The organism is Streptomyces sp. NPDC101776 (assembly GCF_044766845.1).
Lineage (GTDB): Bacteria > Actinomycetota > Actinomycetes > Streptomycetales > Streptomycetaceae > Streptomyces.
In genome coordinates this window covers 202,108-297,245 of sequence record NZ_JBIWMV010000015.1, presented here as the reverse complement: position 1 = coordinate 297,245, position 95,138 = coordinate 202,108, and the positions used below count along the sequence as shown (strand labels likewise).

At 69.3% G+C, this 95,138-nt stretch carries 90 protein-coding genes and 1 pseudogene; 61 read left to right on the top strand and 30 right to left on the bottom strand.

Translation table 11 applies throughout. The annotated features are described in order from the left end of the window. Positions 1-92 precede the first annotated feature (92 nt). Entirely contained in the window at positions 93-356 is a 264-nt protein-coding gene (locus ACIRRY_RS36350) for a hypothetical protein (protein WP_403981467.1), read from the bottom strand. A 243-nt stretch (positions 357-599) separates the two neighbouring features. On the opposite strand from ACIRRY_RS36350, the gene ACIRRY_RS36345 reads away from it, so the two are divergent. Together ACIRRY_RS36345 and ACIRRY_RS36340 are read left to right on the top strand one after the other, a co-directional pair. Further along, the gene (locus ACIRRY_RS36345; RefSeq protein ID WP_403981465.1) at positions 600-1,154 is read left to right on the top strand and encodes an ATP-binding protein; all 555 of its coding nucleotides are present in this window, start codon (positions 600-602) and stop codon (positions 1,152-1,154) included. 329 nt (positions 1,155-1,483) lie between these two features. Continuing rightward, positions 1,484-1,780, top strand: coding sequence for a hypothetical protein (locus ACIRRY_RS36340; protein WP_403981489.1), 297 nt, complete (start codon positions 1,484-1,486; stop codon positions 1,778-1,780). 413 nt (positions 1,781-2,193) lie between these two features. Here ACIRRY_RS36340 and ACIRRY_RS36335 read toward each other — a convergent pair whose 3' ends face one another. Then, positions 2,194-2,973, bottom strand: coding sequence for a GntR family transcriptional regulator (locus tag ACIRRY_RS36335; protein WP_403981463.1), 780 nt, complete (start codon positions 2,971-2,973; stop codon positions 2,194-2,196). Positions 2,974-3,138: 165 nt separating this feature from the next. Between ACIRRY_RS36335 and ACIRRY_RS36330 the strand changes: the two genes are divergently transcribed. The 6 genes from ACIRRY_RS36330 (at position 3,139) to ACIRRY_RS36305 (ending at position 9,664) form a co-directional block, all read left to right on the top strand. Continuing rightward, entirely contained in the window at positions 3,139-3,489 is a 351-nt protein-coding gene (locus ACIRRY_RS36330; protein ID WP_365606844.1) for a hypothetical protein, read from the top strand. Further along, positions 3,489-4,790, top strand: a complete 1,302-nt coding sequence (locus tag ACIRRY_RS36325; protein WP_403981461.1) for an FtsK/SpoIIIE domain-containing protein — start codon at positions 3,489-3,491, stop codon at positions 4,788-4,790. The genes ACIRRY_RS36330 and ACIRRY_RS36325 overlap by 1 nt, the downstream gene beginning before the upstream one ends. Positions 4,791-4,798: 8 nt before the next feature. Next, the gene (locus tag ACIRRY_RS36320) at positions 4,799-4,996 is read left to right on the top strand and encodes a hypothetical protein (RefSeq protein WP_318021700.1); all 198 of its coding nucleotides are present in this window, start codon (positions 4,799-4,801) and stop codon (positions 4,994-4,996) included. Positions 4,997-5,291: 295 nt separating this feature from the next. Next, complete coding sequence (locus tag ACIRRY_RS36315) at positions 5,292-6,656, top strand: replication initiator (protein ID WP_403981486.1); 1,365 nt, start codon at positions 5,292-5,294, stop codon at positions 6,654-6,656. Between the two features lie 273 nt (positions 6,657-6,929). Further along, positions 6,930-8,933 carry a recombinase family protein gene (locus tag ACIRRY_RS36310; protein WP_403981458.1) on the top strand — a complete coding sequence of 668 codons (2,004 nt, stop codon included), beginning with the start codon at positions 6,930-6,932 and terminating at the stop codon, positions 8,931-8,933. Next, entirely contained in the window at positions 8,927-9,664 is a 738-nt protein-coding gene (locus tag ACIRRY_RS36305; RefSeq protein ID WP_403981456.1) for an ABC transporter permease, read from the top strand. Before ACIRRY_RS36310 ends, ACIRRY_RS36305 begins: the two co-directional genes overlap by 7 nt. A 112-nt stretch (positions 9,665-9,776) precedes the next feature. On the opposite strand, the gene greA is transcribed toward ACIRRY_RS36305, so the two are convergent. Together greA and ACIRRY_RS36295 are read right to left on the bottom strand one after the other, a co-directional pair. Beyond that, a complete protein-coding gene (gene greA / locus ACIRRY_RS36300; protein WP_043679814.1) occupies positions 9,777-10,277 on the bottom strand; it encodes a transcription elongation factor GreA in 501 nt (166 codons plus the stop codon). A gap of 168 nt (positions 10,278-10,445) precedes the next feature. Further along, positions 10,446-10,844 (bottom strand): DUF4307 domain-containing protein, encoded by a 399-nt coding sequence (locus tag ACIRRY_RS36295; RefSeq protein ID WP_403981454.1) that lies wholly within the window; start codon positions 10,842-10,844, stop codon positions 10,446-10,448. 213 nt (positions 10,845-11,057) lie between these two features. Here ACIRRY_RS36295 and mca point away from each other — a divergent pair, with 213 nt between their 5' ends. After that, positions 11,058-11,918 (top strand): mycothiol conjugate amidase Mca, encoded by an 861-nt coding sequence (gene mca / locus ACIRRY_RS36290; protein WP_403981484.1) that lies wholly within the window; start codon positions 11,058-11,060, stop codon positions 11,916-11,918. Then, positions 11,911-12,168 carry a hypothetical protein gene (locus tag ACIRRY_RS36285; RefSeq protein WP_403981452.1) on the top strand — a complete coding sequence of 86 codons (258 nt, stop codon included), beginning with the start codon at positions 11,911-11,913 and terminating at the stop codon, positions 12,166-12,168. The genes mca and ACIRRY_RS36285 overlap by 8 nt, the downstream gene beginning before the upstream one ends. A 4-nt stretch (positions 12,169-12,172) precedes the next feature. On the opposite strand, the gene ACIRRY_RS36280 is transcribed toward ACIRRY_RS36285, so the two are convergent. Beyond that, positions 12,173-15,403, bottom strand: a complete 3,231-nt coding sequence (locus ACIRRY_RS36280; RefSeq protein WP_403981449.1) for a tetratricopeptide repeat protein — start codon at positions 15,401-15,403, stop codon at positions 12,173-12,175. A 477-nt stretch (positions 15,404-15,880) separates the two neighbouring features. On the opposite strand from ACIRRY_RS36280, the gene ACIRRY_RS36275 reads away from it, so the two are divergent. From ACIRRY_RS36275 to ACIRRY_RS36255, 5 genes are all read left to right on the top strand, one after another. Beyond that, the gene (locus ACIRRY_RS36275; RefSeq protein ID WP_403981447.1) at positions 15,881-17,914 is read left to right on the top strand and encodes a thioredoxin domain-containing protein; all 2,034 of its coding nucleotides are present in this window, start codon (positions 15,881-15,883) and stop codon (positions 17,912-17,914) included. Between the two features lie 195 nt (positions 17,915-18,109). Continuing rightward, positions 18,110-19,378, top strand: coding sequence for a glycosyltransferase (locus tag ACIRRY_RS36270; RefSeq protein ID WP_403981445.1), 1,269 nt, complete (start codon positions 18,110-18,112; stop codon positions 19,376-19,378). Then, a complete protein-coding gene (locus ACIRRY_RS36265; RefSeq protein ID WP_403981443.1) occupies positions 19,375-21,024 on the top strand; it encodes an ArnT family glycosyltransferase in 1,650 nt (549 codons plus the stop codon). The genes ACIRRY_RS36270 and ACIRRY_RS36265 overlap by 4 nt, the downstream gene beginning before the upstream one ends. Then, positions 21,021-22,229 carry a glycosyltransferase gene (locus ACIRRY_RS36260; RefSeq protein ID WP_403981440.1) on the top strand — a complete coding sequence of 403 codons (1,209 nt, stop codon included), beginning with the start codon at positions 21,021-21,023 and terminating at the stop codon, positions 22,227-22,229. Before ACIRRY_RS36265 ends, ACIRRY_RS36260 begins: the two co-directional genes overlap by 4 nt. Next, on the top strand, positions 22,226-24,634 hold the full coding sequence (locus ACIRRY_RS36255; protein ID WP_403981437.1) for a galactose oxidase-like domain-containing protein: 2,409 nt from the start codon (positions 22,226-22,228) through the stop codon (positions 24,632-24,634). The genes ACIRRY_RS36260 and ACIRRY_RS36255 overlap by 4 nt, the downstream gene beginning before the upstream one ends. Before the next feature lie 45 nt (positions 24,635-24,679). On the opposite strand, the gene ACIRRY_RS36250 is transcribed toward ACIRRY_RS36255, so the two are convergent. The 3 genes from ACIRRY_RS36250 to ACIRRY_RS36240 all read right to left on the bottom strand — a co-directional run bounded on the left by ACIRRY_RS36250 (position 24,680) and on the right by ACIRRY_RS36240 (position 27,728). Then, positions 24,680-25,321 carry a TetR/AcrR family transcriptional regulator gene (locus ACIRRY_RS36250; protein ID WP_403981434.1) on the bottom strand — a complete coding sequence of 214 codons (642 nt, stop codon included), beginning with the start codon at positions 25,319-25,321 and terminating at the stop codon, positions 24,680-24,682. Then, positions 25,318-26,901 (bottom strand): DHA2 family efflux MFS transporter permease subunit, encoded by a 1,584-nt coding sequence (locus tag ACIRRY_RS36245; RefSeq protein ID WP_403981432.1) that lies wholly within the window; start codon positions 26,899-26,901, stop codon positions 25,318-25,320. Before ACIRRY_RS36245 ends, ACIRRY_RS36250 begins: the two co-directional genes overlap by 4 nt. A gap of 113 nt (positions 26,902-27,014) precedes the next feature. After that, positions 27,015-27,728, bottom strand: coding sequence for a hemolysin III family protein (locus tag ACIRRY_RS36240; RefSeq protein WP_403981426.1), 714 nt, complete (start codon positions 27,726-27,728; stop codon positions 27,015-27,017). 328 nt (positions 27,729-28,056) lie between these two features. On the opposite strand from ACIRRY_RS36240, the gene ACIRRY_RS36235 reads away from it, so the two are divergent. The 7 genes from ACIRRY_RS36235 to ACIRRY_RS36205 all read left to right on the top strand — a co-directional run bounded on the left by ACIRRY_RS36235 (position 28,057) and on the right by ACIRRY_RS36205 (position 35,218). Continuing rightward, positions 28,057-29,880, top strand: a complete 1,824-nt coding sequence (locus tag ACIRRY_RS36235) for a phosphoenolpyruvate carboxykinase (GTP) (RefSeq protein ID WP_403981423.1) — start codon at positions 28,057-28,059, stop codon at positions 29,878-29,880. Between the two features lie 147 nt (positions 29,881-30,027). Next, a complete protein-coding gene (locus ACIRRY_RS36230; protein ID WP_403981421.1) occupies positions 30,028-31,011 on the top strand; it encodes a serine/threonine-protein kinase in 984 nt (327 codons plus the stop codon). Next, a complete protein-coding gene (locus ACIRRY_RS36225; protein WP_403981418.1) occupies positions 30,998-31,459 on the top strand; it encodes a hypothetical protein in 462 nt (153 codons plus the stop codon). Before ACIRRY_RS36230 ends, ACIRRY_RS36225 begins: the two co-directional genes overlap by 14 nt. A gap of 80 nt (positions 31,460-31,539) precedes the next feature. Continuing rightward, a complete protein-coding gene (locus ACIRRY_RS36220; protein WP_403981415.1) occupies positions 31,540-32,457 on the top strand; it encodes a hypothetical protein in 918 nt (305 codons plus the stop codon). A gap of 44 nt (positions 32,458-32,501) precedes the next feature. Continuing rightward, positions 32,502-33,263: a VWA domain-containing protein gene (locus tag ACIRRY_RS36215; protein ID WP_200691840.1), complete on the top strand. Its 762-nt coding sequence runs from the start codon at positions 32,502-32,504 to the stop codon at positions 33,261-33,263. A 3-nt stretch (positions 33,264-33,266) separates the two neighbouring features. Next, the gene (locus ACIRRY_RS36210; RefSeq protein WP_403981412.1) at positions 33,267-34,058 is read left to right on the top strand and encodes a PP2C family serine/threonine-protein phosphatase; all 792 of its coding nucleotides are present in this window, start codon (positions 33,267-33,269) and stop codon (positions 34,056-34,058) included. Continuing rightward, positions 34,055-35,218, top strand: a complete 1,164-nt coding sequence (locus ACIRRY_RS36205) for a hypothetical protein (protein WP_403981409.1) — start codon at positions 34,055-34,057, stop codon at positions 35,216-35,218. The genes ACIRRY_RS36210 and ACIRRY_RS36205 overlap by 4 nt, the downstream gene beginning before the upstream one ends. On the opposite strand, the gene ACIRRY_RS36200 is transcribed toward ACIRRY_RS36205, so the two are convergent. The 6 genes from ACIRRY_RS36200 to ACIRRY_RS36175 all read right to left on the bottom strand — a co-directional run bounded on the left by ACIRRY_RS36200 (position 35,203) and on the right by ACIRRY_RS36175 (position 41,557). Beyond that, positions 35,203-35,820 (bottom strand): hypothetical protein, encoded by a 618-nt coding sequence (locus ACIRRY_RS36200; protein ID WP_403981406.1) that lies wholly within the window; start codon positions 35,818-35,820, stop codon positions 35,203-35,205. The genes ACIRRY_RS36205 and ACIRRY_RS36200 overlap by 16 nt on opposite strands. Continuing rightward, complete coding sequence (locus tag ACIRRY_RS36195) at positions 35,807-37,345, bottom strand: substrate-binding domain-containing protein (protein WP_403981403.1); 1,539 nt, start codon at positions 37,343-37,345, stop codon at positions 35,807-35,809. The genes ACIRRY_RS36200 and ACIRRY_RS36195 overlap by 14 nt, the downstream gene beginning before the upstream one ends. Further along, positions 37,342-38,559: a toxic anion resistance protein gene (locus ACIRRY_RS36190; RefSeq protein ID WP_403981400.1), complete on the bottom strand. Its 1,218-nt coding sequence runs from the start codon at positions 38,557-38,559 to the stop codon at positions 37,342-37,344. The genes ACIRRY_RS36195 and ACIRRY_RS36190 overlap by 4 nt, the downstream gene beginning before the upstream one ends. Positions 38,560-38,572: 13 nt before the next feature. Beyond that, entirely contained in the window at positions 38,573-39,652 is a 1,080-nt protein-coding gene (locus tag ACIRRY_RS36185; RefSeq protein WP_403981398.1) for a substrate-binding domain-containing protein, read from the bottom strand. Between the two features lie 177 nt (positions 39,653-39,829). Further along, entirely contained in the window at positions 39,830-40,234 is a 405-nt protein-coding gene (locus ACIRRY_RS36180; RefSeq protein ID WP_403981396.1) for a hypothetical protein, read from the bottom strand. Positions 40,235-40,345: 111 nt separating this feature from the next. Then, positions 40,346-41,557, bottom strand: coding sequence for a pyridoxal phosphate-dependent aminotransferase (locus ACIRRY_RS36175; protein WP_327401637.1), 1,212 nt, complete (start codon positions 41,555-41,557; stop codon positions 40,346-40,348). Between the two features lie 167 nt (positions 41,558-41,724). On the opposite strand from ACIRRY_RS36175, the gene ACIRRY_RS36170 reads away from it, so the two are divergent. Both ACIRRY_RS36170 and ACIRRY_RS36165 read left to right on the top strand, forming a co-directional pair. Then, a complete protein-coding gene (locus tag ACIRRY_RS36170) occupies positions 41,725-43,518 on the top strand; it encodes a P-loop NTPase fold protein (protein ID WP_403981393.1) in 1,794 nt (597 codons plus the stop codon). 102 nt (positions 43,519-43,620) lie between these two features. Then, positions 43,621-44,457, top strand: a complete 837-nt coding sequence (locus ACIRRY_RS36165; protein WP_403981390.1) for a serine protease — start codon at positions 43,621-43,623, stop codon at positions 44,455-44,457. A gap of 105 nt (positions 44,458-44,562) precedes the next feature. On the opposite strand, the gene ACIRRY_RS36160 is transcribed toward ACIRRY_RS36165, so the two are convergent. Then, the gene (locus ACIRRY_RS36160) at positions 44,563-46,158 is read right to left on the bottom strand and encodes an amidohydrolase family protein (RefSeq protein WP_403981387.1); all 1,596 of its coding nucleotides are present in this window, start codon (positions 46,156-46,158) and stop codon (positions 44,563-44,565) included. Positions 46,159-46,166: 8 nt separating this feature from the next. Further along, positions 46,167-47,450: an amino acid deaminase gene (locus ACIRRY_RS36155; protein WP_403981384.1), complete on the bottom strand. Its 1,284-nt coding sequence runs from the start codon at positions 47,448-47,450 to the stop codon at positions 46,167-46,169. Between the two features lie 138 nt (positions 47,451-47,588). Between ACIRRY_RS36155 and ACIRRY_RS36150 the strand changes: the two genes are divergently transcribed. The 6 genes and pseudogenes from ACIRRY_RS36150 to ACIRRY_RS36125 all read left to right on the top strand — a co-directional run bounded on the left by ACIRRY_RS36150 (position 47,589) and on the right by ACIRRY_RS36125 (position 52,424). After that, a complete protein-coding gene (locus ACIRRY_RS36150; RefSeq protein WP_403981381.1) occupies positions 47,589-48,635 on the top strand; it encodes a sugar kinase in 1,047 nt (348 codons plus the stop codon). Then, a complete protein-coding gene (locus tag ACIRRY_RS36145; RefSeq protein ID WP_403981378.1) occupies positions 48,632-49,393 on the top strand; it encodes an IclR family transcriptional regulator in 762 nt (253 codons plus the stop codon). Before ACIRRY_RS36150 ends, ACIRRY_RS36145 begins: the two co-directional genes overlap by 4 nt. Further along, positions 49,390-49,794, top strand: a complete 405-nt coding sequence (locus tag ACIRRY_RS36140) for a RidA family protein (RefSeq protein WP_403981376.1) — start codon at positions 49,390-49,392, stop codon at positions 49,792-49,794. The genes ACIRRY_RS36145 and ACIRRY_RS36140 overlap by 4 nt, the downstream gene beginning before the upstream one ends. Before the next feature lie 139 nt (positions 49,795-49,933). After that, the gene (locus tag ACIRRY_RS36135) at positions 49,934-51,412 is read left to right on the top strand and encodes a GntP family permease (RefSeq protein ID WP_403981373.1); all 1,479 of its coding nucleotides are present in this window, start codon (positions 49,934-49,936) and stop codon (positions 51,410-51,412) included. A 171-nt stretch (positions 51,413-51,583) separates the two neighbouring features. Beyond that, a pseudogene (locus ACIRRY_RS36130) lies at positions 51,584-51,706 on the top strand (hypothetical protein); the annotation flags it as partial. Positions 51,707-51,794: 88 nt separating this feature from the next. After that, positions 51,795-52,424 (top strand): hypothetical protein, encoded by a 630-nt coding sequence (locus ACIRRY_RS36125; protein WP_403981371.1) that lies wholly within the window; start codon positions 51,795-51,797, stop codon positions 52,422-52,424. A gap of 12 nt (positions 52,425-52,436) precedes the next feature. On the opposite strand, the gene ACIRRY_RS36120 is transcribed toward ACIRRY_RS36125, so the two are convergent. Together ACIRRY_RS36120 and ACIRRY_RS36115 are read right to left on the bottom strand one after the other, a co-directional pair. Beyond that, the gene (locus ACIRRY_RS36120) at positions 52,437-53,801 is read right to left on the bottom strand and encodes a M14 family metallopeptidase (protein WP_403981368.1); all 1,365 of its coding nucleotides are present in this window, start codon (positions 53,799-53,801) and stop codon (positions 52,437-52,439) included. Positions 53,802-53,997: 196 nt separating this feature from the next. After that, positions 53,998-54,198, bottom strand: coding sequence for a hypothetical protein (locus ACIRRY_RS36115; RefSeq protein ID WP_403981366.1), 201 nt, complete (start codon positions 54,196-54,198; stop codon positions 53,998-54,000). 32 nt (positions 54,199-54,230) lie between these two features. On the opposite strand from ACIRRY_RS36115, the gene ACIRRY_RS36110 reads away from it, so the two are divergent. Continuing rightward, on the top strand, positions 54,231-54,404 hold the full coding sequence (locus ACIRRY_RS36110) for a hypothetical protein (RefSeq protein ID WP_403981364.1): 174 nt from the start codon (positions 54,231-54,233) through the stop codon (positions 54,402-54,404). Between the two features lies 1 nt (position 54,405). Here the strand turns inward: ACIRRY_RS36110 and ACIRRY_RS36105 are convergent, their stop codons facing one another. Together ACIRRY_RS36105 and ACIRRY_RS36100 are read right to left on the bottom strand one after the other, a co-directional pair. Further along, positions 54,406-55,659, bottom strand: a complete 1,254-nt coding sequence (locus ACIRRY_RS36105; protein ID WP_403981362.1) for a hypothetical protein — start codon at positions 55,657-55,659, stop codon at positions 54,406-54,408. 67 nt (positions 55,660-55,726) lie between these two features. Continuing rightward, a complete protein-coding gene (locus ACIRRY_RS36100; protein WP_403981360.1) occupies positions 55,727-56,245 on the bottom strand; it encodes a SigE family RNA polymerase sigma factor in 519 nt (172 codons plus the stop codon). A gap of 190 nt (positions 56,246-56,435) precedes the next feature. On the opposite strand from ACIRRY_RS36100, the gene ACIRRY_RS36095 reads away from it, so the two are divergent. After that, positions 56,436-56,672: an antitoxin gene (locus tag ACIRRY_RS36095; RefSeq protein WP_403981358.1), complete on the top strand. Its 237-nt coding sequence runs from the start codon at positions 56,436-56,438 to the stop codon at positions 56,670-56,672. Between the two features lie 100 nt (positions 56,673-56,772). On the opposite strand, the gene ACIRRY_RS36090 is transcribed toward ACIRRY_RS36095, so the two are convergent. Continuing rightward, positions 56,773-58,461 carry a chitinase gene (locus ACIRRY_RS36090; RefSeq protein WP_403981355.1) on the bottom strand — a complete coding sequence of 563 codons (1,689 nt, stop codon included), beginning with the start codon at positions 58,459-58,461 and terminating at the stop codon, positions 56,773-56,775. A 342-nt stretch (positions 58,462-58,803) separates the two neighbouring features. Here ACIRRY_RS36090 and ACIRRY_RS36085 point away from each other — a divergent pair, with 342 nt between their 5' ends. The 16 genes from ACIRRY_RS36085 to ACIRRY_RS36010 all read left to right on the top strand — a co-directional run bounded on the left by ACIRRY_RS36085 (position 58,804) and on the right by ACIRRY_RS36010 (position 73,397). After that, positions 58,804-59,646 carry a hypothetical protein gene (locus tag ACIRRY_RS36085; RefSeq protein ID WP_403981352.1) on the top strand — a complete coding sequence of 281 codons (843 nt, stop codon included), beginning with the start codon at positions 58,804-58,806 and terminating at the stop codon, positions 59,644-59,646. 149 nt (positions 59,647-59,795) lie between these two features. Continuing rightward, positions 59,796-60,509, top strand: a complete 714-nt coding sequence (gene cpaB, locus ACIRRY_RS36080) for a Flp pilus assembly protein CpaB (RefSeq protein WP_403981349.1) — start codon at positions 59,796-59,798, stop codon at positions 60,507-60,509. A 9-nt stretch (positions 60,510-60,518) separates the two neighbouring features. Continuing rightward, the gene (locus tag ACIRRY_RS36075; RefSeq protein WP_403981346.1) at positions 60,519-61,769 is read left to right on the top strand and encodes a CpaE family protein; all 1,251 of its coding nucleotides are present in this window, start codon (positions 60,519-60,521) and stop codon (positions 61,767-61,769) included. A 19-nt stretch (positions 61,770-61,788) separates the two neighbouring features. Next, positions 61,789-62,178 carry a TadE/TadG family type IV pilus assembly protein gene (locus ACIRRY_RS36070; RefSeq protein ID WP_403981343.1) on the top strand — a complete coding sequence of 130 codons (390 nt, stop codon included), beginning with the start codon at positions 61,789-61,791 and terminating at the stop codon, positions 62,176-62,178. Between the two features lies 1 nt (position 62,179). Beyond that, positions 62,180-62,530 carry a TadE/TadG family type IV pilus assembly protein gene (locus ACIRRY_RS36065; RefSeq protein WP_403981340.1) on the top strand — a complete coding sequence of 117 codons (351 nt, stop codon included), beginning with the start codon at positions 62,180-62,182 and terminating at the stop codon, positions 62,528-62,530. Between the two features lie 73 nt (positions 62,531-62,603). Further along, positions 62,604-63,944 carry a CpaF family protein gene (locus ACIRRY_RS36060; RefSeq protein WP_403981338.1) on the top strand — a complete coding sequence of 447 codons (1,341 nt, stop codon included), beginning with the start codon at positions 62,604-62,606 and terminating at the stop codon, positions 63,942-63,944. 11 nt (positions 63,945-63,955) lie between these two features. Beyond that, a complete protein-coding gene (locus ACIRRY_RS36055) occupies positions 63,956-64,897 on the top strand; it encodes a type II secretion system F family protein (protein ID WP_403981335.1) in 942 nt (313 codons plus the stop codon). A gap of 16 nt (positions 64,898-64,913) precedes the next feature. Continuing rightward, positions 64,914-65,804 carry a DUF5936 domain-containing protein gene (locus tag ACIRRY_RS36050; protein WP_403981333.1) on the top strand — a complete coding sequence of 297 codons (891 nt, stop codon included), beginning with the start codon at positions 64,914-64,916 and terminating at the stop codon, positions 65,802-65,804. A 35-nt stretch (positions 65,805-65,839) separates the two neighbouring features. Next, on the top strand, positions 65,840-67,432 hold the full coding sequence (locus ACIRRY_RS36045) for a sensor histidine kinase (RefSeq protein ID WP_403981331.1): 1,593 nt from the start codon (positions 65,840-65,842) through the stop codon (positions 67,430-67,432). A 90-nt stretch (positions 67,433-67,522) separates the two neighbouring features. Then, positions 67,523-68,398 (top strand): response regulator, encoded by an 876-nt coding sequence (locus tag ACIRRY_RS36040; RefSeq protein ID WP_403981328.1) that lies wholly within the window; start codon positions 67,523-67,525, stop codon positions 68,396-68,398. A 211-nt stretch (positions 68,399-68,609) separates the two neighbouring features. Beyond that, entirely contained in the window at positions 68,610-68,846 is a 237-nt protein-coding gene (locus tag ACIRRY_RS36035; RefSeq protein ID WP_403981325.1) for a Flp family type IVb pilin, read from the top strand. Continuing rightward, entirely contained in the window at positions 68,846-69,445 is a 600-nt protein-coding gene (locus ACIRRY_RS36030) for a pilus assembly protein TadG-related protein (protein WP_403981322.1), read from the top strand. Before ACIRRY_RS36035 ends, ACIRRY_RS36030 begins: the two co-directional genes overlap by 1 nt. Positions 69,446-69,479: 34 nt before the next feature. Next, on the top strand, positions 69,480-70,061 hold the full coding sequence (locus ACIRRY_RS36025) for a hypothetical protein (RefSeq protein WP_403981319.1): 582 nt from the start codon (positions 69,480-69,482) through the stop codon (positions 70,059-70,061). 7 nt (positions 70,062-70,068) lie between these two features. Beyond that, a complete protein-coding gene (locus tag ACIRRY_RS36020; protein ID WP_403981317.1) occupies positions 70,069-70,704 on the top strand; it encodes an OmpA family protein in 636 nt (211 codons plus the stop codon). Positions 70,705-70,854: 150 nt separating this feature from the next. After that, positions 70,855-72,843, top strand: a complete 1,989-nt coding sequence (locus ACIRRY_RS36015; protein ID WP_403981314.1) for a hypothetical protein — start codon at positions 70,855-70,857, stop codon at positions 72,841-72,843. 23 nt (positions 72,844-72,866) lie between these two features. Next, positions 72,867-73,397 carry a hypothetical protein gene (locus tag ACIRRY_RS36010; protein ID WP_403981312.1) on the top strand — a complete coding sequence of 177 codons (531 nt, stop codon included), beginning with the start codon at positions 72,867-72,869 and terminating at the stop codon, positions 73,395-73,397. A 64-nt stretch (positions 73,398-73,461) separates the two neighbouring features. Here ACIRRY_RS36010 and ACIRRY_RS36005 read toward each other — a convergent pair whose 3' ends face one another. After that, positions 73,462-73,827: a DUF192 domain-containing protein gene (locus ACIRRY_RS36005; protein WP_403981310.1), complete on the bottom strand. Its 366-nt coding sequence runs from the start codon at positions 73,825-73,827 to the stop codon at positions 73,462-73,464. A gap of 123 nt (positions 73,828-73,950) precedes the next feature. Here ACIRRY_RS36005 and ACIRRY_RS36000 point away from each other — a divergent pair, with 123 nt between their 5' ends. From ACIRRY_RS36000 to ACIRRY_RS35990, 3 genes are read left to right on the top strand one after another with little or no spacing between them, the layout of a single operon-like run. Beyond that, the gene (locus tag ACIRRY_RS36000) at positions 73,951-74,742 is read left to right on the top strand and encodes a prepilin peptidase (protein WP_403981308.1); all 792 of its coding nucleotides are present in this window, start codon (positions 73,951-73,953) and stop codon (positions 74,740-74,742) included. A gap of 54 nt (positions 74,743-74,796) precedes the next feature. Then, the gene (locus tag ACIRRY_RS35995) at positions 74,797-75,414 is read left to right on the top strand and encodes a dihydrofolate reductase family protein (RefSeq protein ID WP_403981306.1); all 618 of its coding nucleotides are present in this window, start codon (positions 74,797-74,799) and stop codon (positions 75,412-75,414) included. A 41-nt stretch (positions 75,415-75,455) separates the two neighbouring features. Next, positions 75,456-76,328, top strand: coding sequence for an LLM class flavin-dependent oxidoreductase (locus ACIRRY_RS35990; RefSeq protein ID WP_403981304.1), 873 nt, complete (start codon positions 75,456-75,458; stop codon positions 76,326-76,328). A 19-nt stretch (positions 76,329-76,347) separates the two neighbouring features. Here ACIRRY_RS35990 and ACIRRY_RS35985 read toward each other — a convergent pair whose 3' ends face one another. Further along, positions 76,348-76,866 carry a DinB family protein gene (locus ACIRRY_RS35985; protein WP_403981302.1) on the bottom strand — a complete coding sequence of 173 codons (519 nt, stop codon included), beginning with the start codon at positions 76,864-76,866 and terminating at the stop codon, positions 76,348-76,350. A gap of 50 nt (positions 76,867-76,916) precedes the next feature. Between ACIRRY_RS35985 and ACIRRY_RS35980 the strand changes: the two genes are divergently transcribed. From ACIRRY_RS35980 to ACIRRY_RS35960, 5 genes are all read left to right on the top strand, one after another. Further along, positions 76,917-77,732, top strand: coding sequence for a class I SAM-dependent methyltransferase (locus tag ACIRRY_RS35980; RefSeq protein ID WP_403981300.1), 816 nt, complete (start codon positions 76,917-76,919; stop codon positions 77,730-77,732). A 650-nt stretch (positions 77,733-78,382) separates the two neighbouring features. Continuing rightward, positions 78,383-79,156: an isoprenyl transferase gene (locus ACIRRY_RS35975; RefSeq protein WP_403981298.1), complete on the top strand. Its 774-nt coding sequence runs from the start codon at positions 78,383-78,385 to the stop codon at positions 79,154-79,156. 322 nt (positions 79,157-79,478) lie between these two features. Then, positions 79,479-80,804, top strand: coding sequence for a PhoH family protein (locus ACIRRY_RS35970; RefSeq protein ID WP_403981296.1), 1,326 nt, complete (start codon positions 79,479-79,481; stop codon positions 80,802-80,804). Between the two features lie 409 nt (positions 80,805-81,213). Beyond that, positions 81,214-81,930: a lytic transglycosylase domain-containing protein gene (locus ACIRRY_RS35965; RefSeq protein WP_403981293.1), complete on the top strand. Its 717-nt coding sequence runs from the start codon at positions 81,214-81,216 to the stop codon at positions 81,928-81,930. A gap of 138 nt (positions 81,931-82,068) precedes the next feature. Beyond that, positions 82,069-83,367 (top strand): AI-2E family transporter, encoded by a 1,299-nt coding sequence (locus tag ACIRRY_RS35960; protein ID WP_403981290.1) that lies wholly within the window; start codon positions 82,069-82,071, stop codon positions 83,365-83,367. Positions 83,368-83,413: 46 nt separating this feature from the next. On the opposite strand, the gene ACIRRY_RS35955 is transcribed toward ACIRRY_RS35960, so the two are convergent. Both ACIRRY_RS35955 and ACIRRY_RS35950 read right to left on the bottom strand, forming a co-directional pair. Then, a complete protein-coding gene (locus tag ACIRRY_RS35955) occupies positions 83,414-83,950 on the bottom strand; it encodes an alkyl hydroperoxide reductase (protein WP_403981288.1) in 537 nt (178 codons plus the stop codon). Positions 83,951-83,956: 6 nt separating this feature from the next. Then, entirely contained in the window at positions 83,957-84,508 is a 552-nt protein-coding gene (locus ACIRRY_RS35950; RefSeq protein ID WP_403981285.1) for a peroxiredoxin, read from the bottom strand. A 135-nt stretch (positions 84,509-84,643) separates the two neighbouring features. Here ACIRRY_RS35950 and ACIRRY_RS35945 point away from each other — a divergent pair, with 135 nt between their 5' ends. From ACIRRY_RS35945 to ACIRRY_RS35930, 4 genes are all read left to right on the top strand, one after another. After that, positions 84,644-85,600: a LysR substrate-binding domain-containing protein gene (locus tag ACIRRY_RS35945; RefSeq protein WP_403981283.1), complete on the top strand. Its 957-nt coding sequence runs from the start codon at positions 84,644-84,646 to the stop codon at positions 85,598-85,600. Positions 85,601-85,797: 197 nt separating this feature from the next. Continuing rightward, positions 85,798-86,703 (top strand): MarR family transcriptional regulator, encoded by a 906-nt coding sequence (locus tag ACIRRY_RS35940; protein ID WP_403981280.1) that lies wholly within the window; start codon positions 85,798-85,800, stop codon positions 86,701-86,703. A 69-nt stretch (positions 86,704-86,772) separates the two neighbouring features. Next, positions 86,773-87,132 carry a roadblock/LC7 domain-containing protein gene (locus ACIRRY_RS35935; protein WP_403981482.1) on the top strand — a complete coding sequence of 120 codons (360 nt, stop codon included), beginning with the start codon at positions 86,773-86,775 and terminating at the stop codon, positions 87,130-87,132. A 4-nt stretch (positions 87,133-87,136) separates the two neighbouring features. Beyond that, positions 87,137-87,565 carry a hypothetical protein gene (locus ACIRRY_RS35930; RefSeq protein ID WP_026150674.1) on the top strand — a complete coding sequence of 143 codons (429 nt, stop codon included), beginning with the start codon at positions 87,137-87,139 and terminating at the stop codon, positions 87,563-87,565. 30 nt (positions 87,566-87,595) lie between these two features. On the opposite strand, the gene ACIRRY_RS35925 is transcribed toward ACIRRY_RS35930, so the two are convergent. The 5 genes from ACIRRY_RS35925 to ACIRRY_RS35905 form a co-directional block, all read right to left on the bottom strand. Next, positions 87,596-89,935 (bottom strand): FtsX-like permease family protein, encoded by a 2,340-nt coding sequence (locus ACIRRY_RS35925; RefSeq protein WP_403981278.1) that lies wholly within the window; start codon positions 89,933-89,935, stop codon positions 87,596-87,598. Continuing rightward, complete coding sequence (locus tag ACIRRY_RS35920; RefSeq protein WP_403981275.1) at positions 89,932-90,624, bottom strand: ABC transporter ATP-binding protein; 693 nt, start codon at positions 90,622-90,624, stop codon at positions 89,932-89,934. Before ACIRRY_RS35920 ends, ACIRRY_RS35925 begins: the two co-directional genes overlap by 4 nt. Next, positions 90,621-91,145: a PadR family transcriptional regulator gene (locus tag ACIRRY_RS35915; protein WP_329256594.1), complete on the bottom strand. Its 525-nt coding sequence runs from the start codon at positions 91,143-91,145 to the stop codon at positions 90,621-90,623. The genes ACIRRY_RS35920 and ACIRRY_RS35915 overlap by 4 nt, the downstream gene beginning before the upstream one ends. Before the next feature lie 105 nt (positions 91,146-91,250). Continuing rightward, entirely contained in the window at positions 91,251-91,490 is a 240-nt protein-coding gene (locus tag ACIRRY_RS35910) for a hypothetical protein (protein ID WP_403981272.1), read from the bottom strand. Further along, a complete protein-coding gene (locus tag ACIRRY_RS35905) occupies positions 91,487-92,413 on the bottom strand; it encodes an SPFH domain-containing protein (RefSeq protein WP_403981269.1) in 927 nt (308 codons plus the stop codon). Before ACIRRY_RS35905 ends, ACIRRY_RS35910 begins: the two co-directional genes overlap by 4 nt. A 235-nt stretch (positions 92,414-92,648) precedes the next feature. Here ACIRRY_RS35905 and ACIRRY_RS35900 point away from each other — a divergent pair, with 235 nt between their 5' ends. Next, positions 92,649-95,000, top strand: a complete 2,352-nt coding sequence (locus ACIRRY_RS35900; protein WP_403981266.1) for a transglycosylase domain-containing protein — start codon at positions 92,649-92,651, stop codon at positions 94,998-95,000. The last annotated feature ends 138 nt before the right edge of the window (positions 95,001-95,138 follow it).

Sequence of the window (95,138 nt, the reverse complement as noted above, 5' to 3'; positions counted from 1 at the left end):
GGTACGTCACCCCGCTCGAAACGAGATCCTTGCTCAGGCAGAGCTTCGTCCCGGCAGCGTAAACACCCGCTGTCCAGTTCGCGGGGGGAACTTCAAACCGTGCTCGGATAGCCGACAGGCTCGGGGGCCGTCGACTTGGTGTGATCGAAGAAGCCAAGATCACCTGGGGTGATGCGGCGGCGGAGCTTGTTCGAGAGAACGTCTGCCATGAGTGCCGCTGTCTGCGGCCGGATGCCTGCGCCTTCTCGCCAGCGCTTCACGGCAACATGCGTCGTTCCCAGAGCTATGCCGCGCTGGGCGCCCTCGTCTGTCATGCGTTTGGCAAGGCCCTTGTTCGAGACCTTCGCTTCGTCCATGACCGCGATCAACTGCGCGTTTGGTTCTCGGTTCATGCTCCCCTGCCAACCCGAGAATGACGGCGAGTATTCATCGTGTCACAGGAGTAACGCCCTGGGGGGTTCATTGGCGAACCCCCTTTGCATTTGCCGGTGTTCACGTGAACCCCCTGGTGGACGCTCCCAACGGCGCGGTCCTCGTCGTTCACTGGTCGGCACAGATCGGAGGGCCAAAGGGCCCTTCAGCGCTCGGGAGGGAACGCGGTGGACGTGCAGCACAGCAAACACTCGGCGAACGCCTCGACGACAGGTGCTCCACGTCGCTCGCCGTACGACCCGACCACCGGACATTTCCGAGCGTTGACGCTCTTCGCCGAATCGCCGGATTGCAGCAAAGCGGCCCGCGACATGGTGGGGTCCTATCTTCGGACCTGGGAGCTGGGGCACGCGATCGAGGACTCGCAGCTCATCGTGTCGGAGCTGGTGGGCAACGTCGTACACCACGCGGTGCCAGATGGCTCCAGGGCGATTCCTGGTGCCGCCCGGCGAATCGACGTGTCGCTGATGACGTGGCCCGAAGTGCTCGTGATCGGGGTCGCCGATGAAGACTCGACCCCGCCTGAGCTTGCGGCGGGTGAGTTCGTCTCACCGGATCTCGCCGGCGACTTCTCCGAAGCGCTGCTGCCGGACCGGGGACGCGGACTCCTGATCGTTCAGCGCCTGGTCGACGCAGTGTGGTGGTCCCCGCAAGACAGAGGCGGCAAGACCGTGTGGTGCCGCCTGGACCTCGACCGGCTGTGGGCTGAGAACTCGGCCTGAAAGATGCCGGGCCACCGCCCCTTGATTCACTCCCTCGCGATCGGGAGTGGGCAGCGGCCCGGATTCCGGCCGGAGTCTGACCCCTCCGGCCACGGAGCGCGGCTCCTCGGCACCCCCGGGAGCTCCCCTCCCGATTGAGGGGCCGCGCTTCACAACTCAAGACCGAAACCGGGCCACCCCGTCAGCCGTGGAAAGCGAAGGGTGGCCCGGCAGGGGACGCAGCGGTCCCCGGTGCCTGATGGTACCGGGGCCGCTGCGCTGCGTCGCTTCTGGCCCTGAAATCAAGAGAGTTGACGATCCGTCAACCAAGAGGGGCTGAGGTGGACGCGGTGACTGGCGCGGGTGAGGACTGGCCGAGAGATGGTCTGGGCGTCGACGGCATGGACTCCGGTCTGTGGGTGGCAGGCGTCGACTATGTGCAGGGGTGGCGTGAGGCTCAGGAGGTCGCTGATCGGTTGAACCGGGCGTTGCTCGGTGCCGGGTTCGAGCTGTCCGAACTGCGGGCCGTCGCCTCGACCAATGAGGAGGGGCGCGGTCTGGTGCGGGTGGCGGCCTGGCCGGGGGCGGTGAATCGGCTCGCCGGTCTCCTAGAAGCGCTCGCGGATGGGGACGGCGGTGTGCGGTGACGCGCCGTCTTGCTGGTGAGCGCGGTACGTGGGCACGTCGCCGAGTGTTGAGACTTTGGGCGGTAGCTGCCATGGGGCGAGTGAACAGGGGGCCTTACGCTCGCCGGCGGATCGGGCAGTCTCTTGGAGCCTGCCCGTGTTTAGCCCGATCGGCCCCCTGTTCTTCGAGGCTCGCCCCATGGGAGCTGCCTAAAGTCTCGGCACCCGGCGACCACCAGCCACCAACACCCCGGCAAGCGACGGCCGTTCGACGCATCGACTCCTTGGGCGAGCTGTGGTCGTGCGGGGCGCTTGCCGTCCGGACGGGACCGGCGGCCACGCCGCACGCCCGGCCGGGGCGGCCGGGCGCCCCGGCGCGCCGCAGGCGCGCCCTTGAGGAAGTGAAGACTGTTTCGACCGATGCCCGTCTGAGGTCAGGTGCGGGTGTGTCGGGTGGGCTGTTTGTCGGCGGTGATCCGGTAGGCGAGTTCGGCACGGTCCGCACCTACGCGCAGCTCTTCGAGGATCAGCGGGCGGTCGTCGGCGCCGTGCGCGGTGCGGGTCACGTGCAGGATCGGCGTCGCGTCCGGCAGTTGGAGCGTGGTGCGCTCGTCGGGCAGCGGCATGTGCGCGCGGACCGTCTCGGACCACGTCAACTTGTGGCCGGCCTGGGTGAGGACCCAGTAGATCGCTGCCGGGGGCTTGCACGGCTCCTTGCCGAGCAGCGGGACGGCTTCGGCAACCTCGAACGGGATCAGCGTGCGGTGCATGGCACGCGTTCCGGTCCCGGGGTCGGTGAGCAGCCGGTCACAGCCGAACAGAGCTTCCTCCTCGCCGAGGTGGAGGAGACGGCCGGTGTCCTTCGTCGTGTGAGTCCGGTAGGTGCTCGGCTCTTCGGCTTCCTGCCAGGTGTCGCCGTTGGGCATCACGAACTTGCCCTCGCTGCTGTGGCTGATGCGGCGTTCGAGGGTGAGCGCGGGCTGTCCGTCCGTCCGGACGAAACTGCCCTTGCCGTGCCGAACATCGATCAGCCCTTCCGCGCGCAGCGCCGCGATGGCGTTGCGGACCGTGGGGCGCGAGACCCCGTAGCGGGCCATGAGCTGCGCTTCGGACGGCAGCATCGCGTCCGGGGCGAACTCGCCGGACAGGATGGCTTCGCGGATGGCGGCGGCCACCTGCTGGTAGAGGGCTCCGGGGCGCTGGATCTCCGACATGGCGGCATCTCCGGGTCGAGGTCATAGTCACGTCGCACGCGTGACATCACTCGTCAGCATAAGTACTTGCGCTCGTGTCGTACAGAGCCTCATAGTCATAACTCGTAAGGACAAGTGACGTCTGAATATGTCAGGCGTCCCGACTGGCCAAGGAGGCCACACAACATGCAGTCCATTCCCGTGGACACGGCGCGACTGGGCGTACTGCGGTGCGCCATCGCCCCGGAAACGAAGATCAGCAACTTCGAGACACAGGAGGTGAAGAAGGACCGAGATGGCAACCCCGTCTACACCGTCGCCGTCACCGTCCGCCAGGACGGACGCCGCATCTCCGTCATCGAGATCGCCGTGAGCGGCGAGCCCAAGGGCATTCAGGAAGGACAGGTCATCCGCGTCACCGGGCTGACCGCGTTCATGTGGTCGATGGGCGACCGGCACGGCGTCAGCTTCCGCGCGGATGCCATCACGCCTGTGCACGGCACCCCGGCGGCGCACGTGAAGGGCGGTGACGCGTGATGGGACCGATCCTGCTCGCCTTCACCCTGGCCGTGCTGGCCTGGCTGCTGGTCGTCGGCGACCTGGTGCGCCGGCACCGCCCGGCCTGGCACTGGTACATCGCCGGCTACCCGGTCACCGCGTGGCGGGTGCTGTTCACCTGGCGCCGGGTCGCCCTACTCAACGACCTGTCCGTGTCCAAGCTCCCGGCCCGCACGCTGGTCGGGCACCTGATCGTCAAGGGCGATCCGGTCCGCCCGGTGGCACCCCGAGCCTCGTTCCCGCGGGCGACTCGCATGGGGCTGAGCGTGACCGTGCGGCTGCACGCGGGACAGACCCCGATGACGTACATGAAGGCGGCCGACGCACTCACCCACGCGTGGAGAGTCCACGCGGTCCGGGTCACCTCGCCGGAACGCGGCCTCGTGCTGCTGGCCGCGATGGCCAGCGATCCGCTGCAACGGCCCGGCTTAGCCACCGCCCCCGCCGAGTTACTGTCCGCGCTCATCGGCGCACTCGAATCTGGCGGTGCCTGGGTGATGAACCTGCGGCTCGTGCCGCACTGGCTGATCACCGGGGCCACCCGCTCCGGCAAGTCCACCCTGCTGGCCCGGCTCATCACCCAACTCGCCACACAGCCCGTCGCCCTGGTCGGCATCGACTGCAAGGGCGGCATGGAACTCGGCCTGTTCATACGGCGGTTGACCGCGCTGGCAACGTGCCGACGCGAAGCGGTCGCCATCCTGTCCGCGCTCGTGGTCGACATGCAAGACCGCATGAGTGCCTGCCGGACGGCCGGTGTCCGCTCGATCTGGGAGCTGCCCGACAAGCTCCGCCCGATACCCGTGGTCGTGATCGTCGACGAGATCGCGGAGCTGTACCTGTCCGACGGGACCCGTGAGAGCAAGGCAGAGGCAGAGCAATGCTCCACGCTCCTGCTGCGCCTGGGGCAACTCGGGGCCGCGCTCGGCCTGCACCTGGTCGTCGCTGGCCAACGCGTCGGCTCCGACCTCGGCCCCGGCGTCACCGCCCTACGCGCCCAACTCGGCGGCCGGATCTGCCACCGCGTCAACGACCCCGGCACCGCCGAAATGACCCTCGGCGACCTCAACAAAGACGCCGTAGCCGTCGCACAGACGATCACTGCGGAGGAACGCGGCGTGGCCGTGTGCACGGGCCCGGACGGCGGCTGGAGCCGCGCCCGCTCCCACCTGACAACGACGCAAGAGGCCGTGTCGACGGCCCGCAAGTACTCCGGCATGACCCCTCAACTGCCCGCCCTCGACCGCGCCCTTGCGGCACTGGAAGGAGACGACAAGTGACTGGAGATGTGATCAGTGAGGGTACGGCGTTCACGTTCGCGGTGATCTTCGGGATCATCACCGTCCTCCTCGTCCGCTCCCGCGACGTGCGGGCCTGGGAGGCGGTCTGTGTCGGCCTGTTCGGCGTCTACCTCGGCCAGACGCCCGTGGTCTTCACCATCCATGGCCTCGTGATCTGGATGATCAGCGGCTTCTCCCACACCTGAGCAGAAGGGACCCACCACCATGCCCATGTCTCGCGTGAGGTGCCCGTTCTGCAAGGGCGACGGAGCCCGTAGGACCTGGACCGGACGGCTGCGCCGCTGCCGCGTCTGCCGGGGCACCGGAACCATCCGCTGACCCACCCGCACGACCAACCCAGAAGGACGTGATCCCCATGACCGACTGCGCGCCACCCACCATCACCCGTGCCGCTACGGCGGCCCACCCCGGAAGGTCACCACCATCACCCCGGACTACACCCCGGCAGGCAGGCGCGCCGTCCTCGACCGCGCGGCGCGCCTGCGCCAGCTCCCCGAAGCAGACCGCGACGCACTTCGCATCGCTCAAGACCCTCAATTCCCGCGCTGGCTGGAGCAGATCACCGATACCGGCGGCTGCGCCCATCCCATCCATCTGTCCGGCTCCACCACCACCCTGGACGAGGTGACCGGTGAGATCCTCCACCACTACGACACCCGCACCGAACCCGGCGAACGCCTCCTCGTCCGCTGCCGCAACAGACGCGCCACCGTCTGCCCGACCTGCTCCCGTCTTCACGCCGGCGACACCTTCCATCTGGTCCGCGCAGGCCTGCTCGGCGGCAAGAACGTCCCCATCACAGTCCGCAAACGGCCCCGCCTCTTCATCACCCTCACCGCCCCGTCCTTCGGGCCGGTCCACCGCGCCGGGGACCGGTGTCGCCCCCGCCGCGACGGCGGAACCTGCGAACACACACGTCCCGTCGGTTGCGGCGACGTCCACGATCAGGACTCACCGGTTGTCGGCCAACCGCTGTGCCCCGACTGTTACGACTACGTCAGTCACGTCCTGTGGCACGCGTACGCCTCCAAGCTGTGGGACCGGTTCGTCATCGACGTCCGCCGGCGCTTGGCCTCGTCGGTCGGCCTGGTGCAGTCCCGCTTCTCGCAGTACGCCCGGTTGTCCTTCGCCCGGGTCGCCGAGTACCAGAAGCGGGCGGCCGTCCACGTACATGCCGTTGTCCGCCTTGACGGTCCGGCCGGACCCGACGACGAACCTCCGGCTTGGGGCGCACCGGAACTCCTCATCGACGCCGTGTGTGCTTCCGCCCGGCGGGTCCTGGTCCGAACGTCCCACAGCCGGGCCGTGGGTGAACTGGCCCTGCGCTGGGGCGTCCAGGTCGACGCCCGACCGCTCGGGGCCAACGACGACGGACCCGACGATGACGCTGTGGCTGCTTACGTGGCGAAGTACGTCACCAAGGGGGCCAGCGAGACCGGAGCCGGCATCGACCACAGGGTCACCACCTGGGACGGCATCGAGTCTGCCCCCGTCAACGAACATGTCCGTACCCTCATGCGCACTTGCTGGCGCCTCGGCGGCCTCCCTGAGTACGCACCCCTCCGCCTCCGGGCCTGGGCCCACACCCTCGGCTACCGGGGCCACATCCTCACCAAGTCCCGCGCCTACTCCACCACCTACGCGGCCTTGCGCGCGGACCGCGCTGCCCACCGAAATGACGGCGCGGAGCCAGGAGAGGTGACGGTCGCAGAGGCCAACTGGCGTTATGCCGGCTCCGGTCACACCCCAGGTGCCGCCCAATTCGCTGCGGGAATCGCAGAAGACCTTTCCCGAAACAGGGAGTTCGCCCGTGAAGCAGTGAACGAACAGGGGCGGTGCGAATGAGCTGCCCGAAGAAGAAGCAGCCGCAGCCTGGCGAAGTGGTGTCTCGCTGGCGCGCTGTTGAGTGGGGAGATCGCGAAGAGCAGCGTCTGGCTGATCTTTTGTTTGGTCGGCTACCCAACAGGAATAGCCAGGGCGGCAGTTGCAAGCGAAGACCTGCGGATTAGCAAGTAGGGAAGCTATCCTGACGGGACATCACATGGAGGTCCCAGAGGGCGGCAACCCCCTGGGACCAGGCCAGTCTTGGACCGGCCTGCCAGTCACGAAGGGACTGACATGGGGAAGGGTACCGTCATGCGCGGGCGCCGGACTGTTCGGGGAGTGCTTCGCGTAGCCGTCTACCTTCGCGTTTCTACCGCGAAGCAGGTCGAGGGATACGGCCTCGACACTCAGGAAAAACAGTGCAAGGCATGGCTGGACTACAAACTCGGCCCTGGAAAGTACAAGATTCACAAGGTCTATGTCGACGGCGGAGAGTCCGGGAAGAACGACTCGCGACCTGATCTCGACGAGATGACCCAAGCAATTGAAAAGGGTCTCATCGACCTCGTTGTCTTCGGCAAGTTGGACCGCATCGGACGCACCATGGAGGACATCCATCTTTGGGTTTTCAACGCCACCAAGCATCACAAGATCAGGGTTGCTACGGCGGATGGTCGTCTGGACAGTGACGACGAACTCTTCGGCATCATGCTGAGCCTGCTGTCGTACATGGCGGAGCTGGAACACACCCTGATCCTTGAGCGAACCATGGGCGGTCGGGATCAGAAGTTGGCCGCTGGCGGTTGGCCTCTCGGTCAGCCCCCGTACGGGGTGGTTCTCAGCGGCAAGGGGAGGAAGGCGACTCCTGTCCTCTGCGAGGACGAGGTGCGCGTGATCAACATCGCCACGAACCTGCTCGTAGATCTCGGCTACTCACGGGATGAGGCTGCCGAGCACCTGAACACCCTTGGTATCCGCACCCGTAAGGGCCTGCTGTGGACCGGGTCGAACCTGGCCAGGCGGCTCAACTCCACTGCTCTTGACGGATATGTGGAGTTCCGCATTGAGCGCACGGCCGAGGATGACGAAGAGGAGACCTTTGAGGTCTTCCGGATCGAGGTTCCCCGTCCGATCAGTGACCCGAAGCGTGTGGAAGCTCTCCGCAAGGCTCTCAACAGGCGGTCGTTCAAGAAGAAGAACCTGAATCACTACCTGTTCACGGGGCGGCTGTACGCGTTGTGCGGCGGCTACTACACGGGGGCAAAGGCCACCGAATCTCCCATCTGCTACTACCGCTGCATGGGCAAGCGGCTGGGACTGAACTGCGAGTGCGCCGAACTCCCCGCACCCGACGTGGAAAAGGCCATCTGGGCCGAGATCGCGGCTCTGCTCTCGGACGTGGACAAGTTCAGGGCGCTCGCTGCCAGGTGGTTGGGGGCGATCCCGGCCCGCACCGAGACCTATCGGGAGCGTCTCGCCGAGTTGGACGCACAGATTGAGAAGAAGAGAGCCAGCCGCAAGGGGCAGCTTCTCCAGAAGCTCACCCAGCTCTTTGAAGACGAGTTGGGTGAGGGCGCCGGCGACGGCATCGACGAGGAGACGATCAGAGAGGTGAAGCAAGCCCTCCAAGCGAAGGAAGAGGAGCTGACCACCGAGCGCGAGCGTGTGGCTCGTTGGCTTCGGGACGCTGAAGATCAGCAGCAGCGAGCAGACGAGATCGTTGCCCTGGTGGAGGGGCAGGCGACGGAGATGGACTCCTTCACTCCTGTGCAGCGTCGTGACCTGCTTGAGCTGTTGGACATCCGCGTGCAGGTGATCGGTAAGGGGCAGCAGCACCGGAAAGGCATCGCCGAACCCCTCACTGAATGGCACAGAGAGACAGGCACGCTGGTGCCTCTCAAGATCAGCGATGAGGAGTGGGAGACGGCTGATGCCATGCTTCCCGGCTCTCGCCAGAAGGGGACACCGAAGCGCGAGGTGTTCGAAGCGATCTTGTGGAAGCTACGGACCGCTGCCCCGTGGAGCGAGGTGGAGGTCTCAGGGAACGCCTGGAGTGCCGTGCGGCGTCGTTCGGAGGTCTGGCGCACCTCGGGCGCATGGGCGGCCGTCATGGAGGCTTTGCAAGGCTCTGGTGGGGTCCCGGTGCCGCCGCTCCTGATCCTGCCTCCCATGGAGGTCACGGGCAGCATCGATCCCAAGTTCGCGGCGTTGGAGCTGGAGACTCTGGAGGCCTGCGACGGCGATGGGGACTGCTGCAAGCAGAACCACACCCACGCACAGTCTTCCCGGAGATGGTGATCTTCGGACTCATCCAGCCCATCATGTTCGTGGTGCTGTTCACCTACGTCTTCGGCGGTTCCATGCAGATCGGCGGCAGCACCAGCGCCACCGACTACAAGAACTTCCTGATGGCCGGCATCTTCGCGCAGACCGTCACGTTCGCCACCGCCAGTTCCGGCGCGGGAATCGCCGACGACATGCACAAGGGCCTCATCGACCGGTTCCGCTCGCTGCCCATGGCGCGGGGCGCGGTGCTGACCGGGCGGACGCTCGCGGACCTCGTGCAGACCGCGCTGACCCTGCTGGTCCTCGCGATAGTCGCCCTGCTGGTCGGCTGGCGGGTCGGCTCGGACGGGGGCACCAACGCGGGCAAGGTGCTCGGTGCCTTCGGGCTGCTGCTCCTGCTCGGGTACGCGTTCACCTGGATCGGCGCCCTGATCGGCCTGAGCGTCCGTACGCCCGAGGCGGCCACCTCCGGCGGGCTGATCTGGCTCTTCCCGGTGACGTTCATCTCGAACGCGTTCGTGGACACCAGCCACATGACCCCGTGGCTGCGTCACATCGCCGAGTGGAACCCGTTCAGCGCCACCGTGCAGGCCTGCCGGGTGCTCTTCGCCAACCCGGGACAGTCGCCCTCGGACGCCTGGCCCATGGTGCACCCGGTGTGGGCCTCACTGATCTACTCGGTGCTGATCATCGTCATATTCCGGACGCTGGCGGTGCGGAAGTACCGCTCGGCCACGGCCTGAGGGACGCGCCGGAGACACTCGGGGGACAGGCGGGAGGCATGACGAAACCCCCGGCGCCGCAAGGCCGCCGGGGGCTCGTCGAAGGCGAGAGGCGATGGGCCGGTTCCGCGGGTCAGCCGTTGTACGGCTCGGCCTTGAGGATCGTCACTGAGGCCTTCTTGCCGTTGGGCAGCTCGTACTGCGCCACCTCGCCGACCTTGTGGCCGAGCACGCCGGAGCCCAGCGGGGACTGCGGCGAGTAGGTCTCGATGTCGGCGCTCGCGTACTCGCGCGAGGCGAGTAGGAACGTCGTCGTGTCGTCCTCGTCGCCGTCGAAGGCGATCGTGACGACCATGCCGGGCGCGACCGCGCCGTCCGTCGACGCCGGAGCCTCGCCGACCTTGGCCTTCTCCAGAAGCTGGGTCAGCTGGCGGATGCGGAGCTCCTGCTTGCCCTGCTCCTCCTTGGCCGCGTGGTACCCGCCGTTCTCGCGCAGGTCGCCCTCCTCGCGAGCGGCCGCGATCTTCACGGTGATCTCGGCGCGCGCGGGACCAGACAGGTACTCCAGCTCGTCCTTGAGCTTGGTGTACGCCTCCTGCGTGAGCCAGGTGACGTCTTCGCTGGTCTGGGTCACAGGTGCTCCTCGTAGGTACTGGGAATACAAAGCATCGCCCTACCCAGAAGAATGTTCCTTCATGGAAGGGCGAAACCACGAGCCTAACAATTCAACGGCGTCAGGGGGAGGACATAAGCCGTCAGACATACGTCAACGCTGGTCAGCGCCTACGTAACGAGGGTGACGTCAGTCGGAGTGGCAGCCCAGCAGCTCGGCCGTGGTGCCCCTGGCCGTGGTGCGCAGGGTGACGACCTTGTCGATACGGGTCGCCGAGCCGCCGAAGTGGAAGTCGGCGCGGCCCACCTCGGACTGGTCGGCGGCCTGGGAGCGCAGGGTGCAGTAGCCCGTGGTCCCGGAGTCCTTGTGGACCTCGAGATGCACCTTGACCTCGGTGTCCGAGGCCTGGAAGGTGATCACCTCGGCGCTGATCTTGGCCTCGACGACATAGTGGTAGGCGAAGTACCCGACGAGGGCGAGCAGGCCCGTCGCGAGGACGGCACCGGCGATCCTGAGCTTGTGGTCGGCACGCTCGTCCGACGAGCGGCCGTAGCGGCCCTCGGGCAGTCGCGTGCTCGCCGTACTCATGATCGTCCTCCCGGCAGGGGGCTCAAAGGGCGTTCCAAACGGGCCCCCGGAATTATTCGCCCCCCGATTCGGTCACTATAGAAGCCTCCCACCCGCCGCCCGACCGCCACCCCTCAACGACGTCCCTTCGGGACGGCACCTGTTGAATTGCACCCCAGGACACCGGGGCGCCGACCTACTGAGGATTGAGTCTTGACTGACCAGCTGCGACTGATGGCCGTCCACGCGCACCCCGACGACGAGTCGAGCAAGGGCGCGGCCACCATGGCGAAGTACGTGTCCGAGGGGGTGGACGTGCTGGTCGTGACCTGCACGGGCGGGGAGCGGGGCTCCATCCTCAACCCGAAGCTCCAGGGCGACACGTACATCGAGGAGCACATCCACGAGGTGCGCAAGAAGGAGATGGACGAGGCTCGCGAGATCCTCGGCATCAAGCAGGAGTGGCTCGGCTTCGTCGACTCGGGGCTGCCCGAGGGCGACCCGCTGCCGCCGCTCCCCGAGGGCTGCTTCGCGCTCGAGGACGTCGACAAGGCGGCCGGCGAGCTGGTGAGGCAGATCCGTTCGTTCCGTCCGCAGGTGATCACCACCTACGACGAGAACGGCGGCTACCCGCACCCCGACCACATCATGACCCACAAGATCTCGATGGTGGCGTTCGAGGGCGCGAGCGACACCGAGAAGTACCCGGAGTCGGAGTTCGGCCCGGCGTTCCAGCCGCAGAAGCTGTACTACAACCAGGGCTTCAACCGGCAGCGCACCGAGGCCCTGCACAACGCGCTGCTGGCGCGCGGCCTGGAGTCGCCGTACGGGGACTGGCTGAAGCGGTGGAGCGAGTTCGAGCGCACGGAGCGGGTGCTGACCACGCACGTGCCCTGCGCCGAGTTCTTCGAGATCCGGGACAAGGCGCTGCTCGCGCACGCCACGCAGATCGACCCCGACGGCGGTTGGTTCCGGGTCCCGATGGAGATCCAGAAGGAGGTCTGGCCGACCGAGGAGTACGAGCTCGCGAAGTCCCTCGTCGATACCTCCCTCCCCGAGGACGACCTCTTTGCGGGCATCCGCGACAATGCCTGACATGAGCTCAAGCGCAGCCCTGGCAATGACGCACCTGGTCCCCCTCGCCGAGGTCGACGAGAACAAGGTCACCCCCGGCGTCCTCGGCTTCATCGTGTTCGCGGTGATGGCCCTGGCCGTCTGGGGGCTGATGAAGTCCATGAGCAAGCAGATGAACAAGGTCGACTTCAAGGAGGGCGCGGACCCGGTGGCCGAGTCGAGGGCCGCGTCCGAGTCCGCCCCGGCCGAACCCAAGGCCAAGCAGGGCTGAGGCGTCAGGGGGTGCCCGGCACCGGCACCCCCATCACCTCCCGGGCGTGCCGGCTCGGCACCATGCCCAGCCGCCACGCCTGCCAGCCCGCCTCCAGGTTCACGCCCCGCTCCAGCAGCAGCTGGTACGCCTCGACGTAGTCGTCGAGCTTCTCGTCGCGGGACGGATGCCCGTCGCGGGACAGCTGGGCCAGTTCCTCCTGGGCGACCGCCGTGCCGACCTCGACCCCGCCGGGGGCCGCGTACGGCAGGAGCGTGGCGCGCAGGAAGTGCGCCCAGTCCGCGCCGCGCCGGTCGCCGTACGAGGTGAACAGGCCCACCGCCTCCTCGCACAGCGTCAGCGCCTGTTGGGTACGGGTGTTGCCCGCGTCGACGACCGCGAGCTCCAGGCAGGTCCACGCCTCGCCGTGGGCGACGCCGATGCGCTGGAAGTCGGCGCGGGCGTCGACCAGGAGCTGGCGGGCGAAGCCGGAGTTGCGCAGCGAACCCGTCTGGGCCGCGCGCTGGTCGCGGGTCACGCGCGCCGAGTGGTGCCGGGCGCAGGCCAGGCCGTAGACGTCGCGCATCCGGGAGAACATCGTGCGGGAGCGTTCCAGTTCGCGCACCGCGAGGTCCAGCTTGCCGATCTCCTCCAGGGCCTGGCCCAGGTAGTAGACGGTCCAGGCCTCGCCGCGCGCGTCCTCGTTCTCGCGGTGCCGGGCGGCGGCCTGGCGCAGGCCGTCCACCGCCGGGGACGGGTCGCCGGCGACCAGCCGGGCGCGGGCCAGCTGGGTCAGCGCCCAGGCCTCGCCGCGGGCGTCGCGGGTGCGGCCGTAGATGCCGAGGGCGGTGGTCAGTTCGGACTCGGCGCGTGGGATGTCGCCCATGCGCAGGCCGAGTTGGCCGAGCTGGAAGTGTGCCCAGGCCTCCCCGTGCAGGGACTCCCCGGCGCGGTGCAGGACCAGGGACTCGGTCAAAAGCCGCATGGCTTCCGGGAGTCGGGCGCGATCCCTTTCCACGGCGGCCAGCGCGTGCATCGTCCAGGCGCGGTCCGTGGCGAGTTCGGGCGGGGCCTGGAGGTCGAGGGCCTCGCGGAGTCGCGTCGCCGCCTCGCTGAGGTTGCCCTGGTGGTGGAGGGTGATGCCGAGGGAGCACAGGGCGCGTGCGGCGCCCGCGTCGTGATGGGCCTCCATGTAGAGGTCGACGACGGAGGTGAGGGTGGTGCGCGCCTTGTCGAGTTCGCCGAGCTGCCGGGCCGCGATACCCGTGCGCCACTGCACCGAGCGCACGAGCAGCCCCTGGTCGACGGCCTGCGCCAACTCGCTGATCTCGCCCAGCCGGTAGAGGTCGCCGCGCAGCAGGCAGTAGTCGCACAGCGCGCCCAGCAGATTGAGTACGGCGCCCTGGTCGACGCCCTCCGCGTGCCGCAGTGTCGCGGTGATGAAGCTCGACTCGTCGTCCAGCCAGCGCAGCGCCTCGTCGAGCGAGGTGAAGCCGTGCGGGCCGAATCGGTCCGAGCGCGTCGACATGTTGCCGTCGACCAACCGCAGTACGGAGTCGGCGAGTTCGCCGTAGTTCACGATCAACCGCTCCTGCGCGGCCGTACGTTCGGCCGGCTCCTCCTCGTCGAGGAGGCGGGCCTGGGCGAAGGCGCGGACCAGGTCGTGCAGGCGGTAGCGGGTGCCGCGGACGTGGTCGATGAGGCCCGCCCGGGACAGGGCCTGGAGTTGGCGGGTCGCCTCCGTCTCGTCCGTGGCCAGCAGGGCTGCCGCGGCTGCCGCGCCCAGCGAGGCCCGGCCTGCCAGCGCGAGGCGGCGCAGCAGCCTGCGGGCCGGGTCCGTCTGGTCGGTGTAGCGCAGCCACAGCGCCCGTTCGACCGGTTCCACCGGGCCGTACGCGCCCAGATCCGTGGCGAGTTGACGCGAGGAACGCGGGCCGAGGGAGGAGCCCGCGACGCGCAGCGCGAGCGGCAGCCCGCCGCACAACTCCCTGATCCGGTCGGAGGATTCGGCGTCGTAGGGCTCCGAACCGTCCCGACCGTCCCGACCTTCCCGACCCGTCTGCGACGCCGCGCCCAACAGCTCCTCCGCGCCCGCCGCGTCCAGCGGCTCCACCGCCAACTGGTGGACCCAGGCGGCCAGTTCGGCGGGCAGGTCGAGGGGCTTGCGGGAGGTGACCACGACCAGGCTGTCCGAGCGCTCGGGCACCAGCGTGGCCACCTGCGCGACGTCGGAGGCGTCGTCCAGGACGATCGTCACCGGGAGGCCGGTCAGGTGCTGGTGGTACAACTCGCCCAGCCGCTTGACCTGTTGCTCGGGGGAGGAGCGTTCACGGAAGAGCAACTGCTCGCGGGGCGCGCCGAGCCGGTTGAGCAGATGCAGCAGGGCGTCGCGGGTGGGCAGCGGGGGTTCGCCCGGGCTGTCGCCGCGCAGATCCACCACGCAGGCGCCGCGGAACTGGTCCCGCAGATCCTGCGCGGCCCGCACCGCGAGCGTGGTGCGCCCCGAGCCGGGCGCACCGTGCAGCACGACCACCGTCGGCCGGGTCTCCGTGCTCGCGCGGGCCGCCTGCACCAGTTGCCGGATGCGGGCCAGCTCCGCCCGCCGTCCCGCGAACCCGCCCACGGCATCCGGGAGTTGACCGAAGGACTGCTCCAGCACACTCCGTCTGCGGGCCGCCGCGCTCTTGTCCGTGCCGCGCAACTGCGGTCCCGACTTCTTCGTCGGACCGGTGGAGGCGGCGAGCACGCGCTGCTGGTCCAGGAACGGCCGGATGCCCCGCACCTCCAGCGCGGTCAGCCACTGCAACCTCAACTGCTCAGGTCCGCCGGGCTGGTTGGCGGCACCGGCGCGGTGATGCGCGGCGGGCAGATGGGAGGCGGTCACCTTCACGACGGTCGCCGCCGCGCCCACGACGCCGACGGTGACTCCGGCGCCGAACGCGGTGCCGGTACCGGTACCGAGGGCCAGGTCGGCGACGACAGCGGCGACCGCGCCGACGGCCGCCACCAGCAGGGGAGTTCCGCCGCCCTCCTTGGCGTAGCGCTGCCCGAACCCGATCTGCCCGGCCGCCGCCGTGTCCAACGCCCCCGTATAGGCCTCGTACTCCTCGGCCGCCGTCTGCGCCATGGCGTCCAGAGCGGCCCGGGACCGCGCCAGCAGCACCTGCCCGTCGGTGCGCCCGCCGGAGCGCCGCACCTCCTCCTCCACGGCCCGAGCCAACAGCCGCTCGGCATCGGTCCGATGGCCGTCCCGCATGTGTGGTCCCCCTTTGGCGGCAACTCCTTGGCCTATGAGTGTCCTTCGGGGGAGGCGGGAGCGCGAGAGGGCCGACGATCACGGCGCATCGGAGCCCCCGGCCCCACGAGAGGAGTCCCTCCGCCGTGAGTCCGCACGGCCGCGTCGAGCATCCACCGCGACCCCGCCCTCATCACCCCGGCTCACGAGCGCGGGCGGGTCTGCTCGAACCGGGCACGGTCCTCGTCCTCCGTCAGCGCCGTGCCAACAGGTCGGGCCGCGCCGTCGTCACCGCTGAAGGCCGGCTCGTCGTCGACGGGCACTCCTCCCCCTTTCCCCTCCCCGTCGAAAGCCGCGGAAGCCGTGACCGGCAACGTCCCGGCAGCGTCCCGGCGGCGGGCCCCGGACCCAAGGGCTACGAAAGGCGAGCGGCTGCCCCGGCGTGCCACGCGGCTCTGCACTTCTCCGCAGCTCCCGCCCCCGTGGGAGAGTGGACCGGTGAACCGACTGGCCCATGAGACCTCCCCGTATCTGCTCCAGCACGCCGACAACCCCGTCGACTGGTGGCCCTGGTCGCCCGAGGCCTTCGCGGAGGCTCGTGAGCGCGGAGTGCCGGTGCTGCTCAGCGTCGGATACAGCAGCTGTCACTGGTGCCACGTAATGGCCCACGAATCCTTCGAGGACCACCCCACCGCCGACTACCTCAACGCCCACTTCGTCAGCGTCAAGGTCGACCGTGAGGAACGCCCCGACGTCGACGCCGTTTATATGGAAGCCGTGCAGGCGGCCACCGGCCAGGGCGGCTGGCCCATGACCGTGTTTCTGACGCCGGAGGCCGAGCCCTTCTACTTCGGGACGTACTTCCCGCCGACGCCCCGCCACGGCATGCCCTCCTTCCGGCAGGTGCTGGAGGGCGTGCGCACTGCCTGGACCGACCGGCGGGACGAGGTCGACGAGGTCGCCGGGAAGATCACGCGGGACCTCGCCCAGCGCCAGATCGACTACGGCAGCACCGACGCCCCCGGCGAGAGCGAGCTCGTCGCCGCGCTGCTCGGGCTCACTCGTGAGTACGACCCGCAGCGCGGCGGATTCGGCGGCGCGCCCAAGTTCCCGCCGTCCATGGCGCTGGAGTTCCTGCTGCGCCACCACGCCCGCACCGGTTCCGAGGGCGCCCTGGAGATGGCGCGGGACACCTGCGAGCGGATGGCACGCGGCGGTATCTACGACCAGCTCGCGGGCGGCTTCGCGCGGTACTCCGTCGACCGCGAGTGGGTCGTCCCGCACTTCGAGAAGATGCTCTACGACAACGCCCTGCTGTGCCGGGTGTACGCGCACCTGTGGCGCAGTACCGGTTCCGAGCTCGCCCGCCGCGTCGCCGTCGAGACCGCCGACTTCCTCGTGCGTGAACTCCGTACGAACGAGGGCGGGTTCGCCTCCGCGCTCGATGCCGACAGCGACGACGGGACCGGGACCGGCAAGCACGTCGAGGGCGCCTACTACGTCTGGACGCCCGCGCAGCTCACCGAGGTCCTCGGCGAGGAGGACGCCGAACTCGCCTCCCACTACTTCGGCGTGACCGACGAGGGCACCTTCGAGGAGGGGCAGTCCGTCCTCCAACTCCCGCAGACCGAAGGGGTCTTCGACGCCGGGAGGGTCGAGTCGATCAAACAGCGCCTTCTCGCCGCTCGTTCGCGGCGCCCCGCGCCCGGCCGTGACGACAAGGTCGTCGCCGCCTGGAACGGGCTCGCGATCGCCGCGCTCGCCGAGACCGGTGCCTACTTCGACCGCCCCGACCTGGTCGAGGCCGCCGTCTTTGCCGCCGATCTCCTCGTACGACTGCATCTGGACGAGCACGCCAAGCTGGCCCGCACCAGCAAAGACGGCCAAGTCGGGGCGAACGCCGGGGTGTTGGAGGACTACGCCGATGTCGCGGAGGGCTTCCTCGCGCTGGCGTCGGTCACGGGGGAGGGGGTCTGGCTGGAGTTCGCCGGGTTCCTGCTCGACCATGTGCTCGCGGGGTTCGTGGATGAGTCGGGGGCCTTGTACGACACCGCCGCCGATGCCGAGCAGCTCATCCGGCGTCCGCAGGATCCGACCGACAACGCCGCCCCGTCGGGGTGGACCGCCGCAGCGGGCGCGCTGCTCGGCTATGCCGCGCAGACCGGTGCCGAGCCCCATCGCACCGCCGCCGAACGGGCGTTGGGGGTCGTGAAGGCGCTCGGGCCGCGGGTGCCGCGGTTCATCGGGTGGGGGCTCGCGGTCGCCGAGGCGTATCTGGACGGGCCACGTGAGGTCGCCGTCGTAGGACCGTCGGTCGACGACGAGGGGGCGAAAGTCCTGCACCGTACGGCACTTCTGGGTACCGCGCCGGGGGCCGTGGTCGCCTTCGGGGTCGCGGGGAGTGACGAACTGCCGTTGCTCGCCGACCGACCGCTGGTCGACGGTGGACCGGCCGCGTACATTTGCCGTAACTTTACCTGCGATGCGCCCACGACCGACCCTGAGCGGCTGCGCACCGCGCTGAACAGGTGAAATGTCACGGTCGTAACCGCCTCAAACGCGACCTGTACGAGAAATGCTCACGGGCGCGGCCGATTGTGATGAAACACGCTCTTCACTGAAATCACCTGTCCACTTCACAGATCGCCCATAGTCTCGGCCCCGTGACGCGGCGGATGTAACTCACCGTCGCGCCGGGGGGAATTGGGGATCCTGGGGGGATCTGTTTTGGTGACGTCTGTCTTCATCGCTGTCGTTTCGCTGGCCCTGTTCTGGATGGCCGCTTTCACCTTGTGGTGGCAGATGCACGCGTGGCGTACGCCCGAAGTGCTCGCCTCCACCCGATTCAGCAGTCCGGACGGGGACGAGCACGTCTCGTTCTCGTTGCTGCTGCCGGCCCGGCACGAGCAAGCCGTGCTGGACCACACCATCCAGCGACTGCTGGAATCCACGCACACCGACTTCGAGATCATCGTGATCGTGGGGCACGACGACCCCGAGACCGCGGCGGTGGCCAACAGCGCCGCCGAGCGCGATCCGCGCGTGCGGGTCGTCGTCGACACCCATGAGAAGAAGAACAAACCGAAGGCCATGAACACGGCGCTGCCGCACTGCCGCGGCGATGTCGTCGGGGTCTTCGACGCGGAGGACCAGGTCCATCCGGAGCTGCTCGCCCACGTCGACCACGCGTTCCGGACGACGGGAGCGGACGTCGTCCAAGGGGGCGTCCAGCTCATCAACTTCCACTCCAGCTGGTACAGCCTGCGCAACTGCCTGGAGTACTTCTTCTGGTTCAGGTCCCGGCTGCATCTGCACGCGCAGAAGGGGTTCATCCCACTGGGCGGCAACACCGTCTTCGTGCGGACCAGCACCCTGCGGGAAGCCGAGGGCTGGGACCCCAACTGCCTCGCCGAGGACTGCGACCTGGGCGTCCGGCTGTCCAGTGTCGGCAAGAAGGTCGTCGTCGCCTACGACTCCGACATGGTGACCCGGGAGGAGACCCCCGGCTCGCTGATGTCGCTGCTGAAGCAGCGAACCCGCTGGAACCAGGGCTTCCTTCAGGTCTACCGGAAGAAGGACTGGAAGCAACTCCCGGGATTCGGGCAGCGGTTGCTCGCCCGCTACACGCTGATGACGCCGTTCCTGCAGGCGTTCTCCGGGGTGATCATCCCGCTCAACGCGGCGGTCGCGCTCTTCCTGGACGTGCCGGTCGGCGTCGCCTTCCTCACCTTCCTGCCGCTGGTCACCGCCGCCGTCACCTTCGTCTTCGAGGTCGTCGGACTGCACGACTTCGGCAAGCAGTACGGACTGCGCGTCCGCGCCGTCCACTATCTGAAGCTCGTCGTGGGTGGCCCCTTCTACCAGGTGCTGCTCGCCGGAGCCGCGATCCGCGCAGTGTGGCGTGAGCAACGTGGCCGGAACGACTGGGAGTTGACCTCCCATGTCGGCGCTCACCTCACCGAAACCGCAGTGATCCGAGAGGACGTTCCTGCGTGACCTCCACCCTTCCCGCGGTGACCACCACGGTCCCCGCGCAGCGGCAGCCTGCGCCTGAAACCGGTTCGGCCGGTCGGACAACGCCACCTTCGAGGCTGCGTTCCTCCCGCTCCGACCTCCTCCTCTGCGGCCTGCTCCTCCTCGCGATCCTCGTCGTGCAGGGCTGGAACATCGCCGACTACCCGACGCTCAGCGACGACGAGGGCACCTACCTCGCCCAGGCCTGGGCCGTCCAACAGGGCACCGGCCTGGCCCACTACACCTACTGGTACGACCACCCGCCGCTCGGCTGGATCCAGATAGCGCTGCTCACCTGGATCCCCGCGCACTTCAGCCCCGGCTCGATGACCGTCGGCACCATGCGCCTCGCGATGCTGGTCATCAGCGCGATCAGCGCGGTCCTCGTCTACGTCCTCGGCCGCCGGCTCTCGCTGCCGCGCTGGGCGGCGGCCCTGGGCATGCTGCTCTTCGGGCTGTCCCCGCTGTCCGTGATCCTCCAGCGGGAGATCTTCCTCGACAACATCGCCGTGATGTGGATGCTGCTCGCGTTCTGCCTGGCCGCGTCCCCAAGTCGCCACCTGTGGCACCACTTCGGGGCCGGTCTGGCGGGCGCCGCCTCGGTCCTCACCAAGGAGACGATGCTCGTCATCCTGCCCGCGCTGCTGGTCACCATGTGGCGCCACGGACACCGGGACACCAGGAAGTTCGCGCTCACCGGAGCCATCACCGCCTGCGTCCTGATCGGCCTCTCGTACCCGCTCTTCGCCCTGCTCAAGGGCGAGTTGCTGCCCGGCAGCGGCCACGTCTCGCTCTGGGACGGCCTCAAGTACCAGATGACCAGGCCGGGTTCGGGCTTCATCCTCGACCAGGGCACGGGCTCCCACGGCGTCCTCCACTCCTGGCTCTACTACGACCGTGTCCTGCCCTTGGGCGGCCTCGCCGGGGCGCTGCTCCTGCTGGCCACCTGGCGCTGGTCGGTCACCGCCCGCTCGCTCGCCGGACCCGCGCTGACCGTGGCGATCCTCGCCCTGGTGGCCCTGCGCCCGGGCGGCTATCTGCCCGCGATGTACGTCATCGGCGCGCTGCCCTTCCTCGCCCTGGTCCTCGCCGGGGGCACCGCCTCCGTCGCCCACGCGGTGCTGCGCCGATGGCGCGGAGAAGGGGAGAAACGATACGTCACCGGGGGCCGGTACGCCCTCGCGGTCGCCCTCGCCCTCGCCGCCGGCGCCTATGTCGTTCCGCACTGGTACGACGGCGACCACACCGCCGTGACCGCCGACGCGAACGCCCCCTATCGGGCCGCCTCGAAGTGGCTGTCCACCGAGGTGCAGGACCCGAAGGACACCCGGGTCCTGGTCGACGACGCGCTCTGGCTGGACCTGGTGCACGCCGGGTACCGGCCCGGGCTCGGGGTCATCTGGTTCTACAAGGCCGACCTCGACCCGGCCGTCACCAAGACGCTGCCGCACGGCTGGAAGGACATCGACTACGTCGTGGCCTCCCCGACGGTACGGCGCGACGCGGTCGACCTGCCCAACGTCAAGGCGGCTATCGAGCACTCCACCCCGGTCGCCACCTTCGGCACCGGCGACGACCGCATCGAGATCCGGCAGATCCAGAGCGAGACCGTGGGAGCCCAGCGATGAGCCAAGAGTCCACAGTCCCGGGCGAGTTGGGTGAACCGGCCCTAAAGGGCGCTGAGTTGGCCGAGCCCGGTGCCGTCACCATCGTCGTACCGACCTTCAACGAGTCCGCGAACGTACGGGAGTTGCTGCACCGGATCACCGAATCCGTGCCGACCCGGCTGCCCTGCGAGGTCGTCTTCGTGGACGACTCCACCGACGACACCCCCGCGGTGATCTCCGAGGCGGCGCAGGACTGCCCGTTCCCGGTGACCGTGCTGCACCGGGAGGAACCGGTCGGCGGGCTCGGCGGCGCGGTCGTCGAGGGGATCAAGGCGGCGACGTCCGACTGGATCGTCGTCATGGACGGTGATCTCCAGCATCCGCCGTCCCTGGTACCGGAGTTGGTCGGCACCGGCGAGCGGACGCACGCCGGACTGGTCGTCGCCTCCCGGTACATCAAGGGCGGCAGCCGCGAGGGACTGGCCGGCGGATACCGCATCGCCGTGTCCCGCGGAGCGACCTGGCTGACCAAGGGGCTGTTCCCGCGCAAACTGCGGGGCATCAGCGACCCGATGAGCGGCTTCTTCGCGATCCGCCGCAGCGCGGTGACGGCGGAGGCGCTCAAGCCGCTCGGCTACAAGATCCTGCTCGAACTCGCCGTCCGCGGCCGTCCGCGCCAGGTCACCGAGGTGCCGTTCGTCTTCCAGGACCGGTTCGCCGGCGAGTCCAAGTCGACCGCGAAGGAAGGCTTCCGCTTCCTGCGGCATCTGCTCGGGCTGCGCACCGTCTCGCCGGTCGCGCGCATGGTGATCTTCGGCCTGATCGGCGCCACCGGTTTCCTGCCGAACCTGGTCGGCCTGTGGGCGCTCACCCAGGCGGGCATGCACTACGTCCCCGCCGAGATCCTCGCCAACCAGCTCGGCGTGGCCTGGAACTTCTACCTCATCGAGCATCTGCTGTTCCGCGACCGGCGCCGGCACCGCAGCTGGTGGGACCGGGCGGGCCGGTTCGCGCTGCTCGCCAACGCCGATCTGGTGCTGCGGATCCCGCTGATCGCCCTGTTCGTCCACAAGTTCGGCATGGGCGCGGTGTCGGCGACCGCGCTCGCCCTGGTCATGACGTTCGTCCTGCGCTTCGCCGGCACCGAGGCACTGGTCTATCTCCCGCGCCGCAAAGGGAGCCGTAGCAGCAAAGAGAGCCGTACAGCACCGAGGAGAGCCGTGTGAACAAGTACCGCAGAAGAACCGCGTTCCTCGGGGTGGGGACGCTGACCGCCGGACTGCTGCTCACCTCGCCGCAGTCCGCCGAGGCCGCGAACCTCGTCCTCAACCCGGGCTTCGAGACGGCGGGCAGTGACGGGATGCCGTACTGCTGGGAGAAGTCCGGGTGGGGCGACAACGACTTTGATTTCAGCACGACTTCGGACGCCCACTCGGGTTCGAAGGCCATGAAGGTCACCGTGACGCGGCGGGTGGACGGTGACCGGAAGGCGCTGATCACCGAGTCCACGAGCTGCGCGCCGGTGGTGACGGCGGGCAAGCAGTACGACCTCGGGCTCTGGTACAAGACGACCACGCCGGACGCGAACATCACGCTGTTCCGGCATGACGCGACGGCCGGCTGGCAGTACTGGACCGACCTCAAGACCCTGGAGATGCAGGGCAGTTGGACCCAGGCGAGCGTCCGTACGCCCGAGGTCCCGGCCGGGACCGACCGGATCACCTGGGGCGTCTCGGTCTACGGCACCGGATCCGCGACCACCGACGACTACACGATGGACCAGGTCCCCGACACGCTCCCGCCCGCGACCTGCACGGCCACCGCCGAGCAGTGCGCGAACGGGCGTTGGGACGTGCTGCCCACGCAGAACCCCGTCCGCTCGATGCACTCCGTCGTCCTCAACAACGGCAAGGTGCTGCTGATCGCGGGCTCCGGGAACAGCCAGGAGCAGTTCGACGCGGGGACGTTCACGAGCGCGGTGTACGACCCGGTCGCCGGGACGTACAAGGTGATCCCGACGCCGAAGGACATGTTCTGCTCGGGGCACATCCAGTTGCAGGACGGCCGGGTGCTGGTGATGAGCGGCAACAAGGCGTTCCCGGCGGCGGACGGTTCGCACGGGTACGAGGGGTACAAGGACTCGTACATCTTCGACCCGGTGACCGAGACGTACAGCAGGACGAACGACCTCAACGACGGTCACTGGTACCCGTCGGCGACCGAGCTCGGCAACGGTGACGTCATCTCCTTCGGCGGGCTGCGCGAGGACTCGACGGGGTCGGTGACGGCCGAGTACTGGTCGGACGCGCAGCAGAAGTGGCTGCCGTTGTCGCAGGTCAACCAGACCTGGTCGTACTGGGGGCTGTACCCGTCGATGGTCCTGATGCAGGACGGCCGGCTCTTCTACACGGGCAGCCATGTCTTCGGGAACAACATCCCGGGGACGGGCAGCGCGATCTACGACTACAACGCGAACACGATCACGTCGGTCCCGGGGCTCCAGAACAAGGACCAACGCGACCAGTCGGCAAGCGTGTTGCTGCCTCCGGCGCAGGACCAGAAGGTGCTCACCATCGGCGGCGGCAACATCGACTCCAACCCGGACGCGAACCGGCTGACCGACATCATCGACCTCAAGGCCGCGAACCCGACGTACACCGTGGGCCCCCAAATACCGCAGGGGACCGTCGACTTGGGGACCGGTCCGGTGGCCGAGACCGGCGCGCAGGGCAAGATGTACGTGTCCGCCGTACTGCTGCCGGACGGCACGGTACTGGAGACGGGCGGCGCGCTGCACAACCGGGCGGACCCGGTGTACGAGGCGTCGATCTTCGACCCGGCGACGTCGACCTTCGATCCGGTGGCGGCCGACCCGCAGGCCCGCGGCTACCACTCCTCGTCGTTCCTGCTGCCGGACGGGCGGGTGATGTCGACCGGTGACAACCCGGGCAACGGCACCTGGAACCACAATGTCTCGATCTACACCCCGCCGTATCTCCTCAAGGGGACGCGGCCGACGATCACTTCGGTGATCGACAACGAGTGGGAGTACGGCGACACCCAGACGATCACCGTCGACCGGCCCATCGCCAAGGCGGAGTTGATCCGCCCGGCGGCGGTCACGCACTCCTCGGACCCGAACCAGCGGTTCGTGGACCTGCCGCTCTCGGTGAACGGCAACACGGTCGACCTGAACGTGACGAGCAACCCCAACCTGGCACCGCCCGGCTGGTACATGCTCTTCGCGGTGGACGCCAACGGTGTCCCGTCGGTCGCCAAGTGGGTCCATCTGCAAGGCCCTTCGGCCCTGACGACGGACACGGCCTCGGCCCACGTCCACTCCTTCGCCGACTCCCTGACCGGCAAGGTCACCGAGCCCGGCAAGAAGCGGACCTCGCAGAAGGTCTCCGTGACCCTCTCCGGCTGCGACCGCCACTACGGCACGATCAACGTCTGCGTCCCGACGGTCTTCCCGTCCGAGGTCAAGTCGACGACCGCGGCCCGCTGTTCCTGGCTCCAGCAGAACTCCTACGGCCGCCTGAAGGTCAACGGCAAGGACGATCCGCTGCGCCTCGACCCGAACAGGGACGGGGTGGCCTGCGGGAAGGGTGACGTGAAGAAGCGCCGGTGACCGGGCCCGGCGAGGCACGTCCGTCGTGGATGTGCCCCGCCGGGTTCACGGCTTCTCGATGGGGAGCCCGTGCTCCATCACGTCCAGCGTCCGGTCCACCAGGTCCGTGAAATCGTCCCGGTGACCCTTCTCCGCCCAGTACAGGGAGGTCTCCATCAGGCCGCCGATGATGGCCATGGCGTAGACGCGTACTTCGAGGCTCTCCGGGTCCCGGCCGGTGCGCTCGGCGATGGCCTCGCAGAGCATGGTGCCGGTGACCGACATGCTCTCCATCATCCGTGAGCGCACCGCCGGGATCTGGACCATGAGGTGGGTCCGCAGCCGCGCGACCTCGGGGTCGTCCTTGATGCCGAGGCGGATGGCCTTCTGCATGACGTAGCGAAGGGTGTCCATCCAGGGTTCGTCGGCCGGACGGGCCCGGAGTTCCTCCATGATGATCGGGTCGAACTCGTCCGTGAGGACGATGTCCTCTTTCGTGGGGAAGTACCGGAAGACGGTCGACGGCGACACCTCGGCGCGCTCGGCGATCTGCTCGATCGTGGTCGCGTCGTACCCCTGTTCCTTGACCAGTGCGTACGTCGCGGTGCGGATCGCCTCGCGGGTCTTGATCTTCTTGCGCTCCCGGAGCCCCAGTTGAGGGCGTTCGGCGGGGCTGAAAGGGGAGGGTGCGGCCGTCATGCTGCTCATTGTCCGGCATCCGCCGGAGCGATGGCCACGGCTGTGGCCGGGTCTTCCTCCTCCTGCTCCTCCTTGGTGGTGGGCGCGGCCGGCGTGTTCGGCAGGAACGCCGCGGACAGCAGGGCCGTGACGAGGGCCGCGACACCGCACACCAGCAGGACCAGGCCCATGCCGTGGACGTACGCGCTGTTCGCGGAGGCGATGAGGTCCGCCGAGCCGGTCTTCTGACCGACGATGTGCGCCGCTACGACGGACTCCCCGGCCGTGTCGGCCGCCTTCGCGGGCAGGCCGGTGACGTCGAGGCGGTCGCGGAAGGAGCTGGCGAGCAGGCTGCCGAGCAGGGCGATGCCGATCGCGGCGCCGACCTGCCGCATGGTCATCAGGAGCCCGGCGCCGCTGCCGGCCCGGTCGCGGGGGAGCGCGCCGAGCGCGCCGTCCATCGCGGGGACGATCGAGAAGCCGAAGCCGAAGCCGGTGATGGACAGCCACAGCGCGGTGAAGCCGTAGCCGGAGTCGACCGTCGTACGGCTGCCGAGCAGCGCGGCGAAGGCCAGCACCACCAGGCCCGCGCAGACCACGGCCCGGGAACCGAACTTGGCGACGAGCGGCTGCGCGGCCCGGGCCGCGACGATCAGGCCGCCCATCATGGGCAGCAGCCGGACGCCGGTGCCCAGTGCGTCGTTGCCGAGCACCGCCTGGAGGTACTGCGGCAGCACGAACAGCAGGCCGGACAGGACGAACATCACCAGGGTCGCGGCGATCGAGCTGAACAGGAAGCCGCGGTGGCGCAGCAGGGTCATGTCGAGCATCGGGCGTTCCATCCGCCGCTCGCGCAGTACGAGCGCGGCCATCAGGATCGCGGAGCCGACGAGCATGCCCACGATCAGCGGGTCGCCCCAACCGCGGCTGGGCGCCTCGATGATCGCGTAGATGAGGGAGCCGAGGCCGGTCGCGGTGAACGCGGTGGAGAGGGCGTCGACCCTGGGGGAGGCGGGGTCGCGGGTCTCGGGGAGCAGGAAGACGCAGGCGGCGATGCCGATCGCGGCCATCGGGATGTTGACCAGGAAGACCGAGCCCCACCAGAAGTGGTTGAGCAGCCAGCCGCCGATGATCGGGCCGAGCGGCAGTCCGAGCGAGGAGGCCGCGGAGATGATGCCGACGGCCTTGGTGCGCTCGTCGGGGCCGAAGAGCGAGGGCAGCACGGACAGGGCGAGCGGGGTGACCAGGGCCGCGCCGACGCCCATCACCGTGCGGGCCGCGATGACCCAGTTCACGTCGCCCGCCAGCGCGCCGGCCACGGAACCGGCGAGGAAGATGCCGAGCCCGGTGATCAGCATGCGGCGCCGTCCGAAGCGGTCGCCGAGCAGGCCCGCCGGGAGCATCAGGGCCGCGAAGACGATGACGTACGAGTCCGCCATCCACTGCTGCTGGCCGGTGGTGGCGCCGAGTTCGCCGGCCATCGTGGGCAGCGCCACGTTGAGGATCGTCGTGTCGAAGCCGAGCGTGAGCATGCTCGCGACCAGGGCCCCGAGGGCCCACCAGCGGCGCGGGTCGCGCCGTACGGCATGGGATTCAGTGACAGTAGCCATGAAATGAGAGTAGCTGTCAAAAGGTGGTTGATGTCAACCGGGTTCCACTGTCAGAACATGAAAAATGGCCACGGCTGGTGAGCCGTGGCCATGAACGAGGGGTGTCTCAGGTGCTATCCGTGCTGGTACGCCACCAGCGAGATCCCCACGTAGTGCACGAGGAAGGCCGCCACCGTGAGGGAGTGGAAGACCTCGTGGAAACCGAACCAGCGCGGTGACGGGTTCGGGCGCTTGATGCCGTAGATCACGCCGCCCGCGCTGTAGAGCAGCCCGCCGACGACCACCAGGACCAGGACGGCGATGCCGCCCGCGCGCATGAAGTCGGGCAGGAAGAAGACGGCCGCCCAGCCCATCGCGATGTAGCAGGGGGTGTAGAGCCAGCGCGGCGCGCCGACCCAGAAGACGCGGAAGGCGATGCCCGCCGCCGCCGCGGCCCAGATGCTCCACAGCAGCCACTCGCCCTTGGCGCCGGGGAGCAGCAGCATCGTCAGGGGCGTGTACGTGCCCGCGATGATCAGGAAGATGTTGGCGTGGTCGAGTCTGCGCAGGATGCCGTCCATGCGCGGGCTCCAGTCGCCCCGGTGGTACAGCGCGCTGACGCCGAAGAGCAGGCAGGCCGTCAGGGCGAAGATCCCGCAGGCGATACGGGCCCGGGGGGTGTCGGCGAGAGCGGTGAGCACCAGGCCCGAGACGAGGACGGCCGGGAACATGCCCAGGTGCAGCCAGCCGCGCAGCTTCGGTTTCACATGGTCGGGAATCGAGAGCGCGGAAGGACCATGGCCGTCAGTCGGCGTGTCCGTGGGCGCGTCGGGGACGGGCGCAGTCATGCGCTCAATCGTACCTACGGAACCGTAAGTTACGTGTCAGTCCGGCGAGATGGGGTCCGGAAGTGGCCACTCTCTCATGCGTAGTCGAACTCCGGGTACCCGGGGTGAAGCGATGGTGACGCACGGAAAACATGTCGGTGAGGGGCGGACGAGTGGCGATCCTCACGTCGCTCGTCTGTGAGGCCCTCTGGACATATGGGCGGACGCGTCGGATGATCAAATGAGTGCGGTCGGCACCGGATGAGCGCCAAGATCGACCATCGTGAAGCATCCGGGTCGCGGCCCCCACGGGGCAACCAGGACAAAATCCCTCACCGTAGGAGCAATCGTGGCGCGCGACATCGCGGCTCCCCCCGTCATTCCAACCGAACACAAAGAACTGGTCTCGTGGGTGAACGAGATCGCAGAACTGACCCAGCCGGACAGCGTGGTCTGGTGTGACGGATCCGAAGCGGAGTACGAGCGACTGAGCGAGGAGCTCGTCCGAAAGGGCACCTTCCAGAAGCTCGACCCGATCAAGCGCCCCAACTCGTACTACGCCGCCTCCGACCCGACCGATGTCGCCCGGGTCGAGGACAGGACGTTCATCTGCTCCGAGAAGGAAGCGGACGCGGGACCGACGAACCACTGGAAGGCTCCCGCGGAAATGCGGGACATCTTCGCGGGAGAACAGGGCATCTTCCGCGGCTCCATGAAGGGCCGGACGATGTACGTCGTCCCGTTCTGCATGGGCCCCCTCGGTTCGGACCTCTCCGCGATCGGCGTCGAGATCACCGACTCCGCCTATGTCGCCGTCTCCATGCGCACCATGACCCGCATGGGACAGCCCGTCCTCGACGAACTCGGTACCGACGGATTCTTCGTGCGTGCTGTGCACACGCTCGGAGCCCCGCTGGCCGAGGGCGAGGCGGACGTGCCGTGGCCGTGCAACTCCACCAAGTACATCTCGCACTTCCCCGAGAGCCGTGAGATCTGGTCCTACGGCTCCGGCTACGGCGGCAACGCGCTGCTCGGCAAGAAGTGCTACGCCCTGCGCATCGCCTCCGTGATGGCGCGGGACGAGGGCTGGCTCGCGGAGCACATGCTGATCCTCAAGCTGACGCCCCCGCAAGGCGGTTCGAAGTACGTCGCCGCCGCCTTCCCGAGCGCCTGCGGCAAGACCAACCTCGCGATGCTGGAGCCCACCATCTCCGGCTGGACCGTCGAGACGATCGGTGACGACATCGCCTGGATGCGGTTCGGGGAGGACGGCCGGCTCTACGCGATCAACCCCGAGGCCGGCTTCTTCGGCGTCGCGCCCGGCACCGGCGAGCACACCAACGCCAACGCGATGAAGACGCTGTGGGGCAACTCCGTCTTCACCAACGTGGCGTTGACCGACGACAACGACATCTGGTGGGAGGGCATGACGGAGGAGACCCCGGCCCACCTCACGGACTGGAAGGGCAACTCCTGGACACCGGAGTCCGGTTCGCCCGCCGCGCACCCCAACGCCCGCTTCACCGTGCCCGCTTCGCAGTGCCCGATCATCGCGCCCGAGTGGGAGGACCCCAAGGGCGTGCCGATCTCGGCGATCCTGTTCGGCGGCCGGCGCGCCTCGGCCGTACCGCTGGTGACGGAGTCCTTCGACTGGAACCACGGCGTCTTCCTCGGCGCCAACGTGGCCTCCGAGAAGACCGCCGCCGCCGAGGGCAAGGTCGGCGAACTGCGCCGCGACCCCTTCGCCATGCTGCCGTTCTGCGGCTACAACATGGGTGACTACATGGGCCACTGGGTCGATGTGGCCAAGGGCCGGGACCAGGCGACGCTGCCGAAGATCTACTACGTGAACTGGTTCCGCAAGAACGACGCGGGCAAGTTCGTGTGGCCCGGCTTCGGCGAGAACAGCCGGGTCCTGAAGTGGATCGTGGACCGCCTCGACGGCCGCGCCGAGGGCGTCGAGACCCCGATCGGCGTGCTGCCGGCCAAGGGTGCCCTCGACACCAAGGGGCTCCAACTGTCCGAGGAGGACCTGGACTTCCTGCTCACCGTCGACAAGGACGTGTGGCGCGAGGAGGCCGCCCTGGTCCCCGACCACCTCAACACCTTCGGTGAGCACACCCCGAAGGAACTGTGGGACGAGTACCGGGCGCTGGTGCGGCGCCTCGGCTGAACCCGGTAGCGAAACGGTAAGGGCCCGCACAACGGCGTGCGGGCCCTTACCCGTTGGCCTCTATTTCGCGCATCACCGCTACCCAGACCGGCATTTCAGGGGACACTCGGGACAACCTGCAACGAACCCCGAAGTGAGGTGAGCGGGGTGCGCACTCCGGTCAGCGATCCGCTCAGTGTGGGGCCGTACCGGATCGCCGGGCGGCTCGGCTCCGGCGGGATGGGATGGGTGTATCTCGGCCGCTCGCCGGCCGGGCGCGAGGTGGCGGTGAAGGTCGTACGGCCCGAACTGGCCGCCGAGCCCGAGTTCCGCGAGCGCTTCGCCCGCGAGGTCGCCGCCGCCCGGCTGGTCAGCGGCGCCTACACCGCGGCCGTCGTCGACGCCGACACCGAGGCCGAACTCCCTTGGCTGGCAACGATGTACGTGCCCGGGCCGTCCCTCGCCGAGGCCGTCGGATCGGACGGACCGCTGCCCGAGGCCCAGGTCCGCAGGCTCGGCGCGTTCCTCGTCGAGGCCTTGCAGGCGATCCACGCGGCCAACCTGGTTCACCGCGACCTCAAACCGGCCAACGTGCTGCTCGCCTCGGACGGCCCCCGCGTCATCGACTTCGGCATCTCCCGCGTCGAGGGCGCCCCGAGCCTCACCCGGGCCGGAATCGTCGTCGGCACCCCACCCTTCATGTCGCCGGAGCAGATGACGGCGGGACCGATCGGCCCGCCGAGCGATGTGTTCTCCCTCGGCGGTGTCCTGGTGTACGCGCTGACGGGCCGCCCGCCGTTCGGCGCGGGCGAGGCGGTGAGCCTGCGCGTCGTGCACCGCGCACCCGAACTGGACGGCGTACCACCGGAGATACGGCCGCTGCTCGCCCGGTGTCTGGCCAAGCGGCCCGCGGACCGGCCCCGACTGGATGTCCTGCTGGGCGAGTTGCTGGCGCAGCCGCGCCCCGCGACCTGGCCGCCGCCCGCCGTGGCCCGCACGATCGAGGTCCGCCGCGGCGAACTCGAGGCCCGGCGCGGGGGCGCCACCAGCCTGCCGGTGCCGTCCTGTCTGCTGCTGCACGCCCAGGCCCTGCTGGACGCGGGCCTCACCGACGACATGATCACGCGGGCGGTGGCCCGTGGCGACGCCTGACTCCTCCCTCCCGCCCGGCCGGGACTACGACATCGCCTCGTCCTGGCGGCAGTTGACGCACACCTGGGGCGCCCGCCGGAATTACCACGTCGAGAGCGAGGTCGATTCCGTCTCGCTGCAATTCGATCTAGAGGCGTCGGGGCGCACGCTCACCGTGCGTTTCATGACCACGAAAAGACTCCTTGTCGCCTTTGTTACGGACGGTCATTCTCTGCGCAAGGATCAATTGGCGATCGCCGCCGCCGCGTCGAACGCGTGGAACACCGAACAGCTGAATCCCATGCTCTCGGTGTGGGACGTACGCGGACCGAGACCATGTCTCGCCGGAGTCTGCGATCTCCCGCTGACCTGCCGGATCTCCCAGGCCGATTTCGATGTTCTGGCCAGTGATTGGGTGGAACGGGCGCGACAGATGTTCACCCGTTGCCATCAGGTTTTCCAGCTGTAGAAGTGAATTGAGCATTCTCACCCAACCCCTTTCGGCCACCGCCCTCTTGCCTTCACTATGGGCGCCAACGGGGGGTCGTCATGAGACATACGTTGTTCACTGCCCTGCTCTTCGGCTTGTTGATCGCGGTGATTCCGGCGGGGCCGGCGACCGCGGCCGGCGCGGACTGCGGCAAGAACTTTCCGACGCGGCTGGGCTGCTGGCAGGACGCGCTGGACGACGGGGCCGTGGTCACGGTCACGCTGAAGAAGCCGCTGGGCTTCGACCCCGGTACGAAGGGTGGCCCGGACGCCGTCCGGCGGGACCTCCGGAACCTTCGGGTGGAGGTACAGGCCCGCGTCCACACCGGCCAGGGCGGCACCGCGCTGCTCGTCCTGGCAGGCCGTGCGTTCGTCGACCGGAACGCCCGGATCGACCGGCTGGACGCCCGGACACTGGCCGAACTCCCCTCCTGCGAGAGCGACTTGTGCAAGGCGCTCAAGAAGTCCAAGCTCACCGGCGGCCAACTGATCGACAAGAAGGTGGGCGTCGCCGAACTCGGCGGAGACAAGTCCACGGACCACACCCGCGTCCTGCTCCTCGCCCTGACCGCCGTACTCCTCCTGCTGCTCCTGGCCCTCTTCCTCGCGGTCCGCCGCTCCCGCACCCCGGCCGTCGCGGGCAGGGCGCCCGATGCGGAGGTCCGCTCCGAGGAGACGACCGCCGAGACCACCGCCCGACTGCGGCCCGTCCCACCCGCACCGGCCCCCACCTCCTACGGCCGCCAGGTCGGCCCCCGCCCGGGCCCGTCCCGAACAGCCGTCGTGCGTACGGCACTTCACCCGCAGGGCTATGTCGAACTCGACCACGTCCTGTACCGCGCGGTGTGGGCCGAACCGGACCGGACGCCGCCCGCGCCCGGCGCCCAGGTCGAGGTCACCGACGCGCACGAACCCGACTCCGACGTCCTGTACGCCTTCCCGCCCGCCGCCCGGCATCACGCCCGCGGCAGCTCGTGACCCCCGTACCGCACCCCGTACCGCTCGCTCGACCAGGAGACGCCATGCACAGCGAATACCCGCCCACGCTGCCGGCGGAGTACGCCGACATCGAGTTCGAGAACAACGCGCAACGGCTGCCGCTGGTCCTGTGCCTCGACACGTCGAGTTCCATGGCGGGCGCGCCGATCCAGTCCCTCAACGACGCGCTCGCCGAGTGGACCCGCGAACTCCACGACGACGTGTCCCTCAGCTACAGCGTCGAGGTCGCCGTGATCACCTTCGGCGGCCGGGGCGTCGGCGCCTGGCGCGGACCCCAACTCCTCGCCCCCGGCGCCCCGGTGAGTCCCTTCGTCCCCGCGCACGCCTTCCAGGCACCCCGCTTCACCGCGTCCGGCGTCACCCTGATGACGGAGGCGCTGGAGCTGGCCATGCATGTCGTCGCCGCCCGCAAGGCGGAGCTGCGCGCCTCCGGGCTCCAGTACTACCGCCCGCAGATCTGCCTGGTCACCGACGGCCTCCCCACCGACGCCACCGGCCATATGACCGACTCCTGGCACCGTCTGCTGCCCGTCCTCGCCGAGGAGCAACAGGCCCGCCGCTTCCGGCTGTACGCGATCGGCGTCGGCGGCATCACCGACCGCGGCGAACAGGTGCTCCAGGCCTTCGCGCCCAAGTTCAACGCGCGCATCCAGGGCTTCCCGTTCCGCGAGCTGCTCCAGATGATGTCGGCCAGCGCGAACGCCGAGCAGAAGGGCGCGGGCGACGAGGTCTTCGAGAAGATCTTCAGCCAGTTCAAGACCCAGCGCCCGGCCTGGGAGAGCTGAGCGGTGGCGGCGTCGCCCTGGCGCATCCACGGCCTGAGCGTCGAGGGCTACCGCCACCGCCGCACCGGCACCCCCTGCCAGGACGCCTGCACCTACACCGCCTCGGCGTCCCTGGCCGTCCTCGCCGTCGCGGACGGGGCGGGCAGCCGCCCGCACTCCGACCAAGGGGCTCTGCACGCCGTCGAGTTGGCGGCCGAGCACTTCCGGCGCCGGGCCGCCGCCGTGTCCGGCTGCCCGCCCGGCGACGAGGTCCACGACCTGCTCGCCGACGCCTTCCACGATGTGGCGAAGCTCTTCCTGGACACCTACGGCGCCAGTGCTCCCGACTACGCGACCACCCTCACCGTCGTGGTCCTCACCCCCGGCTGGCTGGGCCATCTCAGCGTCGGCGACGGCTTCGTCGTCGTACGTGCCGGAACGGAGGACGGGGAACGGCAGTTCCACCTGCTCCCGCAGCCGCCCGCCGTCAGCGAGTACAGCAACGAGACCGTCTTCCTCACCTCGCCCGACGCACCTCGCCGACTGCGCACCGACTGTGTGGCGGACCCGCGCGTCGACGGGGTCCTGCTGTCCACCGACGGCCTCGCCCAGGCCGCCCTGTCCCACTCAGGCGGCGGCCCGCCGCAGCCCAACACCTCTTTCGTGGAAGCCGTGTTCCGCTCCCTCGACACCCCGGGACCGGTCACCGACAGCGCGCACGAGAGCCTCGCCGCCCTCCTCAGGTCGGACCGGCTGACCAGTCTGAACGCCGACGACAAGACCCTGCTGCGAGCCGTGCGCGCGGTGACCCCGTGACCGGCCGCACCGTCCACCTGGACGGCAAGCCCGTCACCCTCGCCGAACTCCCGCTCAAGGGCGGCGGCCAGGCGGCCGTCTTCCCCGTCGAGGGCGACGACAGCATCGTCGTCAAGCTCTACCGCGACCGCCCCGGCCCGGACCTGGAGCGCCGCCTGGCCCGCATGCTGACCATGTCACCGCTGGCCGCCCGCCCCACCGACGCCAACCAGCCGCCCGAACTCGCCTGGCCCACCGCCATCGCGCGCGGCCCCGACGACGCCTTCCTCGGCTACGCCATGCGCCGCTTCGGCGAACCCCAACACGTCCAACTGGTCGGCCTGTTCACCCGCGCCCAGCGCCTGCGCCTGTTCGGCGACCGCGCGGACTGGCGCTTCCTGCTCGGCGTCGCCTGGAACCTCGCCTTCATGACGGCCCGCATGCACTACGACAACCTCGTCATCGGCGACTTCTCGTCGAGCAACGTCGTCGTCGACACCAACGGCTTCGTCACGTTCCTCGACTGCGACTCCATCGCCTTCACCGACCCGGTGACCGGCGAGCCCTTCCCCTGTCTGATGCACACCACCGACTACTCCTCACCGGAACGCCAGTCGGGCGCGGCGGCCACCCCGGAGAGCGACAACTTCGCCTTGGCGGTGCTGATCTACCAGCTCCTCACGGCGGGCAACCACCCCTTCGGCGGCGTCCCGCACGACAGCACCCCCGAGTCGACGGTCAAGGACAACATCGCCGCGAGCGTCTCCTACGTCGTCCGCCCCGAGCTGGTCGTCATCCCGCGCGGCACCGTCGACCCCTCGGTCCTCCCGCCGGACCTCCTGGGCCTCGCCCACACGGCATTCGGCGCCGGCGTCCACGCCCCCGCCGCCCGCCCCACCCCGGAGGTCTGGCTGCGCGCCCTCGACCAGGAGCGCTCCCGGGTCCGGGTCTGCCCGACCCGCCCCCTGCACACCTACGGCTCCCACCTCCCGACCTGCCCGTGGTGCACCAGGGCCGCGGTGACCGGCCACGACGTGTTCAACCCACCGGCACGGCCCACGATTTCGGCACCTCCCTCGCCAACACCCGTGCCGGAGAACCGCTTCGGCCCACTGAAAGTGGTGGCCGTTCTGCTCCTGCTCGTCCTGGTGCTGATCGTGCTGGGTCACCTGTTGTCCTGAGACCGCCCGCGCTCCTCCAGGAACCGGGTGTGCGTCTCCTGCCGCCGCTCCTCCGCCTCCCGAAGTGCCCGCGCCAGCCCCCGCGCCTCCTCCTGAAGCACCGTCAACTGCCGCTCCAGATGGCGCTCCGGCGGCTCGGTACCCGGCGCGAGACGCGTCCACCACCGCGTCCGTACGAACGTGTCGACCGCCTCCGGTACGTCCTGCCGGATCGCCCGCGACAGGATGTGCACGCCCTCCGGGTCCTGCGCGAGGTCGTGCGTGACCCGCGGATCGAGGAGCCCGGCGAGCAGCTGGTTCAGCTCGGTGAGCCGGCCGGCCGCGGCGGGCGGCAGCTCGACGCCCGCCAGATAGCCGCCGAGCCTCTCGAAGTCGTCGCGCAGTTCCTCCAGTTGGGCCGACGGGTCCGGGAAGTCGGGCAGCACCGGCCGCTCCGGCGGCGCGACCAGCGCACCCGCGCCGTACAGTCCCACGACCACGACCGGCCAGTACGGCCCCGCCACCCCCACGAACGTCAGCACCAGCCCGACGAGCCCGCAGGCGCTGCCGGTGAGGTTCTTGCGGGACTCCAGACAGCCCAGGAACCTCCTACTGATACCCACGGATCTCCTCGAAGGCGCCGTCCAGCGAGCCCTGTTGGGCATCGAAGAGCCGACCGCCGGTCAGATCGGCGATGTGCCGGAGCTCGGCCTTGTCCGAGTCGCCGAAGAGGATGGGGAAGACGGGGATGTCCCGCCGGTCGCCGGTCAGCCGGCGGTAGAAGCCGTCAAAGTCCTTCGCCTTGGCGCCGGTCGTGTTCTCGCCGTCGGTCATCAGCACGATCGACGTGAACGTGTCGCCACCGGTGCCGAGATGGTCGTACGCCTTCTCCAGCGAGGTGTAGATCGCGGTGTTCCCGGAGGCGCTGAGCGCCTTGGTGTCCGCGCGGATGGCGTCGAGCCCGGCCTTCGGATCACCCGGACTCACCACATGCGTCTTCACGCTCTTCACGGCCGACCCGAACGGCATCAGCGTGACCTCCTCCCGCTGCCGGAAGTCCCCGGTCAGATCGGTGAGGGCCTTCTTCAGCCGGGACAGCCGGTCACCCTCCATCGACCCCGAGGTGTCGAGGACGTACACGGTCCGCGAGGGCCGCCGCAGCTTGTTCTCGTACGAGTCGAGGAGCCCGTCGGCGACGGACTGGCTGCCGGGGAACGGGAGTTCACGCCGTCGGCTGGTGTCCAGGCCGGACGCGGGCGGTACGGAGGCGACGACCGGGCGGCGGTCCGTACGGGTGGTGATCAGCTTCTGGAGGGCGTCCGTGCGCAGGTCCGTCGTCACGCGCCGGACGTTCTCCCGGGTCTTGGCGTCCGTGGAGGCGAGGGACGTCAGCGGGTAGTCGGCGGTGACCACTCCGTCGCTCGGACGGATCACGGTCAGGCCCGGGATGCCCTTGAGGACGGACTCGTAGTTGAGCAACGCGTCGACGTTCCCCCGGCGTTGATAGGCCTGGGCGAGCCAGCCCGACGAACCCGAGGTCAGCTTCTGCCCCTTGAAGAACTCCTTCAGCCGGGGAGTCGCCTTGGTGACGTCCGCGTCGGTGAGCGCCGACTGGGCATCGGAGAGGGCGGAGGCCACCGAGATCAGCGTGGAGAAGCCGGAGTTGGAGCGTGCGGGGTCCGTCATGCCGTAGGTCAACCTGCCGTCCTGGACGGCCTGTTCGATCTGCGACCAGGTGACCTTGTCGGGCGTCCAGCCCAGGGAGGTGACGGTGGCCGTCTTCACGCCGATCGCGACCGGGCTGGACATGATCGGGGTCTCCGAGACGACCTTCTTCGCCGCGTCGGGCCGTAGCCGCAGATAGTCGTTGGACGACAGCCACAGCGCGTCGTACTGCCCGTCGACCTTGCCCTTCGCCAGCAGGTCCACCGCGTCGAGGGTGCCCATGTAGGTGGGGCGGATCGTGACGCCGGTGTCCTTGCGGACCTGGTCGAACACCGGGGTCATGTCGCTGAGTTCGCTGGAGGCGAGGACGCGGAGGGTGCCGTCCTTGGGGGCGTTGTCGGGTTCGGCCTTCGTGTCATGGGCCGACGTGCACGCGGTCAACAGCGCGGCCGTGCCGAGTGCGAGCGCGAGGAGGCGTCTCATCCGAGACCTCCTTCCAGCGCGCTCTGCGACCGGCTGCGCTCCAAGTACGTGCTGGCGTTCTGGAGTTCGGAGGTCAGGGACTCCACGGTCGCCGCCATCACCTCGGTCGCCTGGACCTTGTAGGTGTCGATGGCGTCGAGCGTGCGGTAGATCTGCTGGAAGGCGGTGCGCAGGGTCTCCGCGCCCACCGCCGGGTCGGCCGCGATGCGCTGGATCTCGCCGCTCTGGGTGGAGAGCATCTCCGCGTTGCCCCGGATGAGGTCCTCGGTGGTCCCGCGCAGCGCGTTGACCTGGTCGACGACCTTGCGCTGGTTCTCCAGGGCGGAGGCGAGCATGACCGAGATACGGAGGGCCGAGACGGTGGTCGTGGCCGCGCGATCCACGCCCTTGATGAGCTCGTCGTTGTTGCGCCGTACGACGTCCATCGCCAAGTAGCCCTGCGCGCACACCGCGAGCTGGGTCAGCAGGTCCTGGAGCTTCTGCCGGACCGGGAAGAGGACGTCCGCGCGCAGGGTGTCGGCCTGGCCCGGGTCGGTGGACTCGACGCCGGAGATGTGCTGCTCGACGGCCGTGTCGAGAGCCTGGGTGAGGACCACGTACTCCTGGAGCTTGCCCATCGTCTCCCAGAGGCGGACCCGCTCGGTCTGCAACGCGGCGTTGTCGCGCCGGAGTTCGTCCTGCCCGCCGCGCAACGACCCCACGATCTTGTTCAACGTGCCTTGCGCGGAGGCGTACTTGGCGACGTGGTCACGCAGCTTGTTGCCGCCCGGGAGCCGGGACAGGAACTTCCGCCCCTTCGACGCCGGCAGGTCACGCGGGTCCAAGTCCTCGACCACGCGCCGGAGTTCGACGAGCGAGCCCGCCACCTGCGACTGCGCGTCCCCGCCCTTGGAGGGCAGACTGCGCACGGTCCGCTCCAGCATGCGGTTGGACTGCGCGGTCGCGCTGCGCATCTCGCCGGCGCCCAGCGCGGTGATCTCGCCGACCTTGCCCCCGAACTCGGGAGAGCGGGCGTCGAGTGCGGCGAGCCCCTCCACATAGGCGGTGGCCTTGCGCTCCATGTCCGTACGGACGGAGTCGTCGACGGGAACGAGCCCGCCGGCCTTCTCCTTCGGCACGGCCTTCACGGCCTCCGGCGGAGTGAGCGTGAAGACGTCGTCACCGCTCTGGGTGTGCTGACTGCTGTTCTGACTGGTGTTGAAACTGCTGCTCATGTGGTCCCCCCGGTCAACCGCGCGCCCGGCGCGCCATGTCGTGCAGCACCGTCGAGGTGGGCACGGGCGCCTGCCGGACACCGGTCAGCGTCTGGTTGAGGTAGCTGGAGTGGGCGGCCGCGGCCGCGACGAACTCGGCGGTGTCCCCCTGCGGCCGGAACCCGTGCCGTACGGCGAGCTCGCGCAACGTCGGGTCGCTGCTGAGGAGTTCACCGAGCGCGCGGCCCTCCGGAGTGAGCGGTACGACGGTGTGGTCGCTGTTGGCCGTGGTGTCCGGGTAGAGGACGACGAGATCGCCGACCGGCTGCTTGTCGAGGAGCAGCGAGGCCACCTGCGACTCGTACACGAGGACCAGCGGATTGCCGGCACCGCTGATGAAGTCCCTGAACGGCGCGTCCGAGCTGGACTGTTGGGCCCCCTGCACGCTGATCAGCTTGTGCATCAGGGGCGCGGTGCGGTCGACGTCGGCGCTACTGGCCGCCACCCGCCCGCCGTTGGCGACGTAGGAGGCCGCGGCGAGGTACAGAGCACCCGAGTTGGAGGTCTCCGGGTCGGTGGTGGCGATGTAGAGGGTGCCGGTCAACTCCCCGTGTTTGTCGGCCCCCTTGAGCTGCTGCCAGGTCCGATCCGCCTTGGCCGCATCCAGATAGGAGGCCATCTTCAACGTGCCGCGGTCCTGGCTCTTGTCCAGCGTCGCGAGCCCGTTGTCCGCGAGCACCTGGGCGGCGCTGCGGTGGGCCACGACGACGAGCGGCGAGTAGAAGGGCCGCGGCAGGGGCTGGCGCACCTTGTACTTGCCGGCGAGCGCGTCGGCCGGCGCCTGGCTTGAGGGGAAGGCGAAGTCGTACCCCTTGAGGTCGAGCCCCTCCATGGCCCAGGACCCGGAGGTCTCCGTCTTCACGGTGAAGCCCTTGGCGGCGAGGGCCTTCACCACATCGGGATCGGCGAAGAAGTCCGCCTTCTCCGAACCGATCACTCCACGCACGGTCTTCGTTGCCGTGCCCTTGTCCCCGTTGTCCCGGCCCGCTACGACGGCTGCCACCACTCCGCCGACCAGCAACACCGCGAGGACGATTCCAGCGATACGTCTCACAGGGGCCAGCGTGCTCGCGGAACCCAACATTCCCCGCGTAAAGGGATGAACGGAGAGTGTCGGAGGGGTCCCGGAACAACACGGTTCAGGACAGCGCGCTCGTTTCAGGGGCGCGGGGAACTGCGCGACAAGCCACGACGGGCGCGCACCCGCGAGAGGCCGGAACCCCTACGGCGACTAGGCGACCACGGTCACCGCATGCGCATCCATCCGCTCGGCCGAAAGAATCGCCGCAGCCGTATCAGCCCGGGACGCCGCGACAACCAACGCCCGCCCGGCCAACGCGTGTGCCCGCTGATGCAGGGCATCAAGACGGGACGTAGGAGACGCGGCCGCGGCCACACCCGCCCGGCTCGGCGAAGCCCCTCGCAATCGCGTGAGCTGCCCGGCAAGCCGCTCCGCGGCGACATCCAGCTCCACCGAAGGCTCAAGCGCCCGCAGCTCGTCAGTCACCGCAAGCAGCGCAGCGAGATGCCCCGCCAGCTGGATGTCCAGCTCCTCCTCGCGCGACCGATGCGGAAAGTCGGAGGAGGGACGGGCCACAGTGCTGTGGACCGACTTCGTGCGGATCGGTTCGTACATGGCGTGGTCTCCTGTGCTCAGACAGGAAACCATCCTAGCTTAGATCTCGTCTAAAGTTATGCTGGCCGAAAAATTGGCCGGATCCAGCCCAAGAAAAACACCCCAGGAGGTTTACGGCTGGCTGTAGCCGTCCAGGAAGTTCCCGATCCGAGTCACCGCGTCCCGCAGATCCCCGACCGACGGCAACGTCACGACCCGGAAGTGATCGGGCTCGGACCAGTTGAACCCGGTGCCGTGGACGACCATGATCTTCTCCTGGCGCAGCAGGTCGAGGACCATCTGCCGGTCGTCCTTGACCTTGAAGACCTGCGGATCGAGCCGCGGGAACAGATACAGCGCCCCCTTCGGCTTCACGCAGGTCACACCCGGGATCTGGGTCAGCAGCTCGTACGCGACATCCCGCTGCTCCTTCAGCCGGCCGCCCGGCAGGACCAGGTCGTTGATGGTCTGCCGCCCGCTGAGTGCGGCGACGACCCCGTGCTGCCCGGGCATGTTCGCGCAGAGCCGCATGTTGGCCAGGATCGTCAGACCCTCGATGTAGGAGTCGGCGTGCGCGCGCGGCCCGGAGATCGACATCCACCCGACCCGGTAACCGGCCACCCGGTACGCCTTCGACATGCCGTTGAAGGTGAGCGTGAGCAGGTCCGGGGCGACCTTCGCGGTCGGGGTGTGCGTGGCGCCGTCGTAGAGGATCTTGTCGTAGATCTCGTCGGAGCAGACGAGGAGATTGTGGCGGCGGGCGATGTCGGTGAGGCCCTTGATCATCTCCTCGTCGTACACGGCCCCCGTCGGGTTGTTGGGGTTGATGATGACGATCGCCTTGGTGCGGTCGCTGACCTTGCGCTCCACGTCGGCGAGGTCGGGCATCCAGTCGGACTGCTCGTCGCAGCGGTAGTGGACGGCCGTGCCGCCGGAGAGGGAGACGGCGGCGGTCCACAGCGGGTAGTCCGGGGACGGCACGAGCACCTCGTCGCCGTCGTCGAGAAGCCCCTGCATCGCCATGACGATCAGCTCGGAGACGCCGTTGCCGATGAAGACGTGCTCGACGTCCGTCTCGATGCCCAGGGTCTGGTTGTGCATGACGACCGCGCGCCGGGCGGCCAGCAGTCCCTTGGCGTCGCCGTATCCGTGCGCCGACGACACGTTCCGGAGGATGTCCTCCAGGATCTCCGGCGGGCACTCGAACCCGAAGGCCGCCGGGTTGCCCGTGTTGAGCTTCAGGATGCGGTGGCCTGCCGCCTCCAGACGCATCGCCTCTTCGAGAACCGGGCCCCGGATCTCGTAACAGACGTTGGAGAGCTTCGTCGACTGGATCACCTGCATGTCGGTGAGCTTACGGCGCGGTAACGAGACTTGGCTCGTGCTTTCCGCCACATGAGACATGCCCGGTTCGTCCGTTGTCGCCGGCCCTGTTCCGCCCCGGAGCGCGATTCGCCGGATGCGTGCGCCCGGAATCGGTACGTTGACCACGCCGAAGGGGGAGGCGGAGCATGGAGTTCTCGCTGTTGAGCGACGAGCCGGTGAGCGCGCCGGAGGTCGATCGGCTCGGCACCGGCAGGGCGGCCCGGCAACTGGCCACGCTGGTCCACGACTCACGGCGGGCGGCGCCCTTCACCCTCGCCGTGGACGCGGGCTGGGGCATGGGCAAGAGCAGCCTGATGCGGCTGGTCCAGGCGGAACTGGACGCGCGCGACGACGTCGGAACGGTCTGGTACAACGCGTGGTCCGCCACCGGCGCCGACGCGCTGGAAGGGCTCATCAAGACCGTGCTGATGAGGTTCGACGAGCGACTGCTGCGCCGGACCCTGTACCGGCTGTCGGAGCACGGCCCGCTGATCAGGGCCGCGCTGGCGACCCTGTCGGTGGTCGCCTCCCCGTTCGGGCTGGCCGGACTGGTCGACCGGCTGTGGCGCGAGCTGTCCGTCGACCCCAGAGCCCGTGCCACCATGCGCGACGAGCTGAGCGCGCTCGCCACCGACTGGGCGCGCACCACCGAGAACCGGCCGGGCCGGCTGCTCGTCGTGTTCGTCGACGACCTCGACCGCTGCGCCGAGGACACGGTCCTCGCGGTGTGCGAGGCGGTGAAGACCTACCTCGACCTGCCGGGGCTCGTCTTCGTGATCGGCTGCGACCGGTCGGTGCTCGGCCCCTCCGGACTGCTGCGGGACCTCGGCCCGGCGGGCTCCGCGTTCATGGAGAAGATCTTCCAGACCAGCTACCGGCTGCCCGTGCCGTCCGGCGAGGACATACGCGCCTACGTCCGCCACTGTGCCGAGATCTCGGGGGTGCGCGAGCTGCTCGACGACACCCTGGTGAACCTGATCGCCGACCGCTCGGCGCGCAACCCCCGGCGGATCAAGCGGCTCATCAACGGCTTCGGCCTGGAGTGTTCCCTCAACCCGGTGTGGACGGGGTTCGAGCCGGAGGCGGTCATCCGGACGCTGCTGCTCCAGTACCTGTACCCGGAGTTCTACCGGATCCTCGTGGCGAGCGACGCCCTCTCCTCCAACGCGGGCCAGGAGTTCCTGGAGTACTACGCGGCCCGGCGGGTGCTCAGCCGGTGGATCGAGGCCGAACCGGAGGTCTGGCGCACCACGGTGGCCACCGTGTCCGGGCACCGTCTCGCGCCGCCCGACCGCGAGCGCCCGGACGACTGGGAGGCCGTCCTCGGCCGGCTGGAGGAGCAACTCCCCACCGTCTACCCGCCGTTGGCCCGGGACCGCGGCTTCGTCGGGCTCGTGGAGGAGTGGCTGCGGCTGCCGCAGGGGGACCGGCTGCTGGAGGAGCTTCAGCGGGGCGGCGCCTCGCCGGTCGTCACGATCCGGCCGGACCAAGCGGAACCGCCCACAGGGGGGCGGAGGTTGGGAGAAGAGCCGTACGACGAGGGCCGGTCCGACGACCGCTACCAGCACATCCGGATGCTGTGGGTGGACGACCATCCGGGCAACAACACGTCCCACGTACGGGAGTTGGAGCGCCTCGGCGCCCAGGTCATGGTGGTCGAGGATGCGCGGAGTGCCGAGCAGAGGCTCGCCAGTGGGCCGGTCGACCTGCTGCTCTCGGACTTCGCCCGCGGTGCCGACGGTGACGCCGGTCTGAACGCCCTCGCGCGCTGGCGGGAGCGGGAGCTCTTCATCGGGCCGGCGGTCTTCTACACCGGCCGGGTCACCCCGGCCCGCGAGCGACGGTGCCGCGAACTGGGCGCCCGGATCGCGGACAACGGCGAAACGCTGCGCCGTCTCGTCGACGAGGCATGCGCGGAAATCCGCCAACTCCCGTCCTGAAACCGCTCCTTGCCCGCTCCCCCCTCAACAATAACAATGCCCATGACAAAAAGACGCGGCCGGAAGATCTCCGGTCGCCTCGTCATAAGAGGGGACCCCCACATGAACAAGCCTCTCCTTGCCGCGCTCTCCACCCTGGCCATCGCCGGGGCGGGCGTGGCACCCGCGGTCGCCGCGCCGCAGGCGGCACCGAAGGCGGCGGCCGTGACCGTCGACTTCGCCGGAACCGTCTCGCTCAGCAACTGCTCCGGCTCGGTCATCCGCTTCCCGAACTCGACCGACACCTCCCCGGCGCTCGTGCTGACCAACGGCCACTGCCTGGAGACCGGGTTCCCGGCGGCCGGCCAGGTCATCACCGGCCAGTCCTCCACCCGTACCTTCGGGCTGCTGAACTCGGCCGGCACCAAGGTCGCCACGCTCCGCGCCAACCAGGTCGTCTACTCGACGATGACCGACACGGACGTGACGATCTACCGCACCACCACCACGTACGCGGCGATCAAGAGCGCGTACAACATCAGCCCGCTCACCGTGAGCGCCACGCACCCGACCGTCGGCACCGCCATCAAGGTCGTCTCCGGCTACTGGAAGACGATCTACAGCTGCAGCATCGACGGGTTCGTGTACCGGCTGAAGGAGGGCTCCTGGACCTGGAAGGACTCGGTCCGCTACACCTCCGCCTGCAACACCATCGGCGGCACCTCGGGCTCCCCGGTCATCGACACCAGCACCGGTCAGGTCGTCGCCGTCAACAACACGGGCAACGAGGACGGCGAGAGCTGCACCGTGAACAACCCGTGCGAGGTCAGCGAGACCGGTGCGGTGACCGTCCGCGAGGGCATCAACTACGCCGAGGAGACCTACAACATCCCGGCCTGCTTCACCTCGGCCAACGTGCTCGCCCTGAGCAACACCGGCTGCACGCTGCCGAAGCCGTAGCGCTCCGCCGGGTGCGCCGTCTTCGTCTGCGGGTGCGTCGTGGCTGGTCGCGCCCACGCGGCGGAGCCGCATGTGTCACAGCCCCGCGCCCCCAAAGACACGGCGTCATGGTGTGCGGCGTACAGATCTCCCCGCCAGTTCGTCCGTTCGACGGCCGTCTTCCATCACGAAGCGGCCGTCGATCAGCACATGCGGGATGCCGGTCGGCAGGCGGCGCGGCTCCTCGAAGGTCGAACCCGGCGCCACCGTCTCGGGGTTGAACAACACCAGGTCCGCGCGGTAGCCCTCCTTGACCAGGCCCCGGTCCGGCAGGCGCAGGCGGGCCGCCGGGCGTGAGGTCAGGTGTGCTACGCACTCCTCCAGCGGCAGGATCCCCAACTCCCTTACGTACCTGCCGAGATACTGCGGGAACGTGCCGTACGCCCGCGGATGCGGCTTCGCGCCCTGGAGGATGCCGTCCGAGCCGCCCGTGTGGACGCGGTGCCGCATGATCTGCCGGACGTTCTCCTCGTGGCCCACGTGCTGGAGGATCGACGGGGCGAGCCGGTCGGCCAGGAGGAGGTGGCGGGCCGTGCTCCAACTGTCGACGCGGCGGCCCACGTACTCGGCCAGCGCGGGATCCGTGACCCCCGAGATCTCGATCGTGTCCCACTCCATCGGCACCCCGTGGCAGCCGTCCGAGCCGACCACCTCCAGGTGATGGCGGATGCGCTCGGCCGTCTCGTCGTCCGCCAGCCGCCTCAGGATCTCCTCCGGGCCGCCCTCGCTCGCCCAACTCGGCAGCATCGCCACGAGAGTCGTACAGCCGGGGGTGTAGGGGTAGGTGTCCAGGCTGATGTCCGCGCCGGTCGCCAGCGCCTCGTCCAGGAGGGTCAGCAGCTCCGGTGCCCGGCCCTCGTTCACACCGAAGTTCATGGTGGCGTGGGCCAGATGGAGGGAGCAGCCGGCCTCCCTCGACAGGTCCACCATCTCCGCGTAGGCCTCCAGCGCGCCCGCGCCGTACGAGCGGTGGTGCGGGCAGTAGTAGCCGTCGTACGACGCCACCACCCGGCAGAGTTCGGTGAGTTCGGCGTCCTTGGCGTACATGCCGGGCGTGTAGGTGAGCCCGGACGACATGCCGACCGCGCCCTGTTCCATGCCCTCGGCGACCAACTGCCGCATCCGGTCCAGCTCCTGGGGCGTCGCCTCCCGGTCCTCCCAGCCGACCGCGAGCATCCGGACCGTGCCCTGCGGGATCAGGTAGGCCGCGTTGACCGCCACTCCGCGGCCACCGAATGCGGAGTCCAGCCGGTCCAGGTACTCGCCCACCGACCGCCAGTCGAAGTCGATGTCGTCCCCGTACCCGTTCCACCCGGTGATCGCCCGGCGCACCTCCGCGAGCGTGCGGTCGTCGACGGGGGCGTACGACAGCCCGTCCTGGCCGATGACTTCGAGGGTCACCCCCTGCGCGGCCTTGGCGCTGTGGTCCGGGTCGCGGAGCAGGGCGAGGTCGCTGTGCGCGTGCATGTCGATGAAGCCGGGGGAGAGGACCAGCCCCTCCGCGTCCAACTCACGCCGCGCCTTGGGGCGTTGACAGCCCGCCGCCGCGGCCTCCTGCACGATCGAGACGATCCTGCCGCCGTCGATCACGACATCGGCGCGGTACGACGGTCCACCGCTGCCGTCGACCACGTCCGCGTCCCGGATGACGAGCTGCTCCACGACTCCTCCTAGAAGAACGTACGGATGTGGTCGACGACCGTCCCGTCCGCCTCCGCCACCGGGATCAACTGCCACTTGTCGAAGGACGTGCACGGGTGGGACAGGCCCATCCCGATCCAGTCACCCACCTCCAGGTCCGCCTCGGACGTCGTCCGCAGCCAGGCGTGCTGGTCGGAGAGCCCGGTGACCTCGACGCCGGTCGCCGGGCGTTCGGTGCCGTCCCGGCGGACGACCTGGGCGAAGGGGAGGTCGAGGTCGTAGGCCGCGTCCCGCTTGCCCGCGTTCGCGAAGGCCTGCTCGGGGGAGGGGCGGGAGACGATCTGCGCCCAGAGCCGGAACGCCGGTTCCAGGGCGCCCTCTTCGGGGACCCGGGCGAAGGGGGTCAGCTTGCGGTAGTGCCCGTCGTCGTGTGAGACGTAGGCGCCCGAACGCAGCAACTTCAGTGCGGGGAGGGAGAGTTCGGGCAGCTCGGCGAAGACGTCGGCCACCGCGTCGAACCACGCGCTGCCCCCCGCGCTGACCACGATCTCGTCGAGCCCGGACCCGGCGAACCGCCCCGCCTTGTCGAACTCCACGGCCAGTGCGGTCAGTCGGCGCAGCCACGTGTGCACCCGCTCCGGGTCCGGCTGCGGCACCTCGCCCTCGTACCCGGCGACCCCGACCAGCCGCAGAGTCCCCACGGCGCCCACCGCGTCCGCGACCGCCGCGCACTCCGCCTCCGTGCGCACGCCGGTGCGGGCGCCCTCGCCGGCGGCCAGTTCGACCACGACGTCCAGCGGGCGGGTGGCGCCGCGCAGGGCCGCGTCCATCGACTCGACCCCGCGCACGGAGTCCACGTAGCAGACGAAGCGGAAGTCCGGGTCGGTGTCGAGCTGGGACGAGATCCATGTCAGGGCGGCCGGGTCGACGAGTTCGTTCGCGAGGAAGATCCGGTCGATGCCGAACTCCCTTGCCACGCGCACCTGGTGGGGGACCGCGAGGGTGATGCCCCAGGCGCCGTGGGCGAGTTGGCGGTGGAAGAGCTGGGGGGCCATGGAGGTCTTGCCGTGCGGGGCGAAGGCGAGGCCGTGGCGGGTCGCGTAGGTCTCCATGAGGCGGAGGTTGTGGTCCAGGCGCTCGGCGGAGAGGGCGAGGACGGGGGTGGTGAAGCCGCCGGTGAAGAGGTTGCGGCGCTGGGCGGAGAGTTCGGCGACGGTGAGGCCGTCCGCGTCCGGGGGGAGGCCCTTGAAACGGTGGTCGACGCGTTCCCCGGCGAGCCGGGCGAGCGCTTCGGTACCGGTGTCGCGGACCATGGGGCCTCCCTGAGCTGGAGTGTTGCAATCTCTGCAACCTTCATTGCGTATATCGCTTACCGCTGTCTAACATCTCGCCCAACACCGGGTCAACGGAGCCGCCGCCCCCGGCGCACCGGACGAGGAGCCATCACCATCGTGACCGCCGACGGACAGTCCACCGCCGCCCGTGACGTCGTGGACGTCGTAGCGCTGGGCGAGTCCATGGTCACGTTCCTACCCAGCCGACCGGGCCGCCTCGCCGATGTGCCCTCCTTCGATCGCGCCATCGGCGGCGCCGAGTCGAACGTGGCGTGCGTGCTGGCGGCGGCCGGGCACACCGTCCGGTGGGTCAGCAGGGTCGGGGCCGACGGCTTCGGGGACCATCTCGTCGAGACCATCGGCGGGTACGGGGTGGACGTGTCCGCCGTACGGCGCGATCCGGCGCGGCCGACCGGCATCTACTTCCGCACCGCCGGGGACCGGGCCACCGACGCGCACGAGGTCGCGTACTACCGGGCCGGGTCCGCCGCCTCCGCGATGGCCGTGGGGAACGTGGACCTGGCCGCCGTACGGGCCGGGCGGGTGCTGCATCTGTCCGGGATCACCCCGATGCTCTCCGCCGGCTGTCTCGGCCTGGTCCGTGAGCTGACCGCGCTCCGCGCCCGCCGCCCGCTGATCTCCTTCGACGTCAACCACCGCCCCGCGCTGGGGCGTTCGGCCGACGGACCGAGCGTGCTGCTGGAGCTGGCGCGCGGCGCGGACCTCGTGTTCGTCGGCGAGGACGAGGCCGCCGAGGTCTGGGGGCTGGTCGGGGCCGATGCCGTACGGGACGCGTTCCCCGACCCCGAGACGCTCGTCGTCAAGCAGGGCGGACGCGGGGCCACCGTCTTCCACAAGGACTCCGTCACCTTCGTGCCGGCGCCGCACGTCGACGTCGTGGCCGAGGTCGGGGCCGGGGACGCCTTCGCCGCCGGGTTCCTCTCCGCGACCCTGCGGGGACTTCCCGTACGGGACCGGCTGCGGCACGGGCATCTCACGGCCGCCGCCGCCCTCACCGTCCCCGGCGACCTCGCCGCGCCCCCGGCCCGCGACCACGCCGACCGGCTGGTCGCCCTGGACGAGCGGGCGTGGGGGAGACTTCGACTCGGCCCCGGCTGGACCGACGCCGCCGACCGGGCCGACGAGGAGGTACGCACACCATGAGTCAGACCGTCGACCGCGCGCTCAGCATCCTGCCGCTGCTCGCCGAGGGCCCCGCCGACCTCGGCCAGGTCGCCGAGCGCCTCGACGTCCACAAGTCGACGGCCCTGCGCCTGCTGCGCACCCTGCACGAACACGGCCTGGTCTACCGCCAGTCCGACCAGCGTTACCGCCTCGGCGCCCGCCTCATCGCCCTCGCCCAGGAGGCGATGGAGAACCTCGACATCCGCGAGATCGCCCACCCCCATCTCGTACGCCTCAACGAGCAGTGCGGTCATACCGTCCACCTCGCGGTGTACGAGGAGAACGAGGTCCTCTACATCGACAAGGTGGAGAGCCGCTACCCGGTGCGCATGTACTCGCGGATCGGGAAGCCCGTCGCGATCACGGTCGCGGGTGTGGCGAAGCTGCTCCTCGCCGACCTCCCGGAGGCCGAGCGGCGGGTCCTCGCCGACAAGCTCGAATACCCCATGTACACCGCCCGCTCCACCCCCAACGCGCCCGCTTTCCTGCGGGAGTTGGAGAAGGTGCGGGAACAGGGCTGGGCCACCGACCTCGGCGGCCACGAAGAGTCCATCAACTGCGTCGCCGCGCCGATCCGAGGCGCCGACGGACGCGTGGCCGCCGCGATGTCGGTCTCCGCGCCCAACGTAGTCGTCACCGCCGACGAACTCCTCACGCTGCTTCCCCTGGTCCGTCGCACGGCGGACGCCATCAGTGGGGAGTACTCCGGCAGAACTACCACCAGGGACACCGAATGACCGAGAAGACCGCCCTCACCCCCAAGACCCACACCGCCCCGCCCGCGAAGTTCTCGCACGGCGTCCGCAAGGGCAACATCCTCCAGGTCGCCGGGCAGGTCGGCTTCCTCCCCGCCGAGGAGGGCAAGCCGCCCACACCGGCCGGCCCGACCCTGCGCGAGCAGACCCTCCAGACCCTCGCCAACGTCCAGGCGGTCCTGGAGGAGGGCGGCGCGAGCTGGGAGGACGTGATGATGCTCCGCGTCTATCTGACGGACGTGGACCACTTCGCCGAGATGAACGCGATCTACAACGCGTACTTCGAGGGCCGCGTCGAGGTCCCGGCCGCGCGCACGACGGTCTACGTCGGTCTGCCCGCCGGCCTGCTCATCGAGATCGACGCGCTGGCCGTTCTGGGCTAGCACCGAGCCAGTACTGAGTTAGTACAGCCCCAACTCCCGCACACCGTACGACGGTTCGGCACCCCTCGGGGTGCCGCGCCGCGATCCCCCCTGCCCGACGAAAGCTCCATGTTCCTACGACGACCCCGAGGACCCCCACATGTCCCTACCGCTCGCCGCCACCGCCCCCGTGACCCCACCACCCCACACCGGAGGCCTGCTCCTCCTTCTCGACGGCACGGCCGGCCTGTTGACGGTCGCCGCCCTCGGTATCGCGCTCCTGCTCTTCCTGATCATCAGGGTCAGACTCCAGCCCTTCGTGGCCCTCCTCGCCGTCTCCATAACCGTCGGCCTGCTCTCCGGACTGTCGGTCACCGAACTCTTCGGCACGGTCCAGCGCTCGGACGCCGTCTCCACCATCGAGTCCGGCATGGGCGGCATCCTCGGCCATGTCGCGATCATCATCGGCCTCGGCACGATGCTCGGCGCGATCCTCGAAGTCAGCGGCGGGGCCGAGGTGTTGGCGTCCCGGCTGCTGAATCTCTTCGGCGAGAAGCGGGCGCCCCTCGCCATGGGCCTGACCGGCCTGATCTTCGGCATCCCGGTCTTCTTCGACGTCGGTATCTTCGTCCTCGCGCCGATCGTGTACGCCGCCGCCAAGCGCGGCGGCAAGTCGATCCTGCTCTACTGCCTGCCGCTGCTCGCGGGCCTGTCGATGACCCACGCGTTCCTGCCGCCGCACCCCGGCCCGGTGGCAGCCGCGGGTCTCCTCCACGTCCAGCTCGGCTGGGTCATCCTCATGGGCATCGTCGTCGGCATCCCCGCCGTCCTCGCCGCGTGGGCCTACGCGGCCTGGGTCGGCAAGCGGATCTTCGTCGCCGTACCGCAGGACATGGTCGAGGCGGCGGCCGAGGCGAAGCAGGCGGTCATCGACGAACAGCGGGAGTCCGGCGTCGTACCGCAGGAGAAGCCGGTGGCGCTGGGCACGGTCCTGGCGATCATCGGCACGCCCCTGGTCCTCATTCTCGCGGCCACGTTCTCGTCGATCGCCTTCGACCCGTCGACCGGCCGCTCGGTGGTGGAGTTCTTCGGCAGCCCCTTCGTCGCCCTGACCATCGCGCTCCTCCTCGCGTACTACCTCCTGGGTCTACGGCGCGGCTGGTCCCGCAAGTCCCTGGAGACCGTCTCCACCGCGTCCCTCAAGCCGGTCGGCAACATCCTGCTGGTCGTCGGCGCGGGCGGGATCTTCGGCGCCGTCCTCAAGGCGAGCGGGGTCGCGCAGGCCCTCTCGGACACCTTCCACGACGTGGGCCTGCCGGTGCTCGTGCTGTCGTACCTGATCTCGCTGGTCCTGCGGGTGGCCCAGGGCTCGGCGACGGTCGCGATCGTGACCACGGCGGGCATCGTGGCCCCGCTGCTGGCCGAGGGCGACCACTCGCAGGCCTTCGTCGCGCTCGTCATCATGGCGATCTCGGCGGGCTCGATCTTCGCCTCGCACGTCAACGACGGCGGCTTCTGGATGGTGGCGAAGTACTTCGGGATCAGTGAGCGGGACACGTTGAGGACGTGGACGGTGCTGGAGTCGGTGTTGTCGGTGGCGGGGTTCGCGGTGGCGGCGGTGCTGAGTCTGTTCGTGTAGGTGTCGGGTGGTGTGATCGTCGCGGTGGGCCGGCACGGTTTCCGGTCGGCCGGCGGCGGTCGCTTCCGCTATGGCGGGTGTGAAGGCCGGAGGTTCCGCCTCGGCGGGCTCGATCTTCGCCTCGTACGTCAACGACGGCGCCCGCGCGCGGAGCGCGCTGATGGATGCAGCTGGATGGTGGCGAAGTACTTCGGGATCAGTGAGCGGGACACGTTGAGGACGTGGACGGTGCTGGAGTCGGTGCTGTCGGTCGCGGGGTTCGCGGTGGCGGCCGTATTGAGCCTCTTCGTCTAGAAGTACGCCGGGAACGTCGTGTAGGCGTCTGATAACGAAGTGGGGGCTGGCTGTGCCCGACACAGGTTCGTCGACCATACTTCGCGCTGTGGAGCAGCGCATAGGTTCGAGCAGCCAGCCCCTGGAGGGCGCCGGATTCGACCCGGCCTTCGTCCCCGGGCTCACCGCACCCGCCGTGTCCTCCGACGCACCGGAGGACGCGAAGCCGCGGGACGCGGAGCCCGAGGAGTCGCCGGTCGAGAAGCCCGAGGTCGAGAAGGCCGAGGCCAAGGAGGCCGAGGTCGACACGGCCGTTGCCGAGGACGGTGATGCCGAGGGTGACGCCGACGCCGATGAAGACGGCGCGGAGTCGTCCGAGGGCGGGCCCGTCTTCGAGGCGTCCGACCGTCGTGCGGAGATCGTCGCGGACGCGAAGGGCGTACGACTGCGCCTGGACGACCAGAACTGCGAGTTCCGCTGGGACGAGATCGGCGCCATAGAGACCGAGTCCCCGCGCTTCGGCAGGCGGTTCACCATCACGGTGCACACCCCTGACCGCCGCTGGTACCCGATCGAGATCGAGGCGGCGGCCAGGAGCCGGTTCGGTGAGTGGGAGACGCAACTCGACGCGGTCCTCGACGCGTACTTCGACGACGGCGCCGAGGACGAGGACGACGAGTCCGCCGAGGTCGACGAGGCGGCGCTCGCCGAGGCGGAGGCCGAGGTCCGCAAGGACTAGCCGGCCAGATGGCTAGCCGCAGTACTGGGCCGCTTTCCCGATGGACCGGTACATGCAGTCCGCGTTCTCCAGCAGTTGGAACACCGCGTCCCGGTTCCGGGAGGTCTCCCGCTCGATGACCTCGTCGGGCGGGTAGAACCCGCCCCCGGAACTGGACGTCGGATACATCTCGAAGGTGTAGTCGAAGATCTTCTGGCTGCCCCAGAGATAGTCGTCGATCGAACCGTCCGTGATGTACAGGTCGCTGGACTGCTCGGCCGTGTAGCCGTTGCTCGCGGCCATCTTCTGCCCGACCGCCTTGAACGCGGCGGCGTCGTCCGCGGTCATCCCGGTGGCCGTGTCGGAGTACGTGTATCCGAAGGGCCACAGCACCAGTTCGCTGTACGTGTGGAAGTCGATGCCCGCGGTGATCTGCTGCTTCCCGCCGACGACCCGGCCGCGCACGAAGTCCGCGACCACCTTCGCCTCGGGTGCCGACTCGGCGGACGCGCCCCGGTAGGTCTCGGACGAGGTCGAGCCCGAAGAGCCGCCGCAGCAGCCCCACTTGTAGTTCCAGTTCCGGTTGAGGTCCGTACCGACGTAACTGGAACCGGAGTTGGGCTGCCGGTTCTTGCGCCAGGACCGGTAGGCGCCGGTCGCGATGTCGTACTCGCCGCCGTCCGGGTTGAGATCGGGCACGATCCAGATCTCGCGGCCGTTGACGAGGTTCGTGACGCGGGAGTCGGTGCCGTAGCCCGCGCCCAGTTCGCGCAGCAGGTACAACGCCATCTCCACCGTGAGGTGTTCGCGCGCGTGCTGGTGGAAGGTGAGGAGGACCTCGGGCTCGTTCTCGTCGGTGGCCACGTTGTCGCTGACCTTGACGGCGACGATGTCCCGGCCCTGGTACGACTTGCCGATCACCTTTTTGCTCATGATGCCGGGGTAGGCGGCGAGCCGCTGGTCGATCTCCGTGTTCGCCTCGGCGTAGTTGTGGTACTTCGAGTCGGCCGAGGGGAAGTCGAGGAGCCGAGCGCCGTCCGCCGCCGAGGAGCGGTCGGGTGCCGAGCCCAACAGCGAGACGGCGTAGCCCTGTTGGCGCAGCACTTTGATCTGGGCGGCGCGGCCGGAGACGACCACGGTCTCCTCGTCGGACTCGTCCACGGTGACGCCGGCCGCCGCGATGGCCGTACGGGTGACCGGGGTGTTGTGGTCGACGTGGATCTCGTACTGGCGGATGTCGTCCGCGGTCGGGGCGGTCTGCCGTGCGTTGTCGGCGGTGGCCTTCGCCGCCGTGGCCGTCTCCGCGACGGGGGCGGCGAGGGCGAGGGCCATCAGGGCGGCGAGCGCGGCGGTACGTCTGCCGCTCCGGGCGCCTGAGCCGCGTATGCGAAGTCGCATGAAATCTCCTTGCTGGAGTTGGGGGGTGTTTCAGTGCGACGTGCGTGAAGTACGGCGTGCGGGTGGGGAGTTCCCACGGGACCTTTCATGGACCTTTCACGGACCCTTCAGGGCCCTCCCGTGGGCTTTCCTGTGTGGCGCCTATGTTGATGTGTTGGCATGGTCAGGTCAAGGGCGTCCAAAGTCGGTGGCCGGATTACCGCCACTCCGGGTTCGGGGAGGTGGTCCCGGCGGAGGAGGTGCTGTCGTGCGAGGACGAACATGTGGCGAGTGGCAGGGGCGACGCCACTACTGCTGCGGTGAGTTGACGGGGGGACTGGGGGTTGGGGTCGGACGGGGCCACGCCCGCGGGCGCCGGGTCGTCCTTCTCCATCCGGCCGTCGACGGTGGGTTGCACGTCGTCGATCGTGCGGGGGGAACCATCTCCTCGTGCCGGCCGGGCTGACCGCCTGGTGGCTGACCGGCGGGCATGTCGTCGAGGACGCCGGTGTCGGACCCGTGGCCACGGTCCGGTGGCTGGTCCTGTTCGCCATGGTGTGCGGAGTGCTGTCCCTCGTCGAGGTGCCGTCCGATCGGCCGGAGAGTTCCGTCGACTCGCCGTGAATCAGCGCCAGTTGGGGCTGAGGGCGATCGCCCTGAGCTGCTTCATCGTCAGGGCCGGGGTCTTGCGGGTCGAAGGGGTGTCCTGGGCGCCGGAGTTGAAGGCGCTGATCACCACGCGCGTGCCGTCGGTGCGGAGGGTGTCGACGGTCCACATCACGACACCCGAGCCGCCCTTCTCACCGGGGCCCTGGTGCTCGGCGACCTTCGTGCCGTCGGACAGGACCTCGGCGTCCGAGCCGAAGAGGTCGTCCGCGACGTCCGACATGTTCGCCTGGACGTTGACCTGGACGAGGGTCTTGCCCTTGCCGTCGTCGACGACGAGATAGCCGAACCCGCTGTCGTGGCCACTGCTGTCGGACACCGTGAGCCCCTTCGGCAGCAGGCTCTTCAGGGTCGGGGCGATGGGGGCGTTGATGGCGGAGCCGCCCGATTCCGCCATCGCGGTCCCGGTCGGCGCCTGCTCGGGCATCGCGTCGATGGCCTTCCGCCACGCGTCCGAAGCCGCGAGTTTCGTCAACCGGGCGGGAGACAGCGGCGGTTGACTCCTGGTGATCGGTGAGTCCTTCTCGGCGGCGGCGTTCCACTCGCTCACGCTCACATGCTGTCCCTGCGGGGTGACGAGTTCGGCGCTCCACCACTTCGTGTCCACCCGGCGGTCCGGATACTCGTACCCCTGAAGGACCATGACCACCGACCCGTCCGCCAGCCGGCTCGTGGTGCACGCGTCGTAGTGCGTGAACACCTTCGCCGGGCACTTGGTGGCCTGCCGCGCCTCGTCACTCCCCGGCTCCACCCGGCCCAGGTTGACCTCGACGGCCGACTTGCCCTTCCCGTCGTCGTAGACGACATGGACGTACGGCGACGGTGCCTCGTCCGTGCCACGGGCCACGACCTTGGAGTACGCGCCGTCGCCCAGCAGGCGGGTGAGCTTCCGGAACAGCTCCTCGCCGGAGACGGGAGCGGGGGCGGAGGAGGTGGCGGAGGCGTGGGCGGAGGCGGCCGCGGAACCCCGCGCCTCGGCGGGGTTCCCGCTCGGCAGGAGCAGCGCCCCGCCCACGCCGACGAGGGCGATGCCCGCCGCGCCGCTCATGACGGCGGCGTTCCGGCGGCGCAGCAGCCGCCGTCGTCCCTTGAGGGCACCGGCATGGGCGAGCGCGGCCCGGTCGGTCTCGAAGGCGTTGCCCGCGTCGTGCAGGCCGGCGGTGAGCCGTTCCTCGAAGGGGTCGAGGGGGTCGCTGTGCTGGGTGTCGGGCATGGCGCACCGCCGTTTCGCGTAAGGGGCTTGCGGGAGAAGGGAGTTGGAGCCAGGGACCAGGGGTTGCTCAGGGGCGGGCGTACTCGTCGAGGTTCTCCCCGAGCAGTTCGCGCAGCCGGCTGAGCGCGCGGACGCAGCGGGTGCGTACGGCGGCCGAGCTGACGTGCATGACGTCGGCGGTCTCCTCCACGGACCGGTCCTCCCAGTACCGCAGGACGACCACGGCGCGGTCCTTGGCGGGCAGCCGGGAGAGGGCCTGGAGCAGGGTCAGCCGGAGCGGGGTGTCGGCGCCGTGGGCACCGGGGTCGGGCCGGTCGGGCAGGACGTCGGTGGCGCGCTCGGTGCTGCTGCGGCGCCGCTGATGGGCGAGATAGGTACGGGTGAGGACGGTCTGGGCGTACCCGGCGGGGTTGCCGACCCGGGACATCCGCCCCCAGCCGACGTACAGCTTGCCGAGCGTCTCCTGGACCAGGTCCTCGGCGAGATGCGTGTCCCCGGCGGTCAGCAGACAGGCGGACCGATAGAGATGCCCGGCGCGTGCCGCGGCGAACTCCGCGTATTCGTCGGCACGTTCCTGTCGTCTCACGCCTGTTCCCCCTGCCCGTCGGTCCCGGTACCGGCACCGCCCTCACTTGTACTGATGCGGTGGGCGCACAGAAATGTTTCAGGCCGCCCGTATCGATTCGTGCGCCCCGAACACGCCCTTGCCCTCCCGGGGGCCGGCGTGAAGACCATGTCCTGGACCGCGTACGCCCGTTGCAGCGAGGGGAACTGTCGTGTTCGACAACCTGCCGGACCTGGACAAGCTCAAGGACAAGGCCGAGGAGATCGCCGAGGACCATGGTGACAAGATCTCCGACGGGCTGGAGAAGGCCGGTGATCTCGTCGACGAGAAGACCGACGGCAAGCACAGCGAGCAGATCGACACCGCGGTCGACAAGGCCCAGGAACTGCTGGACCGACTCGCCGAGAACGCCGGGAACGCCGACGGCAAGGGCCGGTCGGCGGGGTAGCCACAAACACGAAGGCACAGCACGAAGGCACAGCACGAAGGCACAACGCGAAGGAGTGCGACCCGCCAGCCCGGTCGCACTCCTCGTTCAGATCACATCCCTACGGCAGCGCGTGCACATGCGCTCCCACCGAGTTGGACCACGAACTGCCCGCCGCCGCGTCCCAGTTGGTCGACCAGGTCATCGCGCCCCGCAGGTCGGGGTAGGTCTTCGACGGCTTGAAGGTGCCGCAGTTGGTGCCGGCCGTCAGGCAGTCGAGGGCGTTGTTCACGATGGTGGGGGAGACGTAGCCGCTGCCGGCCGCGCTCGTCGAGGCCGGGAGGCCCAGGCCCACCTGGGACGGGGAAAGGCCGCCCTGGAGCTGGATGCAGGCGAGGGCCGTCAGGAAGTCCACCGTGCCCTGGCCGTAGACCTTGCCGTCGCAGCCCAGCATCGTGCCGCTGTTGTAGTACTGCATGTTGACGACCGTGAGGATGTCCTTCACGTTCAGCGCGGTCTGGAAGTACGCGTTCGACGTCGACTGCATGTCGATCGTCTGGGGCGCCATCGTGATGATGAGCGAGGAGCCCGCCTTGGCCGACAGGGACCTCAACGCCTGGCTCATGTAGGTCGAGTTGATCCCGTTCTCCAGGTCGATGTCGACGCCGTCGAAGCCGTACGTCTGCATCAGGGAGTAGACGGAGTTGGCGAAGTTCGTCGCGGACGTCGAGTCGCTCACCGAGATCGTGCCGTTCTGGCCGCCGATCGAGATGATCACCTTCTTGCCGGCCGTGTGCTTGGCCGCGATGTCCGCCTTGAACTGGTCGACCGTGTAGCCGCCGAGGCCGGCCGAGTCGAGCGTGAAGGAGACCGCGCCCGGGGTGGAGGTCGCGTCCGCGAAGGCCACCGCGATGATGTCGTACTGGGAGGAGACTGCCGAGAGCTTCTGCACGGTCGCGCCGTTGTTGAAGTTCTGCCAGTAGCCGGTCACCGCGTGCTTCGGCACCGTGCCGCCGCCACCCCCGCCGGTCGCCGTCGTCGTGCCCGTCACCGCAGTCGACTTCCCGGACTCACCGGCCGAGTTGGTCGCCGTGACCTGGAAGGAGTACGCCGTGGAGGCCGCAAGTCCCGTGATAGTGGCGGACGTTCCCGTCACCGCCGTGATCTTCGTGCCGCTGCGGTAGACGTTGTAGCCCGTGGCTCCCGACACCGCGCTCCACGCGAGGGAGACGGAGGACGAGGTCGTCGAGGAGACGCTCAGGCCCGTCGGGGTCGCCGGGACGGTCGGGGCCGGGTCGCTGCCACCGCCGCCGTCCGGGCCGTAGACCGAGATGTCGTCCGCGTAGTACGCCGCCTGTCCGTACCAGCCGTGGGTGTACACCGAGACGGACGTGGTCGAGGCGCCCGTCGTGAACGTCGTCGACAGCTGCTTCCAGGACGTGGTGTCGGGGGTCCAGGTTGACACGTCCGTCGTGCCCGTGCCCGTCACGCCCAGGTAGGAGTAGCCGCCCTGCACCCACGCGCTCAGCGTGTACGTCGAGTTGGGCTTGACCGCCACCGGCTGGACGCACTGCGCGTTGTCCTGGCCGGCCGGCGTGCCCTTCAGCGCGGACGCGCCGCCGTGCACCGGGGACGAGACGGTCGTGCCGCTGCCCGCCGTACAGGTCCAGTTGGTCAGGCCCGACTCGAAGCCGGCGTTCTTGGCGTTGTTGATGTCGGCGGCGGACGCCTGGCCGGTGCCCGCGAAGGAGAGGGCGAGGGCGGCCATGGCGACCCCGGCCCACAGACGTCTGTTCCTGAGTACGGGCATGCCTGGTGCGCGGTCCACTGATGCCTCCGGTGGGGGAGTTTGGAGGGGACTGTGACGACGGTGGCCACCGCTGGAGTTCAAGAGTTGGTCCAGACCAATCTGGTGTCAAGAGGTCCAGACCAACTTCTCCGGCGTCCGTCCCGGCGCTTCCGCGTGGACCAGTTGCTCGACCTGCCCCGGTTTGGCGTGTTGTGTGCGATGACAGTTGCCGCACAGCTACAGAAACGCTGTTCTCCGGTCACAGGGGCGTGGTTACAGTGCTGAGGTAGTCACGCAGTGAAGTCAACTCGGCGTACCGGAGCAGTGCCGGCGGGCCGACAGGCGTGAAACGGGGAGCTGAGCGTGCCAACTGCCATTGCCGTGACCAGCGCCGACATGGCGCTGCCCGCACAGGACGAACGGACCCTGCCCGCCGTCGTCCTGCGGGACCTGGATCAACGACCGCTGGACCAGGCGCTGTCGGAGATGCAGGCCCTCATCGACCAGCACGGGCATGTCGTCGTCGTGTCCTCGCAGGCCGTGTCCGAGGGTGTCGACCGACGGCTGCACACGATCCGGTCCATCCTGGAGAGCGACCGGATCGCCCTGTTCCGTCCGAATCTGCCCCCGCTCGGACTCGCCGTCCTGGCCCGCCAGTTGAGGCAGCTCGCGACCTGCGACCTCAGCCCCGGCGTCCTTGCCTCGGCCGGCCGGCTGCTCACCCACTACATCCACGCGGGCGCGGTCCTCGGCTCGGTCACCAGGCTGGACCGGGTCCCCGTGGGCCTCAAGTCGCACGCCAAGTCCTGGGTGCCCGGCAGCCAGTTCGCGGTGATCGCCCACCCCGAACCGCAGTTGGTCCGGGTCGGCCCCGGAGTCACCCTGGAGGGGCCGGAGTTCGGCACCTGGATGCTGGTCGCCAAGGGGCAGTTGCAGTCCGACTGGATCGGCACCACCCTCGCCCCGGCGTGGAACGCGATGGGGCTGCGCGAGGCCCCCCTGCCCGCCGAGTCGGTGACATGGTGGGGTACGAACAAGATGATCGAGTTCTGTACGTATCTGCCCGACCTGTCGGTGCTGTACCAACTGGTCACCTCCGTACGGCAGTCCGTGTGCCACTGGTGCGGTATCGACGTCATCGGCGATCGTTGTGTCTTCTGCTCCGCCACACCGCCCGTTCACGAGAACCAAACGTCGAGCGGATAAGTCCTCAACTCACAGGACACGCTTACAGCACACGAATACGGCACACGAATACGGCACACGAAATCGCCAGACCCGGTTCGATCCCGCTCGATCCCGCTTGATCCGCTCATTTCCGCTCGACCGATATCCCCAATGAGGTTGTACGGTTCATGAACTCCCGTCAGCGCCGCGGCGTGATACTCCTGCTCCTGTCGGTGATCTGCGCCCTCGGCGCGTTCGCCGGCGTCCTCTCCGTCATCCGTGACGTGAAGTCCAAGGTCGGTCCCGAGGTCACGGCGTACCAGGTCAAGGACAGCGTGGCGCCCTACACGGCTCTCACCGCCGCCCAGTTCAAGAAGATCGAGATGCCCAAGCGGTGGCTGTCGGACACCGCCGTGACCCATCTCGACCAGATCAAGGGCAAGATCGCGGTGACCACCCTGCGCGGCGGCTCCCTGCTCCAGACCGACATGATCGTGGACCAGCCCGCCCTGCAACCGGGGCAGCAGGAGGTCGCCATCATGATCGACGCGGCGACCGGCGTGGCAGGCAAGATCGACCCGGGCTCCACCGTCAACGTGTACGCCACCTTCGAGGGCGCGAAAGAGGGCGACCCCGACCAGTCGAAGATCATCGTGACGAACGCGAAGGTCATCGACGTCGGCCACATCACCGCCCTCGACCCGGGCAGCAACAGCGACAAGAACCAGCAGGGTGCCACCGACGGCGTGCCGATCACCTTCGCGCTCTCCACGCTCGACGCCCAGCGGATCACCTACGCCGAGTCGTTCGCCGAGCGGGTACGGCTCGCGCTGGTGGCCCCCGGCGGCGATACGACCGTGCCCGACAAGGACCGGACGTACGAACTCGCGAAGGACAAGTGAGAGGCCCGCATGCCCACCAGGATTCTTCCGGCGGTCGGTGACGCGGACGCCATCCGCGCCCTCACGACCCTGCTCAGCCAGCTCCCGGACGCCGACCCGGTGGCCCCGGTGGCCGACTCGACGCAGCTCATCGACACCCTGGCCCGGCTCGCCGCCGAGTCCGTCGACGAGCTGCCCGAGGTCGTGGTGGTGCATGAACGCATCGGTCCCGTCCCCGCGTTGGAGCTGGTCCGCGAGGTCGCGCTGCGCTTCCCCGCGGTGGGCGTCATCCTCGTCACCACGGACGCCAGCCCCGGCCTCTTCCAGGCCGCCATGGACTCCGGCGCCCGCGGTCTGATCGCACTCCCGCTGAGCTACGAGGAGTTGGCCACCCGCGTCCAGGCCGTCGCCGCCTGGTCGGTGGGCGTACGACGCCATCTGGGCCACGGCGGCGATGTGTTCACCGGCGTCGGCGGCACCGTCGTCACGCTCAGCGGGGCCAAGGGCGGGGTCGGCGCGACCCTCGCCGCGATCCAACTCGCCCTCGCCGCACAGGCGTCGGGCCGTGGCGTCGCACTCGTCGACATGGACCTCCAGACCGGGGACATCGCCTCCTACCTGGACGTCCAGTTCCGCCGCTCCGTCGTCGACCTCGCCGCGATCACCGACATCTCGCCGCGCGTCCTGGCCGACGCCGTGTTCCGGCACGACACCGGGATCGCGCTGCTGCTCGCCCCCGGCGAGGGCGAACGCGGCGAGGAGGTCACCGACCGGGCCGCCCGGCAGATCGTCAGCGCCCTGCGCTCCCGCTACGAGGTCGTCGTCATCGACTGCGGGGCCCAGATGAGCGGCGCGAGCGCGGCGGCCGTCGAAATGGCCGACACGGCCCTGCTGTTCACCACCCCGGACGTGGTCGCCGTACGCGCCGCGAAGCGCACCGTCCGCATGTGGGACCGGCTCCAGATCCGCAAGGCGGAGGAGACGACCATCGTCGTCAACCGGCACACACGCGGTACGGAGATCCAGCCCGCCCTCATCCAGCGGATCACCGGCACGGCGGTCGCCGCCACCTCGATCCCCGCCAACTTCAAGGAACTCCAGGGCGCGGTGGACGCGGGCCGCCTCCACGAACTCGACAACAAGAGCGTGGTGAAACAGGCCCTTTGGGGTCTCGCGGGCGAACTGGGACTGGTCAAGGTCCCCGAAGTCGCCCAGAAGAGCGGGCGGTCGCGGAGCGGCGGGGATCGCGGCTCGGTGAGCTTCCGGCGGCGGAGAGAGTGAACGGGGGATGAACGTGCGTATGGCTGTGCTCTCTTGGCGTGAGCGGGACCGGGGCCAGGTCACCATCGAGTTCCTCGGCATGACCCCGCTGATCATCCTGACGCTGGTGCTGATGTGGCAGTTCGCGCTGGTGGGGTACACGTTCTCGCTCGCGGGGAATGCTGCGGACGAGGCGGTGCGGGCCGGGACGGCGGTTGCGCCGGGCGGCGCGCGCACCGCCGCCTGCCAACAGGCGGGCCTCGACAAGCTGGACGGCGCGTGGAAGGGGGACGCCACGGTGAGCTGCGGCGGCACGGGCTTCGTCACGGCCGAGGTCACCCTCAAGGTGCCCGTCCTCTTCCCGGGTTCCATCGGCTTCCCCTTCACGGTGCGCGGCCACGCGGGCGCCGTAGAGGAGGTGAAGCACTGAGATGGACAGGGGCAGCAAGGACCGCGGTCAGGTCGCCATCGAATACCTCGGGTTCATCCCGGTTCTGATCCTCGTCACGCTGGCGGCGGTGCAGCTCGGGCTGGTCGCGTACACCGCGGAGCAGGCGGGGACGGCGGCCCGGGCGGGAGCGCGCAGTGCCTCGCTCCAGCAGGGCGCCCAGCCGGCGTGCAGCGAGGCGGTCAGCGACTGGCTCTCGGTCACCGGCTGCGCGGCCGCGTTCGGTGGCGACACGGTCACCGTCACCGCCTCCATCCACATCCCGTCCGTCATCCCCGGCTACGACGGCTTCGGGGACGCCAGCAAGACCGCCACCATGCCGCTCGACCACTGAACGACAGAGAACAACTGAGAACAACCGGGTTCGACCGGGTTCGACTGAACAAGGAGCGAGGAGCACAGCACTCATGGGTCTGCGGGAACGTGTCAACCATCCCGAGGAGAACGGGCATCGGGGCGAGGACGGCCACATGGTCTCCTCGTACCGCGCCAAACTCCTGGAGGAGATCGACCTCGCGGAGATGAGCGCGCTGGCCGCCGCCGAGCGACGGGCCCGGCTGGAGCGGGTGCTCGGGCACATCATCAGCCGTGAGGGTCCGGTCCTCTCGACCGTCGAGCGCTCGCAGTTGATCCGCCGGGTCGTCGACGAGGCGCTCGGCCTCGGCATACTCGAACCGCTCCTCGAAGACGCGTCGATCACCGAGATCATGGTGAACGGCCCGGACGCGATCTTCGTCGAACGCGGCGGCCGGGTCGAGCAGTTGCCGCTCCGCTTCCCCTCCCACGACCAGCTGATGCAGACCATCGAGCGGATCGTGTCGACGGTCAACCGCCGGGTGGACGAGTCGAATCCGATGGTCGACGCGCGGCTGCCGTCCGGCGAGCGCGTCAACGTGATCATCCCGCCGCTGTCGCTGACCGGCGCCACGCTCACCATCCGCCGCTTCCCGCGCTCCTTCACGCTCCAGGAGATGGTCGGCTTCGGCTCGCTCGACGAGCACATGCTGTATTTGCTGGCGGGCCTGGTGCACGCGAAGTTCAACATCATCGTGTCGGGCGCGACGGGCACCGGTAAGACCACTCTCCTCAACGCGCTCTCCGGCCTGATCCCGGAGACCGAGCGCATCATCACCATCGAGGACTCCGCCGAACTCCAGCTCCAGCAGTCGCATGTGATCCGCCTGGAGGCACGCCCCCCGAACGTCGAGGGCAAGGGCCAGGTCACCATCCGCGACCTGGTCCGCAACTCCCTCCGCATGCGCCCCGACCGGATCGTGGTCGGTGAGGTCCGCGGCGGCGAGTCCCTCGACATGCTCCAGGCGATGTCCACGGGTCACGACGGCTCGCTCGCCACCGTCCACGCCAACAGCGCCGAGGACGCGCTGATGCGCCTGAAGACCCTGGCCTCCATGTCCGAGGTCGAGATCCCCTTCGAGGCGCTGCACGACCAGATCAACAGCGCCATCGACGTCATCATCCAGCTCACCCGCTTCGCCGACGGCGCCCGCCGCATCACCGAGATCGCCCTCCTCGACAGCCACGGCAGCGAGCCGTACCGGCTGGCGACGGTGGCCCGCTTCAGCCCGCAGCCCATCTCCGCCGACGGCCGGGTCTACGGCGCCTTCGAGTACTTCCCGCTCTCGCGCCGCACCGCCGACCGCCTCTACATGGCGAGCCAGCCCCTGCCGCAGGCCTTCGGCGTCGCCCACACCGCGGAACAGCTCGCCCTCAGAGAAGCCAGTAGGTAGGGACCGACCCCATGGATCTCCAGACGATCGTCACGCTCACCACCGGCATCACCCTGCTGACCTGTGTCCTGGGCGTCGCCGGCCTGCACGCCTACGCCATGGGCAGGGCACAGCGCGCGGCCCTGGTCGACCGCCTCACCGCGACCGGACAGATCCAGGTGGGCCGCGTCCGCCGCTTCCGCGACCTGGACCGCAGACTGCGCCGTACGCGCCTCGGCAGGCAGCTCGAACTGCAGCTGGCGGCAACGGGGTTGGACATGACGCCGGGCGAGTTCTTCGTCTACATGCTGGCCACTGTGGCGGCCCTCTGGCTGATCGGGCAGGCGTCCCTGGCACCCTTCTTCGGGCCGATCGCCGGCCTGTTGGGCGTCGGGGTGGCGATCCAGTTCCTCAACTGGCAACGCCAGAAGCGCATCGAGAAGTTCATCAACCAACTCCCCGAACTGGCCCGCATCATGGCCAACGCCACCCATGCCGGCCTCGCGCTGCGCACCGCGATCAGCATGGCGGCGGAGGAGCTGGAGGCACCGGCGGGTGAGGAACTCGCCAAGGTGGCCAACCAGTTGGCGGTGGGCGCCTCGATGGACGACGCGCTCAGCGAACTGGCGGACCGCCTCCCCTCCCGCGAACTCGTCGTCCTGGTCACGACCTTGGTGCTCTCCAACCGGGCGGGCGGCCAGGTGGTCAGCGCCCTGCGCAACCTCACGGAGACCCTGGAGGAACGCAAGGAGACCCGCCGCGAGGTCCGCACCCAGCTCTCCCAGGTCAACATGACCTCGTACGCCGTCCCCGCGATGGGCGTCGGCGCCCTCTTCCTGATGAACGGCGTCAAACCCGGCGCCCTGGAACGGATGACGGGCTCCCCGATCGGCCAGGCCTGCGTGATCATCGCGTTCGGGCTGTACGCGGTGGGCTTCATCCTCATCCGCCGCCTGTCCCGCATCGACGTCTGAGGGGAGGAGGACAGACATGCTGGCACTCGTCCTCGGACTGGTCATGGGCCTCGCCGTGTGGGGCGTCTTCGCGGGCATCCGCATGTACCGCGCGGACGCGAAACTGCCCAGCGACCTGGCCCTGGCCCTGGAGGTCGGCGCGACCCGCACGGGCGCGGTCGACTCCCTCATCGACCGCATGGGCATGCGCTACGCCCCCGCGGTCCTGCGGCTGATGGGCCCCAAGCTGGTCGCCAAGTACCGCCGCAAGATAGACCTCGCGGGCAACCCCGGCGGCCTGACCATCGACCGCTACGCGGCCCGCCGCGCGGTCTACGGCTTCCTCGGCGGCTTCGGCGGACTGCTGATGCTGCTGGAGGGGCACTACATCGTCGCGATCATCCTGTTCGCCTTCGCCGCGTTCTGGACGGAGGTCGGCATCTGGTCGGCGATCCGCATCCGCCGCGACGTCATCGAACGGACCCTGCCGGATTTCCTCGACGTCCTCGCGGTGGTGGTGAGCGCGGGCCTCGGCTTCCGCCAGGCACTGGACCGGGTGGCGTCGAAGTACGAGGGCCCCTGGGCGGACGAACTCCGCATCACCCTCCGCCAGATGGACCTCGGCATGAGCCGCCGCGCGGCCTTCACGGAACTGCGGCGCCGCAACGACAGTGAGCAGGTCGCCATGTTCGTCACGGCGTTGCAGCAGGGCGAGGAGCTGGGCGCGCCGATCGTCGACACGCTGGTGTCCCTGGCCAAGGACATGCGTCGCACGGACGCGCAGAACGCGCGGCGGAAGGCGGCCAGGGCGGTGCCCAAGGCCACCATGATGATCACCACGTTCATGGTCCCGGCCACGATGCTGCTCCTCGGCGCGGGCCTCCTCCTCGGCTCCGGCACGGACTTCAGCACGATCACGGGCAAGTAAGCGGGAACGGAACGAGAACGGGGGTGACTTGAACGATGGCGACCACGGAGGGACGCGAACGCACCCGACTGCTGCGCCGCCGCCCCCGGCCGACGGAGATCACGACACCGCCGGCCGGGACGGTGCTGCCGGACCATGTGCGGTCCGGGGCGACGGACATTCCGGTGACGTCGGTGACGCCGGCGTTGCCGGAGGGATGGGTCCCGGCAGGTTTCACACCGGCGAGGCTGCCAGGGGTACCCGCGCAGCCGGGTGCTGAACGGCAGGGCGTGGGCGAGTCGGGGATGGAACGGTCGGCCGCCGACGGTGGGGACGCCCCACAGGGGCCACCGGCACCCGCCGACGAAAGCGAAACGGTCGGTGCGGGTGGGAAATCCTTCCCGGCCGAAGGCCGGGAGTTGGCTCTCCCCATCCAGATCAGCGCGCTGCAGGCAATGTGCCGGCAAGTCTTCGGCTTCCGCCTCGCGATGATCGCCCTCGCCGCCCCCTCCGCCCTCCTCAACGCCACCCCCGGCGTAGCCACCCGCCTGGTGGGCGCGGCCGTAGTCGCCACCTTCATGGCCTCCTACGTCCTCTTCAGGGACTGGGAACGCTTCGCCCCCGCCCTCCTGCGCCACCCTTCGCTCCTGGCCCTGGACACCCTCTTCGCCGCCCTCCTCCTGATCTCGGCAGGGCCCACCAGCACGCTCGCGTACGTCAGCGTCTGCACCCCCCTCCTCGCCGGCATCGTCTACGGCTGGCGGGGCGCCGCCGCGTTCGCGAGCCTCCAGGCGCTGATCCTGCTGCTGGCGCAGACCGCCGCGGCCCACGAACACAAGGTCGTGGCACAGACCTTCCTGCTCCCCGGCCTGTGCGTGATCGCCGGCGCGGTGGGAGTGACCCTGCGCAAACTGATGCTCCGCTTCGGCGAGGCCACGACCGCGTTGACGACGGTCCAGGCCCGGCTCGCCGTAACAGAGGCGGTGGCGGCCGAACGGTCGCGGCTGGCCCGCGAGTTGCACGACTCGGTGGCGAAGACCCTGCACGGTGTGGCGCTCGCGGCGGACGGCCTGGCCGGTTCGGCGGGCACGGAGCACATGAACCCGACCCTGATCAGACAGCAGGCTGAGCTGGTGGCCCGCTCGGCGCGCAGGGCGGCCGCGGAGTCCCGTGAACTCCTGGCGGACCTGCGGCGCGAGTCCAACCCGGCCGAGGGGACCGACGTACTCGTGGAACTGGCCGCCCGCACAAGGGACTTCAGCACCAGGACCGGCCTGCCCACGACCTACCGCCCGACGGGCGAACACGGCGTACCGCCGGTCCCGCCCGCCGTGGCCCGCCAACTCCTCACCATCGCGACGGAGGCGATGGAGAACGCCCACCGCCACGCGGCGCCGACCAAGCTCGACGTGGCGGCCGGAGTCCACGACGACCTCCTCCGCATCAGCGTCTACGACGACGGCCGCGGCCTGCCCGCCGGCACCACCCTGGAACAACTGCGCAGGGCGGGCCACTTCGGCCTGGTCGGCATGGTCGAACGGGCCGCGTCCGTCGGCGCCCGCATCCGCATCGGCCGGGGCGGCCACGACACGGGCACGGAGGTCCGCCTCGAACTGCCCCTGGAAGCCCTGACAACGGCGAAGACGTAACACCACGCACCACGAGCACACCACACCACGAACACACCACGCACACGTACGAAGACAAGCGCGACGACGATGACCCGAGAGGAGGCAGCCATGCCGGACCACACGACGCCCCACCCCGGCGCGCCGCAGCCGCCACCGAACCCGTTCCCCGACTTCCCGCCGCCCGCTCCGACTTCGGTCCTCCGGGTCGTGGTGGCCGACGACAACCCGGTGGTCCGGGCCGGTCTGACGGCCCTGTTGTCGGGCCGCGCGGACATCACGGTCGTGGCGGAGGCGGCGGACGGCCGCGAGGCCTACGAGGCGGCACATCTGCACCGCCCCGACGTGGTCCTCCTGGACGTCCGCATGCCGGGTGTCGACGGCATCTCCGCGCTCCCGTACCTGGTGCGGATCGCGCCGGTCGTGATGCTCACGTACAGCAGGGAGACGGAGATCGTCCAGGAGGCGTTGCGGCGCGGAGCGGGCGGTTATCTGGTCCACGGCGAGTTCACGGCGGACGAACTGGTGGCCGCCGTAAGGGACATCAGGCAGGGCAGGGCCCATTTCACGCCATCGGCGGCGGGCGCGCTGCTGGCGCAGCTCAGGCAGCAGCAGGCGGCCGGTTCGCTGCCCGAGGGCCTGGGCTCCTACGAGTCTCAACTAGGTGCGAATGCACACGCGATGAACTCATCAGTAGCCCAGCCATCGCTGAGTTCTGCCAAAAAGCTTTCGCAACTGCAACCGAATGTGGGACAGTTGTCGTCGGACAGGTCACGGTTCCAACTCAGCGCGAGGGAGGCGGAGATCATGGACCACATCGCGTCCGGCATGACCAATCAGCAGATCGCCGCCACCTGCTTCATCTCCGAGAAGACCGTCAAGAACCACATCAACCGCATCTTCGCCAAGCTCCACAGCACCAGCCGCTCCGAGGCGGCGGCCAAGTGGCTTGGTACGACGCCGGGTTCGGCCCGAGGGCTGGGGTGACCGGTGACGCGGCGACGGGGGACCCAACGGGCGGGCCTACGGCCCCGGTTCGGAGACGGGCGGGCCCAGTGCGAAGGCAGGGACTCCGATTGGGCCCGATTTTGGGCCCTGGGACCCTCTGGCGTACCTCTGGAACGGGCATACCGTTCTCATGTCGAGAGCGGCACCGGCGACGAGGAAGCCGGTAACGCGTCATTCGGAGGGGAACACCATGAGCGACCTGATGCTGAAGACCGCCGTTGCGACCAAGGCGCGCGTGAGCGGCTGGAAGAACACGACCGTCGAGGCCCTTCGGCGCCGAGCCGACGACAAGGGGCAGACCGCGGTGGAGTACCTGGGCATCATCGCGGTGGTGGTGGCGATCGTGCTGGCAATCACGGGTACGTCCATCGGACAGTCGATCCTCGACGCGATCAACAACAAGATCGCCGAGGTCACCGGCGGCTGATGCCGCCCCGTAGGCACAGCGACGCAGGGCAGGCCTTCCCCATCTACATCACGGTGGTGGCGGGTCTGCTCTTTCTCGCGTTCGCGTACGTAGCGGTCGGCCAGGCCGCGGTGAACCGGGGTGGTGCCCAGACGGCCGCCGACGCGGCTGCGCTGGCGGCGGCACAGGACACCCGGGACCAACTCGCAGACGTGTGGAAGCTGGACGTGCTCGACCCGACCAAGTGGGACGACATCTTCCACGGCATCGCGGACGGGCTCACTCCGTCGTGCGGGCGGGCCACCGAGCTCGCGGGGCAGAACGACGCAGCTGTGGAGGACTGCACACAGACGGGGCTCCTGAGCTTCACCGTCGCGGTCAAGAGCGACAAGCCCGTCGGAGACTCGATCGTCCCCGGTACGGAAAACACGTACTCGAAAGCTCATGCCACCGCCGTGATCGAGTCGCTCTGCACGTTCGAACTCCCCGGCGCGGACGCCGGGGACGACGTGCTGCCGAAGCTCACCTGCGAGGACGGCCAGGAGTGGGACCTGGACCCGCTCCATCTCACCGATCTACCGGGACCCGAGGACCTCTTCGACGTCCATCTGGCCGACTGACAAGCGAACGACGAGTGGTGAAGGAAGCAGAGTCATGAGCATTCGGTTCACTTCGAAGGCCCGCAGGGGGATGGTCGCGACGGCTGTCGCGGCCGGTCTGGCCCTCGGTGTGGCTGGCTGCGGGAGCGGCGGCGGCGACGACAAGAAGCCGGACACCACGGCGTCGGCGTCCAAGAGCGGTGGGTCCGATCCGAGTGCTCAGGAGGGGCAGTCGGACGAGCCCTTGGCCGAGTTGAAGGGGTCGAACGGCCTGCTCCTGGACATCACCTCGGCCGCCCGGGACGCCGGCGGCTTCGTCACGGTGAACGGCACTCTGCGGAACGACGCGGACAAACTCGTCGTGGTCCCGGCCGCGTTGAGCGGCAACGAGACCGAGATCATCAGAAACGGCCCGTCGCTCGGCGGTGCCACGCTCGTGGACTCGAAGGGTAAGAAGCGCTACTACGTGCTGCGTGACACCGACGGCCGTCCGCTGACGACAACCGGCATCGCGACGATCAAGTCGGGCGACGAGGTCTCCGTCTTCATGCAGTTCCCGGCCCCACCGTCCACCACCACCGAAGTCTCCTTCGAACTGCCGACGTTCTCCGTCGCCACGATCAAGATCTCCGGATGAGGCGGCCGTGACCACGACTCCCCGTCTCGCCCTGGTCGTGACCGCCGCCATGATCATGGTCGCCGCGAACATCGTCGGCGCGGTGGCGGCGCACGCCGACGACACCCCGAGTCCGAGCGCCCCGCCGGGCACCGAGGCCTCGGCCACCGCCCCGGTGAAGGTCGACCCGAACGACCCGGACCTGAAACTCCCCGAGGGCGCGACGCTCGCCGATCCCAAGGTCCTGGACATCAAGTCGGTCGTGGAGGACCAGGGTGGTGAGGAACGCCGTGAGGACACCAACTCGGACGTCACCTTCGCCCTCCAGGCCGAGGTCCTCTTCAGCAAGGACAGTTCCAAGCTGAGCGCCCAGTCGAAGTCCCGTATCGACGCGATCGCCGAGGAGATCAAGAAGCAGAACGCGACCACGGTCCGCGTCTTCGGCTTCACCGACAACCTCGGCTCGTCGGCCCACGGCGACGTCCTGTCCAAGCAGCGCGCCGACGCCGTACAGGCCGTCCTGGACTCGGACTTGAACAACCCGAACATCACCTTCGAGGTACGCGGCTACGGCGAGCAGTACCCGATCGCCGACAACTCGACGGAGGCCGGCCGCAAGAAGAACCGAAGGGTCGAGGTGACGTTCCCGCGCACCGAGAGCTGAAGGGCGCACCCGCCCCTCCGGCTCAACCCGCAGGGCCCAGCCGGTACTTGGGTACCGATTTGGGCCCACGGGCCCATCTCGGGCATCGGCCCGCTCCCTAACCTCTGGAAGCTCAGGCGGTGTTGAGCGACATCGGGGGACGGGGGAGACATGGCCTCGATCGGGGGAGCCGGAGCAGTCGGCGGGCGCGGTGGGCCGAGTGGGCGTCGGGAGCTGCCCGCCCCGCTCGCCACCGCACTGGTGCTGGTGTACGCACTCTTCGCGGTCACCGTCGTCGGCGGGCTGGGTCTGTTGACGACCGCCGCGTCGTACGACGTGCTCGACGGACAGGTCGTCGCCCTCGTCGTGTACGCCGCCGCACCCGGTGTCCTCGGCGCGTGGCTGGCCCGCCGGAGTTGGGAGGGCGGGGTCCGGGTCAGGCTCGGACTCGCCGCCGTACAGGGCTGGTTGATCCTCGGCGGTGTCGTCAACCTCGCCTCCGGATCCGCCCACGGCGGCCTCCAGCTCCTCCTCCCGATCGTCATCCTCTTCTTCCTGACCCGCCCCGAAAGCCGTCAGTGGTACGGGCTCGCCGGACTGGAACGCGCCGAGCGCCGCCCGTTCTCCCTGCCCCGGCTGATCCGTTGGCGACGGGACGAGGGGCAGACGGCGGTCGAGTACGCCGGGTTCATCGCCATCGTCGCCGCCCTGATCGCCGCGCTGCTGGTCAGCGGCCTCGGCACCCAGATCTTCAGCGGCATCCAGTCGGAGGTCTGCAAGGTCACCGGCATGGCCTGCCCGGCCTCGGTCGGCGGCGACACGGACGTAACTGCCGGAAACGGCAACGGAAATGGCGACGGCAACGGCAACGGCAACGGTGACGGTGACGGGAACAACGACACCACCACGACCACCACCGACGACCAGAAACCCGCCCCCGACCCCGCCGACGACAACACGGACGACGACAACGACGACGGCTGCTTCTCCGGCGTGGGCGCCTTCTTCGGCTGCGCAGGCGACCAGGTCAAACAGGTCGGCCAAGGCCTCTTCGTCGACGGCGTCTGGGGCGACCTCACCGGTATCTACGACATGGTCCGCCACCCCGTCGACACCCTGAAGGGCATCGGCGACTACGGCAAGCAGCTCGGCGACGACTGGTCGCGGAACTCCAAGGACGCCGGCAAGAAGTGGTCCGACGGCGACTACGGCGGCGCCCTGTGGGACTGGACCGGCGCCTCCGTGAAGACGGGCGGCACGGTCCTCTACGACCTGTTCATCGGCGACGACGTGGCCAAGGACTGGAACAACGGCGACAAGACCCGCGCCGTCTCCCATGTGCTGTGGAACGTCGGTTCCCTCTTCATCCCGGGCTACGACGGCGCGAAGATCGTCGAGAAGGTCGGAGACCTCGGCAAGATCGGCAAGTTGGGGAAGCTCGGCGAGCTCGCGGAGAAGGCGGCAAAGGCGGCCGAGGACGCGAAGAAGGCAGCCAAGGCCGGTGACGTGGCGGGCGCGGAGAAGGCCGCCAAGGAGGCCGACGACGCCGCCGAGGAGGCGGAGCGCAAGGCCGAGAAGACCGGCTGCACGATCGGCGCACCGAGCCACCGCATCCCGTACGACGGCAACGGCCCGAAGCACGACGGCACCCTGACCGGTTCCTCCGGCACCGGCACCACCGTCCTCGCCGCCGGCGCCTCCCCGTACGTCCTCCTCGCCGAGGACGGCTGCGACGAGGACGCCGAGAAGGAGGCCGAGGAAGCCCGTAAGCAGGCGGACGAGGCCGACGAGGCGGCCGGGCGGATGACCAAGGACGAGGTCGAGGCGGCCAAGAAGCCGACCGTGCGGCAGGGCGACCCCAAGAAGTTCAAGGACCACTTCCTGCGCCACAAGAAGCTGATCGAGGACGCGCTGGGCACCAAGTACAAGAAGCTCAAGGAGGACGGCCCGCGCTTCGTGCGGGACATCGAGGACAACATCAAGAACGGCACGTTCGAGCTCGTCGGCAAGGGCACGCTGAAGAAGGGCGAGGCGGAGGGCCTCATCTACCGTGGCAGGGGCGTGACCGTCGTCCTGCACGAGAACGGCGACTTCTGGACCGTCCTGAAGTCCGGCGAGGGCCTGGACACATCCATACAGATCACCAAGAAGGCCGAGTGACCGACCGAATGACAGGAGCAGCCGTGCCGCCGTCAAGTCCGTCCCCTGCGGGCCCGACTCCGTGGAGCGTCGCGGAGGACGTGCTGCGGCAACGGCGCGTCACGGACGTCCTGGTACCGGGCCGCATCGACCGGGACGAGACGATCTCCCGGTTCGCCCCCCAGCCGCTCGTCGTCTTCGTCCAACTCGACGACGGGGCGCTGCGGCTCGAATCGGTCGGCGGATACGGCCAGTTGGCGGTCGAGGTGGTGGACCGGGTCGGCCTGGGCGGTGTCGATCTCTTCGCGGCCATCGAGGAGGAGGGAGACGAACTCGCCCTGGCCTCCCAGGGCGAGCAGCTCTTCGGCGACAGTTGGGACCGCCTCCGCTGCACGGCCGTTCGCGCGTTCACGGACGCCGACTCGAAGCCCGAGGAGGGCGTGCTCAAGTGCCTCGCCCTCGAACTGGAGGCCCGCTACTGGCTCTTCTTCGACCCGACGTGGCCCTTCGGCATCAGGATCGGCAACGCCGAGGACATGCGCCGATGGGAGTCGGAGCACGGGGAGGACGGCTGAACCGTCATGCCGCACACGGAAACGAACGAGCCCGCCGCTCCCACCACCCTGCCTCCCCTTCCCCTCACACCCCCTCCACCGTCACCCGAACCCCCACCCTCACCCCCCACCCCGCCATAGCTCCCGCCCCCGCCTCCAGCACATGCCGGGACCGAAGCCGAGGCAGGCCCAACCGCCCCCGCTTCATCGTCCGTACGGCGACGACCTCCAGGTTCCGGTCCAGGTACGCCACGTCGATCGGGAAGCGCATCCGGAACGTGTGCACACTGCTCGCCGGCGAGAGCAGCATCGCCCCGTCGATCGCGTCCCGGCCGAGCAGCCCCTTCGTACGCGCCCGGTACGAGGTCGCCAGCTCCAGCCGGACGGCGACCGGCCCCGCGGCCCCGTGCACGATCAGCTTCCCGCGCCCGTCGCTCCAGCGTCGTCCCATCTCAGGTCACCTTCCTGTGTCACCGCGGATCCGGTGTCGACCGACCGTATCCACACGGGAGTAGGCCCTACATGGGCCCACGGGCCCATGCCCTCGCCCGCCGTATCCGGATATCGTCCCGGCGTGCGCCTGATTCTGATCGTCGTGGGTGCCCTGTGGGGCGCGTGCTCGGGCCTTCTGCTGCCCCGCGCCGCCCACCGCCTCTCCGTGGACCCAGAGGAACCCTGGAACGGGAACTGCCCCGACGGCCACCCGATCACGGGCACGTTCGCCGGCTGGCTGGGCCGGGCCCACTGCACCGACACCACCGGCCGGTACGCGTACGGCCCGACGACGAACAACCCGTCCCCTTCGACCCCTTGCGGTCCCTACGGCCCCCGCACCCCCGCCGTGTCCACCGCGACCGCCCTCGTCTGCGCGGCCCTCGCCGCGGCCACCGGCCCCCGCCCGGAACTCGTCGTCTGGCTGCTCGCCGCCCCCGTCGCCGTCCTCCTCGCCCTGGTCGACCTCCGGGTGCACCGCCTCCCCGACGTCCTCACCCTCCCGCTCGCCGCGGCCACCCTCGCCCTCCTCGGCATCGCGGCCGCCCTCCCCGCCGACGCGGGCTCCTGGCCCACCGCCCTCTACGGCGGTCTCGCCCTCGGCGCCACCTACGAGCTCCTGTACCTCGTCAACCCGGCCGGCATGGGCTTCGGCGACGTGAAACTCGCCCTCGGCCTCGGCACGGCCCTCGGCTGGTACGGCTGGCCGGTGCTCGTCACGGGCGCCTTCGCCGGGGTGCTGTACGGCGCGGTGTACGGCCTCGGCATGGTCGCCCTGCGCCGGGCGGGCCGTAAGACGGCGATCCCGCTGGGGCCGTTCATGCTCGGCGGGGCGTTCACGGGTCTTCTGCTGGGCGCGTTCGCGGTGTCGTGAGACGGTGGTGGGACCCGGTGTCCGGGGGGTGACCGCGAACGAGGTGGTGCAGCCATGCGGAAGGTCAGCCTGATGATGTCCGTGTCCCTCGACGGTTTCATGGAGGGCCTCGACCGCGACATCGGCTGGCATGTGGTCGACGACGAACTCCACCAGCACTTCAACGACACCCTCAGACCCCTGGGCGCCTTCGTCGACGGCCGTGTCACCCACGAACTGATGGCCGCCTTCTGGCCCACCGCCGACGCCGACCCGGACGCCTCCGCGGTCACCGCCGAGTTCGCCGCCATCTGGCGGGACAAGCCGAAGATCGTGTACTCGCGGACCCTGCCCAGCGGCCCCGCCGAGTGGAACACGACGATCGTGTCCGAGGTCGTCCCCGAGGAGGTGCGGGCCCTGAAGGAACAGCCCGGCGGCGACCTCGGCCTCGGCGGCGCCGACCTCGCGGCCACCTTCCTCCGCCACGACCTCGTCGACGAGATCAAGGTGTACGTCCACCCGGTCCTCATCGGCCGAGGCAGACGCATGTTCCTCGACACCGACACCGACACCGACACCGACACCTACACCGACACCCGCACCGCACTCCGCCTCGTCGAGTCCCGCGCGTTCGGCAACGGCGTCGTGCTGTTGCGCTACGAGCGGGTGCGCCCCAACTCGGGTGCCCGGTAAAGCTGTTGTCCACCCCGCCCCCACCAGGTAGGAAGAAACCCATGACTGGACTCGGCGCCGTGTTCCGCCCCCAACTGCCCCCCGAGCGACTGCGCGAGGTGGTCCGACTGGCCGACGCCTCCGGGCTCGAAGAACTCTGGCTGTGGGAGGACTGCTTCCGCGAGGGCGGGATCTCGGCCGCGGCCGCCGCGCTCGCGTGGAGCGAGCGGGTACGGGTCGGGGTGGGACTGCTGCCGGTCCCGCTGCGGAACGTCGCCATTACGGCGATGGAGGCGGCGACGCTGTACCGGCTGTTCCCGGGTCGCGCGATCCTCGGCGTCGGACACGGCGTCCAGGACTGGATGGGCCAGGTCGGCGCCCGCGTCGAGTCCCCGGTGACCCTGCTGCGCGAGCATCTCGACGCGCTGCGCGCCCTGTTGCGCGGGGAGCGCCTCACGACCGACGGCCGGTACGTCAAGCTCGACGACGTCGCCCTCGACTGGCCGCCGGCCGGCCCCGTCGAAATCCTCGCCGGCGCCACCGGCCCCCGTACCCTCCGTCTCTCCGGCGCGGCGGCCGACGGCACGATCCTCACGTCGAGCACCTCACCCGACGGCGTCCGACGGGCCCGTCAACTCATCGACGAGGGGCGCGAGTCGGCCGCCCGCACCGAGCCGCACAAGGTCGTCGTCTACCTCCTCACCGCCACCGGCCCCGACGCCACCACCCGCCTGCACGCCGAACTGGCCGAGGAGGGCCTGGAATCGACCCCCGACCTCGGAGTGGCCGGCGACGCCGACACCGTGGCGAAGGCCGTCCAACGCCTGGCGGAAGCCGGCGCCGACACGGTGATCCTCCAGCCCACCGCCGACGAACCCGACCCGGAGGGCTTCGTGCGCTTCACAGCGGAGAAGGTCAGGCCGCTCGTCCCCTGACCCCCACACCCCCCGGGCCCTACGCTTCCGAAGGCCGATGATCCCCCGCCGCCCCGTCGATCAGCTCCCGCACGATGTCCATGTGCCCCGCGTGCCGAGCCGTCTCCGCGATCAGATGAGCCAGCACCCAGCGCAGTGACACGGAGTGCTTGCGCCACGCCGGGTGGCCGAGCGCGTCCAGCGGCAGCTCCGTGATCACGTGGTCCGCGGCGGTGCGGGCGCGGCCGTAGAAGGCGATGATCTGTTCTGTCGTCTCCTCCGGGCCCGCGGTCATGTCCTCGTCCGTGTAAGGGTCGAACCACAGGGGCTCCACCTCGCGGCCGAAGCTCTGCACGAACCAGCCGTACTCCACCGACGCCAGATGCTTCACCAGGCCGAGCAGACTCGTGCCCGAGGGTGTCATCGGGCGTCTGGCCTGCTCCTCGTCCAGTCCCTCCAGTTTCCACCGGACCGCGTCCCGGAGCCGGTTCAGGCTTCTGTGCAGGGTCGCCTTCTCGCTCTCGTGGTACAGCGCGTCCGTGTCTCCGTCGTTGGTCATGCTGGCGAAATTAGCAGCGGCCACCGACATCACCCTGCGACCATCGCCCCATGGACAACAGCGGGAGCGGCACGGGCGGTACGGGCGGCACGGGCGGCTTCGACGACCTCGTCGCGGAGGGCGTGGCCGTCCCCACCGAGGGCTGGGACTTCTCCTGGTTCGAGGGCCGGGCCACTGAGGCGCGCCCCTCGTGGGGGTACGCGCGTTCCGCCGGTGACCGGCTGTGCCGGGCGACCACGGCGCTGGACGTCCAAACCGGGGGAGGGGAGGTCTTCGACTTCGCCCTGAGCCGGGCCGCCGCGCAGCCCCCGATGCTCGTCGCCGCCACCGAGGGCTGGCCGCCGAACGTCGCCAGGGCCACCGAACTGCTCCGCTCCCGCGGCGTCGTCGTGGTCGCCGCGCCCGAGGACGCCCCGCTGCCCTTCGCCGACGCCGCGTTCGACCTGGTCCTCAGCCGCCACCCGGTCCGCGCCCACTGGCCGGAGATCGCCCGTGTCCTGCGCCCCGGCGGCACGTACTTCGCCCAGCACGTCGGCCCCCGCAGCGCCTTCGAACTCGTCGAGTACTTCCTGGGGACGCAGCCGGAGAGCGTGAGCGGCGCCCGTGACCCCGAAGCCGAGCGGGCCGGCGCCGAGGCCGCGGGCCTGGAGATCATCGGCCTGCGCGCCGAGCGGCTGCGCATGGAGTTCCACGACATCGCGGCCGTCGTCCACTTCCTCCGCAAGGTGATCTGGATGGTCCCCGACTTCACGGTCGAGGCCTACGAGCCCCAACTCCGCGCCCTGCACGAGCAGATCGAGACCACGGGCCCGTTCGTGACCTACAGCACCCGCCACCTCTTCGACGTCCGCAAACCCACCGCGTGAGCTCCGCCGTGAGCCGCACCGGGGGACGTCACCTCACGTCCCCCATATGTGCACGGATTTTCCACATCGTTATCGAGATCGACTCGCATCCCGCCCATGACCTCACGTAAGTTCGGGCCAAGGTAATTCGCGTGAGCAAAGCCGCGCGGTCGGTACCGTGCGGTGGAGGGGGCCGCGCGGTGCCCTGCCCCGTCAAGCGGACGTTCACTGACGGCGTCACCCCTGCGAGCGACACGCCGCGGGTCGGCGGAAAACCTCCACGTTCTCCTCGGAATCCGCTGTGAACCGGCCATGATCAGGGCCGGAATCAGGGCTTCCGGACCCCCTGACGCGTCGTCGGACGGTTTCGGAGAGTAGTTGTGGAGCGCCGATGCACGCAGCATCACTTACGAAGGGTTATGGTGGAAACCCCCCCTCGGGCCGGTCCGTATCCCCCCCACGGACCGGCCCGATTTTTTGTGCCCGTTTTCGTGCCCGCTGCTCCGCGCTCCCTCGTCCGCCCGCTCTTCCGCGCGCGGAAGACATCACGGGACCCGGTTCCGACCTTCGTGCCGAACCGGGATGAGCCCAGACACCCCTTGGGGAATCGGGGTCACAGCGGGGGTAGGCTTCGCAGCCGGGGACGCCATCCACGGAGGGGCTGACAACACGTGAACGTGCGCGACACCCTGCGCCGCCTGCTGGTCAGGTTCTACGCACGCAGGGTGGGAGGCCATCTCGACCACGCGTCGGTGCCCAAGCACATCGGCGTCATCATGGACGGCAACCGGCGCTGGGCGAAGGCCGCCGGCTCCACCACCGTCCAGGGACACCGGGCCGGCGGCGACAAGATCGAGGAGTTCCTCGGCTGGTGCAGCGAGACGGACGTCGAGGTCGTCACCCTGTGGCTGCTGTCGACGGACAACTTCGACCGCCCCCAGGACGAACTCGGCCCCCTGCTCGGCATCATCGAGAACGTCGTCAGCTCCCTCGCCGCGGACGGCCGCTGGCGCGTGCACCACGTCGGCACCCTCGACCTGCTGCCCTCGGGGATGCAGTCCGCCCTCAAGGAGGCGGAGGAGTCCACCGCGCACATCGACGGGATACTCGTCAACGTCGCCATCGGCTACGGCGGCCGCCAGGAGATCGCCGACGCGGTCCGCTCGATGATCCTGGACGCCGCCGACAAGGGCACCTCCATGGAGGAGCTCGCCGACCACGTGGATGTCGACCTCATCGGCAAGCACCTCTACACGGGCGCACAGCCCGACCCCGATCTGGTGATCCGCACCAGCGGCGAGCAGCGGCTGTCCGGATTCATGCTGTGGCAGACGGCCCACGCGGAGTACTACTTCTGCGAGGTCTTCTGGCCGGCCTTCCGCAAGGTCGACTTCCTGCGCGCGATGCGTGACTACGCCGCGCGACACCGGCGTTACGGCGGATGACGGCGGAAGAGCGGGCACGTCGCCGCGTCTACCCCCCTCTGGTACGGAAGTAACAAGGAGTTCACCGGCGCGCCGTCATATGCCGTGGCATGGCGGCGCATGTTCGAGGGCATAAGCCAAGCAGGTCGACGCCCGAACCACGGGTGTCGGATCTCAGCGGACGGCACGGGGCCGTCCGCCCGGGAGGCCCTTTGCACCAGTTCGACCGTGCGGTCAGTACGGGCGAGACGGAGGGCCGGTCTCCGGCCCGCGCATCGCGGCCTGGACCGGTCCAGCTCCTCTCCGTCGCTCCCCGACCTCTTCCGAGGGGGTACGTCCTTCCGTGGTGACCAGCACAAAGCGCCGTCTGCCTGACCGGCGCACTTATGTCATCGACACCAGCGTTCTGCTGGCCGACCCGAACGCGCTGAACCGCTTCGAGGAGCACGAAGTCGTGCTGCCGATCGTCGTGGTCACAGAGCTGGAGGCCAAGCGGCACCATCCCGAACTCGGCTACTTCGCCCGACAGGCCCTGCGCCTGCTGGACGAGTTCCGCGTCCGGCACGGTCGCCTCGACGCCCCCATCCCCATCGGGGAACTCGGCGGAACAGTCCGGGTCGAGCTCAACCACTCGGACCCCAGCGTGCTGCCCAGTGGCTATCGCCTGGGGGACAACGACTCCCGCATCCTCGCGGTCGCCCGCAACCTGCAGGCCGAGGGGTACGACGTCACCGTCGTGTCGAAGGACCTTCCGCTCAGGATCAAGGCGTCGTCCGTCGGACTCCTCGCCGAGGAGTACCGCGCGGAACTCGCCATCACGGGCTCCTCCGGCTGGACCGGAATGTCCGAACTGACCCTGCCCGGCGAACAGGTGGACATCCTCTTCGAGGAAGGCCGCGTCTTCGTCCCGGAAGCCTCCGACCTTCCCGTCCACACCGGACTGATGATCCAGTCCGAGCGCGGCAACGCGCTGGGGCGGGTCACGGCCGACGGCAACGTCCGCCTCGTACGCGGCGACCGGGAGGCGTTCGGCATCAAGGGCCGCAGCGCGGAGCAGCGCATCGCGCTGGATCTGCTGCTCGACCCGGACATCGGGATCCTGTCGATGGGAGGCCGGGCCGGCACCGGCAAGTCCGCGCTCGCGCTCTGCGCGGGTCTGGAGGCGGTCCTGGAGCGCGGCCAGCACAAGAAGGTGATGGTCTTCCGGCCGCTGTACGCGGTGGGCGGACAGGAGCTGGGCTATCTGCCCGGCTCCGAGGCCGACAAGATGGGCCCCTGGGCCCAGGCGGTCTTCGACACGCTGTCCGCGGTCACCAGCCGCGAGGTCATCGAGGAGGTCACCGCCCGCGGGATGCTGGAGGTCCTGCCGCTCACCCACATCCGCGGCCGCTCGCTGCACGACGCGTTCGTGATCGTGGACGAGGCGCAGTCCCTGGAGCGGAACGTCCTGCTGACCGTCCTGTCCCGGATCGGGGCCAACTCACGGGTGGTCCTCACCCATGACGTGGCCCAGCGGGACAACCTGAGGGTCGGCCGCTACGACGGTGTCGTCGCCGTGGTGGAGAAGCTGAAGGGTCATCCGCTCTTCGCGCATGTGACCCTCACGAGGTCCGAGAGGTCCCAGATCGCGGCGCTTGTGACCGAAATGCTGGAGGACGGCCAAATCTGAGGCGGTAACCGCCAGTTGGCGCCGTCCCGCGAAGCCAAGAAGCTTAGCGGGGCGGCGCTTCGGCGTCTCACTGTTTCTCCAAATCCCTTGGGGCAAACGGGATGTGAGCTTTCACACGCAACTCAGAATTGCCACCCGGCGTCCGGTTACGGCAGAGTCTCGTTTCTGTCAGGCCCCGCATACGACACACGTGTACCCCTGGGGGTACCCCCGCACTTTAGGTAGTGGGGGAGGTACGCACCCTTGAGCATCACCGCCAACTCCACAGCGAAGTCGTATGCCGCCCGCTCTTCACGCGGCGCTCCCCGAGCGGGAGTCGCCCACCGGGCCCGTGCCTCCCGTGACCCCGCAGTTGGGAGGCCAGCGTTCAGGGGCACGATTGCGTCCGCCAGGGTCACCGAAGCGGGCGATGCTGGAAGGAAACCGTGTGAGCCGGATTTCGGTCCGGGGATTCGCAGTGGCTTCGGCCACCGCGGTCACCGCCGTCGGAAGCGTCGTAGGCGTTGCCTCGGGCAGCGTCGCACAGGCGCAGAACAATGACGCCGAGACGACGGCAGCCGACACCACGCTCCTGGCGGACATCCCCACCGGTCAGCAGGCCCAGGTGCAGACCGCCTCCTTGACGCAGCAGGCCGACGCCCAGGCGATCCAGGCCGACGCGAGCGCCAAGAAGGACGCGGAGGAGTCGGCCCGCCTGGCCGCCGCCAAGACCGCGGTCGCCAAGAAGGCGGCTGCCGAGAAGGCGGAGAAGGCTGCCAAGGAGAAGGCCGAGGCCAAGGCCGCGGCTGCCAAGGCAGGCTCGTCCTCGTCGAGCTTCCCCGTGCAGAGCTCCTACACGGTCGCGCAGATCCAGTCGATGGCCGCCTCGATGGTGCCCAGCGGTCAGTACCAGTGCTTCAGCAACATCGTGGACCACGAGTCCAGCTGGAACTACCGCGCGGTCAACGCCTCTTCCGGTGCCTACGGTCTCTTCCAGGCCCTGCCCGGTTCCAAGATGTCGTCCGTCGGTTCCGACTGGCAGACGAACCCGGCCACCCAGATCAAGTGGGGCCTCAACTACATGGACAGCCGCTACGGCAGCCCGTGCGAGGCCTGGTCGTTCTGGCAGGCGAACAGCTGGTACTAGGTCGGACGCCCGTTCCGGGCCGCTCAACCTCAGAAGGCCCCTCCCCGTCATAGGGGGAGGGGCCTTCGACCTGTACGGTCGGACACGCAGCGACTCCTGGGGGGAGTAGTGGGGCAAGACGGGGGAAGAGGACGAATCATGTCGCGAGTACCAGGATGGCTCGGCAAGGTCGGCGCCGGACTGAGCGAGATGGGGGAGCGGTTGGACGAGCGCCGTACGGAGATGGCGAAGGAACACACCGAGGCGGCGCCCGAACCGGCCGTCGACGACCCCCAACCCCCGCAGCCCGTACCGGTCGTCGTCGTCGCCCGTGACCGCCCCGAGCCGGCGCTCGCCGTGCCCTGGGGCGTACGGGTCGCCGCCGAGGCCGGCTGGCGGCTGCTGATCCTGGCCGGCACGGTCTGGGTGCTGATGCGCGTCATCAGCGCCGTCCAACTGGTCGTCCTGGCCTTCGTCGCCGCCCTCCTGATCACGGCACTGCTCCAGCCGACGGTGACCCGCCTCATCCGCTACGGCTTCCCGCGCGGGGTGGCCACGGCGCTCACCGCGATCCTCGGTTTCGTCGTGATGGGGCTGATCGGCTGGTTCGTGACCTGGCAGGTCATGGCGAACATCGACAACCTCTCCGACCAGGTCCAGAACGGCGTCGACGATCTGCGCAACTGGCTGCTCAAGGGCCCCTTCCACGTCACCGAGAAGCAGATCAACCAGATCGCCAAGAACCTCCGCGAGGCCATCGGAGCCAACACCGACCAGATCACCTCGGCCGGCCTGGAAGGCGTCCAGGTCATCGTCGAGGCCCTGACCGGCATCCTCCTGACGGTCTTCTCGACCCTCTTCCTCCTCTACGACGGCCCGCGCATCTGGCAGTGGTCGCTGAAGCTGGTGCCCGCCGCGGCCCGGCCGGCGATGGCGGGCGCGGGCCCGCGCGCCTGGCGCACGCTGACGGCCTACGTCCGCGGCACGGTGATAGTGGCGTTCATCGACGCCGTCTGCATCGGCATCGGCATCTACTTCCTCGGCGTACCGATGGCCGTGCCGCTCGCCGTCTTCATCTTCCTGTTCTCGTTCATCCCCCTGGTCGGCGCGGTGGCCTCCGGCGCGCTGGCGGTGGTCGTCGCGCTGGTCACCCAGGGCGTGTTCACGGCCCTGATGACCCTGGCGGTGGTCCTGGCCGTGCAGCAGATCGAGGGCCACATCCTCCAGCCCTTCATCCTGGGCCGCGCGGTCCGGGTGCACCCCCTCGCGGTGGTCCTCTCGGTCGCCGCGGGTGGGATGGTCGCGGGGATCGGCGGGGCGGTGGTGGCAGTGCCGTTGGTCGCGGTGCTCAACACGGTGGTGGGCTACCTGAAGTCGTACTCCCAGGACCCGGTGTCTCCGCAATCCCCGAAGCCGCGGGGCGCGACAGCGATCGAACCGTCGGACCCGACGCCGTAGACCCGCTGGGGGCCGGAGCCCCCGGCGAGCCGACCCGCGGCCGAGCTCACACAGCCGCCAGCACCGCCTCCCCCTCCAGCGTGACCCCCACCGCCTCCACCACCGCCGCGATCTTGAACGCCTCCTGGATCACGTCCCGTTCGACCCCCGCCTTGCGCAGCACCTGCTCGTGCGAGTCGAGACACATCCCGCACCCGTTGATCGCGGACACGGCGAACGACCACAACTCGAAGTCGACCTTGTCGACCCCGGGGTTGCCGATGACGTTCATCCGCAGCCCCGCCCGCAGGCTGCCGTACTCGTGGTCGGACAGCAGATGCCGCGTCCGGTAGAAGACGTTGTTCATGGCCATGATCGCGGCGGCGGACTTGGCCGCGGTGTACGCCTCCGGCGACAGCTGTGCCTTCGCCTCGGGCGCCAACTCCCGCAGCACGAGCGGCGATCGGCACGCGATCGCCGTGGCGAGCACCGTGCCCCACAACTGCTGCGCCGGCAGCTCGGAGTTGCCGATGACCGAACCGAGGTTGAGCCTCAGGTCCTTGGCGTAGTCCGGTATGGCGGACTTCAGGGCGTCCAGTGACATCTCAGGTCACTTCCCGGCCAGCAGCGCGCCCGCGTCCAGCGTGGCCTCGCCCTTGGTCCAGTTGCACGGGCAGAGCTCGTCCGTCTGGAGCGCGTCGAGGACCCGCAGGACCTCCTTGGGGTTACGGCCGACCGAGCCCGCGGTCACCATGGAGAACTGGATCTCGTTGTTCTGGTCCACGATGAACACCGCGCGCTTGGCGAAGCCGTCCTCGCCCTCGATGCCGAGGTCCCGCATCAGCTCGTGCCGGGAGTCGGCCAGCATCGGGAACGGCAGGTCGCGCAGATCGGCGTGGTCCTTGCGCCAGGCGTGGTGGACGAACTCGGAGTCGCCGGAGAAGCCGAGCACCTGGGCGTCACGGTCGGCGAACTCGGCGTTCAGCCTGCCGAAGGCGGCGATCTCGGTGGGGCACACGAAGGTGAAGTCCTTGGGCCACGCGAAGACCACTTTCCAACCGTCGTAGGTCTTGTGAGTGATTCGCTCGAACTCCTCGCCCTTCTCCAGCGAGACGCAGGCGGTCAGATCGAACGACGGGAACTTGTCACCGACAGTGAGCACAGGCTCTCCTTGTAGCGGAGAAGCACCCCGGAAGAAGGGGCGCTTCTCGTGGGTTGGACGGCCCTGATCCTGGCACAACGTGCATTGATTGTGGAAATAGCTACACTGGGTCATGTTGATCGGAGGCGGTTATCAGTGACCGTTAGTAATACGAGTAAGAGGCGCCAGCCCAGCCTGGCCCAGTTGCGCGCCTTCTCCGCGGTCGCCGAGCATCTGCACTTCCGGGACGCTGCCGCCGCGATCGGCATGAGCCAGCCCGCCCTGTCCGGAGCCGTCGCTGCGCTGGAGGACACCCTCGGTGTCACTCTCCTGGAGCGCACCACCCGCAAGGTGCTCCTCTCGCCCGCCGGCGAGCGGCTCGCCGTACGGGCGAAGGCGGTGCTGGAGGAGGTCGTGGCGCTGCTGGCGGAGGCGGAGGCCGTGCGGGCCCCGTTCACCGGGGCGCTGCGGCTCGGGGTCATCCCCACCGTCGCGCCGTATCTGCTGCCGACCGTGCTGCGGCTGGTGCACGACCGGTATCCGGACCTCGACCTCCAGGTGCACGAGGAGCAGACCGCGAACCTGCTCGACGGGCTGACCACCGGACGGCTCGACCTGCTGCTGCTCGCCGTGCCGCTCGGTGTGCCCGGAGTGGTCGAACTCCCGCTGTTCGACGAGGACTTCGTCCTCGTCACGCCTCTTGGCCATCCTCTCGGTGGCCGCAGCGGCATCCCGCGCGAGGCACTGCGCGAGCTGAACCTGCTGCTCCTGGACGAGGGGCACTGTCTGCGCGACCAGGCCCTCGACATCTGCCGCGAGGCGGGACGGGCGGACGCCCCCGTCACCACGACCGCGGCCGGGCTCTCCACACTGGTGCAGCTCGTCGCCGGCGGGCTCGGGGTCACCCTCCTGCCGCGCACCGCCGTACGCGTCGAGACGACCCGCAACGACCTGCTTCTCACCGGCTACTTCGCCGAGCCCGCCCCGACCCGCCGGATCGCCCTCGCGATGCGCACCGGCGCGGCTCGCCGCGCCGAGTACCAGGAGCTCGCCGCCGCCCTCCGTGAGGCCCTGCGACCGCTGCCGGTACGGGTGTTGGGGACCGGCAACTGACCGGCCGGACCGGCGGCTGACCCGCTCCCGTTCGGTCAAATGAGCGTCGGACAAAGGAAATCGAACGGCGGGAATTCTCAACTTCCGTCACCCGCAGGCAGGTAGGAAGAACCCCGCCGGAATATGCGCCCGGACTGATAAACCTTCACCCCTCAGCGCTACACGGCAGGTGCGTGTACGAAAAGCCTAGGGGAGTGATGTCGGGCATTCGGGATTCCCTCGGCCGGGCCGGTCACGACCTGCTCGCGCGCTCTCTCGCGGCCTGCGGGCGCGAGGAGTTCACCGGGGGACTGCGGGTGTCCGGCAGCCCCGGCGGCACCTTCCATCTGCGCGGCGGACTCGTCGTCGCCGTGGAGAGTCCGGGCGCTCCCGGCCCGGAGGCGCTGCTGCTGCGCTCCGGCCGGATCGGCGGTGAGCAATGGGCCGATCTGGTACGGGAGTCGGGCGGCACGCGCTGGCCGCTGGACGGGCTGATCGCCCACGGGTACGCGGGCGCCGCCCAGTTGCGGATCGTGTGTGTGCTGGCCCTGCACGACGCGGCCTTCGCGGTCGTCGCCGGAGATGTCGACGACTGCGAACTCGCCCCGGACGAGCGGCCGTTCGCCCCCGTCACACTCGGCGAGCCCTCGGTCCGGCTGCTCCAGGACGCGGCCCGGAAACTCGTCGCGATCACCTCGCTGCCGTACCCCGTACGCCCCGACCGGGAGCGCCCGCGGCCCCCGGCGTACGCCCTCGACGAGGCCGGACTCGGGCTGCTGCAACGGGAGTTGCTGGCCCATGCCGACGGCCGCCGTACCGCCCGCGATCTCGCGTTCCGTACCGGGCGCGCGGTCTACACGGTCACCGCCGAGGTCGCGCGAATGCTCGCCGAGGGACTGCTGGAGTGCGCGGACACACCCGTGCCGATCCCGGTGCGGGTGCCGCCCGGCGGGCTCGCCGTAGCGCGTCGTGAACCGGCGCCCGCGCCGGCGCAGTTCACCGAACCGACCGCCCTGCCGCGCCGGAATCCGGGCGCCAGCGGCATCACCGAGACTCTCGTCCCCGAAAAGAGCGGGGCGGGTTGGAAAGGGTTCTTCCGCATGCGGAACGGAACCTCGAAATGACCCTCATGAACAAATGCGATCAGTTTTAGGGGAGTTGAGTAAGTGGATCACAAAGCCCTGGCACTGGAAATGCGCGAACTGCGGGAAAAGGTGAGCGGTGTCACCGACACCGCGCTCACGGCCGCCGACGGACTGCTCATCGCGGCCGACACCGCCGACACGATCGACCCGGAAGCCCTCGCCGCGCTGGCCGCGGCCGGCCTGGGCCTGGCCCGGCGCACCGCCGAGGCCACCGATCGCGGCACGCTGCGCCAGACGGTGACGTACGGCAGTCACGGCTGTGCCGCGACCTACGCCGTGGGCGACACCGCGCTGATGGTGGTGCTCGGCGACGAGGGGATGGACGTCGACCGGCTGCACCTCGCGGCCCGGCCGACGCTCGACCGCATCGAGTCGATCCTCACTGAGAAGGCATCAGAAGGAGTGTGAAGGGATGGCGACGAAACGTATGACCCCAGGATTCTCCGACCAGGTGATGGGCCTGGTCAAAACCCTCCGCACCGATGCCCCCGACTGTGTGGCCTCGGGTGTGGTCGACATGTCCACCGGCATGCTGCTGTCGTACGAGACCATCGACAACCACCCGCCAGAGGTCCTCGACCTGCTGGCGGGTGCGACCCTCGACCTGTTCCAGGGCCGGACGGTCGCGATGATCGAGGACGTCTTCAAGGAACGTCGCGGGATCACCAGCGACCACCACTACTTCCAGGAGATCCTCGTCAACAGCGAGAACCTCACCCATCTGTTCGTGCGGATGACCGAGCAACAGGACGTCGTCGCCGTGGTCGTCTGCCGCAAGTCGGTGAACGTGGGCATGCTGTTCGCCCAAGTCCGGCGCGTGGTGCGGGAGTACGGCCTCTGACCTGCCGGTGAGCGGACGGCTGCGGGCGGACTACTCCGTGCGCAGCCCGTCCGGCCGCATCATCCGCAGCAGCGGCGGCAGGCTCAGCAGGGTCACCCCGAGGACGACCCCCGCGCCGATGCCGGACATCGCCAGCACGCTCGACCAGTCGATGCGCACCGAGGTGTCGGTCATCTTCAGCAGCACCGCGCCCAGGGTCATCCCCACCGCCGTGGCCAGCACCAGGCCGAGGCCGATCGGGATCGCCGTCTGCCACAGCACCGACAGGCTCAGCGTGCGCCGCCGGGTGCCGAAGGCGACCAGCGCCGACAGCAGCTTCTTGCGCTCCCGCAACTGCTCCAGCTGCGACACCAGCAGACTCGCCCCGATGAGGAGCAGCACACAGCCGGCGCCGACGAACAGCCCGGTGCGGATCGACTTGAACTGCAGCGACTGCCGGGTGGACGTCAGCATGAACACGTCCGCCAGCGGGTTCATCCGCGCGGCGGTGTTGCGCACCTGGTCGCTCGCGTCCGCCACCGACGGGTCAAGCGAGACGAACACGTGCTGGTCCAGGACGTGCGCCGCGTTCGCGGGCAGCGCGCCCGACGTGATCAACAGACCGCCGCGGGCATAACCGGTCGGGTCCTCGCGCGGCTGTGCCGTCTTCAGACCCGCGGGCACCTTCCACGGCGTCGGCGTCGAGGTGCTCGACGACCCGTCCCACGCCGGGTCGAAGTACACCGTGTTGCCGGCCGTGGCCAGCTTCTTCGTCTCGGCGTCGTAGCTGCCGCGGACGATCCGGAAGATGTCACCGTCCCGGCAGGACGGCAGACTCCCCACCTCGCGCAGTTCGGCGCAGCTGCCGACGGAGACCTCCAGCTCGTTGTTCGGGTTCTTCGCCCGCTCGCCGACCGAGGCCTGCGAGATGGCCGACGTACGGCGCACGCCCTCGGTCCGCGCCAGCCGCCGCCCGACCTCGGTGAGAGGAACGCCGCTGCCCACGGAGACCTCCATCTGGGCCCGGTTCACGTCGTTGCCGGTCTCCTTGGTGTAGTCGCCCTCGACCCCGGCGAACAGCATCTGCAGCGCGATCGCCCCGGCCACCGCCACCGCGATGCCGTTGACCATGCGGGCCGCCGTACCACTGCTCAACTGGAGCCTGCGGACGGCGAGTTGCCAGGACACCGAGCCGGAGTTCAGCCGGGCCACGGTGGCCTCGACGACCCAGGGCAGCAGGGCGGTGATGCCGACGAGCAGCAGGACCGTGCCGCCGGTCACCAGGTACTGGTTGAAGTTCCCGTTGGTGTTGCCCTGCCCGATCATCGGGTAGAGCATCGCGAGGCCGGCCAGCGGCATCAGCAGCCGCCACCACAGCCGGCGCCGCGGCGGCTTCGCCTTGCGGACCACGCCGAGCGGCTCGATGACGACCCCGCGCAGCGCGAGCAGCGTCACCAGCACGGCCGCGGCCGGTACGGCGACGGCGACCAGCAGCGCGAGCGCGGGCGACGGGTTGAGGTCGCTGGGGTACAGGCTGATGTCCCGCACCTCCAGCAGGGACGCCAACTGCCGCCCGACCAGGAAGAACCCGGTGCCGAAGACGAGCCCGAGGAGCGCCCCCGCGAGCGCCTCGCCGCCCGCGATCCGGCGCGCCATCCGCCCGTCCGCCCCGACCAGCCGCAGTGCCGCCAGCCGGCGGTCCCGGCGTTCGCCGCCGAAGCGCACGGCCGCGGCGATGAACACGGCGACCGGCAGCAGCAGTACGACGAACACGATCAGGATCAGCAGCAGCAGGATCGGGTCGAGCTCGTCCGGCTGGGTGTTGGGCGAGGGCCCGAAGTAGTTGATGCGTTCGATATTGCTGCCGGACTGGAGCTGCTTGAGATCCTTTCCGCCCGCGTAGTAGGCGAGTTCGGCGGGCCCGATGAGCCCGGCCTGCGCGATGGTGCCGGTGACCCGGTAGGGCAGGCGCTCGCGCAGCAGCTTCCCGGAGTCGGACTTCAGGAGCTTCTTCAGCGCGGGGGAGACGACCATCTCGCCCGGCGCGGGGAACTTCGCGACCCCCGGCGGCAGCGGCGCCTTGGTGCCCTCGGGCTCCACCATCCGGCCGCGCACGTCCTTGTCGCGGAACGTGGTGTCCGAGTCGGCGATGACGAGGGTGTTGTCCGCCTTCGCCAACTGCTTCCCGCTGTAGGTGAAGTCCTGCCGGGCGTTGCCGCGGTCGCTGCGCTGCGACAGCGCGTTCGGCAGTGCCGTGGTGAGCAGCAGCAGCGCCACCCCGAGCCCGACACCGACGGCCGTCAGCCCGGCCCGCACCCAGCCCTCACGCCCGCCGCCGAAGGCGAACCGCATCCCCATGGCCAGGTCTCTGGCCCACTGACGCACGTTCATACGATCCGCTCCATGTCCCGGGACTTCCCGTCCCGTACGACGATCTCGCGGTCCGAGTAGGCGGCCACCCGTGCCTCGTGCGTGACCAGCACGACGGCCGCGTTCGTGGACCGGGCCGCCTCGGTCAGCAGCTCCATGACCCGCTCGCCGTTGAGCGAGTCGAGCGCGCCGGTCGGCTCGTCGGCGAACAGCACCCGCGGGCTGGTGACCAGCGAGCGGGCCACGGCGACGCGCTGCCCCTGACCGCCGGAGACCTCACCGGGCCGCTTCTTGGCGAGGTCGTCGACCTCCAGCCGCTCCATCCACAGGAGCGAGGCCCGCTCGGCCTCCTTGCGGGAGGTGCCGTTCAGCCGCAGCGGCAGCGCGACGTTCTCGACGCAGGTCAGCTCGGGCACCAACTGGCCGAACTGGAACACGAACCCGAACTCCGAGCGGCGCAGCGCACTGCGCTGGGCGTCGGTCATGGTCGCCATCTCCTGCCCGTTGTACGTGATCGAGCCCGAGTCGGGCGGCACGATCCCGGCGAGACAGTGCAGCAGCGTCGACTTCCCGGACCCGGAGGGCCCCATCACGGCGACGACCTCACCGGGATGGATGGAGAATTCCGCGCCGTCGAGCGCGGTCGTCGGACCGTAGGCCTTGCGCAGCTCGTGGGCCGCGAGCAGGGAACCGGCGGGATGTGTCGTCACTTGGCCACCACCTCGGCGAGTTTGTCGAGGCGCGCGGCGGTGAGCTCCAGCCACCGCAGGTCGGCCTCCAGATGGAAGAGGGCGTGGTCGCAGATCAACTGGTCCGCGAGATCGCCCTTGCGCTTGCGGTCGGTCAGGATGCGCATGCTGCGCAGATGCTCGGAGCGCTGCACATCGAGGATCTCGGCCGCGTCGCGATGGGTGAGCAGCGCGAGGACGACCTTGGTGTAGAGGGCCGACTGCAGATACGGCTCGGGCTTCTCCGGCGTCGCGAGCCACTGCTGTACGTCGGTGATCCCGGCGTCGGTGATCGCGTACCGCTTGCGCTCGGGACCGCCGCCGGCCTCGATGCCGTCGACCTCGACGAGACCGTTCTTCAGCAGGCGGGACATCGTCGAGTAGACCTGGCCGTAGTGCAGCGGCCGGTCGTGACCGAACTTCTCGTCGAAGGCGCGCTTCAGGTCGTAACCATGACGCGGGCCGGACTCCAGGAGCCCCAGGAGGGTGTGACCGATGGACATGCGGAGCACTCTACACACGGGGTATACCCGGGGTGTATACGCACGGTGTGTAGATCATGGCCGGGGGTGTGGGTGCGCAGGTGGGAGCCGATTGTCACGGTTCTGTCATTGAGGTGGCGCGGGAGGCCGGCCACGACGCGGCAGTGGTCCCGCCTCGCCGGGAAGCCGCCCCGCCTCCGCCAACGCCCTGCGCAACAGAAACTCGATCTGCGCATTGGCGGACCGCAGGTCGTCCCCGGCCCACCGTGCGATCGCCTCGTACACGGACGGGTCCAGCCGCAGCAGCACCTGCTTGCGCTGCTGCGGCCGGGGCTGGGGGGCCGGACCCCCGGAGGGAACCGTCACTGGTACAGCGTCCCCGTGTTCAGCACGGGCTGCGGCGCCCGGTCCCCGCAGAGCACCACCAGCAGGTTGGACACCATCGCCGCCTTCCGTTCGTTGTCCAGCTCCACGATGTCCTGTTCGGTGATCCGGGCCAGCGCCGCCTCGACCATCCCGACCGCTCCGTCGACGATCTGCCGCCGGGCCGCGACGACCGCACCGGCCTGCTGCCGCTGGAGCATCGCCGAGGCGATCTCCGGCGCGTACGCGAGGTGCGTGAAGCGGGACTCGATGATCTGGACACCGGCCGCCTCGACGCGGGCGCTCAGCTCGACGGCGAGCTTCTCGGTGATCTCCTCGGCGTTCCCGCGCAGCGAGAGCCCGCCCTCGTCGTGGGCGTCGTAGGGATACTCGATGGCGATGTGCCGTACGGCCGTCTCGGTCTGGGTGGCGACGAACTCGGTGTAGTCGTCCACCTCGAAGGTGGCCTGCGCGGTGTCGCGGACCTTCCACACCACGACCGCGGCCAGTTCGATCGGGTTGCCGTAGGCGTCGTTGACCTTGAGGGCCGGGGTCTCGTGATTGCGGACGCGGGTCGAGATCTTCGTGCGCGAGGTGAAGGGGTTCACCCAGCGCAGCCCGTCCTGCCGGATCGTCCCCCGGTACCGCCCGAAGAGCTGCACGACCCGCGCCTCGCCCGGCGCCACGGTGTTCAGCCCGCGCATCGCGATGATCGCGCTGAGGAAGACGAGGATGCCGCCGACGATCAGCGCGGCCTTGCCGCCGGGCGCGTCGACCGCGGTGGCGGCGGCGAGCAGTCCGGCGGAGCCGAACAGCCCCACCAGACCGAGGACGAGCGCGAGTCCGCCGCCGATGCTGGGCGCGGTGAACTCGCGCACGTGCGGGGCGGGCATGTCGGGTACGTCCGCAAGTGGGTCCGTGGTCATGGTGATCCCCCATATCTCTGTTCTAGCAATCTGATATCAGATTACCCCTCCATGGCAACCCTCGACCCCTCTCGTACGTCGGTTCCATAGGGGCGGGTGCTGATTGTCACGTCCGCAATGGCCCGGATCGACAGCCCTTTGTCACAACTCCTGGTGTTAGCTTTCTGAGCTGACTTGACGGGTGAACCTGTGTGACACCAGCGCACAAGAGAGCGAAGCGGAGCGGAACGGACTCATGGGACGAGCGGAAGAGAGACGAGCGCGCCAACGCGGTGGCCACCGCGCGGCGCCCAAGACCCGCCGCTCGTCGGGGGCGGACACCGCGGGCGCCACAGGTGCCACGGGTGCCACGGGTGTCAAGAGCGCCAAGGGTGCCAAGGGTGCCAAGGACGGCAAGAGCTTCATACGCAGGCTCTTCACCTGGAAGAAGATCCTCGGCACGTTCCTGGGTTTCTGTCTCCTCGGCATCGGCGCGTTCATCGTGCTCTACATGATGATCAGCATCCCCGTGGGCAACGCGGAGGCGAAGCTGCAGAGCAACGTCTACAAGTACAGCGACGGCACGGTCCTGACCCGCAAGGGCGACGTGAACCGCGAGAACGTAGATCTCTCGCAGGTCCCCAAGGCCGTCCAGCAGACGTTCGTCGCCGCCGAGAACAAGACCTTCTACGGCGACGCCGGCGTCGACCTCAAGGGCACCGCCCGCGGCCTGCTCAACACGCTGTCCGGCAAGGGCGCGCAGGGCGGTTCGACCATCACCCAGCAGTACGTGAAGAACTACTACCTGACGCAGGACCAGACCGTCACGCGCAAGCTGAAGGAAATGGTCATCTCGCTGAAGCTGGACCGCGAGAAGTCCAAGGACTACATCCTCGCCGGGTACATCAACACCAGTTACTACGGCCGCGGCGCCTACGGCATCCAGGCGGCCGCCCAGGCCTACTACCGTGTCGACGCCAAGGACCTCGACGTCCAGCAGGGCGCCTATCTCGCCGCGCTCCTCCAGGCGCCGAACCAGTACGACTGGGCCATCGCGACCGACACCGGCAGGAAGCTGGTGCAGGCGCGCTGGAACTACGTCCTGGACAACATGGTCGGGCAGGACTGGCTGAGCTCGACCAAGCGCGAGGCCATGAAGTTCCCGGTCCCCGAGGCGCCCAAGGCCGAGGCCGGCATGGCGGGCCAGACCGGCTACATGGTGACCGCCGCCAACGAGGCCCTGGAGAAGCAGCTGATCGACTCCGGGCAGGCCGCCAACACCAAGGATGCCGAGACGCTGGTCAGCGCGGGCGGCTGGACGATCACGCTCAACATCGACAAGAAGAAGCAGGCCCAGCTGGAGAAGTCCGTCAAGTCCCAGCTGACCAGCAAGCTCGACGCCAAGAAGCGCAAGGTCGACGGGAACGTCCAGCCCGGCGCGGTGTCCGTGAACCCCAGCACGGGCGCGATCGTGGCGATGTACGGCGGCGTGGACTATCTGAAGCACTTCACGAACAACGCGACCCGCACCGACTACCAGCCCGCCTCCACGTTCAAGCCGGTGATCCTGGCAGCCGCACTGGCCGACGAGGCCAAGACGCAGTCCGGCAAGACGATCACGACCGACACCCTCTACGACGGCACCAGCAAGCGCCCGGTCGTGGGCAGCGACATCGCGTTCGCGCCGGAGAACGAGGACGACGGCAACTACGGCAAGGTCACCGTCCAGACGGCGATGAACAAGTCCATCAACTCGGTCTTCGCACAGCTCGGTGTCGACGTCGGCATGGACAAGGTCATGAAGACCGCGGGCCAGTTGGGCATGGACACCGGCGACCTGAAGGCCGTACCGGCGCAGACCCTGGGCACCATGGGCGCGAGCCCGATGGAGATGGCCGGTGTCTACGCCACCTTCGACAACCATGGCAAGAAGGTCACCCCGGCGATCATCAAGTCGGTCGCGCACAACACGCGCACGGTCACCATGCCGAACCCGATCGGCGCCCAGGTCATCCCGCGCGAGGCCGCCGACACGGTGTCCTCGGTGCTGACCGGTGTGGTCAACGACGGTACGGCGAAGGTGTCGGTGGCCGAGAACAGCAAGCGCGACGGGCAGCAGGTCGCGGGCAAGACGGGTACGTCCGACAACAACAAGTCGGCCTGGTTCACCGGCTACACGCCCGACCTGGTCACGTCGGTGGGCCTGTTCGGCGAGGACGCCAAGACCCACGCCCAGGTCCCGCTGACCGGCGCGACCGGCCTGATCACCACGGGCGGCGGCCGTGTCAACGGTGGTGGCTACCCGGCGCAGATCTGGGCGACGTACATGTTCGGGGTGACCAAGGCGAACACCAAGTTCGACCTGGACACCGACCAGGGCGCGGCGGTCGAGCCGGACTTCACGCCGACGGCGACCCCGACCCAGTCGGCGACGCCGTCCCCGACCCTGACGACCAAGTCGCCGTCGCCGACCCCGACGACGGAGTCACCGACTCCGACCCCGACTCCGACTCCGACCCCGACACCCACCCCGACGCCGACGATCAGTCCGCCGGTGACACCGACCGGCGACGACACGGACAACCCGTTCGACCAGCTCAACCAGTAGCCAGGTCACACGGAGAGAGGGCGCCCGGCGGGTCGCCGGGCGCCCCCGCACGGACCCCAGGGGGGTCCCCCCTACCCCGAGGGGGAGGTGGCCCCGCACCGGGGCCCGCGTGAGCGTTGGGTGGTTTGGCCGTAACCC

Coding starts and splice junctions, on each gene's coding strand:
- ACIRRY_RS36350 (WP_403981467.1), bottom strand. CDS start 356: ATGGACGAAGCGAAGGTCTCGAACAAGGGCCTTGCCAAACGCATGACA.
- ACIRRY_RS36335 (WP_403981463.1), bottom strand. CDS start 2,973: ATGTCGGAGATCCAGCGCCCCGGAGCCCTCTACCAGCAGGTGGCCGCC.
- ACIRRY_RS36330 (WP_365606844.1), top strand. CDS start 3,139: ATGCAGTCCATTCCCGTGGACACGGCGCGACTGGGCGTACTGCGGTGC.
- ACIRRY_RS36325 (WP_403981461.1), top strand. CDS start 3,489: ATGGGACCGATCCTGCTCGCCTTCACCCTGGCCGTGCTGGCCTGGCTG.
- ACIRRY_RS36310 (WP_403981458.1), top strand. CDS start 6,930: ATGGGGAAGGGTACCGTCATGCGCGGGCGCCGGACTGTTCGGGGAGTG.
- ACIRRY_RS36305 (WP_403981456.1), top strand. CDS start 8,927: ATGGTGATCTTCGGACTCATCCAGCCCATCATGTTCGTGGTGCTGTTC.
- ACIRRY_RS36295 (WP_403981454.1), bottom strand. CDS start 10,844: ATGAGTACGGCGAGCACGCGACTGCCCGAGGGCCGCTACGGCCGCTCG.
- mca (WP_403981484.1), top strand. CDS start 11,058: ATGGCCGTCCACGCGCACCCCGACGACGAGTCGAGCAAGGGCGCGGCC.
- ACIRRY_RS36285 (WP_403981452.1), top strand. CDS start 11,911: ATGCCTGACATGAGCTCAAGCGCAGCCCTGGCAATGACGCACCTGGTC.
- ACIRRY_RS36280 (WP_403981449.1), bottom strand. CDS start 15,403: ATGCGGGACGGCCATCGGACCGATGCCGAGCGGCTGTTGGCTCGGGCC.
- ACIRRY_RS36260 (WP_403981440.1), top strand. CDS start 21,021: ATGAGCCAAGAGTCCACAGTCCCGGGCGAGTTGGGTGAACCGGCCCTA.
- ACIRRY_RS36250 (WP_403981434.1), bottom strand. CDS start 25,321: ATGAGCAGCATGACGGCCGCACCCTCCCCTTTCAGCCCCGCCGAACGC.
- ACIRRY_RS36245 (WP_403981432.1), bottom strand. CDS start 26,901: ATGGCTACTGTCACTGAATCCCATGCCGTACGGCGCGACCCGCGCCGC.
- ACIRRY_RS36240 (WP_403981426.1), bottom strand. CDS start 27,728: ATGACTGCGCCCGTCCCCGACGCGCCCACGGACACGCCGACTGACGGC.
- ACIRRY_RS36220 (WP_403981415.1), top strand. CDS start 31,540: ATGAGACATACGTTGTTCACTGCCCTGCTCTTCGGCTTGTTGATCGCG.
- ACIRRY_RS36215 (WP_200691840.1), top strand. CDS start 32,502: ATGCACAGCGAATACCCGCCCACGCTGCCGGCGGAGTACGCCGACATC.
- ACIRRY_RS36195 (WP_403981403.1), bottom strand. CDS start 37,345: ATGAGACGCCTCCTCGCGCTCGCACTCGGCACGGCCGCGCTGTTGACC.
- ACIRRY_RS36190 (WP_403981400.1), bottom strand. CDS start 38,559: ATGAGCAGCAGTTTCAACACCAGTCAGAACAGCAGTCAGCACACCCAG.
- ACIRRY_RS36180 (WP_403981396.1), bottom strand. CDS start 40,234: ATGTACGAACCGATCCGCACGAAGTCGGTCCACAGCACTGTGGCCCGT.
- ACIRRY_RS36175 (WP_327401637.1), bottom strand. CDS start 41,557: ATGCAGGTGATCCAGTCGACGAAGCTCTCCAACGTCTGTTACGAGATC.
- ACIRRY_RS36170 (WP_403981393.1), top strand. CDS start 41,725: ATGGAGTTCTCGCTGTTGAGCGACGAGCCGGTGAGCGCGCCGGAGGTC.
- ACIRRY_RS36165 (WP_403981390.1), top strand. CDS start 43,621: ATGAACAAGCCTCTCCTTGCCGCGCTCTCCACCCTGGCCATCGCCGGG.
- ACIRRY_RS36155 (WP_403981384.1), bottom strand. CDS start 47,450: ATGGTCCGCGACACCGGTACCGAAGCGCTCGCCCGGCTCGCCGGGGAA.
- ACIRRY_RS36145 (WP_403981378.1), top strand. CDS start 48,632: ATGAGTCAGACCGTCGACCGCGCGCTCAGCATCCTGCCGCTGCTCGCC.
- ACIRRY_RS36140 (WP_403981376.1), top strand. CDS start 49,390: ATGACCGAGAAGACCGCCCTCACCCCCAAGACCCACACCGCCCCGCCC.
- ACIRRY_RS36135 (WP_403981373.1), top strand. CDS start 49,934: ATGTCCCTACCGCTCGCCGCCACCGCCCCCGTGACCCCACCACCCCAC.
- ACIRRY_RS36120 (WP_403981368.1), bottom strand. CDS start 53,801: ATGCGACTTCGCATACGCGGCTCAGGCGCCCGGAGCGGCAGACGTACC.
- ACIRRY_RS36105 (WP_403981362.1), bottom strand. CDS start 55,659: ATGCCCGACACCCAGCACAGCGACCCCCTCGACCCCTTCGAGGAACGG.
- ACIRRY_RS36090 (WP_403981355.1), bottom strand. CDS start 58,461: ATGCCCGTACTCAGGAACAGACGTCTGTGGGCCGGGGTCGCCATGGCC.
- cpaB (WP_403981349.1), top strand. CDS start 59,796: ATGAACTCCCGTCAGCGCCGCGGCGTGATACTCCTGCTCCTGTCGGTG.
- ACIRRY_RS36075 (WP_403981346.1), top strand. CDS start 60,519: ATGCCCACCAGGATTCTTCCGGCGGTCGGTGACGCGGACGCCATCCGC.
- ACIRRY_RS36070 (WP_403981343.1), top strand. CDS start 61,789: ATGGCTGTGCTCTCTTGGCGTGAGCGGGACCGGGGCCAGGTCACCATC.
- ACIRRY_RS36065 (WP_403981340.1), top strand. CDS start 62,180: ATGGACAGGGGCAGCAAGGACCGCGGTCAGGTCGCCATCGAATACCTC.
- ACIRRY_RS36060 (WP_403981338.1), top strand. CDS start 62,604: ATGGGTCTGCGGGAACGTGTCAACCATCCCGAGGAGAACGGGCATCGG.
- ACIRRY_RS36055 (WP_403981335.1), top strand. CDS start 63,956: ATGGATCTCCAGACGATCGTCACGCTCACCACCGGCATCACCCTGCTG.
- ACIRRY_RS36050 (WP_403981333.1), top strand. CDS start 64,914: ATGCTGGCACTCGTCCTCGGACTGGTCATGGGCCTCGCCGTGTGGGGC.
- ACIRRY_RS36045 (WP_403981331.1), top strand. CDS start 65,840: ATGGCGACCACGGAGGGACGCGAACGCACCCGACTGCTGCGCCGCCGC.
- ACIRRY_RS36040 (WP_403981328.1), top strand. CDS start 67,523: ATGCCGGACCACACGACGCCCCACCCCGGCGCGCCGCAGCCGCCACCG.
- ACIRRY_RS36035 (WP_403981325.1), top strand. CDS start 68,610: ATGAGCGACCTGATGCTGAAGACCGCCGTTGCGACCAAGGCGCGCGTG.
- ACIRRY_RS36030 (WP_403981322.1), top strand. CDS start 68,846: ATGCCGCCCCGTAGGCACAGCGACGCAGGGCAGGCCTTCCCCATCTAC.
- ACIRRY_RS36025 (WP_403981319.1), top strand. CDS start 69,480: ATGAGCATTCGGTTCACTTCGAAGGCCCGCAGGGGGATGGTCGCGACG.
- ACIRRY_RS36015 (WP_403981314.1), top strand. CDS start 70,855: ATGGCCTCGATCGGGGGAGCCGGAGCAGTCGGCGGGCGCGGTGGGCCG.
- ACIRRY_RS36005 (WP_403981310.1), bottom strand. CDS start 73,827: ATGGGACGACGCTGGAGCGACGGGCGCGGGAAGCTGATCGTGCACGGG.
- ACIRRY_RS35995 (WP_403981306.1), top strand. CDS start 74,797: ATGCGGAAGGTCAGCCTGATGATGTCCGTGTCCCTCGACGGTTTCATG.
- ACIRRY_RS35990 (WP_403981304.1), top strand. CDS start 75,456: ATGACTGGACTCGGCGCCGTGTTCCGCCCCCAACTGCCCCCCGAGCGA.
- ACIRRY_RS35985 (WP_403981302.1), bottom strand. CDS start 76,866: ATGACCAACGACGGAGACACGGACGCGCTGTACCACGAGAGCGAGAAG.
- ACIRRY_RS35980 (WP_403981300.1), top strand. CDS start 76,917: ATGGACAACAGCGGGAGCGGCACGGGCGGTACGGGCGGCACGGGCGGC.
- ACIRRY_RS35965 (WP_403981293.1), top strand. CDS start 81,214: ATGCTGGAAGGAAACCGTGTGAGCCGGATTTCGGTCCGGGGATTCGCA.
- ACIRRY_RS35960 (WP_403981290.1), top strand. CDS start 82,069: ATGTCGCGAGTACCAGGATGGCTCGGCAAGGTCGGCGCCGGACTGAGC.
- ACIRRY_RS35955 (WP_403981288.1), bottom strand. CDS start 83,950: ATGTCACTGGACGCCCTGAAGTCCGCCATACCGGACTACGCCAAGGAC.
- ACIRRY_RS35940 (WP_403981280.1), top strand. CDS start 85,798: ATGTCGGGCATTCGGGATTCCCTCGGCCGGGCCGGTCACGACCTGCTC.
- ACIRRY_RS35935 (WP_403981482.1), top strand. CDS start 86,773: ATGCGCGAACTGCGGGAAAAGGTGAGCGGTGTCACCGACACCGCGCTC.
- ACIRRY_RS35930 (WP_026150674.1), top strand. CDS start 87,137: ATGGCGACGAAACGTATGACCCCAGGATTCTCCGACCAGGTGATGGGC.
- ACIRRY_RS35925 (WP_403981278.1), bottom strand. CDS start 89,935: ATGAACGTGCGTCAGTGGGCCAGAGACCTGGCCATGGGGATGCGGTTC.
- ACIRRY_RS35915 (WP_329256594.1), bottom strand. CDS start 91,145: ATGTCCATCGGTCACACCCTCCTGGGGCTCCTGGAGTCCGGCCCGCGT.
- ACIRRY_RS35905 (WP_403981269.1), bottom strand. CDS start 92,413: ATGACCACGGACCCACTTGCGGACGTACCCGACATGCCCGCCCCGCAC.
- ACIRRY_RS35900 (WP_403981266.1), top strand. CDS start 92,649: ATGGGACGAGCGGAAGAGAGACGAGCGCGCCAACGCGGTGGCCACCGC.